Genomic DNA, 113,983 nt, shown 5'->3' on the forward strand with positions numbered 1-113,983 from the left:
CGGCGGGGGGGGGGGGGGGGGGGGGGGGGGGGGGCCCGCCGCCCACCGCGCGGGGGGGGGGCCCCCCCCCCCCCCACCTCTCGCTGTCTCACCCTGTCTCACCGCCGGCCGTCCGCAGCCGACCGTTCCTGCCGTTCCTGCCAGGGCACCTCGATCTCCGAGGCGCCCGGCCCGGCCGGAACGGATCAGTCGCGGCGACCGGCGGAGCCGGGGGCTAGCCGGCGGTCCTCAGCGCACCGCCACCGGGCGGTCCGGGAGGACCTTCGGGACCCTGCGGGCCGACCGGCCCCTGCGGGCCCTCCGGACCGACCGGCCCCTGAGGTCCGGTCGGACCCTGCGGCCCGGTGGGACCCGCCGGACCCTGCGGACCGGGATCGCCCTGTGGCCCCTCGGGGCCGGGAGCACCCTGCGGACCGGGGTCACCCACCGGACCGACAGCACCCACCGGACCGGTGGCCCCTGCCGGACCGGTAGCGCCCACCGGACCAGGATCACCCTTGTCACCGGTGTCACCCTTCGGCCCCTGCGGACCAGGATCACCCTGCGGACCAGGGGCACCGTCGGCACCCGCCGGACCGGTAGCCCCTGCCGGACCGGTAGCGCCCACCGGACCAGGATCACCCTGCGGACCCTGCGGACCAGGATCACCCTTGTCACCTGTGTCACCCTTCGGCCCCTGCGGTCCCGGAGCACCATCGGCACCCGCCGGACCGGGCGGGCCCTGCGGCCCGGGATCACCTTGCGGGCCCTGAGGACCGGGGTCACCCTGCGGACCCTGGGGACCGGGATCGCCCTGCGGGCCCGGGGCACCGTCGGCACCCGCCGGACCGGTGGCACCCACCGGACCAGGATCACCCTGCGGACCCTGCGGACCAGGATCACCCTTGTCACCTGTGTCACCCTTCGGCCCCTGGGGACCGGGATCACCCTGCGGGCCCGGGGCACCGTCGGCACCCGCCGGACCGGTGGCACCCACCGGACCAGGATCACCCTGCGGACCCTGCGGACCAGGATCACCCTGCGGACCCTGCGGACCAGGATCACCCTGCGGACCCGGAGCGCCATCGGCACCCGCCGGACCGGTGGCACCCACCGGACCAGGGTCGCCGGTGTCCCCCTTCGGCCCCTGCGGACCAGGATCACCCTGCGGACCCGGAGCGCCGTCGGCACCCGCCGGACCGGGCGGGCCCTGCGGCCCGGGATCACCTTGCGGTCCCTGAGGACCGGGGTCACCCTGCGGACCAGGATCACCCTTGTCACCGGTGTCGCCCTTCGGGCCCTGCGGACCGGGATCGCCCTGCGGCCCCTGCGGACCAGGGTCACCCTGTGGCCCCTGAGGACCGGGATCGCCCTTGGCGCCGGTGTCACCCTTCGGCCCCTGAGGACCGGGGATGCCGGGGATGCCGGGAACGCCGGGGACGCCCTGCGGGCCGGGGTCACCGGGCTGGCCCTGTGGACCGGGATCGCCCTGCGCTCCCTGGGCGCCCGGCAGACCCTGCGGTCCTCTCGCACCGGGAGCACCGTCGGTACCCGCGGCCCCCTGCGGTCCTCTGGGACCGGTCGGACCCACCGGGCCCGCCGGGCCGACGGGGCCGGTGGCGCCGTTGGCGCCCGCGGGACCCTGCGGTCCTCTGGGGCCGGTCGGACCCGTCGGGCCCGCGGGACCCCTGGGTCCGGGAGGCCCGGGAGGACCTTCGGGAACCTCGCAGAGAGACTCCGGGATGTGGAGCCATCTGCACAGTGGGATGTAGACCGCCTGCCGGCGTGCCTCCGTCGATGGCTGGCCGCGATCCGGTTTGTCGGCGTCGGCTGCTGCTGAGATGGAACGGGTGTCGGTTGAGGCCTGGTAGGGCTTCACCTTGAAAGAGAGACCGGCGGGCATGTCCAGGGGGGCGCCACTCGACTCGGAGTGGACGTCCTCCTGGGCGGTGCGCCAGACCGGCGTCGTATCGGCTCCTGCTGGAGCAGGGGAATAGACAAGAACGGCCCCGGCGAGCGCGCCACCCGCCAGAGTTCGTTTCACAAAAGTTGTCACAGGGCGTTTTCTCCCCGGGCGCATATATGAAAAACTCCGCCACGGACATTTTGATTCGACGGAACACCCCGGAAAACAGTAGCCTCCAAACGTTGCTGATACGTTGGTCGAGGCACACGCGTTTTTTTACTCGCCACCCCGTCAAATCTCTATATAAAACACCGATTCCGGCATCACCCGGATCGAGCGGACCAAGCCTCCCCACCTGACGAACAGGGTCATCGACCGGGACAACGGCCGCACACCGCTGCAAAACACATCATCGCCCACCACTCCGGAGCACACCCTCCACCCACCCCACACAAACGAAAGAAAGGACCGGCGGACGCATCCCGGAGAAAATTCACCGGCACAACCCCGCCCGGTCGCCACACCATTCTCCACGACACTCTGAACATTTGTTGTTCGAAATTCACCGGAGGCGGAAAACAGCCTTCGAACGGCTGCCCGCGACAATTCGCGGCCGGACGGCCGGACGGCTCTCCGGGATGTGAAAAGGCCGTACGGCCTGCCGCAGACGCCCTTCCTCCCACGGGGACACACGAGAACCCGCGCGAGAATCGGTGCCCACACGAAAGCGGCCCCCCGTTCCGGCCCGATAACGTTGCCGTACGGGGGGTCGTCGGCGAGGAAGGGATCCGTCCCGTGGAGGACGTCAATCAGCCCGGTGTCGAGGCGTTACGCCCCGGAGATCCCGAACGGATCGGGGACTACCGGCTTCTCGGACGTCTGGGCGAGGGCGGGATGGGCACCGTCTATCTGGCGCTGACCCCGGCCGGACGACCTGTCGCGGTCAAGGTGGTCAGGCCGGAGGTCGCGGTCGAGGACGGGTTCGCCGACCGGTTCCACGCCGAGGTGCGGAACGCCCGGCGGGTCGCGTCGTTCTGCACCGCCCAGGTGCTCGGCGACGGGAACGCCGACGACGGCCGGCCGTACATGGTCACCGAATACATCGCGGGCACGCCGCTGTCCCGCCAGATCAGCAGGTACGGCGCGCTGGAGCCCGCCCCGTTGCACGGGGTGGCCCTCGGGGTCGCCGCAGCCCTGGCCGCGATCCACGTCGCCGGACTGGTCCACCGCGATCTCAAACCCGCCAACGTGATCCTGTCCATGTCCGGGCCCCGCGTGATCGACTTCGGCATCGCCAGAGCGCTGGACTCGACCCGCGGCTTCACCCGGTCGGGCGAGGTGCTCGGCACCCCGGGCTGGTGGGCCCCCGAACAGGTGCGCGGCCTGGAGATCACCCCGGCCGCCGACGTCTTCGCCTGGGGCTGCCTGGTCGCCTACGCCGGAAACGGCCGCCATCCCTACGGCCGGGGCGACATGATCACCATGGCGACCCGGCTGCTGAAGGGGCCGCCCGACCTGGGCACGCTTCCCGCCCCGCTCGACGATCTGGTCCGCCGGGCGACCATGATGGAGCCCGGGGAACGGCCCACCGCCCAGGACCTGCTGATCGCCCTGGTCGGCGGCGGCATCGCGGCACCGGCCCCGGCCGCCGCCCCGGCCGATCCGCCGACCCTGGTCGCGGACGACGTGCTGAGCACGTCGTGGCGGCCCCCGGCCAATGTGGAGCCGGACTCCACGCAGGTCCTCAACGTCCTGCGGCCGGGTGCCTCGGCTGTGTCCCCCGTGTCCCCTGTGTCCCCTGTGTCCCCCGTCTCCCTCACCCCCTCCCGCCCGACACCCGCTCCGCCTCCGGCCGGTACGGCCTCCGCCCCCGCCGGGTCTCCCGGCCTCCCCGAGTCCCCGGCGCCCCCGGTGTCCTCGGTGTCCTCGTCGAGCCCCACGGCCCTCACCGCCTCCGTCAGGCAGGCCCGGCGGCGCTGGCTGCTCGCCGGGATCGCCGTGACGGCGGCGCTCACCGTCACGGTCACGGTGCTGGTCCGCGCGGGTGACGAACCCGGCGGGCGGACGCCTCCCGGGAGCACCACGACAGGCGTCACCGACGTGGGGCGGCGGATCGCGACCGGCTCGCTGATCGAGGATCCGCAGCTGATCGTCCCGCGGCCCCCTCGGTGCGGCCTGACCTCCTACGAGGGCACGACCGCGACGACGGGCCGGCTGTGCGTGATCGCGTGGACCCTGATCAACACCGGGGGCGGGCGGGTCCCTCTCAGCCGTACCCCGCTCGCGTTGGTCGACGACCTCGGAACGGCCCACCGCCCCGTACCGGGCACGGCGAGTCCGCCGACGGCCCTGTCCCCCGGTGGCAGGGTGGACGACGTGCTGATCTACGACCTGCCCCCGGACCGCAGACCGGCGAAGCTAACCGGCCAGGTGGTCGAGGGCGGGCAGCCGATCGAGGTGAGGCTGTCATGAGATCCCTGCTCCCCCTGCTGGTGGCGGCCGCGCTCGTCCCGCTCCCCATCACGCCTCCCCCACTCTCCACCGCACTCGTCCCACTCCCCGCCGCGTCTCCCCCACTCCCCGCTGCGCATCCCCCGCTCCCCATCACGCCTCCCCCACCCTCCACCGTGTTCTCCGGTCCGTCCTCCGGCTCTCTCCCCGCGTCCTCCGCCGTGGCCTTCTCCGGCTCTCTCCCCGCGTCTCCCTCCGCCCCGGCCGCCAGCTGTGCCACGTCCGCCGGACCGAACGACTTCGACGGTGACGGCGTGGACGACCTGGTCGTCGGCGACCCGTTCGCCGCCCCCGGCGGGCGGGACGGCGCCGGGGCCGTCCACGTGCTGCTCGGCAGGGGGGAGAGCGGGACGGTCGTGCGGGCGTCCCCGCCGGAGGCGGGCGACGGCTTCGGCTGGTCGGTGCGGATGACCCACCTCGACGCCGACGGCTGCGCCGACCTGCTGGTCGGCGCGCCGTACGCGGACGTGGCCGGACTGCGGGACGCGGGCGCGGTCTACGCCGTGTACGGCGGCGCACGCCCCAGAACGGTCCGCCTGCTCTCCCCGAACCCGCAGGCCGAGGCCCATTTCGGCTGGTCCCTGGCCTCCGGCGGTTCCGTAATCGCCGTCGGCGCCCCGCACGAGGACGCCGACGGAGCGGACGATTCGGGCGCGGTCTACCTGTTCGACTCCGGCACCCTCGGCGGAGGGCGTCGGATCACCCAGGACACCCCGGGGGTGCCCGGCAACAGCGAGATCGGGGACATGTTCGGCTGGTCGGTCGCGATCGGCGCGCTGGGCGGTGTCCCGGGCGAGCCGGACCTCGCGGTCGGCGTGCCGTACGAGAACGACGACGGGGCGGGGCGGCAGAACGGGGAGGGTGAGATCGACTCGGGATCGATCGCCGTGCTCTTCGACGTGTCCGGTTCCCAGGGGGAGTACGCCGCCAGGAAGTGGGACCTGCACCAGGTCGTGGAGACCCACGCGGGCGACCGGTTCGGCTACGCGATGGCCTACGCGGAGGAGAACGGCGTGGGATACCTGGCGGTGAGCGCACCGCTCGGCGACGGCGGACGGGTGAAGGACTCGGGCCTGGTCCGGCTCTTCCGTGCCTCGGCCACCGAGGAGATCACCCCCGTGGCCACCTTCGACCAGGGAGCGGAGGGGGCGGCGGGCGACGGGTACGGCTTCTCGCTGGCCCTCACCGGGGAGGGCGGCGCCCGGCTGGCCGTCGGGGTGCCCTTCGGCGGCCCCGGCCGGCGGGGAGGCGTACGGCTCATCCCGGTGGGGGATCCGGCGCGGGCCCGGCGGATCGACCAGGGCGGGGCGGGCGACCACTTCGGCTGGTCGGTGGCCTTCAGCGGCAACCGCCTGGTGGTCGGCGCGCCGGATCACGGGAGTTCCGGGGCGGTGGCGCTGCTGGGCCGCAACGACGACACCGGCATCCTGCTGTCCCCGGGAACCGGCCGGGTGCCCGCCCTGAACGACGGGGGCTCGGCCGACTTCGGCGCCGCGGTCGGCTGACCCCCGCCGTGACGGGACGGCTCACCAGGACCCGAAGACGGCCTCCCCGTTCGCGCTGATGGCCGCGGCGAGCCCGGCGGGGTCGGTCTGCTTGACCTCGGCCAGGCAGCGCAGCGTGATGGGGATGAGGTAGGGGGCGTTGGGCTTGCCCCGGTGCGGCATCGGCGGGAGGTAGGGCGCGTCGGTCTCGACGAGCATCAGCTCCTTGGGCGCGACCGCCGCGGCCTCGCGGAGGTAGCCCGCGTTCTTGTAGGTGACCGGTCCCGAGAAGGACATGAAGTAACCGGCCTCGACGCACTTCTTGGCCATCTCGGCGTCGCCGGAGAAGCTGTGGAAGACCACGATCTCCGGGGCTCCCTGGTCCGCCAGCACGCGCAGCACGTCGTCGTGGGCCTCGCGGTCGTGGATCACCAGGGCTTTGCCGGTCCGTTTGGCGATCTCGATGTGCGCCCTGAAGCTGGCGTGCTGGTCCTCCTTCGAAGCCCAGTCGCGGTAGTAGTCGAGGCCCGTCTCCCCGACCGCCCTGACGTGCGGCAGGCGGGCGAGCTCCTCGATCTCGGCGAGCACCTCCGGCGTCGAGGCGTGCGCCTCGTTGGGGTGGATCGCCACCCCGGCGTAGACGTCGGGGTGGAGCTCGGCCGTCCGGGCGTTCCAGCGCGACGACGGCAGGTCGTAGCCGATCGTGACGAGCCTGGTGACCCCCACCGAGCGAGCCTGGCCAAGGATGCCCTCGATGCTCGCCTGGGCCGCCTGGGCGGCCTGCGCGACGGGATCCCCCGAGGACGCCTGGCGGTTGCCCACCATGATGTCGAGGTGACAGTGGCTGTCGAACACCTCGGCGTCCAGGGGGTCGGGGACTGTGGGAAGCTTCGTCGTGCTCACCCGCAGATTTTATTGCGCCCCGTGCATCGCGACGCCTTCGGCGCCGCGATGCGGCACGGTCACTCGCCGAGGCGGGCGAGTTCCTCGTCGACGATCTTCGGGTCGAGCTTGGTGAACAGCGGGGTCGGCGGCGCGAGCGGGATCCCGGCCCGCAGCGGGGTGGACTCCCAGCGTGCCTCGCCCTCGTAGGAGCCGGTGATGATGGGGTACTGCCGGCCGCCCTCCTCGTCGACCTCCTTGATCTCCGGCATCCCGGACCACACGCCGGTGCCGCCGAGCATGGCGTGGATCTTGTTGGAGGAGGAGGGCAGGATCGGGGTGAGCAGCGTCTTGGCGTCGTCGACGACCTGCAGGGCCACGTGGAGGATCGACTTGACCCGCTCGGGGTCGTCCTTGATCTTCCACGGCTCCTGCTCCGCGAGGTACTTGTTGGCCTCGCGGATGACGTCGAACGCCTCGTTCGTGGCGTTCTTGAAGCGGGAGCGTTCGAGCTCGGCGCCGACCTTCGGGAAGGCCCCGCGGCTGCGCTCCAGCATGGCGCGGTCGGCGTCGGTCAGGTCGTGCGCCTCGGGGATGGCGCCGAAGTTCTTGGCGGCCATCGAGATCGAGCGGTTGACCAGGTTGCCCCAGGCCGCCACCAGCTCGCCGTTGTTGCGGTTGAGGAACTCCGACCAGGTGAAGTCGGTGTCCTGGTTCTCCGGGCCGGCGACCGCGATGTAGTAGCGCAGCGCGTCGGCGTCGTAGCGGGCCAGGAAGTCACGGACGTAGATGACGACCTGGCGGGAGGAGGAGAACTTGCGGCCCTCCATGGTCAGGAACTCGCTGGAGACGACCTCGGAGGGCAGGCTCAGCTCGCCGAGCGCGCCCGGCGTGCCGTTCCTGGCGCCCTGGCCGTTGTAGCCGAGCAGCAGCGCGGGCCAGATCTCGGCGTGGAAGACGATGTTGTCCTTGCCCATGAAGTAGTGACCACGGGCGTCGGGGTTCTGCCACCACTGCCGCCAGGCGTCGGGGTCGCCGGAGCGGCGGGCCCACTCGATGGAGGCGCTGAGGTAGCCGATGACGGCGTCGAACCAGACGTAGAGCCGCTTGTTCGGCTGGTCGCGCCAGCCGTCCAGCGGGATCGGCACGCCCCAGTCGAGGTCACGGGTGATCGCGCGGGGCTGCAGGTCGCCCAGCAGGTTGAGCGCGAACTTCAGCACGTTGGGCCGCCAGTCGCCCTGCTTGGACTGCAGCCACCCGCCGAGCACCTCGGCGAAGGCGGGCAGGTCGAGCATGAAGTGCTCGGTCTCGACGAAGATCGGCGTCTCACCGTTGATCTTGCTGACCGGGTTGATCAGCTGGATCGGGTCGAGCTGGTTGCCGCAGTTGTCGCACTGGTCGCCGCGCGCGCCGTCGTAGCCGCAGATCGGGCAGGTGCCCTCGATGTAGCGGTCGGGCAGGGTGCGGCCCGTCGAGGGGGAGATCGCCCCCATCGTGGTCTTGGGGAAGACGTAGCCGTTGTCGTACAGCCCCTTGAAGATCTCCTGGACCACGGCGTAGTGGTTGTCCGTCGTGGTCCTGGTGAAAAGATCGTAGGACAGTCCCAGGGCCTGGAGATCCTCGGCGATCACCCGGTTGTAGCGGTCGGCGAGCCGGCGGGCGGTCAGGCCCTCCTTGTCCGCCTGCACCTGGATGGGCGTGCCGTGCTCGTCGGTCCCGCTCACCATCAGGACCTTGTTGCCCGCCATCCGCTGGTAGCGGCTGAAGATGTCGGACGGCACGCCGAATCCGGAGACGTGCCCGATGTGGCGGGGGCCGTTGGCGTAGGGCCACGCGACCGCGGTCAGGATGTGCTGGGACATGATGCCAAGCCTAAAGGACGCCTATGGGGGTGCGGGTCAGGCCTTGGCACTCTCCTGGCGGGCCGCCCGCTCCGGCTCGTCCCCCCCGCTCATGCTGACGGCCTGGGCGGCCTCCTCCGCCGCGGAGGCGGCCACGTCGATCGGCGTCTCCTTGGTACGGCGGATGCCGAGGATGCTGATGAACAGCGCGGCGAAGATGGTCTGGAAGCTCATGATCAGCGCGGTGGCCGAGGGAACGACCAGACGCAGCGACTCCGACGGGATCAGCGGGCCGAAGCTGCGCGTCTGCCAGTGGGCCAGCGAGGCGACCAGACCGGCCAGACCGGCCAGGGCCAGCAGGCCTCCGGCCACCAGGCCCTTCTCCAGGGTCACGATGTCGACGAGCTTGCGCACGCGCCTGTCCTCGGGCAGGAAGCCCTCCTCCGCGGCGTACACCTTGGTGAACAGGGCGAACAGCGCGGCCTGGAAGCCGATCACCACGGCCGCCGAGGCGCCGACCAGGGTGTCGACGTCGAAGGCGAGCTTGCCGATGTAGACCGGGCCGAAGGTCAGGGCGGCGCCCGCGACCAGGCCGACGGTCATCAGGATCAGACCGGGGATGAAGAACAGCCAGCGCGGGCTGTACAGCATCAGGAAGCGCAGGTGGCGCCAGCCGTCGCGCCAGGAGCGCAGGTGCGGCGGGCGGGAGCGGCCGTCCGGCGAGAGCGTGGTCGGCACCTCGCGCACGTCGAGCCCGGACAGCGTCGAGCGCACCACCATCTCGCTGGCGAACTCCATGCCGCCGGTCTGCAGGCCGAGCTTGAGGATCGAGTCGCGCCGGAAACCGCGCAGGCCACAGTGGAAGTCGCCGATGGCGCTGGGGAAGAACAGGCGCCCGATGAAGGACAGCACCGGGTTGCCGAGGTAGCGGTGGAGCGGGGGCATGGCGCCGGGGGCGATGCCGCCCTTGAAACGGTTGCCCATCACCAGGTCGGCGCCGTCGCGCAGCTGCTCGACGAACGGCAGCAGCGCGGTGAAGTCATAGGAGTCGTCGGCGTCGCCCATGATGACGTACTTGCCGCGGGCGGCCCTGATTCCGCCCATGAGGGCGTTGCCGTACCCCTTGGCGTCCACGTGCACGACGCGGGCCCCCGCGTCGCGTGCGAGCTGCTGAGAGCCGTCCGTGCTGCCGTTGTCGGCGATCAGGACCTCTCCGTCGATGCCGTGTTCCCGCATGCAGGCCAGTGCCTTGCGTACGCAGGTCTCCACGGTCTCCGCCTCGTTCAAGCAAGGCATGACCACGGTCAGTTCCACGTCTCAACCTTTCAGTTACGGCACAGCCCAACCTCATCATGATGCCCTTTATCGTCTACCGCGCGGGTCAACTCCGTGAAACGGCTGGCATCCTGTAATGCATGGTGACCGTCACCGAACCACCACGCCTGAAGGCGCCTCCGGCGGGTGTGATCACACGCGTGTGGACGCTCCTGGGGCGCCACCGGCTGTTCGTCGCGGCCGTGGCGCTGGCGTTCCTGCTGCGTGTCGTCACCATGCTCGGCTACGGCCCCGCCCTGTGGTTCAACGACTCCTTCGGCTATGTCTCGGGGGCGATCAACCCCGACAGGCCCAATGCCCTGCGTCCGAACGGTTACTCCTTCTGGCTGCTGCTGCTTCGGCCCCTGCACAGTTTCACCGTCGTGGTCTTCACCCAGCACCTGATGGGGCTGGGCATCGCGGTGCTGATCTACGCGCTGCTGCGCAGGAGGTTCGGCCTGCCCGGCTGGGGGGCGACCCTGGCCACGCTGCCGGTGCTGTTCGACGCCTACCAGATCCAGCTCGAGCACCTGGTCATGTCGGACGCGATGTTCATACTGCTGGTCGTGGGCATCGTGGTGCTGGTGCTGTGGCACCGGGAGATGTCCTGGCGGCTGGGCGCCGTGATCGGGCTGCTGCTCGCGTTCACCGCGCTGACCAGGTCGATCGGCCTGCCCATCCTGGCCCTGGTCGTGGCCTACATGCTCGTCAAGCGGACCGGCTGGAGGCCGATCACCGCCATGGTCACCGCGTGCGCGGTCCCGGTGATCGGCTACATGGCCTGGTTCGCCTCGGCGTACGGCAACTTCGCGATGACCAACAGCGACGGCGCGATCCTGTACATGCGCACCGCGCTGTTCGCCGACTGCAAGGCGATGAAGATCGACCCGCGTAAGGAGCTGGAGCTGGCGCTGCTGTGCATCAGCGCCCCGCCGAGCGAGCGTCATTTCTCCGGGCAGAAGTACCTCTGGTGGGCCCAGCCGGGGCAGCGCTTCCACGCCTTCGGGCCGGACACCACCTTCACCCCCGACATCAACCGGGCGGCGGGGGATTTCGCCAAGCGGGCCATCCTCGCCCAGCCGCTCGACTATCTCGCCGTCATGGCCGGAGACTTCTTCCGCGCCTTCCGCTGGGACCGGCCGCAGTTCCCCGACGCCAACACCTACCGGCAGTACGAGTTCCTGCCCGAGGGCAAGGTGCTGCCCAACTGGTCCTCCTACCGGGGCACCAGCGACCACGACGCCCAGCTCTACGACCCCGGCCTGCCGACCGCGCAGATCCGCGGCAAGCCCGGCGTGATCGGCACCCAGGTCCACGACCCGTGGGCGAAGTTCATGCAGGGCTACCAGCAGACGATCAGGCTGCCCGGCATCGTGGTCGGCGTTCTGCTGCTGATCGGCCTGGCCGGGGTCGTGGTGCGCTGGCGCAGGCTGGGCGGCCCGGTGCTCCTGCCGTGGCTGGGGGCCTTCGGCCTGATCCTGGCCCCCGCTGCGACGGCCGAGTTCGACTACCGCTACGTCCTGCCCGCGGTACCGCTGGCCTGCCTGGCCGCCGCGATCACGCTGCGGCGCGGTTTCACCCGGCCCGGCGGATCCGCCGGATCCACCGACGCGGGGACGTCCGTGGCGACCGTTCCGAGCGGGGGATGACCTCGCCGGCGGGTGGCGGACGTGCCGCCTCCGGCGGGCCGGGGCCCGGCGGTCCCGGCCGGGGGTTTCCCGGTACGGGAGGCGGGCATCGCCCTCTCGTTAACCCCGTCCGGAAAGTTATGGGGATAAATCACCCGCGGTGGACGGCGTCGTAAAGATCGCGTTTGGGGATCCCCGCCGCCTTGGCGACGTCCACGATCGCCTGCTTCCTGGGCACCCCCGTCTCCTCGCGGCGCACGACCTCGGCGACCAGGTCCTCCACCGCCGGCGGCACGGCGTCGGGGACGTGCCCGGCGACGACCACGGTGATCTCGCCCTTGACGCCGCCGGCCGCCCACGCGGCCAGCTCGCCCAGGCCGCCGCGCCGTACCTCCTCGTAGGTCTTGGTCAGCTCCCTGCAGACCGCGGCCCTGCGGTCGGCCCCGAACGCCTCGGCCATCGCCCCGAGCGCGGCCCCCAGCCGGTGCGGCGCCTCGAAGAACACCATCGTGCGCTCCTCCCCGGCCAGGGCCTCCAGCCTGCGGGCGCGCTCGCCGGGTTTGCGCGGCGGGAAGCCCTCGAAGCAGAACCGGTCGCTGGGCAGCCCGGACACGGCCAGCGCGGTGGTGACCGCCGAGGGGCCGGGCAGCGAGGTGACCGTGATCCCCGCCTCGACGGCCAGGCTGGTCAGGCGGTAACCAGGGTCGGAGACACCCGGCATGCCCGCGTCGGTGATGACCAGGACGGTCCCGCCCTCCTGGAGCGTCCCCAGCAGCTCGGCGGCCCGGCCCGCCTCGTTGGCGTCGTAGTAGGAGACGACCCGGCCCCTGATCTCCGCGCCCAGCTCGCCGGCCAGGCGCCGCAGGCGGCGGGTGTCCTCGGCCGCGACCACGTCGGCGGTCTCCAGCGCCTCGCGCAGCCGGGGCGAGGCGTCGCCCGCCCGCCCGATCGGAGCCCCCGCCAGCACCAGCCTGCCGTTGTCGTTCACCTTCCCATCCTCCCGCATCCGGAGCGGGATCCCGCCGTGGGGAGAAGTTCCACAAGTGGGGGGAGAAGTTCCGTAATTAGACATGTAGGCGGTGTTTCTTAGGTTCCAGGGACGAAGGGGCCCGTACGATGGCCGGGTGGCCGTGACTGACTTCCCCGACCAGGCGTTCGAAGAGCCGGAAACCCAGCCGAGTAGCGGCTCGGCGGGCTCCGTGCGTGACCGGCTGGTGCCGCCGATGCCCGGCGGCGCCCTGTGGGGCTGGCTCGGCCCACTGCTGGTCACGGCCTTCGGCGCGATCCTCCGTTTCGTCAATCTGGGCCGCCCGAACGCGGTGATGTTCGACGAGACGTACTACGCCAAAGACGCGTGGTCACTGGTCAACTTCGGCGCCGAACGCAACATGCTTGAGGACGCCAACAAGCGCCTGATAGACGGCAACAGCGACATTTGGCAGCATTGCGCGCCGAGTGAAATCGACAAATGCGCCTCCTACGTCGTCCATCCGCCGCTGGGCAAATGGATGATCTCGATCGGCGAGCAGTTGTTCGGCATGACGCCGTTCGGCTGGCGGTTCGTCGGGGCGCTCGTCGGATCGCTGTCGATCCTGATCCTGGCCCGGGTGGCGCGCCGGATGACCCGCTCGACCCTGCTGGGCTGCCTGGCCGGGCTGCTGCTGTCGGTCGAGGGCCTGCACCTGGTGCTGTCGCGCACCGCGCTGCTGGACATCTACCTGATGTTCTTCGTGCTGGCCGGGTTCGCCTGCCTGGTGGTCGACCGTGACCGGGCGCGGGGGCGGCTGGTCGACTGGTACGAGTCCTCGCCGCTGGGCGACCAGGGTCCCTGGCTGGGGCTGCGGCCCTGGCGGATCGCGGCCGGCCTGTGCCTGGGCGCGGCGTGCGCGGTCAAGTGGTCGGGGATGTTCTACCTGATCGCCTTCGCCCTGCTGTCCCTGTTCTGGGACTTCGGGGCCCGTCGCGCCGTCGGCCTGCGCCGGCCGTACAGCGGGGCGTTCGTCAAGGACCTGCCGACCGCGCTGGGGGCCATGGCCCTGGCCCCGGCGCTGACCTACCTGGTCTCCTGGACCGGGTGGTTCGTGACCGCGACCGGCTGGGGCCGCAACTGGGCCCAGGCCACCTCCCAGGGGCCGGCCTTCTTCGTCTTCGACTCGCTCAGGTCGTGGCTGAACTACCACTTCCAGGTGTTGAGCTTCCACACCGGCCTGGCCACCCCGCACGGTTACCAGTCGGATCCGTGGAGCTGGCCGCTGCTGCTGCGCCCGGTCGCGTTCTTCTACGAGAGCCCCAAGGGGTGCGGCGCCGACACCTGCTCCCAGGCCGTGCTCGGCGTGGGCACCCCGGTCATCTGGTACGGCGGGCTCGTCGCCCTCATCGCGATGATCGCCTGGTACGTCGCCACCCGGGACTGGCGCGCCGGAGCCGTCCTGCTCGCCTACGTCGCGGGCTGGCTGCCCTGGTTCTACTGGGCCATCACCGACCACCGGACCATGTTCATCTTCTACGCCATCACCATGGTCCCGTTCATGATCCTCGCCCTGACCCTCGCCGCCGGACTCGTCATCGGCCCGGTGGACGCCCCGTCGTCGCGGCGGATCGTCGGCGCCTCGATCGTCGGCGGCTTCGCGGTGCTCGCGATCATCAACTTCTGGTGGCTCTACCCGGTGCTCACCGCCGAAACCATCCCCTACGCGGAGTGGAACGCCCGCATGCTCTTCAAGAAGGGGTGGATCTGAGCGTTCCGCTCATGATCCGCTTAGCACTGATTTCCTAGGGTAGGCGACGTGCACGATCCATTACGTCACGTTCATCGTCAGGGCAGGCCCGTATACGGCAGACTTCGAAGCATGCCTGCACCGGACGTGGCCGCGCTCCTCTCCGAGCTGGAGCGGTCAGAGCCCGACTACGCCGAGCACGCCCGGAGCGCCATCGACTGGTTGACCGGCGGCGAGCCGCTGGAGACGATCACCGAGCTCAACGTGTGCGAGTTCCTCTGGTACACGCTGCCGACCAAGGTCGGCGGCGACCGTACCGCGATCGCCCGCGCGCTGGGCTCCCTGCTGCGGCTGGGCGGTCTGGAGCGTTACGCCACGATCTGCACCTCGCCCACGACCACCCGGATCCTGCGCACGTACGCCCGCTCGGGGGAGGAGGCCGGAACGGCCGCCTACCAGAGCGCCCTGAACGCCACGGGAGTGCTCCCGCCCGACGTCCCCGAGCTGCGCTGGAGCTCGATCATGGGCCCGGAGGAGCTGGGCGCGCACGGCGCGTGCTCGGCCGCACTGGAGCTCGCCATCGTCTCGGGGAAGCTGACCCCCGACTCCCCGGAGCGGGGCGGGCTGACCCGCCTGTGGCTCACCACGCCCCGCCCCGAGCTGGGCGGGGACAACTGGCTGCACCGGGTCCAGGGCGAGCGGCTCAACCGCTGGGTGCTCGGCCGGGGCAGCGCCTGGCGCAAGCTCGCCCAGCCCTTCGAGGTGTGCCTGCACGCCCCGATCCCGGCCCCGGCGGAGGACCACCTGGAGGCGCTGCGCTGGCTGCTGAGGATGGGCCGCATGCCCGGCGGCATCCCGCTGACCCAGCGGCACAACCTGGCCCGCTCGGTGCTCGCCGAGAGCACCTGGAGCGCCGCCGAGCTGGCCGCGGCCCGCGAGGTGGCCCAGACGCAGATGGGCGCGCTGCGCCGTACGGGCAGGCGGCTGGTGACGACCTCGACCGGACGGCGCCTGCTGGAGGACCCCGACCTGCTCTGGGAGACCGCCGCGGCGGCGCTGCTGCTGGCTCCCGCGTCGGGAGATCACGAGTTCAGGTCCTCGGCCAGGGAGGTGGCGCTGATGCTGCTCGCCGACGGCTCGCCCGCCGACCGCGACCACGTCGCGGCGGTGATCGACTGTGAGGAGTGGCAGACCTCCGAGGTGGACGCCTCGCTGGCGGAGCTGGGACGACGCCTGGACGCCTTCGGCCTGCGGGTGGCGGGCAAGCTGACCCCGGCGGGCCGGTCGGCCGCCCTGGCCGCGCTACGGAGCCACGCGCTGCGTCCCCGCCAGTACGTCAACATGTCCTGACACCCCCGGAGCACTCGCCACCCCGGTGGCGAGCCCTCCGGAACGGTCGTCTCCGTGGTATCTCCATAGAGCCGACTATTTCGCCACATAACGGGCAGCTGTGCGGCGTGTCCGAGCCCACCACCCCCGCACCCGAACCGCTCCTCACCTCGGCGGGCCCCGTGCGCCCGCCCGCCCTGCCCGGGGCCGGGAACGCTGCGCCCGCCCCCGGGGACACTCCACTCGAAGCCGGGAGTACCGCACCCGCCCCCGGGGGCGACTCCGATCTCCCCTTCGGCAGGCCGGGCAGGCCGATACGCGGCAACCCCTTCGTCTTCGGCTTCACCGCCGCCCTCGGCGTGCTCACCGCCTGGTGGCTGGTGCAGGCCGTCATGGGGGCGAGCTCGGTGCTGATCCTCATCACCGTCTCCCTCTTCCTCGCCATCGGCCTGAACCCGGCCGTCGAGGGCCTGCAGAGACGCGGCCTTCCCCGCCTGGTCGCGATCACGGCGGTCTTCCTCTGCGTCATCGCGGTCTTCGCCGCCTTCGGGCTGGCCGTGGTGCCGCCGCTGACCGCGCAGTCGGCCGACTTCATGGAGAAGGTCCCGCAGTACGTCCGTGAACTGCAGGACAACCCGCTGATCCGTGACCTGGACCAGCGGTTCCAGATCCTGGAGAAGCTCCAGCGGTACGTGACGAGCGGCGACTTCGGCAGCCAGATGTTCGGCGGCGTGCTCGGCTTCGGACAGGTGATCATCGGGGCGGTCTTCAACGCGCTGACGGTGCTGGTCCTGACCCTCTACTTCCTGGGCTCGCTGAACTCGCTCAAGAAGATGGCCTACCGCCTCGTCCCCCGGTCCCGCCGGACCCGCGCGAGCCTGCTCGGCGACCAGATCATCGACAGCATCGGCGGCTACGTCGGCGGAAACCTGATCGTCTCCTTGATCGCCGGAGTGGCCGCCTTCTTCTTCCTGATCCTGATGGGGGTTCCCTACGCGCTGGCGCTCGCCCTGGTCGTGGCCCTGACCGACCTGATCCCGATGGTCGGCGCCTTCATCGGCGCGGGGGCCGCCTCCATCGTCGGGTTCTTCGTCTCCCCCACCGTCGGCGTCGTCTGCGTGATCTTCTTCACCGTCTACCAGCAGATCGAGAACTACTGGATCGCGCCAAGCGTGATGCGGAGTTCGGTGGACGTCCCGCCCCTGGCCACGATCGTCGGCGCCCTGCTCGGCGGCGCGTTGCTCGGCGTGGTCGGCGCCCTGCTGGGCATCCCCCTCGTCGCGGCGATCCTGCTCATCGTCCGCGAGGTGGTCCTTCCCCGGCAGGAACGGGCCTGACTCTCATGGCTCCCGGCCGATCCGCATCGCCGTCCCGGCACACCGCGCGGTGATGCAGAAATCAGCAACAACCGTGCGGAAATCGGCAACGACTTTCCCCTCCTCACCCGGCATGCTCGGGCGTGGGGAAACCGGCGTGCGGGGTGACGACCTCCACGGCTCCACATCACGCTTGAGATCGATCTGTGTCTCCGACGGGGAAGGCTGGTGAGGACGTGAAGTTGCTCGGCACTCCCTGGAACCGCACCGCGTCGGCGGCTCGTCACGACAGCGATGTTCGTCCTGACGACTCCACCGCCGACGACGGCCGCCTCGGCCCCCACATCCGCGTGGGCCCGACCGAGCTCCATCGCCTCGACCGGCCCTTCACCGCCGGCAGATGCGGCTGGAGCATCAACGGTCCCCCGCCCCCATGACCGCTCGGGGCCGGTCGCCTGTGGCGGCCTGCCCTGACGGACCCCAAAAGGAAGGGGCCGGTGGAGGTTTCCACCGGCCCCTTCCGTCTCTGTCCGAGACGTGTCCGGCCCGTGCCGCCGTCTCCCGAGGATCGGCGAAACGGGACGGGACGGGGTCAGAGCCCGCCGGTCTGCCCCTCCTGCTGGTCGTCCGTGGCCGGGTCCGTGGCCGGGGGCGCGCTGGGACTGGCGGTGGGGGCCGCGGTGGGACCGGTGGCGGGCAGCGCGCTGCCCTGCTTCCACTGCCTCCAGCTGAGCTGCCAGAAGCCCCAGCCGTTGCGCCAGTCGAGCTTCCGCTTGGTGCCGCCGATCTTCACGACGTCTCCGCGCTGGGCGATGCCGTAGAACCACTTGGCCCCTTCGGGCGTGGCGCGCACGCAGCCGTGGCTCTGGTTGGAGCGGCCGAGGAACTGGTAGTAGCCCGCGCTCTGGTGGACGTACTCACCGCTGTCGGAGATCCGCACCGCCCAGGGGATCTCCTCCTTGTAGTAGCGCGGGTCCTTGGGGTCGGTGACGCCCAGCCACGAGGAGGTCATGGTCTCCACGGCCTTCTTGCCCATCGTGAGATGGACACCGCTGGTGGTCAGATAGACGTCGACACCGTTCTTGACCATGCCGCCGCGGCCCGCGCTGATCGGGATGGTCTTGGCGAGCTTGCCGTCCCGATAGACCTTCATGATGTGCCTGCCGGTGCTGACCATGGAGATGTTGGCCGTGCCGATCGCGAAACGGCGGCTGACGTCCTTGGCCTCCTGGTTGCCCGGGATCTGGCTGAGCCGGGCGGTGAAGAGGACCTTCTGGTGCGGCTTCCAGTAGGTCTTGGTGCGGTAGATGACCTTGCGGTCGGAGACCCAGCGCCAGGCGCCCTCGACCGGCTTCTCCGCCTGGACCTGCAGTACGGCCTCGGCAGCCGCCCGGTTGGCGACCGCCCTGTCGAAGGTGACGATGATCGGTGAACCGACGCCGATCTTCTCCACCTTCTCGTCCATCGGCGTGATGTCCGCGATGTCGAGCACCGGCTTCGCCACCTTCGCCTTGATGGCCGCGCCGCCCACCGGGGACCGGGGGTGCGCCTTGGCGGCGCTCCTGACGAACGTCGGCGTGGGCGTGGGTGCGGCGGGCTGGGCGGAGGTGCTCCCCTCCGCCGAGCAGGCGGCCACGGTGACGAGGGCCACGAGAGCAAGCGAGGCCTGGGCCGTCCGCCTGAGGGTGTTCACGGTCTACTCCTCATATACGTGCTTTCGCGCCGGATTCAGCGCCAACGCGTTCCATATGTGAGACAACCGAAGCCCGAAATATGCGTACCTAGCGCCATAACGATCAAGTAACAGTGTGTTTCGCAGGTTTAGCCTGGCCGCTCCGCGCGCCCTCACGGACCCTCAGGCGACCTGGGGAGCACACCGGAAGGAGCGGCACGGAGGGCACGCCGGAAAGAGCCGCGCGGAGGGCACTCCGGAGAGGCGGCTCCGCCTACGGAGCGGAACCGCCAGGAGAGCCGGTCACCCGGCCGGCAGCACCCGGCCGTGCTCCAGATAGGCGGTCTCGCCGAGCTCGCGGGCCCGCAGCGCAGCCCCGACCCTGCGGGCCAGCCGGTCGATCAGCAGACCGTCCAGGTCCTCGGCCGGATGGAAGCGGAAAGCGACGATCTCACCGTCGGCGAAGACGATCCGCGCGAGCGTCTCCGCGTCGAGCACACCGCCGTCGAAGACGAACAGGACCAGCTCGCCCTCGTTCGGATCGGGCGCCCAGTCGGCCACGAGGAGCCTGCCGATCGGCGGCCGGATGCCCAGCTCCTCGGCGACCTCCCGCACGCATGCCTCGTACGGGGTCTCCCCCGGCTCGATGAAGCCTCCGGGGATGTCCCGCTGTTCCTTGTAGGACGGCTCGACGAGCATGACCCGGCCGTCTCCGTCGAAGAAGAGCGCGCCCGCCGCGGCTCGGGGACGGGCGAAGGCGGGGGACTCCTGACCGCTCATGATCTCGACCATACGGCAATCCGGCCCGCCGGACCGGGGACTCGGGAACGGCCGCCCCGGCGTCGGGAGCGGCCGCCCCGGCGTCGGGAACCGCCTTTCGGCGAGCCGGTGAACCCCGCAGGACGTTGGCGGCTTTCACCGGCGGCCGGGAGCCCGCGGTGGGACCCTCGGACGCCGCGCGGCGGGATCGTCGGGGCCGCGCGGCGCGAAGAGTCTTGAAGAGGCGTCAGTGCCCGCGACGTCCGTGACCGGCCGTGGCGGCTCGATCGGCGCGCGGATGATCCGACAATTCCATAACCCGAAAGTCCGACGACCTGTAAAGTCGCACCGCGTGTCCTCGCCGATGCGCGGGTCATTAACCTTCCGGACTCCACTTGATTCACCTGTGCTCATCGGAGCGAGCATTTGGCGATTTACCGTCCGAGTTTGCCCCCCATTCCATGCACGAGGAGCAAACGTATGTTCCGACGCAAGTCCTTCACGGCGGTCTCCATGTCCGTCATCGTCGGCGGTGCGACCGTGTTCGCGGCCGTGGCCCTGTCCGGAGGCGTGGCGAACGCCGCCGCGACCACCTTCAACCCGGTGGCGGACACCTATGTGGACAACGGCAACACCAGCACCAACTACGGTACGTCCGGACAGTTCGGCATCGACAACTCACCGGTCAAGCGAACCTTCCTGCGGTTCAGCGTCTCCGGGATCACCGGCACGATCAGCAGCGTCAAGCTGCGCGTCCACACCGACGACGTGAGCGGCTCGCAGAGCGGCAACGGCGGCACGTTCAAGGGCGTCAGCGACACCACCTGGTCCGAGACCGGCACCACGTGGAACAACCAGCCGGCCATCGACGGGGCCACGCTGGGCACGCTCGGCTCGGTGTCCCGGAACGCCTGGTACGAGATCGACGTGACGTCCTACGTGACCGGCAACGGCACCTACAGCATCGGCGTCACCTCCTCCAGCTCGGACGGCGCGGACTACGACTCGCGGGAGAGCGGTGCCTCGACCGCTCCCCAGCTCGTGGTGACCACCGACGCGGGCTCCACCCCGACCCCGACCCCGACCGTCACCCCCACCTCCTCCCCCACCCCCACCGTCACCCCGACCGTCACCCCCACCCCCACCGTCACCCCGACGTCCGGTGACGCCCCGGTGCTGGTCGGCGCGGGCGACATCTCCAACTCCGGCTCGGGTGACACCGCCACCGCCGCGCTGCTCGACAACATCCCCGGCACGGTCTTCACGCTCGGCGACAACGTCTACGACAGCGGAACGACCTCGGAGTTCAACACCTACTACAACCCGACCTGGGGGCGTCACAAGGCTCGCACCAGGCCGGTGCCGGGCAACCACGACTACAACACCTCCGGCGCGACGGGCTACTACGGCTACTTCGGCGCCTCGGCGGGCGACCCGTCCAAGGGCTACTACTCCTACGACCTCGGCTCGAACTGGCACGTCATCGTGCTGAACTCCAACTGTTCGGCCATCGGCGGCTGCAGCGCCGGGTCCACCCAGGAGAAGTGGCTGCGCGCCGACCTCGCCGCCAGCGGCAAGCCGTGCACGGTGGCGATGTGGCATCACCCGCGCTACACCTCCGGCTCCAACCACTCGCCCGACACCTCGGTCGCACCGCTGGTGCAGGCGCTGTACGACAACAACGCCGACCTGATCCTGACCGGCCACAACCACCAGTACGAGCGGTTCGCGCCGATCAACCCGTCCAACCAGCTCGACAACGCGCGCGGCATCCGGCACTTCGTCGTCGGGTCCGGCGGGGCGAGCCACTACGGGTTCGGGACCATCCTGGCCAACAGCGAGGTCCGCAACAGTGACACCTACGGCGTCCTGAAGCTCACCCTCAACCCGAGCAGCTACAGCTGGCAGTTCGTGCCGGAGGCCGGGAAGACCTTCACCGACAGCGGCACCACCGCCTGCCACTAGCCACGTGTATCTCTCCACCCTTGACAGGGGCCGGGCCGCCGGTGGCTCCATGCGAGCCATCAGCGGCACCGTGTTCGCGCTCGGCACCGTCAGTCTCGTGACGGACGTGTCGGCCGAGATGGTGACCGCGATCCTGCCGCTGTACCTGGTCGTCGGGCTGCAGTTCAGCCCGGCGGCCTACGGCGTCATCGACGGCGTGTACACCGGCGCGACCGTACTGCTGCGGCTGATCGGCGGGTACGTCGCCGACCGGGTCAGCCGCCACAAGGCCGTGGCGGGAGTCGGCTACGGGCTGTCGGCGTTCGCCAAGCTGGGGCTGCTCGCGGCGGGGGCCTCCGGGCCGCTCATCGGGCTGGTGATCACGGCGGACCGGGCGGGGAAGGGACTGCGCACGGCTCCCCGTGACGCGCTGATCACCCTCGCCACCCCTCCGGAACAGCTCGGCCGGGCGTTCGGGGTGCACCGGACGATGGACGCGGTCGGCGCCTTCCTCGGGCCGCTGGTCACGCTCGGCGTGCTCGCGCTGGCGGGCGGGGCGTTCGGGGCCGTCTTCATGACGAGCTTCTGCGTCGCGCTGCTCGCCGTACTGATCCTCGCGCTGTTCGTGCCGGACACCCGGTCGGCGCGGCCCCACCCGTCGGCGGTGTCTTGGCGGGCCGTGGCCCGGCTGGGGCGCCGCCGCCTGCTGCTCGCCGCCTGCCTGCTCGGCCTCGTCACGATCGGCGACGGGTTCGTCTATCTCGTCCTGCAGCGGCGCGTGGAGCTGGGCATCGGCTGGTTCCCGATGCTGGCGGTCGGCACGAGCCTGGTCTACCTGCTGCTGGCCGCCCCGCTCGGCAGACTGGCCGACCGGATCGGACGGCTGAAGGTGTTCGTCGGCGGCAACGCGACACTGATCGGCGTCTACCTGCTCCTGGACGGCCCGCTCGGGGGCTGGCCGCTGGTCGTCCTCGTGCTGGCGCTCTACGGGACGTTCTATGCCGCCACCGACGGCGTCCTCATGGCGCTGGCCGGGTCGATGTTCCCGGCGGAGTTGCGCGCCACCGGCCTGGCGCTCGTGCAGAGCGGCCAGGCCCTCGCCTATGTCGTCTCGTCGGTGCTGTTCGGGCTGGCCTGGCAGGCGTGGGGACCGGGGCCGGCCTGCCTGGCCGCCGCCTGCGCCACCGCGGTCGCCCTGCCCATCACCGTCCTCCTCGTCACCAAGGAGTCACGATCGCTCTCAGCATCCGCACCCGTGTCATCGTGACGGCCCTCGCCGCCCTGCTGCTCGCCGGAGTCGTCGTCACCTACACGGCGCTCGCCAAGGACCAGCCCGTCGCCGCGCGCTCCGGCCCCCTGAAGGACGGCCCGCGCCTTCAGGTACTGACCAACGGCCGTCTGTCGACGGTCTCCGCCTCCGACCCCGGCGGCCCGCGCGAGGTCACCGAGGTACAGTGCGACCGCGCCTACAGCACCGCCGGGACGGTCGCCTGCCTGAAGCCCGTCGGCCCGCTCAGCGCCACCGGCCTGGTCGTCATGGACGCCTCCCTGCGCCAGCGTACGGCCCTGCCGCTGAAGGGCTTCCCGAACCGGCTGCGCGTCTCGTCCACGGGCCGGATGGTCGCCTGGACGCTGTTCATCGACGGGCACTCCTACGCGACCACTGGCTTCTCCACCCAGGCGGGCATCCTCGACACCCGTACCGGGCGGCTGGTGAAAACGCTGGAGGACTTCACCATCACGGTGGACGGCCGCCCGTACCGCAACTCCGACGTCAACTTCTGGGGCGTCACGTTCACCGGCGACGACAACCGCTTCTACGCGACGCTGTCCACGAACGGCCACCGCTACCTGGTCGAGGGCGACTTCGCGGCGAAGACCGTCCGGACGCTGCGCGAGAACGTCGAGTGCCCGTCCCTCTCCCCGGACGGCACCCGGATCGCCTACAAGTCGGCCGTCGACGCCGACCCCAAGAAGGGCTGGCGCCTGTCCGTCCTGGACCTGGCCACCCAGCGGATCACCCCCCTGGCGGAGACCCACAGCGTGGACGACCAGGCCGTCTGGCTGGACGACCGGACCGTCGCCTACGCGCTGCAGACCAGCGACGGCACCAACAACACCTGGTCGGTCCCGGCCGACGGCACCGGCTCCCCCCGCCTGCTCATCCCCGGGGCCAACTCCCCGTCACCCCCCGAGCCCCCGACCAGCCGCTGACGGCCTCCCCGGCCACGTCTCCCCGGAAGAACCGAGATCCCGCCCGATCGAGAGATCGGACGGGATCTCGTCCTTTCCCCCCATCCCGACGGCATCCCGCTGTCCCGTCTGCATCCTGGTGTCCCGCCTGCGTCCCGATGACCCGTCTGCATCCCGGAGGCATCCCGGCATCCCGGCGTCCCGGTGAAGACGAGGGGATGCCTCGCCGACCGGCGAGGACGACACCGGGGCGGGTCAGTCGTCGCCGGTCGCCTTACCCTGCCGCCGGCGAATGCGGCGGACACGTCTCCGTCCGGTCTCCGGATCCTCGATGCCCTGCCTCACCCGGTGCTCGATACGGGCCTGCAGGACCTCACCGAGGGGCGCGTCGCGGAACTTCCTCCAGCGCTTGGGCCGCCTGACGTAAAGCCGTTCCTCGACCACTCCGCCCAGCCGCTCGTCGACGGCACCCCGGGCCCCTTCAAGGATCTGATGGTCACGGTGCCGGTTGGCGCGATGAGGAACCCGCTTGTGTCGCCGGATGCTCTTGCGAGAGCTCTTGTCGTTCTCGCCGTAGTCGTTACGACGATCCTTCGCGTAGCTCAGCCGTTTCTTCTCCTGAGGCGTCTTCCGGTCCATGATCCACTCACTCCGGTCGCTCGTACGAGATCGACGGTGGCAGATCTCCGGCAAGGCCGGCAAGGCGTTATCACCCGCGCCGCTCCCCGCTCCCCGCGCTTCTCCGGCACCGGTAGGCCGGCGCCGTCAGGGCGAGCGGCGGCCCCCGGACGAGCATGGGGACGCGGGCGAGATTCATGGTCACAGCCGAGACGCCCTCGGGGAAGCCGTGCCCGGCGAGAGCGTTCACCACGCCTGGCCACCTCGTACCGGCCCGGATCCCCACCGGGGTGCTGGAAGCGCTCTTGGTCAGTCGGAGAACCTCTTGGCGACGTCCCGGGCCCACTGCGCGGCCTTGGCCGCCTGCTCGCCCGTGACGGGCGCGCCGGGCATCCGGCTCAGGCGCTCCACCTGCTCGGCGAAGCGCAGGTGCTCCCGGTGGGCGTGCTCCCGGCAGGCGAGGCAGGTGACGCTTTCCGGACGGGGTGAGGTCATCGCGTAGGGCACCTGGAGCCCGCAACCGGTGGTGACGACACTCGGCGCGTCGGGCACACGCCCCAACGACGACACGATCACGTTGCGGAAAGCGGCACCGGCCTGCGTCACCTTCTCCTCGACGTGGATGTGCGGATCGGCCTCGCTCATCTGCGTCCACGCCTCCGTCCGAGTCGCCTGGGAATCAGACTAATGCGTTGACCCCTCAGGTTCACCGGAGTCGGCCAGGCCGTTCTTGGCGGGCATCGGCGCTGCCGGATGATCGCCACGGATCCGGGATCGGGCCACGCTCGTCGATGCCCCGGGGGCACCGAGGCCCGCCGCCCAGAGCGCCACGCCGATGTAGAGGACCTGCTCGGGCAGGCGTCGCCACAGCGGCGTCGCCGCCTCTCCCGCCAAGGTCACCCCGGCCAGCGCGGCGTAGACGTTGGCCGGAAGCATGAGCACGAACAGCAGCGCCAGGCAGATCCCGGCCGCCCGCCGGGTGGCCGGGAGCACAAGGCCCACCGCCCCGGCCAGCTCCAGGACGCCGGTCAGATAGACCACGAAGGCGGGGAACGGGACGAACGGCGGAACCATGGCCACCATGTCGGCACGGTTCGGCATGAAGGTCACGTCTGACGGGACGAAGTGGGCACTGGCCGTCATCACGAGCATGACGGCCAGGCCGTGCGCGGCGCTCACACGCCAGGTGGCGAAGCGGGCCAGACCGAGCAGCACGCCCAACAGACGGAAGCACAGCGCGGCCACGGCGAGAACGATCACGGTCACAGGACTCACCCTCCTTTGGATAACCATGCTATCCAACATAAGATAGTGATGCTATCCAATGAAGACCACATCTTCGAGATGACCGACCACTCGCCGACGGCCACCCCACCGCCCACCGCCCCTCTCTTCTCCAGGAACATCCACACGATCACACGCCCGGAACCGCCCGGCCCCACCACCACGCTCCCCGAAGCCCTGCCCCGGGGGAATCGCATCCATCCGTACCGCGTGGGAACTCGGCAACCCCGAGACCCACCCCGACCTCGCACCGCTCCGGCTCCGGCAGTGGGCTCACACACTCTGCTTCCGCGGCCACTTCTCGTCCAAGGTCGGCACGGCCCTCGACGCGCACAGCGTCCAGCATTCCTTCCGAAGCGTGCTCAACAGGTCGGGGCTGAACGCTAAGGAGTGGACACCCCGTGAGATGCGCCACAGCTTCGTCTCGCTGCTGTCGGACTCCGGCGTCCCCCTAGAGAACATCTCCCGCCTGGTCGGCCACCGCAACACCACCGTCACTGAGATCATCTATCGCAAACAGCTCAGACCCGTGATGTTGGAAGGTGCCGAGGCAATGGACCGAATCTTCCCAAATAGTTGATCTTTACGAAGTGATCTACGCTCAGATTTCGAGCATTGGTGATGCATCGATCCCTTGAAAGCATCGACTTCGACAGTCATGACTCATCGCGTGTAGACACTCAGATCCCGTATCCGCACGGTGCCGTCACCGTCTCCGGTGACGGCGACCGGGCGGCCATCCACCTGTCCGACCGCCACCGCAAAGACACTGTTGGTGTATCCCACCGGCTCGCCGAGGGGTTGGCGTGTGGTCAAATCCCACACCCGCACAGTCCCATCATTGTCGGGACCGCCGCCACCACCGGTGACGGCGACCGGCCACCCGCTTACCTCCCCGACCGCCACCGCCGAGAAACCGTAGGTGTGGCCAGTTGGCACCGGTTCGCCGATGAGTTTGTACGTGGTCAAATCCCACACCCGCATGTTCTCATCTTCACCGCCGGTGACAGCGACCGGCCGCCCGTCCACCTGCCCAATCGCCACCCCCCAGACGCGGGTATGGCTGGTCATCGGTTCGCCGAGGGGTTGGCGCGTGATCAGGTCCCACACCCGCACAGTGCCGTCAACGTCTCCGGTGACAGCGACCGGGCGACCATCCACCTTCCCGACCGCCGCCGCAACGATAAGGCCGGTGTGTCCGGTCATCGGTTCGCCGAGGGATTGGCGCGTGATCAGGTCCCACACCCGCACGGGGAACTTATGCGTGGCATCACCCCAGTCACCGCCGGTGACGGCGACCGGTCGTCCATCCACCTCCCCGACTGCCACCGCATGGACAAAATCGCTGCGGCTGGCCACCATCGGCTCGCCGAGGGGTTGGCGCGTGATCAGGTCCCACACCCGCACAGTGCCGTCATAGCCACCGGTGACGGCGACCGGTCGTCCGTTCACTTCCCCGACCGCCACCGCCAAAACACCGGCGGGGTGACCGCTCATCGGTTCGCCGACAGGTGCACGTGTGGTCAGATCCCACACCCGCACAGTCCCGTCACCCCCCTCACCGCCACCACCGCCGGTGACGGCGACCGGTCGTCCGTCCACCTCCCCGACCGCCACCGCCGAGACGACGTCATCGTGGTGGCCCAGCAGATCTGCGGAAGGCCAGAAGCTGATGGCAAGCGCCACGCAAGCCGTCAGCGCGGCGATCATCCACCCGAGGCGTCGGCGGGAAGACGCCGACCGCGCCACGGCCGACGTTTCTGAAGTCCTGTCCTTGGCAGGAGCCGTGTTCTTCGCGGCCATGGGGACCGGCGGCACAAGGTCGGTAGGTGCGGACCGACTGGACGGGACAGGCTGGCCTGGATCGAGGGGGCCACTTGCATGCTGCCCAGCCCTATCGTGGCCAGATCCTTCGGGTCCCCCCGCGTCCAGCCGCCCCAAATCGGGCACCGCTCACTGTCCTTTCTGGCCACCATCACGCCGAGAGCAGCCAGGCGGAGCCATCCGGTCACGGACGGCCAAGAAGGTGGGAGGGGCAGCAGCGACGCTAAATCGTGTGAACGAATCCCATCCTGGGGATGGCCCCCCAAGTGATGATCAAAAACATAGTCACTCAGTTGGTCACTCAGCAATGCAGAAGGCCGCTTCCGATCTCTCGGAAGCGGCCTCTGGCCTTGGTGGAGATGAGGGGATTCGAACCCCTGGCCCCTTCGATGCGAACGAAGTGCGCTACCGGACTGCGCTACATCCCCAAGACGTCACCTAGGTTAGCAAACTTCCGGAGGCGCTCGCGCCATATGCGGCCGGGGAGGCCGAAGATCAGTCGCCGACCGCGCGGCGCCCCGGGTCGGCGTACTGGTCGAAGATCTCGTCGCGTACGGCCGTCAGATCGATGATCTCCGCCACCGGCCGCCGAACCTCCAGCTCAGCCCTTCGGCGAGCACGTCTGGCGCGTTCCGCGCGGGCCCGGGAGGCGGCTCTGCGGCGCTCGGCGTCGATCTGCACCGAAACCCTGAGGATCACCAGATAAAACCCGAGAAGAGCCACTGAGGGCGCAACCCCCCACCAGGGGATCACTTGGACGGCGGCCGTCACCACCGAGGCGAGGATCATCAGTACGCACCACAGGGTCAGCCGCCTGCGCTTGGCGACCCGCAGTGCCCGCCGGCGCAGCTCGGCGCGTCTGCGGCCGACCGGAGATCGCCTGGGCCTGAGCGGCGGGCCCGCCGAGGGCGGGGGCGCGGCGGCCGACGCGCCGGAGGACTCCGACGCGGGTGAGGAGGCGGAGCGCGACACCGGCGTGGTCCCCGAGGCGGGCGCGTGGGACCCGTGAGCGGACGCGGCCGGAGAGAACGACGAGGACGCCGACACGGAGGGTGACGCCGACGCCGACGTGGACGGCGAGGCCTGCGCGGACCCGGGGGCGGGGATCACCTCGGTCGAGGGGTCCTCCATCGCCTGCTCGTCCTGAACGTACTGCTCCGCGTCGTCCTGAAGCTCCACGAAGGTGGGCCGGTCACGGCGCAACCACATGGGCACGAGCACGCACAACCACATGACGACAATGGCCAGGTACAGAAGAACACTGCTCACGGCCACCTCCGGGCAGCATGAAAACGCCTGTGGTCCCTTGGCGTCTTCAATGTGCTCACGTCACGCACAGTAAGGCCGCGTGTCACTATTTGACGAGTATTCAGTGCGGTGTGTCGCGAGATCTTCAAACCTCTTCATGGGGAGCGCCACCGTGGGCCGCCGCCTCCCGGGCCCTGCGCCAACGCACCAGCAAACCTCTTGGTGCGTCTTCGACCGTGAGGGCGTAACAAATGTGGTCACGCCAAGCGCCATCGATGTGCAGATGACGCCGTCTGATGCCTTCTTCCCTAAAGCCAAGCTTTTCAACCACACGGCGGCTCGCGTGATTTTCCGGACGGATATTCGCCTCGACCCGGTGCAGCCCGGTGGTGAAGAAACAGTGGTCGACCGCCATGGCCACGGCGGTGGGAATGATGCCCCGCCCGGCCAGGGCGCCGTCGACCCAATAGCCGATCTGGGCCGATCTCGCCGAGCCCCAGACAATTGCACCAATGGTGAGCTGTCCGGCGAAAGCCCCCTGGTAGGTGACGACCCACGGCAGCGCGAGTCCCTGCCTGGCCTCCCTGCGGAGGGTGCCCGCCATCGAGATGTAGGGGCCGAGACCGGTCCGGAACAGCGGGGTCTCAGGGTTGCTCGGTTCCCACGGGCGCAGCCAGTTGGCATTGCGCAGCCGCATCTCGCGCCAGACGCGCACATCCCGAAGGCGTAGCGGCCGGAGTCCCACCGGGCCTTCCGTCAGGGTCACCGGCCAGCCACGAAGTCGATCCACATCCTCCATCATCTCCCGAAGACACGCCGACGTGCCACGGAGTCCCCGACCCCTGTCTGCACGGGCGGAGTCCCGGCTCTGCGGGCGTGGAAAATCCCGCCCGCCCGGCGTGGGGCACCCCGCCCGTCGACGCGGGTGGTCTCCAACCACCGGCGGGAGCGCCCCCCACCCGCCGACGGAGGTGATCCCCGTCCGTCAGCGCGGGTGGTCCCCGCCGCGGATCTGGTCGACCGCGTGCGCGAGAACGGGCGCGAGCACCGCCATGCCGTCGCGGACCCCGCCGGAGGAACCCGGAAGGTTGACGATCAGGGTGTTCGCCGCCTGCCCCGCGAGCCCTCTGGACAGGATCGAGGTGGGCACCCTGTCACGGTTGGCCTGGCGGACGGCCTCGGCGATACCGGGTATCTCCCTGTCGAGCACCCGTGCGGTCATCTCCGGGGTGAGGTCGGCCGGGGTCAGGCCGGTGCCCCCGGTGGTGACGATCACGTCATAGCCCTCGGCGACCCCGGCGCGCAACGCCGCCTCCACCGCCTCGCCGTCGGGAACCACGCGCGGGCCGTCCACCTCGCAACCGGCCTCGACGAGCAACTCGGCCAGCAGCTTGCCGGACCTGTCCTCGTATATCCCGGCCGAGGCCCGGTTGGACGCCGTGATCACCAGAGCTCTCATGCCGCCATCCTGCCAGCCCCGCTGCTACGGCCTGGTCCAGACTCCGGTCTTGCCGCCGGTCTTCTCCTCGACGCGGACATCGGTGATCACCGCCGCCGGGTCGACCGCCTTGACCATGTCGATCAGTGCCAGCGCGGCGACCGAGACGGCGGTCAGCGCCTCCATCTCCACGCCGGTCCGGTCCGCGGTCCTGACCCGGGCGACGATCTCCACGCCGTCGTCGACCACGGCCAGGTCGACCTTCACACCGTGCAGCGCGATCGGGTGGCAGAGCGGGATCAGGTCGGGGGTGCGCTTGGCCCCCATGATCCCGGCGATGCGCGCCGTACCGAGCGCGTCGCCCTTGGGAACGTCACCCGAGCGCAGCAGGGCGACGGCCTCGGCGGACAGCAGTACCTTGCCGCTCGCGGCGGCCGTACGGGCGGAGACGTCCTTGGCCGAGACGTCCACCATGCGCGCCGCGCCGGTCTCGTCGATGTGGGTGAAGCCATTCATACGGACACCGTTCCTCTCGATTCCCCTCTATTCCCCTCGATCCGGTCTGCCTGCCGCCGGTCCCGGAACCCCGGTCACAGCGGGATCACCTCCATGGTCGCCCCCTCCGGCACCTCGGTGACGTCCTCGGGAACCACGATCAGCGCGTTGGCCGAGGCCAGCGCGGCGAGCTGGTGGGAGCCCTGCCGGGTCACCGGAGCGACCGAGCCGTCGGCGGCGAGCACCGCGCGCAGGTAGGAGCGCTTCCCCTTCGGGGAACGAAGCGGGGAGGAGATCACGGCCCGCACGGTGGGCGTCGGGCCCGCGGGCAGGCCCTGCATCTTCCGCAGCGCGGGCCTGACGAACAGCATGAACGACACGAAGGACGACACGGGGTTGCCCGGCAGCGCGAAGACCGGAACCTGGTCCGCCCCGACCACCCCGAAACCCTGGGGCATGCCCGGCTGCATGGCGACGCGGTCGAAACGGACCGTGCCGAGGGGGCCGAGCGCCTCCTTGACCGGTTCGTAGGCGCCCATCGAGACGCCGCCGCTGGTGATCACGGCGTCGGCCCGCAGGAGCTGGGCGTCGAGCTGGTCGAGGAAGCTCGCGGCGTCGTCGGCCACGATCCCGGCCCGGTACCCCTCGCCGCCGGCCTCCCGGACGGCGGCGACAAGGGTGTAGCTGTTGGACTCCCAGATCTGACCGGGGGCCAGCGGGCTGCCGGGCTCGACCAGCTCGGCGCCGGTCGAGATGACCACGACCCGGGGGCGGGGCCGTACCAGCACCCTGCGGCGGCCCACCCCGGCCAGGACGCCGAGCTGGGCGGGGCCGATCAGGGTGCCGGCGGGCAGCACGACGTCACCGGCGCGCACGTCCTCACCCGCCCCGCGGATCGCGTACCCCGCGGGCGCGGGCCGCTCGATCGCGACCCGCGCCGTTCCGCCGTCGGTCCACTCGACCGGAACCACCGCGTCCGCTCCCGCGGGCATCGGGGCACCGGTCATGATGCGCATGGCCGTGCCGGGATCGACGACCAGCGACCGGCCGTCGCCGGCCGCGATGTCGCCGACCACCGGCAGCGTCGTCGGCGCCCCCGCCACGTCCTCGGCCCGTACGGCATAGCCGTCCATGGCCGAGTTGGCGAACGGCGGCAGCGACACCGGGGAGGTGACCGCCTCGGCCAGCGTGGTGCCCAGCGCCCCTTCCAGCTCGATCTCCAGTGGAGCGAGCGACCGCACGGTGAGCAGGATGTCGGCGAGGTGCTCGTCGACCGTTCTCAGAGGAGCGGCGGGGCTCGCCGGGCTTGTGTGACTCATCGGGACGCCAGGAACTCCTTCAGCCAGGGCAGGAACTCCGGTGCCAGGTCGGAGCGTTCGGCGGCGAGCTGCACCACCGTCCGCAGATAGTCGATCTTGTTGCCGGTGTCGTAGCGACGGCCGCGGAACAGCACGCCGTGGACGGGGCCGCCTTCCTCGGCGCCGCGGGTGGCCAGGGTGCGCAGGGCGTCGGTGAGCTGGATCTCGTTGCCACGGCCCGGCGGGGTGTTCTCCAGGACCTCGAACACGGCCGGGTCGATCACGTATCTGCCGATGATCGCCCAGTTGGACGGGGCCTCCTCGGCGGGAGGCTTCTCCACCAGGTCCGTCACCCGGACCACGTCGTTCTCCTCGGTGGGTTCGATGGCTGCGCAGCCGTACAGGGAGACCTGTTCCTTGGGGACCTCCATCAGCGCGATGACGCTGCCGCCGCGGGCGCGGCGTACCTCGATCATGCGTTTGAGCAGCTCGTCACGGTAGTCGATCAGGTCGTCGCCGAGCAGGCACGCGAAGGGGTTGTCCCCGACGTGCTGCTTGGCGCAGAGCACGGCGTGGCCGAGGCCGCGCGGTTCGCCCTGTCGTACGTAGTGGAGGGTGGCGAGGTCGGCGGGCTCCCGCACCTGGGAGAGCCGTTCGTCGTCGCCTTTGGCTTCCAGGACATCTTCCAGCTCGATGGCCCGGTCGAAATGATCTTCGATGGAACGCTTGTTCTTACCTGTGACCATGAGGACGTCGAGCAGACCGGCGGAGACCGCCTCCTCGACGACATACTGGATGGCGGGCTTGTCGACGATGGGCAGCATCTCCTTGGGAGTCGCCTTCGTCGCCGGGAGGAAGCGGGTGCCCAGGCCCGCGGCAGGAACGACGGCTTTGGTCACGAGATCGAAGTCGGCCATACGAAAACGATAGTGGAGGGGTTGTGGACAAGCTGAGGCTGCGGTCGGCGATCGAGGCCGCCCGTGCCGCGATCCCGGAAGACGAGCGGCACGCGGCCTCCGTCAGGACCCGGGAGTGCCTGCTGGAGCAGCCGTGGGTCCAGATGGCGGGGCTCGTCGCGTGTTACTGGTCGATCGGCACCGAGCCGTCCACCCACGGGCTCGTCTTCGCCCTGTGGAAGCACGGCGCGACCGTGATCCTGCCGGTGCTCCGCGACGACGACGACCTCGACTGGGCGGTGTACGACGGGCCGGACACCCTCGCCCCGGGACGTTTCGGTCTCATGGAGCCGGTCGATGTCCGGCGGGGCGTGGACGCCGTCAGGACCGCCGCGCTCGTGATCGTGCCCGCGCTGGCGGTCGACCGCTCGACCGGCGTACGGCTCGGCCGGGGCGGCGGCTCCTACGACAGGGCGCTGGCGCGGGTCGGCCCCAACGTGCCGACGGTCGCGCTTTTGCACGAGGGCGAACTCCTGGACGAAGTCCCCGCCGAGCCCCATGACCTGCCGGTTCGCTACGTTGCACAGCCGAACGGCATAACACAAGTGGTTATGGGGTGTGACTGACGAGTCAGTCCAATACGACACAATGGTCCCTGTAATCAGGGAGGGGGCCAGATGGGATTGGACGTCTGGCTGCTTCTCGGGGCGGGGATCGTCATCGCGGCGATCGTCGCGGTGCGGATCGCCCATCGCAGCGGACTGCCCAGTCTTCTGATCTTCCTGGGTTTCGGTCTGCTCCTCGGTGAATCCGGCCTGGGGCTCCAGTTCGAGAACCCGCTGCTCGCCCAGCAGATGGGCCTGATCGCCCTCGCGGTCATCCTGGCCGAAGGTGGTCTGACCACCAACTGGCACCACGTACGGCGATCCATCCCCACCGCGCTGGTGCTCGCGACCCTCGGGGTGGGAGTGAGCATCGCGGCCGTCGCGGTCGCGGTGCACACGCTGCTCGGCATGAACTGGCGGACCGCGCTGCTGCTCGGCGCGGTCCTCGCCTCGACCGACGCGGCGGCCGTCTTCTCCGTCCTGCGCCGCCTGCCGCTGCCCTCACGTCTGGCGGGCATCCTGGAGGCCGAGTCCGGCTTCAACGACGCGCCCACCGTCATCGCGGTGATGCTGCTGAGCGCCGCGGCCTCGCCCAGCCTGGGGCAGGCGCTGCTGATGGTCGTCTTCGAGCTGTTCGTCGGCGCGGTCGTCGGCCTGGTGGTCGGCCCGCTCGGCGTGTACGCGCTGCGCCGCATCGCCCTGCCCGTCTCCGGCCTGTACCCGATCGCGGTGCTCGCGCTGGCGTTCGTCGCCTACGCGGGCGCCGTGCTCCTGCACGGCAGCGGTTTCCTCGCGGTCTACCTGGCCACCCTGGTCATGGGCAACTCCCGCATGCCCCACCGCGCCTCCTCGCGGGGCTTCGCCGAGGGCGTGGCCTGGCTGGCCCAGATCGGCCTGTTCGTCATGCTCGGAATGCTGGCCAGCCCGTCGGAGATGCCCTCGGCGATCATCCCGGGCCTGGTGGCGGGGCTGATCCTGGTCGCGGTCGCCCGGCCCCTGTCGATCGTGATCTGCGCCCAGGTGATACGGCTGGCGCGCATCGACCGGCTGAACTGGCGGGAGCAGGCCTTCCTGTCCTGGGCCGGTCTGCGCGGCGCGGTGCCCATCGTGCTGGCCACCATCCCCTGGGCCGCCAACGCGACGAACAGCAGCGTCGCCAAGCTGGTGTTCAACGAGGTCTTCGTCATCGTCGTCGTCTACACCCTGATCCAGGGGCCGACGCTGCCCTTCCTGGCCAAGACTCTCGGCCTGTCCACCCCCGACGAGGCCCGGGACCTGGAGGTCGAGTCGGCGCCGCTGGAGGAGCTCAACGCCGACCTGCTGCAGATCAAGGTGCCGCCGACCTCCAAGCTGCACGGCGTGGAGATCTTCGAACTGAGACTGCCCACGGACGCCCAGGTCACGTTGATCGTCAGGGACGGCCGGACGTTCGTGCCCGAGGGATCGACCAGGATCAGGGTCGACGACCAGCTCCTGGTGGTGACGACGGCGGCGCACCGGGAACTGGTCGAACGGCGGATGAAGGCGATCAGCCGCCGCGGCAAGCTCGCCGGTTGGTTCGGCGAGCTGGGTAAGTGATCAGCCAAATACCGGATGGAATGTGACAGATCCGACTCGCGTTTAAGCTTGTCGGCTGCCTATCATTAGCAGTCGCGTCAATAGAGTGCCAATCGGCGCGGACCCAAGAGGAGGAGCGCGTGCCCACCTACCAGTACGCCTGTAGTGCCTGCGGCAACGAGTTCGACATCGTGCAGAAGTTCTCCGACGACGCGCTCACCGAGTGCCCGTCCTGCGCCGGTGAGCTTCGCAAGGTGTTCTCCGCGGTCGGCATCGTCTTCAAGGGCTCGGGCTTCTACCGGACCGACAGCCGGTCCTCCTCGTCCAGCACCGTGAGCTCCGGCGCGTCCTCGGCCACGGGCTCCTCCGGCGAGTCGAAGTCCACCGACTCCAAGCCCGCCGAGTCGAAGCCCACGCCCGCCGCGAGCAGCCCGGCACCCGCCGCCTCCTGAACCCGCCCGTCCCGAACCGGCCACCGGGGACCGAAGCCGGTCACCGTGGCGGCGAAGGCGGCAACCATGGAAGCGGCGGACAGCCGTCACGGGGTCGAAAGCCCGGCCGACACGGGGACGCCGGGCCTCACAGGGGTGACGACCGGTCGCGGGGATGACGGACCGGTCGCGGACCGTCGACGTCTCCGCCACGGACGGCGCCTCGGTCACCGTACGGCGGTGACCGGCCACCATGAGCGATGATCCGGTCACCCGACGGTGGTGGTCGGCCGCCACGAACGGGGAGCCCGACCGTCTCAGGACGGGAAACGGGCACCGGCCCACATCAGGGTCGGTGTCATCCAGCTCGTCCGCCGGGCCCGACGTCATTCACCGCGTTCACGGTCGTCCACCGCGTCCACTGTGCCCGCCGGGTCCGCCTCGTCCGCCGGGTCCACCGGGTCCACCGGGTCCGCCCGATCCACCGGGTCCGCCGGGTCCACCGCGAGGACGGTCGGAGGCCGATCCGAGCATCTCGTGCGGCAGTCTGTTCAGCAGTTCGCGAAGCCCTGGATGCTCAGCGACGCCCCAGTCGTGGACCATGCGCCTGAGCCCCTCGCGCACCTCGGTGACCAGCAGGTCCGCCACCCGCTCACCGGCCGGGGTGAGTTCGAGGCGCGTGCCGCCGGCCGTACGGCCGGCCAGGCCCCGGTCGACGAGCAGGTCGGCGTACGGCCTGCCCTGCCCGACCGTCACCCCCGCCCGTTCTGCCAGCTCCGCGCCCGTCTGACTGCCCCGGGTGCCCAGCCTCGCGATCAGCCACACAGAGCCGGGAGGCAGATCCAGCCGGGCCATGTCGCCCAGGCGGCGATAGTAGTCCCCGCGCATGTCCGCGTCGGCGAGCCGCCACAGCCCCCGCTCGACCTCGTCGAGGGAGGACCGCGCCGTGGGCACGGCGCCGTAGCACTCCCCCAGGTCGACCGGTTTGGTGGTCTCGCGCAGAGGCACCTCGGGGAGCAGCCACGCCACCGCGAAGGCGACCAGGGCGACCGGCGCGCTGTAGCGGAACACCTGGGCGATCGCGTCCGAATACGCCGTGAGGAACGCGGTCACGGTCTCGGGCGGCAGCCTCCGGACGGCCTCCGGGTCCGACCGGACCGCCGCATCGAGGCCGGGCGGGAGCCGGACCGTGTGCGACAGCCGTACCAGCTCCTCGGCGAGCCGCGAGGTGAAGATGGTCCCCGCGACCGCGACGCCGAAGGAGCCCCCGATGGAGCGGAAGAAGGTGACCCCGGAGGTGGCCACCCCCAGGTCCTCGAAGCCCACGGCGTTCTGCACGACGATCACCAGCACCTGCATCACCAGGCCGATGCCGACGCCCAGCACGAGCAGGTACGCGCTCAGCTCGAAGACCGAGATGTCCTCGCGGACCCGGGAGAGCAGGAGGAGCCCGAGTGTCGTGGTCGCGCCGCCCGCGATCGGGAACACCTTGTATCTCCCGGTACGCGTGATGACCTGCCCGGTGACGATCGAGGTCACCAGCATGCCCGCCATCATCGGAAGCAGGTGGATGCCGGACAGGGTGGGCGAGACGCCCTGGACGACCTGGAGGAACAGCGGCATGTAGGTGAGCGGGCCGAACATCGCGAACCCCACGGCGAAACCGATCAGCGACGCCACGTCGAAGGCCCTCAGCCCGAACAGGTGAAGCGGCAGCACCGGTTCCGCGGCACGCCTCTCGACCTGCCACCACAGTGCCAGCAGGGCCGCCGCGGCGACCCCCAGCCCGATGACGACCGGATCGTCCCAGGGACGGACGGTCCCGCCCCAGGTGGTCATCAGCACCAGGCAGGCGGCCGCCGTACCGAGGAGGACGATGCCGAGATGGTCGATGACATGGTGCCTCCGGTCCGTGCCCGGCGGGAGTGCCGAGGAGATCACGGCCAGCGCGACGAACCCGACCGGCAGGTTGACGTAGAAGACCCAGTGCCAGGACAGATGGTCGACGAACAGGCCGCCGAGCAGCGGCCCCGCGACACTGGACACGGCGAACACCGCGCCGAAGAACCCCTGGTACCTTCCCCGCTCACGGGCGGGCACGACGTCCCCGACGATCGCCTGGGCCAGCACCATGAGACCGCCGCCGCCGAACCCCTGCAGCGCGCGAAAGCCGATCAGCTGCCCCATGTTCCGCGACATGCCGCACAGCGCCGAGCCGGCCAGGAAGATGACGATCGCCCCCTGGAAGAGCCGCTTCCTGCCGTACTGGTCGCCGAGCTTGCCCCACAGCGGTGTGGAAACCGTCGAGGCGAGCATGTAGGCGGTGACCACCCAGGACAGCTCCCCGAGGCCGCCCAGGTCGCCGACGATCGTCGGCAGCGCGGTCGCCACGATGGTCTGGTCGAGCGCGGCGAGCAGCATGCCCAGCATGAGCGCGCCGATGACGAACCCCAGCCCTCCTGTCGTCCGCCGGGACTCGGCGACACTCATCCGCCCCGCCGCCCACACCCCCGGCCGCCCGTACCCCGTCCGGCCGCTCCCGGCCCCCCACCATCGACGCGGCGACCGGCCTCCGCCCCCGCGCCTCCGGTCCTCAACCGGCCACCGGACCTCACCGCCGGATGCGGAAGCCCCCAAGTCTCCGGTACGGCGAGCCACGGCACGGACCCGGCCGACGCCCACGCCCACGCCCACGCCCACGCCCATGGACGGCGCGCAACCCGGCGAACGTTCCCGGCCCACTTCCCAGGTCGGGCAGTCGTGTCGGCTTCGGCCCGCCCCCAAGGCTCAACGCCCATATCGACCCCCGATCGCCCCCGATCGATGTAACACAGATCATACCCAGCGTGATCAGATCACCACATTGGGAAATACGGTTATCCACAGGCGGGGATCCAGCCTCTTCCGATATCCACAGGACACGATCCGGGCTCCTCAGCGGCTCACCTGTGCCGCTAACCTCGGCGCCATGGTCACCAATGCGGATATCGGGGTCATCGGCGGCTCGGGCTTCTACTCTCTGCTCGACGACGCGACAGAGATCGAGGTCACCACTCCCTATGGCCCACCCAGCGACGTCATCACCGTCGGCCGGATCGGATCACGGTCCGTGGCGTTCCTGCCCCGCCACGGCCGCGACCATCGCTTCCCTCCCCATCTCATCCCTTACCGCGCCAACCTGTGGGCCCTGCGCTCGCTTGGCGTCCGCCAGGTTCTCGCCCCCAGCGCGGTCGGCTCCCTCCGCCCCGAGCTGGGCCCCGGCACCCTGGTGGTCCCCGACCAGCTCGTCGACCGCACCTCTGGCCGCACGCAGACCTACTACGACACCGACGGCGTCGTCCACGTCTCCTTCGCCGACCCCTACTGCCCCGCGGGCCGCGCGGCGGCCATCGACACCGCCCGGTCCGCCGGATGGGACCTCGCCGAAGACGGCACCCTGGTGGTCATCGAGGGCCCCCGTTTCTCCACCCGCGCCGAGTCCCGCTGGTTCACCGCCAACGGCTGGACCATCGTCGGCATGACCGGCTTCCCCGAGGCCGTCCTCGCCCGCGAACTGGCCCTGTGCTACACCACGCTGTCCCTGGTCACCGACCACGACGCCGGCGTCGAGGCGGGCGAGGGGGTCACCCACGAGGAAGTCCTCTCCTTCTTCGCCACCAACATCACCCGCATGCGATCCCTCATCGCCGACGTCGTCACCGCCCTGCCCGACAAACGCACCTGCCCCTGCCCCGACGTCCTGAACGGCCTCCGCCTCCCCTTCGAGCTCCCGGGCTGACCTCCCCCTCCCGCCAAACCCTCTCCGACCTCCCAACAGCCCTTCCCGTCTTCGACCTCCCGCCCGGCTCTCCATCCGCCCGGCTCTCCATCCGAGCGGCTCTCCATTTCCCGCACAGCGAGCACCCCTCCCGTACGGCGGAGCACCTTCCTCCCCCGTGCTCCCCGTACGGTGGCCCCACACCGCCCCCGTGCTCCCCACACCGCGACTCCCCACACACCGCCCTCGCGCTCCCCACACTGTGGCTCCCCGTGCACCCACGGCTCCCAGATCCCTGCACGGCGTTGCCATGCCGCAGCCCTCTCACGCCTCCCCCGGCTGCCTCCCATCCCCGGCTCCCAGGCTGATTTCCTCCAGTCCGCCTCCAGCCCGCTCCTCCTGACTCACCTCCGCCCTGATTCCTCCAGGTCATCCCCCGCCTGATTCCCATGGCCCTCCAAACCGGTTTCCTCCGGGTCACCCCTCCCCTGTCGGGCAGGTCACTCTCCCCCTATCGGGCCCTCCCCCCATGGAGTCAGCCGTGCGCATCGTCCGCACCCCCACCTCCCACACCCCCACCTTCCGCAACCGCGCCCTCCGTCATCTCGGCGGACGCCGCCATCGCCTCATCGCCACCGTCGTCGCCGCTCTCGCGATGGCATGCGCCGTAACAGGACTACGGCCGGACACCGCATCGGTGACCGTGCTCGCCGCGGCCCGAGACCTCCCCGGAGGCACACTCGCCCCCGCCGATTTGAAGGTCGTCGCCCTGCGCCCCGACACGGTCCCCGATGGCGTCCTGAAACCCGGAGCGTCCGTCACCGGCAGGATCCTGTCCGGTCCCGTGCGGCGCGGAGAGCCGTTGACGGATGTCCGGTTCCTTGGCCCCGGCCTGCTGAGCACCCAGAGACCGGGGACGGTGGCCACCCCTGTCCGCGTCGCCGACCCGCAGACGGCGCGCCTGCTGTCTCCAGGGGATGTCGTGGACGTGCTCGCCGCCCCTTCCACCTGGGACGGCTCCGCACCGGCCCGGACCGTGGCCGAGAACGTCACGGTTCTGGCCATACCCGACGGAGAGCCGGCTCAGGGCGCGCTCGTCGTACTGGCCACGACCTCCGCACAGGCCGTCGAACTGGCCTCGGCCCAGACAGGCGGACGCCTGTCAATCGCGATCGAGCCTCGCACAGGGTAATGTCATGAACACTTAAAGCGGTGAAGCTTTGAGGCCGAGTCCACGGACGTCAATCAGGAACCAGAACGAGGGGCGGCGACGTGATCGAGGTCAGCGCGAGCACCGTCGACGCGGCCGAGATCGAGAGGCACCCATGATCGGCTCCATGACGACGCCTACAGCAGAGAGCCGAGCTTCGGGTCATACTCCCAGTGCCACGGTTCGAAGGGGCTGACATAGGCCCACTTGGGGTGCATCCAGCCAAACCTCTTGCTGTTGGCCTCCAGCCAGTTGAACTCCTCCGACCGGAAACGCTCCACGCCCCCGCACAGGTCGACCGCGAGCCCGAGGCCGTGATTGCTGCGCCCCGGGACGGCGGCGAAACCTGGCCGCCGGTAGTAGACCGACTGCTGCTCGGAAAGGCTCCGATAGCTGTCCGTCACGCACATGGCCCTGCCGAACCGCCTTCGGTAGGCCTCGTTCAGGCTGATGAACGCGAGCGCCGCGTCACCCCGCAGCTCGTTGCCCCGCTGCTGGAGGGGGCAGAGATATGCCTTCGGGATCAGGCCGTTGGGAAAGTCATTCAACGATGCGGCCCTCATCGGGTTGCACCCCGCCGAAGGATTGCCCGACTTGTCGACCTTGATCCCCAGCTTCACCAGCGCCTGGGTCAGCGACTTCACGATCTTTTCGGAACGCGCCCTGAGCGTATCGATCTCGGCGCCCATCTGGGCCTCCGACAGGAGGTTGCCGGCCCGCAGCTCCTGCGCCTCAGCGGCCAGCTTCTCCCGCTCGGCCTGCAGCCGGGCACCGTCACCGAGAACCTGGTCACGTTGGGCCACGAGCTGACTGACGTCCGCCATGGCCCTGAGGGTCGAGGCGTTGGCGTCGCCGGACAGGAAGAATGCCGCGTCTCCGCCGATGGGCCGCTGATAGAGCTGGCCGACCAGGTCTGACAGCGGCTGCCGTACCTGGGCGAAGGCCCTCTCCGCGGCCTGGAGCTCGCGCAGCTTCGCGGCGAGTTCCTTCTCCGAAGCCTGAATCTTGGCGCGCCTCTGCTCCAGCGCCTTCGTCGCGTCCTCAAGATCCTTGGCCGCCTTCTCCGACTCACGGCGAAGCTCGGTGAGGTTGACGGGGTCACGGAGCAGTCCGGCGAGGTTGGTCACCCTCGCGAGGCTCTCCGAACCGGCGAGGTTCGCCGAATCGGTGACGGTGACCGGTCTGGCCTCCATCCGCGTCGGACTCGCGGCGGCCGCCCCGGGGAACAGGGAAGACATCGTCGCGACGACGGCGATCAGACCCGCTGATCGACGAGGTGGCACGTTCGACCCCTCCGTTTGCGAACTCGTGACCTGGGTCAGGCACGCACGTTACTACAGCTGGCCGAGTGTCTGGGTCAGACTCAGTACAGCTGATATGCGCCGAACACCCCATTTAGCGCTCTCCTCACTCAGGCCTCTCGTCGCACTCGCTCCTTACAGACCTCCCACAACCAGGTCTCCCGCCACTCACTCGGACACCCGAACGTGTCCTCCGGATGTTCCGGCTGAGGCGTCTGCCTCACATGCGGCACCGAAGATTCTCGGGGTGCCGTTCTTCGCACGACCGGGGGCCCCTCCGCGAGAGACACCTCAGCCGCGGAACGCCGTACATCCGCGACGACCACCGGAGGCGCCCACCCCCCGTAAACCCGCGCGGGCCGATAAGGAGGCGGAACCACCCTCGGCTCCAGAACCACCCCCCGGACCGGCGCCACCGCATCCGCCACCGCCGCGCCCGCCCCCCTCGAACCTCTGCCCCCTTCCCAGCCGTCGCCCACGTCTCCTCGGACCCCACCCTCGATCTCCAGGGATCCCCCCTCGGCGACAATCCTGCGAACGGTCTCCCGATATCCGGTGAGCTCCGCCACCAGAAGTCCCAGCGCCAGAAGCGCGGGTGCCAGCATCGCCCCGCACAGCACCAGAGGCCGTAGCGCGCGATGCCCCCGAATCCGCCTCCGTCGCCGCTCCGTCACAGAGCGCGACACTAACCACCCCCGCCCACGAGACACGCACTCACTTGCCGCCCCTTTACCGCAGCTCATCGAACCGATAACCCGCCGATCGCCAACCGACCCCCCTCCAGCCGCACATCCACTCCACTCTTTCGCTACTCTTACAGGGAGTCCCTTGCCTCCGTAGCTCAGGGGATAGAGCACCGCTCTCCTAAAGCGGGTGTCGCATGTTCGAATCATGCCGGGGGCACTCTTCCCACCAGCGGATACGCCCTTGACCTGGGATATCCATGATCGCGCCTTTGCGCGCATAGGCAGCCAGGTGCAGCCATAGGCAGCCCTGTGCCAGTGGTCGCGGAATATACACGGAATGATCTTGAAGGCGTTTCCGCAGGTCGCTCCCTAGATCGACGCACCGCTGGCACGCCAGAGTCTTCCGACTCCACCGCCGTCTCAGGCCCCGAGAGACTGCCAACCTAGGATGAGCCATCGTGCAACGGCTCGCGCTCTTCGACCTGGACAACACCCTCGTAGATCTCGACGAGGCGTTCCAGGTATGGACCGCCGAGTTCGCCGAGGAGCACGGGTTGGAGCATGACGCGGTTGACTGGCTACTCGGACTCAACCGTGACGGCTTCCCCCATCGTGAGGTCTTCTTCGGCAAGGTGCGGGAACGTTTCGCCTTGCCCGACACAGTTGAGGAACTGTGGGGCCGGTACCGCAGGCGTATGCCCCACCTTGTTCACTGTCGGCCCGAGGTGCTGAACGGACTGTCTCGGCTACGCATGGCCGGTTGGCGGGTGGCGATCGTCACCAATGGCACGGCGGACAACCAGCTAGGGAAGATCCGTAACACCGGTCTGGCCGACGCCGTGGACGCCTGGGTGCTCTCGGGAGCCGAGGGCATCCGCAAACCCGATGTCGAGCTGTTCGAAATCGCCGCTCAGCGCTGCGGAACGACTGTCGCCAAGGGCGGGTGGATGATCGGGGACAACCTCATCGCCGACATCGGCGGGGGTCAGGCAGCCGGATTGCGAACGATTTGGATCGACCGCGGCACCTGGTCAGGGCAGGATCACTCAGCACACCACGTCGTCACCGACGTCATTCAGGCGATGGAGATCTTGCACAGGGACAACACGCCCGCCTGAGGCGTGCATGACAAAGGCCCCGACCGAAGCCAGGGCCTGACGACATGGACTATTGCGGATCACTCGTTGAGCGCGTTATTGATCTTCCCGTTGATCCTCTCTCGCTGGCCGTCCAGGCACTTGGCGTAGACACGGTGAAGGACTTCCACGCTGTTCCCCGCCCGCATGGCCACCTCAGTAGCGGGCACCCCCGCGTTCAGCCACAGGGACAGGGCAGCGTGCCGCAGGTCGTACGGCCGGGCGGCAAGGGGCGAGTTCACCTGAGCCGCCGTGAAAACGAGCGCCCGTGTCTCCTGCCAGACGTAGGAGTGCGCCGAGCCCGAGTAAGGACGCCCCTTGGAGGTGCGAAACAACCTGCCGTCATCCGCCGTGCCGTACTCGGCGATGTGCTCGCGGAGGATGGCCACCAGGACCGGCGGGATGGGGATCTCTCGCGTCTCTTTCTTCGCCCGATGCTTGAGGCTCCGGGATTCGTGCGTCTCCCCCGAGTTGGTCCACCGCTTGTTCGCCTGCGGTCGCGCCTTTTCTAGGATGATCAGTCCCCACCCCGTATCCGGCAGCGTGCAGTTCTTCAACCGCAGATCCGCTGCCTCTTCCGGACGCAACGCCGCGTAGTACATACAGGCGAACATGGCTCTGAGCCGGGGGCCGCGGGTACGCCCCACCTTGAGCACAGCGGCCAGGAGCCGTTTGGCCTGAGCCGGATTGACCACCGTGCGCGGGTCGACGACATCAACCGCCTTGGGGCGGGTCCACTTCACCTCATCCAGAGGGTTCTTGGTGAACTTCTTCTGTTCCACCGCCCGCTCCAACAGGTGATGGAGAACTCCCCGCTTGCGCCGCACCGTATTGGCCGCCGCCTCCTTCCCCTCGAACGTGACGGAGATGGCGTCGAGGGCACGCCGTGCCACGGTGGTCTCCGCCAGGTCGGCCAGCGGAAGGGACGCCTTCTCAAGCCAGCGCAGTGCCATTACCTGGGTGCGGGTCAGCTCCTGCCGGCGGTTCTCCGGTAGGAGCGCGTGGCTGCGAAGTACCTCCCTCAACTCCTCGTCGTCGGGGCGATCGGGGACGTCTGCCACCAAGACAGGGATCAATGACAACAGCGCGTAGACCTCGGTTTCCCTTGTCCGAGCCGCAGCGCCCTGCCATCGGCTGATCACGTACGACTGCGCGAATTCCAGGAACGACGGCCCGGAAGGTTCAGGGGCCGGTACGGCAGCCAGCATCGACATGGGCAGCCCGGACGCGATGTCAAAGGCTTCCCCGGCTTTTGCCGCCTGCCGGAGGTCCGACAGAAGGTTCTGAGCCTGTTCCTTGTTACGGAGAGTCTTGGACTTCGGCACCCCGCCCACCGTCCAGCGGACCGTGTGCGAGATCGTCTTACGCGGTTTGCCCGGCTTGGGCGTCGACAGGTTGGGCCGGATCTCCCAGAACTTCACGTCATAGCTGGTTGTCACGACGCCTCCCGCAGCGAGTCGAGCCAGGCGTCGAGGTCACTACGCCACACGCGGAGTTCCTCGTTGGGGTACTGGACACAGACGGGCGCCTTGCCGAGCGCACGCCACCGGTAGAAGGTGCGGCGTGAGATGCCGTTCAGCTCTTCCAGCACCTCAGGCACGGTCAGCAATTTGTCGTTCCTCGGCATCAGAGGTCACCCCCGAGCGCTGGAGACGGAGGTAGGGATCTTCCGGTCAGTGCGGCGGCGAGGAGGGCGTCACCGGCCGACAGGCCCTTTCCTGCGTACTCCCAGTGGGAGATCACGAGGACGGTGTCCTCGTCGAGGATCGGGAGTCGACCGGTCGTGATCTCCTCTCCGCGCACGAAGGCAGCACGAGCCGCGCGGAGCTTGCCGAGGGTGGTGGAGTAGCGGCGGGAGCGGGTGGAGTAGTGGCCGCGAAATCCCAGCATGTGAGCCCACTGCATGAGCCGGAGATCGGCCATCTCGTCGAGCGCGCCCAGGCGGAGGCACTCGGCGATGAGGCGGCGGGGGTGGTCGCGTAGGTCGAAGGCGGTCAGGTCGTCGAGGGGGTTGATACGCCGGTCCAGGGTGCCGACGCATTCGGCGGCCTTGGTGGCGTACTTGGCGATGTAGGCGGCTACGGCCTGTTCGGTGAGATCGCCGTTCATGGTGATCTCACGGGTGTCGAGCTGGGTTCCCCAGCGCAGGACCCGAGCGGGTTCGTCGGCCGCGGCGGGGGTGGTGACCGCGACGGCCGAGGCGGCATGCCGTACGGCGTCCGCCAGCATGTCAGCCGTTGCCCAGGCCGGAGGAGCCGAGGCAGGCCCGTCCGGGCCGTCGAGGCGAATCACGGCGTGGAAGTGGACGACGCCGCGGCGCTGGTACTCGGCGACCTTGGCGAACGGGACCGTCACGTGCTCGCGCAGTTCCCGGAGTGTCAGCCCTCCGAGCTTGGCGATGCGCCGCCGGAGTGCTTCGGTGAAGCGCCGCCACAGTTCCGGGGACATGGCGTTGAACAGCACCGATCCGGTGTAGTCGTAGCAGTCCGGGCACAGCGGCTCACCGAGCTGGGAGTCGTCGGCCCCGTGCCGCGCGGTGCAGGATATGACCCGCCCGTGGGGGCAGGTGGGCGCGTCCCGCCGGGGGTGACAGGGCAGGACGGTGCCGCCCTGCTCTCGCCGGGTGTGGACGGTTCCGAAGGAGGGGGCGGTGAGGGTGACGAACAGGCACGGGTGGGCGGTGACCGAGTCGGGGACGCCCTTGCCGCCGACCAGGCCCGCGCGGATCAGCTGATAGGTGTCGGCCCGGTAGATCTCGGCGCAGGCGGGGCAACGGGAGGCCCGCCGGGTCTTGCAGGGCAGGCGAAGGATGCCGTCCGGCTCGGTGGCAGTGGTGTAGGTGTGCAGGCGCCGGCCGGTGGTGGGGTCGACGTGGAAGACGTGGCCGCGTAGGTGGATGGGCTGTCGGCAGCCGCCAGTGCGGAGGATCTGGGAGGCCCAGCGTTCGTATTGGGGATCGTGGAGCCGGGTGATCATCCCGGCTACCGCGTGGGTGTTTGGCATGATGGGGCACGTCCCTTCCGGGCTTTTAGGGGTTCGGTGCGGGATGGCCCCCGACGTGACGAGCGTCTTGGCGGATGTGTGGTCACGCCGGGGGCGCCGAGGCTCAGCAGAAGCCGAGGCCCTCGCAGAATTCGCAGGTCTGGCCATGGCCGTCGAGCCCGGTCCCGCCGCAGTCGCAGCACTGCCAGCGCCGGGGGGTGAGGTCGACGGGCGAGGTGTCCTGGTCATCGGTCATGCGGTCCATCTCCCGGTGTCGCGCTTGGGGGCGGTGTTGAGGAACACGCGCCAGGTGTAGGGGCGCTCGTGGAGCGGCAGGATCGGCGAGATCGAGCCGATCGGCAGGACCTTGCGGATCGTGTTGGCGGCGTGGACGAGTTCGGCATAGGTGCCGTCGATGCGGATACGCATGGGGATCTCTCTTTCAGGCGGCGTGGGGCGGGGTGATGGGGTCGATGCAGCCCGCGTAGGACATCTCGGCGTCGTGGCGGGCGCGGGAGTGGGCGAGGATGCCCACGGCCGAGTACTGGACCGGCCCGAAGGCCAGGCCGGTGCGGTAGTGGCCGTAACCCGCGTCACCGGGGTCGACGTCGGTTCCGAGGAGTTCGGCGATGCCGTCGATCTCGGCGCGGATCTCGGTGTCGGTCCCGTCGGGGAAGTGGTGCACCGTGACGGAGAAGGGGACGGGGACGCCGGGGCTGGTTTCCAGGAAGTCGGCCAGGTTGCGCAGGCCGTCGATGAGGGCGGCGCGGGGGTCGATGGAGGGCATGGCGTTTCCTTTCGTGTCAGGCGAGTTCGGGGCTGTCGCGCAGGGTGCGCAGCAGGTCGGAGGCGAGTTGGCTGGACACACCCAGCCGGGCGCGCAGGGTGTCGCGGGTGATCGGTTTGCCGTGCCGGACGTGGTGCTCGTCGGCGACGCGGCGCGCGTAGTCCAGGAGCGGATCAGCCGTACCCGCTCCGTTCTGGTCGTTCTGGGTGTCGTTTGGGTTGGGTACGGCGGGGACGGGGAGCGGGAAGAGCGTGGTGGGGTCGTTCTGGATCTCCGGTACGGCGTCCGCCGCAGGGACGGTTTCCGGTACGGCGACGGGGACGGGAACGGCTTCCGGAAGTAGTGCGGGACGGGGTTCGGTGGCGCGGCGTTCGAGCATGGAGACCGCGATCAGGAACGCCCCTGCCGGGGTCGCCGCGGTGATCCACCCCCAGGCGGACGGTTCGGCCTGAGCGAGGTTGGCGGCCAGCGACAGGACGATCCCGCCGACGAGGACGAGGGTTGGCCAGGAGATCCAGCCGTCTCGCTTGCGTCCGTTCTTCTTGTCGCGCTGTCGTTCTCGCGCGGCCATGACGCAGGTGAGGTCGACGCAGACCGCCACCGCCCAGGCCATCGGGCCGGACTGTCCGTGTTCGGTGGCCGTGTCGCGGATGTGGGTGAAGCTGCCCGCCCCGGCGATCAGGGCGAGGATCAGCACCGGTCCGGCATCGGCCAGCCGTACGGCCAGGCGAGGCGCTGTCGTGGTCATCGGGGTTCCTCCTTTCGGCCGTGGAGAAGGTCAGGCGGCGAGTTCGGGAGTGCTGTCGGCACCGGGCAGTTCATGGCCGAGACCGGAGGCGGCGACCTGGTTCCAGGAGGGGGTCACGGCCGCGTAGGTGCCGGCGGCTTGCTCGGCCGCGGTGGTCGAGACGTAGCCGGACCGAGCCCGGTACCACCGGCCGTCCGAACCGGTGATCACGGCCACGCCGGGCTGTTCCGGCGCGATGGACCGAGCGGCCACCAGCGCGTCGGGGTCGAGGTCGCCCAGTGTCATCACCGCGGTTTCGGGATCGTTGACCCGATGGCAGACGCGTCCGCCGATCTGGGCACGTAGCGCGGTCACGCCGGGGCCGAGGTCGGAGCCGATGCGCTGGCCGGACAGGATCAGGTGGATTCCGAAGGCGCGGCCGAGCTGGGCGATGCGCAGCAGGGCGGTAGCCGTACGGGTGACCTGGTCCTTTTCGGCCTTGTCCGCGGTGAGGAACAGTTCGGCCACCTCGTCGACCAGGACCACGACCGGGATGGGGCGGGAGGCATCCGGCAGTTGCCAGATGTCGCGCACGCCGTACCGGCGACAGGCCAGCATCCGGGCGCCCATGACCGCAATGAGGTCGCCGAGCAGGTCGAGGCACTCGTCACGGGTGGTGGCCAGTGCGGTGAGCCGGGCGGCGTAGGCCGACAGTTCTACTCCGCCCTTGAGGTCGAAGCCGACCAGGGCGACCGGTTGCGGGGCCAGGCCGACGATGAGCGCGTTGATCAGGTTGGACTTGCCGGACTGGGTGGCGCCCGCGTTCATCCAGTGCGGGATGAGCCGCAGGTCCATTCGCCAGGCCGCGCCGGTCTCCAGTACCCCGACGATCGGCCGGAGCAGGTCTTCGGCGCGCCAGCCGCCGGAGGGTTCAGCCGGGGGTACGGCGGGCGCGACGTGGGTTAAAGGGTCCTGGGTGATCCCTTGGAGGGTGACGCGGCCGGGGCGGGAGCCGACGACGCGGACCGCCTCGATCCGCCAGGCGTGCGCGAGGCGCTCGCAGACCTTGGCGTAGTCGTTGGGGATCTGGCCGTCGAGCAGGTGGAAGGTGATACGGAAGCCGTGCCGTACCGGCCGGGGCAGGCTCATCCAGGGCTTGGTGTCGACCTCGACCCGCTGAAAGCGCCGCTTGACCCGTACGACGCCAGTTGAGGCGATCAGGCCGGGGACGGTGGTGAACCACCAGCGGTGCCGCTTCTTGGTCAGCCCGCAGCCGGTGGCGACGTGCCGCCAGGTCCAGCGCAGCGCGATGGCCTTGCGGGGGAAGACGAAGAGGTACCAGTAGGAGGCCGGAGCCCAGCGCCGCCACAGGATCAAGGCGATCAGGACGGCGAGGACCTTGAGTAAGGGGTGGTGGAGGTCGATCACAGGTCCGCCCCCGTTCTGGCGGAACCGGCGGGGACGAAGGACCGCGCCCGGTAGGCGATGCCCCATCGGTCGCCCTGGGCCCAGACGTAGCCGACCAGGCCGACCGGGATGATCTCCTCACCGACGTTGACCTGTGGTTCGGGGGTGGTGCTGACCTTGACCAGTTCCATGCGGTTGAACTCGTCTTCGAACAGGAGGGTGAGCTCGTACATGGTGTTGCCGTCCTTGTCGCGCTTGATCTCGCCGGTCTCCTTGCTGACCAGGCGGGGCTTGGCGGCCTTGACGCAGGTGATCTGGAGCTTGCTGACGTCGACGGGGATGGGGATGTTGCGCATGATCGTTCCTTTGCTAGCTGGACTTCTTAGAAGACATGGAACACTTGGAATTCTAAGTTGTCAATGCGTTCCTTGGCTCCTTGGTTGGTTTCTTTACGGGGGTGTGCTGAACTTGAGGGGAGGCGAGGAGAGCGCAGATGGTGGAGAAGACCGGCCGACCGGCCTACTTGCAGATCGTCGACGAGCTGCGCGACCAGATCCGCAGTGGAGCACTGCCCGCCGGTACGGCACTGCCGTCCATCGCCCAACTGTGTGAGCGCTTCGATGTCTCCGCCAGCGTGGTCAAGTCCGCGATCAGCGTTCTGCGCACCGAGGGCACGGTGATCGGCCAGCAGGGCAAGGGCGTGTTCGTTCGCGAGGTCCCCGCCGCAGCCGCCGGCCCCGAGCCGTCAGGCGTGAACGCCGAAGTCCTCGACCAGCTCACCCAGATGCGCCAGAGTCTCAAGGAGCTGGGGGATCGACTCGCCGCTCTGGAGTCGGCGGTGTTCCAAGAGCCGAAGTGATCTGGTCTACCCGACACACCAGTTCATCCAGCTCTTCCCGGATCGCGGCCAACTCCCGCAGGATCCGTTCCTCCTCTGCGCCCATCGTGCTCTCCTCGCGTTCCCCGGGTTTTCGCCTTTCGGGATGACGCAAGTTCACCGCGAGCTGCAGAGTTTCTGTATCACGATGATCTAGCTAAGCTTCTTCAGGTCGCCTTACCGGCGATTTACACGAGCGTTTTCACCTGCACGACCGCACACCGCCCCCGAGTGTGAAGGCGAAGGTATGCAATGAAGACGACCCAGCGGCCGGGCTGGCTCCCTTCCCGCCTGCGGGAACACCGGGAAGCCCACGGGCTCACCCTGGAAGCCGCAGGCGAACGGCTACGTCAGACGGCCCTGCGCCACGGCCTTGCCGTACCGGCCGCCAACTTCCAAACCCTGTGGGGACACGAGCAGGGCACCGGATATCCAGGCCCGCATTACCGGCGTGCTTATTGTCTCCTTTATGGGGCTACCGAGCCCGAACTTGGCTTTCGTCCCGCTTTGCCGGGTGAATCACAGAAAGCGGAAATCGTGATTTCCGATCTGCCTGCTCCCTCCGATCCCGCAGCCGACGACGCCGCCGCACAGGTCATCGAGGAGACGTTCACCAAGGTCTCTCTCGGCGACATCGAGGCGGACGGCTCTCCGCAGGCGCTCTTGCGCGGCCGGGTGGTCGATGCCTGGCGCAGACGCCACGGCGGAGGCAGCCCCAGACCGATCCTCGTTCTCGTCGGCGGGTACGCCGGATCTGGCAAGACCGAGTTCTCCCGCTTCCTGTCCGACATCACCGGCTGGGCGTTCCTCGACAAGGACTCCCTGACCCGCTCCATCGTGGAGCGGCTTCTCGTCTCCCTGGGCAGCGACCCCAACGACCGGCAGAGCGAGGTGTATCTCAAGGAGGTCCGCCCGCTGGAGTACCGGTGCCTGATGGAGACTGCGTGGGACAACCTCAACGTCGGCACCTCCTCCATCCTGTCGGCCCCGTTCATCACGGAGTTGAAAGACGAGGCGTGGTTCACCCGCCTGGAGAACCGGTGCACGGCCAAGGGCATCGACCTGGCGGCCGTTTGGGTCCGCTGTGATCCGGAGTCCATGCGCGAGTACATCGAGTTCCGCGGTGCCGCCCGGGACGCCTGGAAGCTGAACAACTGGGAGCAGTACCTCACGGGCATCGACACCGACCACAGCCCGCCCACCGCACACGTCACCGTCGACAACCGGCTCGGTTCGGCGATCAGCCTTGCCGACCAGACCCGCGAGGCGCTCAAGCGGATCCTGGCATGAGCCCCATCGGGATCGTCCTGTACGGCCCGCCCGCCAGCGGCAAGGACACCGTCAGCGGTGCCCTTTATCGGTTGGACTCGCGCTTCGTGCTGCTGCCCAAGCTCAAGGCCGGCACCGGCCGAGCCCACGGGTATGAGCTTGTCACGCCCGAGCGGTTGGCCAAGCTGCGCGGCGCGGGCCGCCTGGTCGTCGAGACGTACCGCTACGGCAACACTTACGCCGTCGACCGGCAGAGCGTCGATGAGCTGACCACCGCCGGAGTCGTACCGGTCGCGCACATGGGCAACATCGCCGACCTTCGCCGGTTGGTCGGACGGGAGCCGGATTCCTGGCTTCGCGTGCTGTTGTGGGTCCCGCGTGAGGTGACGGAGCAGCGTTCTCGCGACCGTGGGGACACCGACACCGGTAAGCGTCTGGCCGCGTGGGACGAGACGCTTGCCGACTTGGAGGCCAACACCGACGAGGGGTTCTTTCATCTGCGCCTCAATACCGACCGGATCAGCGCCAACGCCGCAGCCAGGGAGATCATGACGGCCTACGATCGGCTACGAACGGCCGGAGGTTCTCACGGGGAGGGCAACCCCCAGTGAGGCGAGCTGCGACGTCCGGCGGGATCAGGTCCAGCCGCCACCAGGTCCCGCAGCCGTCGCACCTGGCCCCCGTCCACATCCCCTGAGGGCTGGACGTCCAGGACACTGAGGTGTGCGAGCAGCCACCAGGAGCAAACCTGTAGGCCGCGGGCGGGACCGTCATCATTTCGTCTCCGCTCGCTCCGGTCGCCGATCTCGTGTTGTCCGTGCCTCCCCGTTCCTGGACACCGCATGGGCCTGTCCCTGTTGGAAATGCTCTCGTCTCTGGGGTTGGTGTGGGATGACGGCGTCCATCATGGGTGGACGGACACCGCGGACAAGAGCACTTCTTCAACTGGACACGGCCCGAGGCAGTTGCCCGCGCCTTTCGGAACGGGGAGGCACAGGCCAGAAGCCGTCTGGTTGGCTTCCGGCAAAGGCGTGGCGACGCCTCCCTCCACGGAACGCCGCCACGCCCGTCTACCGGGCTCTCCCGGACAGCAGCGCCGTCCAGGTTTCCCGAGCTTCACCGATCGGCATGAGCGAGGTTTCTCTGACCTGGGGTCTGCCGTCGAGCTGGATCGTCTGCCGCAGGAACGCGCGGCCCCCGCCCACACACAGCTCATAGATCGTCGCCCGGCAAGCACAGGTCCAGGCCACCGACCGCGCCCGTTCCAACGGTGTCGAGGGAGGGCGCCATGCCAGCCGGACATGATCCCGTTGGACCATCGCCACATGTGCCCCCGCGCATACATCGCCCAGGGCGATCACGATGCGTTCTCTCTCAGGTGCGGGTGCCGCCTGTGGAGACCGGCGTAGTGGAAGGCGATCCGCCGCGCGGCCCGAGCAGGTTCCATCGCGGGATGCCAGTTATAGACGGCCCGTTGGCGCTTCTGATTCCAGCCGACGCGCCACCGGAAATGCTGCCCGTCGCACCAGACGGTGAGCCCGCCCTGGACGGACACCAACGCCAAGCCGTACCCATGGTGGACATCACCCGCGATCCGATGCTCAGCCAGAGCCACACGGAGCTCCTGCGCTGCGTCCATCGGCTCCACGTCACCAACGAACGGCGTGTTCATGTCCCACCTCCTATCGAACCGGTCATCTCGTCTTGTCGCATCACGCCCCCAAGACCGGAGTCACCGAACACAGACAGCCAGGTCAGGCCCATAGAGCTTTAACGGGCCTGCCTTGACGCCTACAGGCAGCATAAACACTCTTGACTACTCCTGCCTACCCCTTCCTATCGGTACGCGTCGTAACGTCTCTTGACCTGGGGCTACCGGTCGCTTCCTATCGTCTTGGCTGTGATCCACTTCCGGCCTGATCAGCCCAAGTCAGAGCAGGTACTCGCCGAGATGCGCCGCCGCATCCAGGCTGGCGACTACAAGCCCGGACGCCCCATCCCGGGTGAACCTCGCATGGCCGAAGAGTTCGGGATCGCTCGACGAACCGCACGCAAGGTCATCAACGCCCTCATCGCCGAGGGCATGGTCTACACCGTGAAGAACATCGGGACCTTCGTGGCCGATCCCAAGACCGGTGGACCACCCGAGCACATCGAGCCGGAAGACGACCCGGAGGACGAGCCGTCACCGGCTGAATGAGAAATATCTGTACGTCTTTAAAGGCGAGCCGCCTGCGGCGTCTCGCCGCGCGTCGGGCGGTCGCTGGCCGCGCTGCGGCTCTTCGGCCGGTCGCGGCCAGCACCGCCCACGCGCTTGCGATCACCAGGCGGTAGACCTTACGAGACGAGAAAGCTCTTCGCCGACGTCGTCGTGGTGGCGGCCGCGACGATCGCTCACTTCGGCGCAAGCCGTAGCCGGTCGGGGCGATCGGCTGCCGCGGACCGACTTCGTCGGCCCTTGCCATCGGATGACGCAGGGTAGATCGAAGTTGACGCTTTGCCGGTGTTGGCTGGGGTTTGGTGATTAGAGTCGTTCATGGTTGAGGGATGCCATGGGCATGCCGCCGGAGGTCATCATGGCGTCTGAGGAGGCTGGAAAGCATGAGCGGGGATCTGGTGAGCCTGGCCCATGAGGTGTCGCCGTATGTCACGGCGGCGGTTGGTGCCTACGGTGGTGCGGTGCTGGCCAGGGCCAACGAGGAAGCTGCCGACGCCACGGTCGGATGGGGACGCAGGCTGCTGCAGCGCATTTTCGGCGTGACCGCCGAGGGGGAGCAGGTGCCCGAGGCGGTGGCGGAGCTGGCCGCCGATTCGGACAACGAGGATCTACAGGCGGTGTTGCGGGTGCAGATCGGCAAACTCCTGATGGCTGATCCGGAACTGGCCGCCCAGGTGCGGGTCCTGCTGGAACAGGCCAACGCCGCCACCGGCCACACCATCACCACCACGGTCACCGCATCGGGAAAGGGAGCGGTAGCAGCCGGGCGCGACATCACCGGCCCGGTCACCACAGGCGACCACTCTCCCATCACCCCTGCCTGACATGCCCGACATCCCACCGGCACCTGCGGCCACCGCATCAGGAAAGGGAGCGGTAGCAGCCGGGCGGGACAACACCGGCCAAGTCACCACCGGACCCCAATCGCCGATCTATGCGCCCCGCCTGGAGCCGGGCAGTCTGCTGCCCGCCCGGCAGGTCCAGGTCCCGCCACACGAACCGGTGCGCCATCTAGAGGCGCCACGGGCCCAGCAGTTTGTCGGCCGTGACCAGGAGCTGGAGCGGCTGCGGGAAATGCTGACCGGCGAGGGGGCGCCGGTGGTGGTGCGCCAGGTGGTGTACGGCATGGGCGGGGTGGGCAAGTCTGAGCTGGCCCGCCAGTACGCCCACACCTACCAGGACCGCTACCCGGTGGCGTGGTGGATCACCGCTGACTCCCCGCGCAACCTGCAACAGGGCCTGGCCGCCCTGGCCACGGCGCTCCACCCGCCGGTCGGGCTGATCTGCGACGTCGAGCAGGCGGCCACCTGGGCGCTGGACTGGCTGCAGGCCCACCCCGGCTGGCTGGTGGTGTTGGACAACGTCGAAGACCCCGACGACATCCGGCTGTGCCTGGACCGATTATCAGCCGGCCACCTGGTGATCACCACCCGGCGGGATGTCTACTGGCCGGGCCTGACCCCCTTGGCCCTGCCGGTGCTGAACAGTACGCCCGCGCTGGATCTGATGCGTGCGATCATCGGGCAGTCCCAGCCGCTCGGTCCCGCCCAGGTGGCCGACCTGGAGGCCATCGCGGCCGAGCTGGGGTATCTGCCGTTGGCGCTGGAGCAGGCGGCGGCCTACATGCGCCAGCAACGCTGCAGCCCTGCTCGCTACCTGCGGCAGTTGCATGAGGAGCCCACACGTGCGCATGCGTGGTTCCCACACGGTGGAGACGCCGAGCGGATCATGGCCCGGCTGTGGCAGCACCACCTGGCGGCATTGCAAGACCACGACCGCCGTACCGGCCTGGCTAGCGAACACCTGCTACGAGTGCTGGCCTGTTACGCCCCTGATGACATCCCCCGCGCTCTGCTTGGCGAAATTCCGCCCAAAGACCATCGGGTCGCAGCTCCGAAGAGCGGTGAATGGAGGAGGGATGAAGCGCTGGGGGTGTTGGCCTCCTACAGCATGATCACACGATCTGGGGTAGACGACACCGAGACGATCAGCATGCATCGACTGTTTCAGTCCGTGATCCGCTACGGCTCGGACTGCGACGCCCCCCACCACACTGCTTTGACCTGGATGCAGGAGGTACTACCGCCCAATCCGATCTCCAACGTCAATGGCTGGTCTGTCTGGCGTGATCTGCTACCCCATATTGATGCGCTAGCCCTCTCCTGCACGCAAGGGACTGAGCCCCCTGCACTCGGCCGTATCCTCAACCAGGCCACCCTCTTTGCCACGACGCAGGCTCAGCACCAGCGAGCCCATGACTTTGCCAGTCGAGCGCTGGCCATCACCGAGGCCGCCTACGGCCCTGACCATCCCGACGTCGCTATCCACTTGAGCAACCTCGCCACCAGCTTTCATGCTCTGGGGCGTGTAAGTGAGGCGGTGCTGTTGGAGCAGCGAGCACTGGCTATCGCCGAGGTCGCCCACGGCCCCCATCACCCCGATGTCGCCACCTGCTTGGGTAACCTCGCGGCCGGCCTCCGTGATTTGGGGCGTGTGGGTGAGGCGGTACCACTGGCTGAACGGGCACTGGCCATCGCCGAGGCCGCCCACGGCCCCGACCACCCAACCGTCGCCATTCGCTTGGGCAACCTTGCAGCTATCTTTAGCAGTCTGGGGCGTGTGGGTGAGGCGGTGCCGTTGGAGCAGCGAGCACTGGCCATCGCCGAGGCCGCTCACGGCCCCGACCACCCCGACGTCGCCACCCGCTTGAACAATCTCGCAAATAGCTTCGGTGATCTGGGACGTGCGGGTGAGGCGGTACCACTGGCTGAACGGGCACTGGCCATCGCCGAGGCCGCCTACGGCCCCGACCATCCAACCGTCGCTATCCACTTGAGCAACCTCGCCACCAGCTTTCATGCTCTGGGGCGTGTAGGTGAGGCGGTGCTGTTGGAGCAGCGAGCACTGGCTATCGCCGAGGTCGCCCACGGCCCCCATCACCCCGATGTCGCCACCTGCTTGGGTAACCTCGCGAACAGCCTCCGCGATCTGGGACGTGCGGGTGAGGCGGTACCACTGGCTGAACGGGCACTGGCCATCGCCGAGGCCGCCTACGGCCCCGACCACCCTGACGTCGCCATCTATTTGGGCAATCTCGCGAACAGCCTCCGCTCCCTGGGACGTGCGGGTGAGGCGATACCACTGCTTGAACGAGCACTGGCCACCACTGAGGCCGCCTACGACCCCGACCACCCAACCGTCGCCACCTGCTTGGGCAATCTCGCGGCCGGCCTCCGCTCCCTGGGACGTGCAGGTGAGGCGATACCACTGGCTGAACGGGCACTGGCCATCGCCGAGGCCGCCCACGGCCCCGACCACTCAACCGTCGCCATCTATTTGAGCAATCTCGCGAACAGCCTCCGCTCCCTGGGACGTGCAGGTGAAGCGACACCACTGCTTGAACGAGCACTGGCCATCACTGAGGCCGCCTACGACTCCCACCACCCAATCGTTGCCGCCTTGCGGAGGACTTTGTCTAAGCATTGAGAGTCTGAGGCATGTTGGGCGACTCCATTACTTCGGAACATGTATGGAATGATCAAGAAAAGAGCGATTGTTATATATATCGTATCGGCAGGTCAAAGTAGCGATGTCACCAGATGGACAATCGCTCTCCTAAAGCGGGTGTCGCATGTTCGAATCATGCCGGGGGCACTCTTCTTACCAGCGGAAACCCTGTCCTACCTGGGCTTTCGCCTTGTCTCCTCATGACACCCCCCAGCAGCCAGATGCCACTGTAGGCAGCTGTATGTCAGTGGTCGCGGAGCATGCACGTGATGATCTTAGAGCTGTTCTGCCAGCTCAGATCACCCAAACGAGCACCGGCACGGAGCGCATGAGCCGGAAGAACGGCGCCGGATAGGCTCGGTTCCCGTGCAACGACTGGCCATCTTCGACCTGGACAACACCCTCGTGGATCTCGACGAGGCATTCCAGGTGTGGGCCGAGGAGTTCGCCCAAAAGCACGGCCTTGGACACAATGGCGTGAGTTGGCTGGTTGGCCTCGACCGCTCCGGCTCGCCACACCGCGAAGCGTTCTTCACCAAAGCAAAAGAGCACTTCGGGCTCAGCAGCACGGCTGACGAGCTCTGGAGCCAGTACCGCAGGCGCATGCCGTACCTCTACCCCAACCGGGAGCCTCGCTGCTGTCTTACCCTGCCGCGATTCCGCTGTCCAACCGCACCTTTGGCCGTCTGGCCGACCTGATTCGCGCCCATCGCGCCGAACGACGCTCTCGATGGAGACGTCTCAGGGGAAAGGCCCAACTGGGTGATGTCGTTGCGGTTGCCGCCGGTCAGGATCGCCGACAGCGGGATGCCGGTGGTGTCGACGATCAGGTGGTGCCTGCTGCCGGATCGTCCCCGGTCAACCGGGGACGATCCGATCTGCGGCCCCTTTTTAGGGCTCTGATGTGGGAGGAGTCCACTGCGGCCCGCGAGAGGTCGAGCACTCCCGCGGTGCGGAGCCGGGCCAGGAGCGCCTCGTGCGGGCGCTGCCAGACCCTGCCTTGTTCCACACGTTCAGCCGCCGTCGGCAGGTCTTGCCCGAGCCGCACCCCGGCTCTTGGGAGAGGTGCTCCCAGGCGATGCCGATGTGCGGCTCAAACAGGATGCCTTGCAGGGGCAGGCGGTCATCGAACCGTTTGCGGCCTGGCCAGCAGGCTCTGCGCCGGCGTTCGGCAGCAGCGGTTCGATGACCGCCCACAGCTCGTCGCTGACCTCCATGGTCTCGGCCGCACCGATCGGCTCGCCCCCTCCCGCTGTCATTGCAGCGCGAGATTACCGATAAGGGCGGAAGAGGCCTGGTCGTTCAGCCGGTCGAGCGCCCAGTCTGCCTAATCCTTGGTAAAGAGCTGGACGGAAGAGGTTCGGTCGTTCATCTTCCCGAGCCACTCGAGTTTAAAAAACCGCTGGGTGTAGGAGCCACCGAAGTATGTGTGCTCGTAGAGCAGGGCCTGACAGTTCTGCTCGCCCACGAATGAGGAGATGACGTCATTCCATCCATCCGGCAGTTGCGCGTATTTGTAATTTTGGCCGTATCGATAGCACCCGTCCTTGCTCTGGAATGTCAGGCTGGAGCCCTGGTAATTCCCGTGCTCCCACGCGGTACCGACACGGACCGGGTACTCGTCAGCCTGTGCACTCACTTGCTTGTTGGCCTTGCCGGCAGCGTCGATGCGGCGGTTGAGGTCGGCGCGGTCGGCGCTGGTCATGGTGGCGGGGTCGGGAGCGTCGGTGACCCTCCCTCCGGTGACGTCGGAGACGGCCTCGGCGTAAGTGCCGTAGCAGGTCGCGTTGACGGGGCGCTCGCTGGTGCTCGGGCGGATCACACAGTGCTGCTCGCCCTGCGGGGTCTTCCCGAAGCCGCTGGCGGAGGCGGAAGAGGAGTCGGAAGGCGAAGGGGAGGGGGAGGGGGTAGCGCTCGCGGCGGGCGCGAGGGCTAAGCCGAAGGTCGCGACCGTGGAGACCACGGCGGCGGACAGGGCGAGGGAACGCATAGGTCGATCAACCTCCGAAGAGCGATTGGCGGCATCGTGTTGGGAGGCGCCGCAGACCAGGACAGCGGTGTGCGGCAGAGCGGTGCTCCGCGCGGCCACGAACTCGTCGAAGGCTTTCTCGTCCTCATCGGTCACTTGTCCTCATCCGTCACTCGCGGGCCTCCTTCCACCCCTCTCAACACACGAACCCCTCGCAAGGTTGAGAAGGATGCGAAATTCACCGGAAGTAGGGCAAGTCCGACAGCGAGCGCCCGGCCCGCCGCGTCTTCCCGTTCTCCATGCAGAACGCCCCGGCCGGCCGCCTGCCCCACCTGGCCGCACAACACGAGAGCACCCCCGCCCGATGGGCACATCCCCCGCACACGCGAGGAGCAGCGGGCGCCGACCATCACCGAGACCGCGTACGGTCCCGACCACCCCGACGTCGCCACCTTGCGAGACGCTCTGTCTGTCCTCCGTAGGACATGCCAGGTGACTCCATCCTCCTGGGGCATGCACGGAGTGATCAAGAAAGGGTGATCATTTCGCCTGCCATACCACCAAGCCAAAGCGGCAACATCGCCAGACGACGGTCGCTCTCCTGAAGCGGGTGTCGCATGTTCGAATCATGCCGGGGGCACCTAGTTGACCTTGTGGTTTGCCGCGTGACCTGAGAGTTCTTCCCAGGTACGTCTTCCGCTGCGTGCAGCCATAGGCCGCCAGACGCAGCCCTGAATCACTGGTCGCGGTCTATTCACGGGATGCTCTTCGAGCCGTTCGGCCAGACCACACAGGGCGAGAACGCCTCAAACAGTCAGAGTGGGAAGCCGGTCGGCCTCTAATGCCGCATCAACCAACGTTCGCCCCGTAGTGCCGCGCTATTTGAAGGACGTGGCCGACAGTGGTCATCCGTCACACTGCCCTCGTGGCTGAGCGTGTGCGGGTGCGTGAGATCGATGACGACGACGGGCAGCGACTGCTGCGGACTGTGCGCCGGGGCACGGGGTCGGTGGTGACCTGGCGGCGGGCCCAGATGGTGTTGTTGTCGGCGCAGGGCATGCTGGTCGACAACATCGCGACAGTGACGTTCACGAGCCCGGACCGGGTCCGGGACGTGATGCACAACCGTCACCTCTTCGCAGCCTACGACCTGGGCAAAGACCAGCTCTACGGCCACATCAAGAAGACCAGGAACCACAGCGAGTTCCTGGAACTCTGCCGCTACCTGCGCTCGCTGCACCCGGCGGACGTACGCATCGCGATCGTCTGTGACAACCACTCGCCGCACTTGACGACCAAGCGCTGCCAGCGCGAGTCGGCGCGTGGGCGGCTGCCAATAACGCCGAGATCGTCCACACCCCGACCAACAACTCCTGGCTGAACAGGATCGAAGCCCAGTTCACCGCCCGTCGCTACTTCGCCCTCGGCGGCACCGACCACCCGACCCACAAGGCCCGGGGCAGTGTGATCCGCCGATACATCGTCTGGCGGAACAAGAATGCCGCCGACAAGTGCCTCACTGCCCTCGTCCACAGGGTGAACGCCGCCTGACCCGCGCCGCCGGCGTCTGTCTTGGGTCGTCAGGTCCGGGTCGGTGGCGCACTCATCGCTGCCGTCAGGAACGTGATCGCCCATCGCCGGGCCGCCTCGCCCGCTACCGGGGACGTGCAGCCGGGGGAGGGCCGCTGGTGTACCTCGAGGCGGTCGACGGCCGTCACGGCAAGGATCCCCCGTATCCGGAACCACAGCTCCTCCGGGGAAAGGCCGGGCAGTACGCGCGCGAAGGCTGCGAGGTAGCGCTCGCGGACCGTGTCCTCGGCCGGGCCGGTCCAGCTGCGCGCCTCCTCGGCTGGGTCGCTGAGGATCGTCACGATCAGCCGGGACGTTCGGGCGCCGCCCTCGTCGCCGGCCGGCATCTCGTCGAACAGCGGCCCCGCGAATGCCTCCACCAGTTCGCCGACCGGTGGGTCGGGGGTCCGGGCGAGCAGTTCGTCGAGCCCGGCGCACTGGGCAGCGTTGATGGGCTCGATCACGCGGCGAGCGACTGCGGCCATCAGCTCCGCCTTCGAGCCGAAGTGGTAGCCGACGGCGGCCAGGTTCGCTCCGGCGAGTTTGGTGATCGCACGTACCGAGGTGCCGCGGTATCCGTGCTCGGCGAAGAGGTACTCGGCCGCGTCGAGGATCTGGGTGCGGGTGTCTGGGGTCGCCACATGAGGACTATACATATGTTTGAATGAAACGAACGTATGATTCAAACAATCGTATGAAAGAGGTCTGACATGAAGCTGCTCGTGTACGGCGCCGGAGTGCTCGGCAGCCTGTTCGCCGCCCGCATGTATGAGGCCGGTCACGACGTCTCGCTCCTCGCCCGGGGTGGGCGCCTGACCGCTCTGCGCCGGCACGGCGTGCAGCTCGCCGAGGGAGACAGCCCAGCTGTCAGGCGGGTACCGGTACCGGTGGTCGAGCATCCGGACGGCGGGTACGACCTGATCACCGTCTTCGTCCGCACCCACCAGGTGGACGCGGTGCTGGGGTCACTCGCCGGCCTCGAAGGTGACGTGCTGTTCCTCCACAACTGGGTGGCCGGCGCACAGCCGCTGGGCGCGGTGATCGGCCACGAGCGGGTGCTGCTCGGCTTCCCCACGGCCGCCGGCACGATGGACGGCGACGTGGTCCGCTACCGCAAGACCAACTTCATGACACGCCGGGTTGCGATGCCGATCGGCGAGCCCGACGGCCGCACGACTCCGCGGCTGGAACGGATCGTGGAGACGTTTCGTGCCGCCGGGATCAACGCCAAGGCCGAACCGCACATAGATGCCTGGCTCAAGACGCACGCCGCGTTCGAGGTCCCGCTCGGGCAGGCGGTGCACCTGGCGGGCGGCCCGGTAGAGCTGGCCGCCGATCCCGAGGCGGTCCGCGGCATGCTCCACCTCGTGCGGCAGAACCTCGCCGTCATGGCGACGCCACCGGTACCTCGCGCGTTCGCCGCGTTGCGGACTCTGCCGCAAGGTCTGCTCGTGACCGTGCTCCGGCGCTTCCTGAAGAGCCCGACGGCCGTGTACAGCGGACTCAACCACCCCTCGCCTGCCACGGCGGCCGAACTCGAGCGGCTGGCCGAACAGCTCCGTGCCCCTGCGGGAGCCTGCTAAGCCACCCAGGACAGCGAAAACCTCACCACGCACACCACCGCCGGTCCCACAGTCCTCGAACCCAGCTCCGCCGGCTCCACGGACGGCAACCGTGACCTCATGACCGTTTCGGTGGCAATGGAGCGTCCGGCCTTCGGAGTTGGCGTGGCTTTCTCCCCTCTTGCGGCCACGTCCTTCAAATAGCGCGGCACTACGGGGCGAACGTTGGTTGATGCGGCACTAGATCTCAGTCGTCGGCGGCGACCAGGAGTGACAGGGTTCCGGCGGTGCGATCGACGAGAACGAGCTTGTGGAAATCGATGTGAACACCGCCCCAGTCGTGAAACGCCTCATGACCGAGATCCATGGGAAGTAGCCGAGCCGCCGGCAGGACTTCAACCAAACCACCGGCTCCGGTAGCTGACGCTCATCGTGGGCATGGCCGCGCGCCCACTCGATCTCGGCCTTGGTCGGTGTGAACGCCTCCGCCGGTCCCCGCGCCGACACCACCCTCGCGAACTCCAGGTACGCGGTCCGATCGACCGAGGTCGCCTACAACCCTCAAGACCGCCATCAACACGACGGCGATCACCCCGGCGATCGACTGTCGAACTCCGCGGTGTCTTTCTGCCGTACTCCGGCCGACCCCCGGCAGGGGTCGAGTCCACAGATCGCACTGACGCAGGTGCCCTTGATCAGCTCCGGGTGGGACCGAATCAAGCCATCACACCTCCTCAGCGAAGATCACCGAGTGGGGTCACCCCAAGCCGCCGGTTGGGGCCGATTGGAGCCGTCCCAGCCGGCTGACCGCGGTGCCTGATTCGATCTCATTCCGGCCGTCGGCCGTCACAGGTCTTTGTTGACCTCCAGGCGCCTTACCAGTAGTGCACATAATTACCTACTTGACCTGTAGGATTAATTCGGATTCGATGTGGTCATGACATCGACCGCCTGGAGTGGATACGGCTTCCACGCCACTGTGCGGCGTCACATCGACTTGGCCCGTGTGAGCAGCGCCTTGTGTCGCCCGGTTCGCCACCACTGATTCTCCAGCCACTCATTCGGGTTCTCCAGCCACTCATTCGGGCGCGACCTCCTGTGCCCGCAGCCGCCAGCACGCCTGGACGGACTTCACCCTGTTCGAGGCTGGAATGTCTCGGCACGTATTCATCGACGTCAAGCGATGGACCAGGTATCCCGAGAAAGGGTGCAGTATGAACGCCCACAAGCCACATCGTCACCGATCGAAACTCTTGGGGGGCCTGCTTATCGCATCCGCGATCATCGCCTACGCGGGTGTGAAGCTCGACAGTTCGCCGGCGTCGGCGGCGACGACCCAGCCCAACATCGTCTTCATCCTCACCGACGACCTCAACGAGGACGTCTTCGGCAAGGACGCCGGGCTCCAAACACTCCTGACCAGTCAGGGAACGACATTCAACAAGCAGTTCGTCGAACTGTCGCTGTGCTGCCCGTCGCGAACGTCCACGCTGCGCGGGCAGTTCGCACACAACACGGGCATCTACACCAACGAGGCCGCCTCCGGCGGCGGATTCCAGTCCGTCTACAACAAAGGACTGGAGAACTCGACCGTCGCCACCTGGCTGCAAAGCGCCGGGTACCGCACCGGGTTCTTCGGTAAATACCTCAACGGGTACCCCAACGGAGCGCCCAGTAGTACCTACATTCCGCCCGGGTGGACGCACTGGTTCAGCCCCAACGGCGGAAGCCCGTATTCGGAGTACAACTACGACGTCAACGACAATGGCACGACCGTCCACTTCGGCGGCGCACCGTCAGACTACGGCGTTGACGTGATCTCTCGCAGGCTGACCACGTTCATCAAGAACACCACCACCAACTACCCGGACAAGCCATTCTTCACCTACGTCGCCCCCTACATCCCACACGGACCGGCGACGCCGCCGCCGCGCTACGACGGCATCTACCCCAACGCCAAGGCTCCACGCACTCCGTCTTTCAACGAGGACGACGTCAGCGACAAGCCGGCCTGGATCCGCAACAAGCCCAAGCTCACCGCCGCCCAGATCAACAACATCGACGCCTTCTACGAAAAGCGCAGAGAATCCTTGCGCTCGGTCGCCGACCTCGTCCAGGACACGATTGACACCCTGCGGGCGCAAGGCGTACTCGACAACACCTACATCGTCTTCACGTCAGACAACGGCTTCCACCAGGGCCAGCACCGCCTGAACTCCGGCAAGAACACCGCCTTCGAGGAAGATCTCAACGTCCCGCTGGTCATCCGCGGGCCCGGCGTCCCCGCCGGGGCGGTCGTCAACGCCTTCACCCTCAACGTCGACCTCGCACCGACTTTCGCCGAACTGGCCGGAGCAACCGCGCCCGCCTTCGTCGACGGCCGCTCACTCGTGCCGTTCCTGCGCGGCACCACACCATCGCGGTGGCGCCTGGCGTTCCTCAACGAGCATGCCGGACCCAGCACCCTGAACACCAACACCCTGAACAACCTGCTGGAACCCCAAGATCCCGGCGACGCACAAGCGCTCGCCTCCGGAGGCGCCCCCGTCTACGTCGGCCTGCGGGCCAAACCCAACACGCTCGGCGTAAACGCGGCGTTGAACTACGTCGCCTACAACACCGGCGAACATGAGCTGTACGACCTGTCCGCCGATCCCTACCAGCTCGACAACTCCTACGACAGCGCCGGCCCCACGCTCAAACAGAGGCTCGATACCTGGGTCACCAGACTCAAGAACGCCTCTGGGCAGGCATTGCGAGACGCGGAAGAGAACCCGCCGCAGTAGAGGACCCATCGCGGTGCGGGCGGGGATGAGAACTGCCGCTCCCCGCCCGCACCCCAGGCAAGGCCGGCGAAGTAACGCCCGGCACGTCGTGCCGCTCCGTGTCGAGGGCTTGAGCCACTTCACCGAGGACCAGGCGGGCGTGCGCACCGCCTTCCTCGAAGCCGGTCTCGACCACCTGCTCGTCTCCCCCGCTCCAGGGCGGCCGGTCACCCTGATGTCCACCTGACGACGCGAGGCGGCGGCCCCGAAGGGTCGCTCGCCTCCGGGGCCGCCGCGTGGCCGGTCGTGGACGTCCGTCAGCGTGTCCTCGTCCCGCTGGATGGACGCGCGGTCAGCTCCAGTCCCACTTGTGGCCCCAGTAGCTGTCGGCGGTGATCTCCTCGGCGGTGTAGGAGGTCTCGTCGACGAGCATCCCTTCACAGCCGACCTCGAGGTCCCATCCGCCGGGGGTGCGCACGTAGAAGGAGACCATCTTGTCGTTGGTGTGCCGGCCCAGCGTCGAGGAGATGTGGTAGCCGCCCGCCATGACGCGGTCGAGGGCCCGGCCCACCTCGTCGAGGGTCTCGCATTCGACCATGATGTGCACCAGCGCGGGCGCCTTGAGGTTGGGGCTCGGCATGATGGCCAGGCTGTGGTGCCGGGCGTTGACCCCCATGAACCGCAGCCGGACCGGGCCGTACTCGGGCGGGGTCGGCAGTCGGAACGCGCCGCGGGGCAGGAAGCCGAGGGTCTCGGCGTAGAACCGGTAGTCGCCCTCCAGGTCGCTCACCGGCACCACCACGTGGCCCATGCCGAGCTTGCCGGTGACGAAGCGGTTGCCGAACTTCGTCGCGATCGGGCTGTGGTCCAGCGCGGGACCGTGGAAGACCTCCAGCACGCTCCCGCCCGGGGTCTCGAAGGAGATCCCCGCCTCGATCCGGCGGGCGTCCGCGTCCTCCTGCGACAGCGGCTTGATGGCGATGCCCGCCGCCTCGACGGCCGACTGCACCCGCCGCAGCGCCAGGTGGTCGCGGACCTCCCATCCGACGGCCTCCACCCGGTCCTCCTCGCCGGGCAGCAGGACGATGCGGGCGTGCCGCTCGTCCATGCGCAGGTGCAGGGCGCCGGATTCGGGCCCCGTGCCTTCGGCGAAGCCGATCGTGTCGAAGGCGAACGCGCGCCACGCGTCGAGGTCGGTGACTCGGACGCGCACGTAGCCCAGCGAGCTGATGTCGGTCATGCCCATCTCTCCTGATTCGGTTGGTGGTGGTCGAAGGTCGGCCTGCGCCGGGTCAGATCAGCATGCGCAGCGCGCCCTGCGGCTCGATGCCCAGCTGGGTCAGCGCCGTCGCGTGGTAGGCGTGGCCGGGGATGTGGATGGCGTGCTGCAACCCCACGTGCGCGTCGCGCCAGTACCGCTGCAGCGGGTTGTTGCGGCGCACGGCGTTGCCGCCGGAACGCGCGAAGATCTCGTCGACCGCCGACACCGCCCGCCAGGCGCAGCGGACCTGGTTGCGCCGGACCACGGCCCGGTCCTCCAAGGTGATCGGCTTGCCGGAGTCGGCCAGGTCGTAGAGCCGGCTGATGCCGTCGAGCAACTGCACCCGCGAGGCATGGATCTCGGACGCGGCCTCGGAGATGGCGTACAGCGTGTACGGGTCGTCCTTCACCTTCGAGCCGCTGGCCATCACCCGGTCCCGCTGGTAGTCCAGGTGTGCGGCGAGCGCGCCCTCGCAGATGCCGACCACCGCCGCGGTGATGCCCAGCGGGAACATCGACCAGAACGGCAGCCTGTACACCGTCTCGGTGCGGCCGGCCCGCTCGGCGGCGATCTCGCCCGCCGCGACCTCCTCGGCGTCGATCGTCCGGTAGGCGGGGATGAACGCGCCGTCGACGATGATGTCCTTGCTTCCGGTGCCGCGCAGTCCGATGACGTCCCAGGAGTCCTCGACGATCGTGTAGTCGGAGCGGGGCAGCACCACGTGCATCCCCTTCACCGGCTGCGCCGGCCTGCCCTCGGCGTCCCCGAGCAGCGCGCCGAGGAAGATCCAGTCGCAGTGGTCGGTGCCCGAGGAGAACTGCCAGCGGCCCTTGAGGATGTACCCGCCGTCGGTCGGCGTCGCCACGCCGCTGGGCATGTACGGCGAGGCGATCCACGTGTTGGAGTCGGCGCCCCACACCTCTTCCTGCAGCCGGCGGTCGCACAGGGCCATCTCCCACGGGTGCACGCCCCCGACCCCGCACACCCAGCCGGTCGAGCCGCACGCCTTGGCCACCGCCATCACGGCCTCGGCGAAGTCCCGCGGGTGCGCGGCGTATCCTCCGAAGTCGGTCGGCTGCAGCAGCCGCATCACCCCGGCCTCGCGGACCAGCTTGACGCTCTCATCGGCCAGCTTGCCCAGGCGCTCGGTCTCGTCCGCGACCGCGGCCAGCCGGCCGGCGATCTCCTCTACTCGGGAAACAACTTCATGCGCCATCAAGGCACCTCCGGACTGGATTCGAGAGGGTGGAGATCCGCCGTCTCTGTGGCGGCCCGCTGACGCTAAGCCGCGTGCGACGGCCGGGTCCACGACACATCCCGCTGGTCGGGACTGGGGAGGAAGAACGGGTTCGCGGCGCGGTGAGAGGCGGGAATCCGCCCGGTCAGCGGGGGCCGGCGTACGGCGCGAGGAGCAGGAGCACGGCCAGCCCGATGTCGGCCTTCGCCTTCTCCGGCGTGGTCTGGCCGCTGAGCGTGGAGACCAGGGCGCCCCACCAGCAGTGGACGAGCAGCCGCACCACGCTCAGATCCCGCTCGGTCGGCTTGTCGGCGCCGATGATGCGCAGCAGGATGCCGCCGGTCGTGTTCTCGGCCGGTTCGACCTCGGCCGCCGTCGCCGCGAAATACTCGGCGGTGGAGCCCTGGATCATCGCGGCGGTCAGCAGCGGCCGCCGCAGCAGATGGCGGCTCAGCCCCACCAGGAGATCGGTGGCCTGGGCGATGGGGTCCTCGTCGAGGACGCGCGGCCGGCCTTTGTCGTACGCGGTGACCTCCGCCTGGAAGACGGCGGCGAACAGCGCGTTCTTGGAGGGGAAGTAGCGGTACAGGGTGGCGATCGCCACGTCGGCGTCCTTGGCGACCTCGTGCATCTGCACCGTGTCGAATCTGTTGCGGGCCCCGAGCTCGGCCGCCGCGTGCAGGATGCGCGCGCGCCGGGCGACCTGATTCTTCGAGGTCGGCGACGCCGGAGCCCTGGCTTCGGCGATTCTCACCACGAATCCCCCGTTCGCTGTTTATGCTCCCGTCCGAACGCCGGGCTTTCGCCAACGACAGCATATCGGCCGCTCAACGAACGTGGGCTCCACAAGGTGTGGAGCCCACGTCCGCGTCGCCGTCCGCCGGGGCGGGCGGCCCGGTCCCGCCGTCTCAAAGTTCGGGGACCGGGATGGCCTCGAGTTCGGGCACCGGGATGGCCCCGAGGCGGACGGCGTTCTCGATGCTGTCGCGCAGTCGCGTACAGGTGGGGATGAGCCCCCGGTCGGTATGCCGGCTCAACTCGACGCACTGCTCGGTGTCGGTGGTCCACTGGACCAGCGTGTGCGCCAGGCTGTTTTTCTTGACCAGGACGCACGAACCGCAACTGCTGCAGGACACGGGGCGCACGGAACATCTCCTCGTTGCGATCACTGACGTGTTCAAACGGTGATGGCGCGTCGTCGCGAGGCGCCATCACCGCTCCGAGCCGGCCGACCGGCCAGGATGGGATGGGCTAGGCCGGGGCCGAGGTGATGATCCGGTCGTTGGCGATGTTGTCGTCCACCTCTGTCTGCCAGTACTGGTTGGCCCGCGTGGTGTCGATCTCGAACTCGAACCGCTGGGTCATCTCCGGGGTGACGTCCTCGACGTCGACGTAGAACTGGTCGTACCAGCGGCGCATCTGGTAGACGGGGCCGTCCTCCTCGCACAGCAGCGGGTTATCGATCTTGGCCTTGTTCTTCCAGATCTCCACGTCCTGCAGGAAGCCCACCTCCGTGCCGGCCGCGAAGGCTGCCGCCATCGCCAGCGCCTGGTCGTCGGAGACGCCCTGGGGCTTCTTGACCATCACGCCCCACTGGAGCACGAAGCTGGTCGGCGACACCGGGTAGTGGCAGTTGATCAGCACGGACTCGATCGTCTCACCCGACACGGTGTTCCACAGGTAGTCGATCATGTACGACGGCCCGTAGTACGCCGCCTCCGAACGCCCCTCGGTCTTCTCACCGGAGTAGTTCGTGCCGAGGCGGGCGTCGGGACGGGCGCGGCTGTTCATGTTCTGCGCGGCGATGTGCCCTTCGAAGATGTTCTTGAAGTACGTCGGGAACGCGTAGTGGATATAGAAGAAGTGGGCCATGTCGACCACGTTGTCGACGATCTCCCGGCAGTTGGAGCCCTCGATCTTGATCCGGTTCCACGTCCACGAGCTCCACTCCGGCGTGCCCACGCCGGCGATCTCCGGGATCGTCACCTCCGGCGGGGGCGGGTTGCCCTGCGGGTCGTGCCAGACGAAGAGCTGTGCGTTGCGCTCCAGCGTCAGCCACGTCCTCGTGCGCGCCCGCGGCGGCACCCGGCGGGCGTACGGGATGCTCTCGCAGCGACCGTTGCCCGCCCAGCGCCAGTCGTGGAAGGGGCAGGCGATCGTGTCGCCCTTGATCTCCCCCTGGCTGAGGTCGCCGCCCATGTGCGGGCAGTAGGCGTTGAGCACGTTCAGCTTCCCGGCACTGTCGGCGAACACCACCAGCTTGGTGCCGAACACCTCGATCTTGTGCGGTTTGCCGTCCCTGAACTCGTTCGCCAGGCCGAGGCAGTGCCAGCCCCGCGCGTAACGCGTCGGCGGCGGAGCCGCCTCGATCACGCGGATCTCGTCGTCACCGGCGGTGTGTAGCGACGTCATGAAGTCTCCCTTGCCGTCCCATGCGCCCGGGCCGAGTGTTCCCGTCCGCGGGATCCTCATCATCCGAAGCCGAGGGCGTGCGGCACCGTCGCGTTCCCACTGAACGGGACCTCGTTTCCGAAAGCGCCGCGTCCGTCTCCTCCCGCCGGGTCCGGCCGGCGAGAAAGCCGTCCCGCTCGTTGGGAGGCCGGTTGAGAGCGGACCGCGGGCGCAGACACCGTGAGAGCGACCGTCCGGGACGTACGAAGGAGACCGAAGCCCGATATGACGACTCACCAGATCTTGACTGGTCCCGGCAACGAGAATTCGGCACGAGATCCGGTCCCGGCCGGGGCGAGACACCCGGTGCGGGTGGTCCTGGTCGTCGCCTTCTCGGCCCTGGTGACCACGCTCAACCAGACGCTGGTCGTCCCTGTACTGCCCGGCCTGCCCGCCCGTCTGCAGGTCACGCCGTCCGTCGCCGCCTGGCTGGTCACCGCGACGATCATCGCGGGCGCGGTGGCGCACCCGGTGCTGGGGCGGTTGGGCGACCAGTTCGGGATGCGCAGGATGATGGTCGTGGCACTCTGCGCGATGGTCCTCGGATCCCTGCTGTGCATGGTGAGCGACGACATCGCGGTCCTCATCGCCGGCCGGACGCTCCAGGGCCTCTCCAGCGCGACGATCCCGCTCGGGATGAGCCTGGTCGGGGTGGTCCTGGAGCCAGGGCGCCGTGCCGCCGCGATCGCCACCGTCAGCGCGATGATGGGCGTCGGCGGCGCGCTCGGGCTGCCGGCGGCGGGGCTGATCTCCCGGTTCTGGGGATTTCACGGCCTGTTCGCCGTCTCGGCGTCCGCGGGCGTCGTCGCGATGACCGCCCTCCTGCTCGCGGTCCCCGCGCCGCCCCTGCGGGAACGTGCACGGCGCGTCGACCTGCCCGGCGCGGCGCTGCTCACCTGCTCAACGGTCGGCCTGCTGATCGGGCTCGACCGCGGCGGCGAGTGGGGCTGGACCAACGCGCTGACCCTCACCTGCTTCCTCACGGCGCTGCTGGCCGGGGGCCTGCTGACCCTGGTGGAGCTGCGCCGCCACGATCCGCTCATCGACCTGAGGGCGGCGCTGAGCCGCTCCGCCGCCGCGGTCAACGCGGGATCGGTCCTGATCGGTTTCGCGCTGTTCTCGAACTTCCTGGGGATCGTCGGACGCCTGCAGGCCCCGGCCGCGACCGGGTACGGGTACGGCCTGTCGGTGCTGGCGACCGGCCTGTGCCTGGTGCCCGGGGGTCTACTGGCGGCGATGGTGGCACCGCTGTCGGCCCGGCTGAGCGTGGCCGCCGGCCCGCGGGTGACGATCGTGCTGGGCTGCATCGTCTCCGCCGCCGGGTTCGCGGCCCAGATCCCGCTGGGGCACGGCGCGCTGGGGGTGCTGATCTGCGTCGCCGCCGTCATCTCGGCGGGCAACGCGATGGTGATGGCCGCCTTGCCCGCGCTGATCCTTCGCGTCACACCGGAGGCGAACATCGGCGTCGCGAACGGGCTCAACGCGCTGGCCCGCGCCGTCGGCATGTCGGTGAGCAGCGCGGTGTTCGGCATCATCATGACGGTCCCGGACGGCGCGGCGTTCGTGCCGCGCGGCACCTTCGACGCGTTCACCGCCGCCGGCGGGATCGCGACGCTGATCGCCCTCCTCCTCTTCCTCCCGAGGTTCCTTCCGAGGTTCCTCTCGAAGCGTTTCCGTCGCGGCGCCACCGGCGGGTGAAACGCGGCGGCCGCTCCGCCGATCGGAAGATCGCCGGAGCGGCCGCCAGGGTCGTGCGGGTCAGCGCCCGCCCTCCGCCGCCACGGCGGCGGGCGTCTCGGCCGGGGAGTCGGGAGCCTGGCCGATCATGGAGTCGTGCTTGTGGCCGCGCAGGACCGTGAAGGCGAGCAGCAGTCCGACGGCGACCAGGCCCCCGAAGAACAGCCCGCCGGCGTTGATGGCGGCCTCGGGGTACAGGACGGTGCCGTTGGGGGCACGGATCGCGAACTGCCCCATGATGACGAACAGGACGACCGGTGTGGTGCTGGCGAAGCCGCTGTAGCTCACCTGCACCATTCCGGCGATGGAGCCCTGCTTGTCGGCCGGGGCGCCGGAGATGACCAGGCCGGGGATCGAGCCGTAGGACAGGCCCGTCCCGGCGCCCAGGAGCAGGGCGGCGATGAGGACCTGCACGTAGCCGCCGTGGTTGAAGCCGAGCAGCAGGCCGCCCGCGAGCAGGAGCAGCAGTCCGGTCCGCATCATGACCGCGCCGCCCACCCGGTTGAGCAGCTTGCCGACGACGACGCCCATGATCACCATGACCATCGCCTGCGGCGCGCTGACCATCGCGTACTCCGACGCGGTCATGCCCAGGCCGTAGCCGAGCTTGGCCTGGGCCGGCGTCAGGCCGATCATGGCGGCCAGCGTGGAGGAGATGGCGGTCGACCCGTACGCCGTGGCGGCGGTCACCGCGGCGAGCAGGATCGGCCGGCGGGTGAAGATCCGCAGGTCGACGAGCGGATCGGAGAAGTTCAGCGACCGTATGACGAACCCGGCGATGAGCAGCAGGCCGACCGCCAAAGCGCCCAGCGTGCCGATCGAGCCCCAGCCCCACTTGCTGCCGAAGCTGATCCCCAGGAGCAGGATGCCGAGGCCGAAGCCCAGCATGCCGGCGCCGAGGAAGTCGACCCGCGCGGGGACGCGCAGCGGCGTCTCTCGCGTGGTCATCAGCAGCAGCGGGGTGAGGATCGCCATCCACAGCACGTCGAAGCCGAACAGGCCGCGGAAGCCCCAGGTGTCGAGCAGCCACCCGATGAGGAACGGCGTGCCGATGGAGAAGATACCGGTGCCGGTCATCGCGACCGCGCTGGCCAGCGGCAGGATCCGGCGCGGGTACACGTCGCGCATCAGTGAGTAGCTCAGGAACATGGTGGGCAGCACGGTGCCCTGCAGCAGCCGCCCCACGATGAGCACGCCGAACGTGGGCGCCACGGTCGCGACGACCGAGCCGACGGTGCTCACCAGCAGGCAGGCGATCATCATTCGCCGCTTACCGTGAATGTCGGCCAGCTTCCCCACCAGCGGGCAGAGGACGGCTCCGGAGAGGATGAAGGCGGTGAGGAGCCAGCCTCCCTGGTCGGTCTTGAAGTGGGTGGTGACGGCGGGCAGCGCCGTCGTGACCAGGCTGTAGCCCAGCGCGGTCCCTTCCAGGATCATGACCATCGTCACCATGGAGAGGACGAGCCGCGGGGTCCACCCGCCCTCCTCCGCCCTCATGTCTGTCGTACTCATCGGTCTTGCCTCCAGAAGAACGTGGTGTTTCGTGGATCTCGGCGTGGCCGCGGACCCGACTCGCCGCGTGGGTCCCCGGCGGGGGGATGCGGTTCCTCCTTGGCACCGCGCGGACACCGTGGTGTCGCGCACGTCTTACGGTCGATGACGCACCGACCCCGGCATCGGGGTACGGGCGTCCCGTGCCCGGCGGGCGTTCACCTGGCACGGGAGATCATGGGCGGGTCGCGCCGGTCTGTTCGTTCAGGCCGTCGCGGCGGACCGGCCGGCGCGGCGGCCGGCGCGGCGGCCGAAGAAGGTGCCGTCACCCAGCGAGGTGCCGCTGCAGTACCCCCAGGAGGGGATCCCGCTGGTCGTCCGGCCCGCCGCGAACAGGCCGGGAATCGGGTCGCCCTCAAGGCCGAGGACCTCGCCGCGCGGCGAGGTGTGCAGCCCTCCGGTGGTGAAGACGCCGCACGGGGCGTCCCGCAGGTCCAGCACGCCGTACGGCGGGGCGAGCGGCCGCAGCCACCGCGCCGCCTTGTGGCACTCGGGGTCCTCGCCGCGCTCGGCGCCGGCGTTGTACGTCGCGACGGTGCCGGCCAGGACGCCCGGGGCGACACCCATCTCCTTCGCCAGCTCGCCGAGGTCGTCGGAGACCCAGGTGGGCTGGACGGCGTACCCGGACAGGCGCGCGGCCTCCTCGCTCGCCGTCTCGTCGTAGAGCAGGAATGTCTTGCGGTCCTGCTTGAACAGCGCCGTCTGCCCCACCCGTCCGGGGTAGGTGTCCTCGTTGACGAACCGGTGCCCGCGCGCGTCCAGCAGCAGGGACCGGTACAGCAGGGCGGGGTCGGTGGGGAAGGAGGTCTGCCCGGCGTCCATGTGCCGGACCGCCGCGCCGACCGCCTGGCCCATGCGGATGCCGCGGCCGTCGTCGCCGTCGGTGCCGACCAGGAAGTTGCCGGCCAGCCTCGGCGCGTGCTGGGCCAGCATCGCCGGGTTCGCCGCGAAACCGCCCGCCGCCAGGACGACCCCGCGTCGCGCCCGCACGAAGTGGCGCTCGCCGAAGGAGACGACCTCGGCTCCCACGACCCGCTCGCCGTCGACGACGAGCCGCTCGGTCCTGGTGTTGTAGCGCACCTCGACCCCGGCGCGCTCCGCCGTCGCCACCAGGTGCTTCATCAGCATCCAGCCCGCCGACCGCTCGCCGGGCCGCTTGTCCTCCATGTGCACGATGTGGCCGCGGGGAGCGGGCGGGACCAGGTCGGCGAAGGGGTGGGCGTTCTCCCCGCCGGTGTACATCAGGCCGTACCCGGTCGGCGCCTCCCAGGACGGTTCGGTCCACAGCTTCGGCACGAACGTGACGCCGCAGCGGACGAGCCAGTCGAAGTGCTCCAGGCTGCCCTCGCAGTAGACGGCGAGCTTGTCCTCGGCGGGATCGGGGCCGGTGGCGAGTTTGAGGAAGGCGTACATCGCGTCCGGGGTGTCCTCGACGCCGCAGGCCTTCTGCACGGGGGTCCCGCCGCCGAGGTAGATCTCGCCGCCGGACATGGCCGAGGCGCCGCCCCAGCCGCCCGCGGCGTCCACGACCAGGACCCTCGCGCCTGCCGCGGCCGCCTCGATCGACGCGCTCGCTCCGGCGCATCCGTTCCCGGCGATCAGCACATCGGTCTCGGCGGCCCAGTGGCCGACCTGCGAGGCGGGTACCGGGGCCGTGCTCGCCGCGCTCATGTGCCGGGCCCTGGCCGGGTGCGGCCGGCCGCCCCCGCCGACGAAGTAACACCGTTCACCATCGACCTCGGCCTCCTTTTCGGCGGTGGCCACGCCGTTCACCGGATGTTCACGGTGAGCGGCGTCCTGCGCTGGCGCCGACGTTAAGAGCCCAGTGGCGTGAGTCACATGAGGCGTCCCAATGAGCGGGATTGGGTTGTGCGAAGTCGGTGACACGCGGACTGTGCACGGGGTCAAGTGCCGCCCACCGGTCCGGCGAGCCCGTACGTCCTGCTGAGGCGAGCCCGTACGTCCTGCTGAGCGGGATGGGCTCAGGAGCGCGGCGAAACCATTGATTACCGTCCCGTTACCCGAAAGAGCACGCTCTCCGCCCGGAGGGCCGATGCGGACGGAAGTGACAATGCGGTCATCCCCCCAGCAATATGACCAGCAGGCCGATGTCGTGGTCCTCGGCACGGGCGCGGCCGGCCTCGCCGCCGCCATCTCCGCCCGCGAGGCCGGCGCCGAGGTGCTGATCCTGGAGAAATGCCCGCCCGAGACCGCAGGCGGCAACACCCGCGTCTCGGGCGGAAGCTGGTTCGAGAACCTCGACGCCGAGGGCGCCGCGACCTATCTGCGCAGCCTGTGCGGCGACTTCCCGCTGCCCGAGGCGGTCATCAGGACGTGGGCGGAGGAGACGCGGCACAACACCGGGTGGCTCAGGAGCCTCGGCGCGAACGTGGCCGTGAACGGCGCCTACACCCCGGAGTTCCCGCACCTCGACGGCGCGCACTCCTACGGCGGCTACCACAGCGTGGAGGGGAGGATGGGCGACCAGCTGCTGTACCGGTTCCTTCTCGACGCGGCGCTCGCCCGCGGCGTCGAGATCCGCTACGCCACACCCGGCCGGGAGCTGATCCTCGACGGCGGGACGGTCACGGGCGTGCTCGCCGAGTCCCCGGACGGGCCGCTGCGGGTGCGGGCCCGGACCGGCGTGGTGCTGGCGACCGGCGGATTCGAGAACGACCCCGCCATGGTCCGCGACTACCTGCGGCTGGGACCGTGCCCGATCTGGGGCAGCCCGGCGGGCACGGGCGACGGGCATCGGATGGCGCAGAAGGCCGGGGCCGACCTGTGGCACATGGGCAACATGACCGCGTTCAGCGGAATCCGCGTGCCCGGCTCGGACACCGGCTTCTTCCTGGCGCCGCCCGCGACGGGCTACATCTGGGTCGCCCCCGACGGGCGGCGGTTCGTCGACGAGGCCCCGGCGCTCGGCGGCCACGGCCAGGCCAGGATCCGGGGCCGGGACGAGCTGCACCCGGCGCAGCCGGCGTACGTGGTCTTCGACGAGCGCACCCGCCTTGCCGGGTCGCTGTGCCCGCCCCGTACGTACCTTCCGGTCGGCTGGAAGGTGCTCATGGAGGGCTACGACTGGAGCACCGACAACCAGGCCGAGATCGACCGCGGCTGGATCCGGCGCGCCGAGACCGTCGAAGGGCTGGCCGCCGAGCTCGGCATCGCCCCGGAGACCCTCGCCGAGACGGTCCGCGACTGGAACGCGGCCTGCGCCGCCGGACGCGACGCGCGGTTCGGCCGCAGGCCGGAGAGCCTCACCCCGCTGGACCAGGGCCCCTATTACGCGTTCGAGATGGCCCCGCTGCTGGGCTGGACCAGCGGGGGGCCGCGCCGCGACGAGCACTGCCGGGTCCTGGACCCGTTCGGCTCGACCATCCCCGGCCTGTACGCGGCGGGGTCGGTGAGCTCCACCTACAGCTGGGCGAAGGACGGCGGGTTCCACATCGCCGACGCTCTCGCCTTCGGACGGGTCGCCGGCCGCACAGCCGCCGCACCGTCCGCCGACCAGAACGATCTGGAGGAGATCAATGCCCGTTCAGTGGGATGAGACGGCCGACGTCGTCGTCGTGGGATCCGGGGGCGCCGCGCTGACGGCGGCCTACACCGCGGCGGCGAACGGGGCGCGCACCCTGGTGCTGGAGAAGACGGAGTACTTCGGCGGCACCAGCGCCTACTCGGGATCGGGACTGTGGCTGCCGGGCAACCACGTCCTGCGCCGGGCGGGCGTCGAGGACAGCGTGGCGCGCGGGCTGGAGTACCTCCGGGCCGTGGCCGGCGACCGCACCCCGGCGGCGCTGCAGGAGGCGTACGTCTCGACGGCGCCCGAGCTGGTGGAGTTCCTGGACCCGGCGCTGGAGTTCGAGTTCCTGTCGTTCCCCGACTACTTCGCCGCGCCGGGGCGCGCCCCCGGCGGCCGGGGGATCTGCCCCAAGCCGCTGCCCGCGGCCGAGCTCGGCGCCAGGCTCGCCCAGCTGCGCCCACCGATCTCGATGGACCAGTACGGCGTTCCGCAGGACCGGGAGACGCTGACCGGCGGGCAGGCCCTCATCGGCCGGCTGCTGCTCGCCCTGGACCGCACCGGGAACGCCACCCTGCGGACCGGGACGCGGATGCGGTCGCTGGTGGTCGAGGACGGCCGGGTCACCGGTCTGGAGGCCGAGCACGAGGGCCGCACCCTGTTCGTCCGCGCGGAACGCGGCGTGATCGTGGCCGCCGGCGGGTTCGAGCGCAACGCGGAGCTGCGGCGCGAGCTGCAGGGCCTGCCGGGCGCGGACTGGTCGTCGGCGGCGCCCGGGTCGAACACCGGGGACGCGCTCGCCGCGCTGCGGGCGGTCGGCGCGGCGGTCGACCTCACCGACGAGTCGTGGTGGTGCCCGGCGGTGCTGTTCCCCAACGGCCATGCCGCCTTCACCCTCGGCCTGCGCGGCGGCGTCTTCGTGAACGCCGTGGGCGAGCGGTTCGCCAACGAGTCCCTGCCGTACGACCAGATGGGCCACGAGATCCGCGCGGGGCACGCCACCGGCGTGTCGCACCTGCCGGTCTGGTGGATCTTCGACGCCCGTTTCACGGGAACGCCGGGGATGACCCAGCCGGCGCCCGATCCCGAGGCGTTCCGCGCGGCCGGTCTGTGGCGCACCGCCGACACCGTCGCGGGCCTGGCCGAGCGGATCGGCGTGCCCGCCGACGTGCTCGGCAAGACCGTCTCCCGGTTCAACGGGTTCGCCGCCTCCGGCGTGGACGCGGACTTCCACCGCGGCGAGGACCTCTACGACCGGTTCTTCGCGGCCGGTGACGGCCCTAACCCCGCCCTCGTCCCGATCGAGCGGGCGCCGTTCCACGCGGTGCAGGTCGTGCTCGGCGACCTCGGCACCAAGGGCGGCGCGCGGATCGGCGTGGACGGGGAGGTGCTCGGCGAGGACGGTGCCGCGATCCCCGGCCTGTACGCCATCGGCAACTCGGCCGCCTCGGTGGCCGGGCACGTCTACCCGGGCCCCGGCGTCCCGCTCGGCTCGGGGATGGTCTTCGGGTACCGCGCCGCCAACCGGCTCCGGGCGGGGGGCCGATGAGCACCGGGAAGATCACCGATGCCGTCGGCCGCTACCTGGACGCCGTGGCGAACGGAACCGCGGCCGACATCGCGTCGTGCTACGCGCCGGACGGGACGCTGGAGGACCCGGTGGGCAGCGAGCCACGCCGGGGCCACGCCGCGATCCACGAGTTCTACTCGGCGCTGGAAGGCGCGCGGCGGAGCACGGAACTACTGGCCGTCCGCGTCGCGGGCGACAGCGCCGCCTTCCACTTCCGGGTGAGGACCGAACTGGCCGGCCAGACGTACGAGATCGAGCCGATCGACGTGATGACCTTCGACGATGAGCAGCGGATCACCAGCATGCGGGCGTTCTGGAGCGCCGGCGACATGCGGGTGGCCCAGTGACCGCCCGGCGGCGTTGAGGGAAGCCCCCAGGCGCAGAAGCCCGGCACGCGTTCGCGTGCCGGGCTTCTGGTCGTCGCGGGCCACAGGCCGCCACCTGGCGTCAGACCAGCTCGTCCTCGACGGTCAGGCCGAACTCGCCCTTGCCGTACAGGACCAGGGCGCGCTCGACGTCGTTGGCGACGTGCACGCTGCCCGCGTGCGCGTCCCGCCAGGCCCGCTCGATCGGGTTGCCGCGGGCGAGCGAGTTCCCCCCGGCGGTCTTGAAGAGGATGTCGACCGCCTCCAGCGCCCGCTCTGTGGCGCGGACCTGGTCCCTGCGGACGCGGAGCCGCAGCTCCATCGGGATCCGCTCGCCCCGGGCGGCGTACTGGTACACCTCGCGCAGGTTGTGGTCGGTCTGCAGGACCGCGGCGTCGATCTCCGACGCGGCCCGGGCCACCGCGACCTGGGCGAACTGGTCTTCGGCGAACCGATCGCCGCCCAGGCTGAAGCGCGTCCGATCGCGCATGGCGGTGACGTAGGCCCGGTAGCACCCGGCCGCCACGCCGACCACGGGAGCGGTGATCGCGTTGGTGAAGACGCTGCCGAACGGCATCCGGTAGAGCGGGCCGGTGTTCACCTTCTGGCCGGGGCCGCGGAGGCGCGCCTGCTCGTAGCCGCGCAGGACACGGTGCTCGGGCACGAACGCCCGCCGCACGATGATGTCGTTGCTGGCCGTGCCGCGCAGCCCGACGACGTCCCACACGTCCTCGATCGCGTAGTCCGCGCGGGGGACGAGCGCGGTCACGAAGTCCACCGGCCTGCCGTGACTCTCCACCACCAGGCCGCCGACCAGCGTCCACGACGCGTGCTCGCAGCCGGAGGAGAAGCGCCACCGGCCGGAGAGCTCGTACCCGCCCTCGACCGGGACGAGCCTCCCGACGGGAGCGTAGGAGGAGCACACGAGCGCGTCCGGATCCGGGCCCCACACCTCCTCCTGCGCGTCCGGGTGGAACAGGCCGAGCTGCCACGGGTGCACGCCGAGCACGGAGACCACCCAGCCCGTGGAGCCACAGGCCGCGGAGATCTCCCGGACGACCCGGAAGAAGTCGGCGGGGGCGCGCTCGGTGCCGCCGTGCCTCCTGGGCTGCAGCATCCGGAAGACCCCGGTCCCGAGGAGCTCCCCGATCGACTCCTGCGGCACCCGCCGGTTCACGTCGGCCGACGAGGCGCGCGCCGCGATGCCCGGCAGCAGCGCGCGGACCGCCACCAGGATCTCGTCGTCCTCGGAAGAGACGCGTCCGCGACGGTTCCGCACGTGCGCCGGGCCGGGGCTCATCGCCGTGCCGCGAGGGCGACCGCGATCTCGATGAGCTGGTCCTCCTGGCCGCCGACGAGCTTGCGGCGCCCGGCCTCGATGAGGATCTCGGCGCCGGAGACGCCGTACTTCCTCGCCTGGCGGTCGGCGTGCTTGAGGAAGCTGGAGTAGACGCCGGCGTACCCCATGGTGAGCGACAGCCGGTCGAGCAGGCACTCGCCGTCCATGATCGGCCGGACGACGTCCTCGGCGGCGTCGATGATCTTCAGGGTGTCGACGCCGGTGCGGATGCCGAGCTTCTCGGCGACCGCGACGAAGCCCTCCACCGGGGTGTTGCCGGCGCCGGCGCCGAACCTCCGCGTCGAGCCGTCGATCTGCAGCGCCCCCGCCCGCACGGCGATGACCGAGTTGGCCACGCCGAGACCGAGGTTCTCGTGACCGTGGAAACCGACCTGGGCGTCGGACCCGAGCTCGGCCACGAGCGCGGCGATCCGGTCGCCGGTCTCCTCCATGATCAGCGCACCGGCCGAGTCGACCACGTACACACACTGGCATCCGGCGTCGGCCATGATCCGGGCCTGCCGGGCCAGCACCTCGGGCGGCTGGCTGTGCGCCATCATCAGGAACCCGACCGTCTCCAGGCCCAGCCGCCTGGCCAGGCCGAAGTGCTGGACGGAGATGTCGGCCTCGGTGCAGTGGGTGGCGATCCTGCAGATGCTCGCGCCGTTGTCGGCGGCCTCGCGGATGTCGTCCTGGAGCCCGAGTCCCGGCAGCATCAGGAACGCGATCCGCGCGCGCTTCGCCGTAGCCACCGCGGCCTTGATCAGTTCCTGCTCCGGGGTGTGGCTGAAGCCGTAGTTGAACGACGAGCCGCCCAGCCCGTCGCCGTGGGTGACCTCGATCACCGGAACGCCCGCGTCGTCGAGCGCGGCGACGATGGACCGGACGTGCCCGACCGTGAACTGGTGCTGCTTGGCATGCGAGCCGTCGCGCAGCGACGAGTCGGTGATCCGGATGTCGAGGTCGGCGCTGTAAGGCATGGAATCGATCCCCTTGGGACTAGGAGCGCTCGGCGAGCAGGCGCCGCGCGAAGCCTTCGCCGACCTTGGCGGCGGCGGCGGTCATGATGTCGAGGTTGCCGGAGTACGGCGGGAGGAAGTCGCCCGCGCCCTCGACCTCGAGGAACACGGCGACCCTGGCCAGCCCGCCGCTCACCGGTGTGGGGTCGTCGAACTGCGGTTCCGCGCGCAGCCGGTAGCCGGGCACGTACGAGGCCACGGCGGCGACCATCTCCTTGATCGAGAGCGCGATGCCGTCCCGGTCCGCGTCGGGCGGGATGGAGCAGAACACCGTGTCCTGCATGAGCATCGGTGGCTCGGCCGGGTTGAGGATGATGATGGCCTTGCCCTTGCTCGCGCCGCCGATCGTCTCGATGCCCCGCGAGGTGGTGCGGGTGAACTCGTCGATGTTGGCCCGTGTGCCGGGGCCCGCCGACGGGGAGGCCACGCTGGCGACGATCTCCGCGTAGGCCACCTCGGTCATCCGGGAGACGGCGTGCACGATCGGGATCGTCGCCTGCCCGCCGCAGGTGATCAGGCTGACGTTGGGCGTGTCGAGGTGCGCCCCGAGGTTGACCGCGGGCACCACCGCCGGGCCGAGCGCGGCCGGGGTCAGGTCCACGGCGGGGATGCCGAGCGCCTCGTACCGGGGCGCGTTCTCCTTGTGGACGTACGCCGAGGTCGCCTCGAAGACGATGTCGGGCCGCCCGGCCTGGGCGAACAGCCAGTCGACGCCCTCCGCCGAGGTGATCAGCCCGGCCGTCCCGGCCCGCTTCAGGCCGGGACTGTCCGGATCGACGCCGATCATCCAGCGCGGCTCGATGACGTCGGAACGGAGCAGCTTGTACATCAGGTCGGTCCCGATGTTGCCCGAGCCCACGATCGCGGCGGTCGCCTTGGTCACTGTGTCACCCTCATTCGAATCGAGCGGTCACGGAGCCGAGCCCGGCGAACTCGGCGTGGAAGGTGTCGCCGGCGCGCGCGTCGACGGCCCGGGTGCAGGACCCGGGGAGGATGACGTGCCCGGCCTCGAGCTTCACGCCGAAGGAGGCCACCTTCCTGGCCAGCCAGGCGACGGCGGTGGTGGGGTCGCCGAGCACGGCGCTGGTGTTGCCCCCGGTGATCTCGGCGTCGCCGGAGTACAGCACGACGTCGATGTCGGCGATGTCCATGCCCGCGGCCGTCAGCTCGGCCGGGCTCATCCGGGCGTCACCCAGGATCACGCCGGCCGAGGAGGCGTTGTCGGCGATCGTGTCGGCCAGGCGGATCCGCCAGTCCCGGACGCGGCTGTCGATCAGTTCGATGCTCGGCACGACGTACTCGGTGGCGGCGAGCACGTCCGCCTCGGTGCACCCCTCGCCCGGGAGGCTCGCGCCGAGCACGTACCCGATCTCCACCTCGATGCGGGGGTAGCAGTACCGCCCGGCCGGGATCGGCGCGTCCTGCGACAGCACCATCGTGTCGAGCAGATGACCGTAGTCGGGCTCGTCCACCCCCATCATCCGCTGCATCACCGGGGACGAGAGCCCCACCTTGTGCCCGTACACCCGGGCCCCGGCGGCGAGGCGGCGGCGGATGTTGATGAGCTGGATCTCGTAGGCGTCCACCACGTCGATGTCCGGGTAGGCGTCGGTCGGCGGTTCGATCGGCGCGCGATCCCGCTCGGCCTCCCACAGCCGTTCGGCCACGGACGCGCGTCGCGTCCCATCCAGCATCGGTTCCTCCTGCGGTCGTGGCCCGCGCGGGGCGGGCGGTCGATGGAGACGGGGCTCACCCGTCGTAAGTGATCTTGATGTGGTCGCTGACCGGGGTGGCCTGGCAGGACAGGGTCAGCCCGTCGGCGAGGTCCTGCTCGTCGAGCACCGTGTTGCGCTCGAGCGCGACCTCGCCCTCCAGCAGCACGCAGGCGCAGGCGCTGCACGACCCCTCGCGGCACGAGTACGGCGCGTCCATCCCGGCCGCCAGGAGCACGTCGAGGAGCTTGCTGCCCTTCGGCCAGGTCAGCGTCCGCCTCTCGCCGTCGAGCTCGACCTCGACCGTGCCGCCGGGGCCGGAAGGGTCGATCACGGGGGCGAACTCGCCGAACGGGTCGGTGGCCAGCGACTCGAAGCGTTCGACGTTGACCCGCCGCTGTGGGACGCCGAGGCCGGTGAGCACCTGCACGGCGAGGTCCATGAACGGGCCGGGGCCGCAGACGAACGCCTCCCGGTCCGCGTACGGCCGGGTCAGCGCGGCCAGGGCGGCCGCGGCGGGCACGCCCTGCACCGACTCCAGCCAGTGGACGACGGTGAGCCGCTCGGCGTGCTCGGCGCTCAGCGCGATCAGCTCGTCGCGGAAGATGACCGAGTTCTCGTCCCGGTTGGCGTACACCAGCGTGACCGCGCCGGTGCCGGCGCGCAGGCACGACTTGAGGATCGACATGACCGGGGTGATGCCGCTGCCGCCGGCCAGCAGCAGCAGGTCCTCGTCCAGCGAGGCGGGGACGAACGTCCCCGCCGGACGCAACACCTCCAGCACGTCCCCCTCGGTGACGTGGTCGCAGATCCAGTTGGACCCGTAGCCGCCCCGGGTGCGCTTCACCGTCACCTTGAGCTTCTCGTCGCACATCGGCGAGCTGCTCAGGGAGTAGCAGCGCGCCGCGCCCTCCGGCCGGGTGGTGGGCACCCGGATGGTGAGGAACTGGCCCGGCCGGTACCCGAACCGGGCGTGGTCCCCGTCCGCGGGCTCCAGCACCAGCGAGTGCGCGTCGGCGGTCTCCCGGATGACCTCGACGACCCGTGCCCGCAGCGACCTCACCGGCGTCATGCCCGTGACTCCGCGGCGGCGGTACGGCGCCGCAGGGCGGCGTGCCGGGCGGCGATGTACCCGAACACGATGGAGGGGCCGATCGTGGCGCCGGGACCGGCGTACTCGTTGCCCATGACCGAGGCGGAGGTGTTCCCTGTGGCGTACAGCCCCTCGATCACCGAGCCGTCGGGCCGCAGCACCCGGCTGTGCTCGTCGCAGACCAGCCCGCCCTTGGTGCCGAGGTCACCGGCCTCGACGCGGAAGGCGTAGTACGGCGCCTTGTCGATCACGTCGAGGTTCGGGTTCTTCAGGGTGGGGTCGCCGTAGTAACGGTCGTAGGCGCTGTCGCCGCGGCCGAAGTCCTCGTCCTTGCCCCTCCTGGCGAACCCGTTGAAGCGCTCGACGGTCTCGGCCAGCGCCTGGGCGGGGACGCCGATCTTGCCCGCCAGTTCGGCGAGCGTGTCGGCCCGGAAGGCCACGCCCTGCTCGTAGAAGGCCTCCGGGATCGGCATTCCGGGGAGGATCTGCGCGAACGGGTACCGCGTTCTGGCCTTGGCGTCCATCACGAACCACACGGGCACGTGCCCGCCGTCGAGCTGGTCGTGCACGAAGTTGACGTACGGGGCGGACTCGTTGGTGAACCGCCGCCCCTGCGAGGACACGATGACCGACGGCGGGATGCAGCGCTCGGACACCAGCGGGATCGTCGCGCCCGCCGGGTGGCGCACGGCGGGCATCCACCAGGCGTCGTCCATCAGGTCGATGGCCGCGCCGGCCCGCTCCCCCGCCCGGATGCCGTCGCCGGTGTTCTCCCCGGCGCCCATGCCGAAGTCGGCCCGGCCGCCCTCCGGCAGGTACTTCTTCCGCATCTCCTGGTTGTGGTCGAACCCTCCGGTCGCCAGCAGCACGCCGTGCCTGCCGCGGATCCGGACGGTCCTGCCGTCGCGCCGGGCGACGATGCCGGTGACGACGCCGCCGTCCACGACGAGCTCGGTCATCTCCGTGCGCAGCCACAGCGGGATCTCCGCGTCCTTCAGGGCCATCCGCAGCCGGGCGACGAGCGCGCGCCCGCCGGTGGACATGTGGCGGCGGCGGACGAGATTCGAGGAGACCCGCCAGGCCGCCACGACCGACGCCCAGCGTCCTCGCCAGGTCCGCTTGACCATCGCCAGGTCGTGGTAGTCCTTGCTGGTGACCCACAGGCCCAGCGGGCCCTTCATGCCGTTGGGGCGCTGGTACTTCTCATCCTCGCCCAGCGCGCGGGTGTCGAAGGGGACCGGCTCGATCGACCGGCCCAGCGGTCTGCCGCCCTCGAACTCGGGGTGGTAGTCGGCATACCCCTTGGTCCAGAAGAACCGGACCCACTTGCTCCTGCCGAGCAGCTCCATCGCGGCCGGCCCGTTGTCCACGAACGCGTCGAGCCGGGCCGGGGGTACCCGGCCCTCGGTCAGCAGGTCGAGGTAGCGGCGGATGGACTCCCGGCTGTCGTCGTGCCCTCTGGCCCGCAGGGTGGGGTTGTTGGGAATCCAGACGCCACCACCGGAGACCCCGGTGCTGCCGCCGAACATGGCGCCCTTCTCGACCACCACGGTGGACAGGCCCGCGTCGTGCGCGGTCAGCGCGGCCGCCATGCCGCCGCCGCCGCTGCCCACGACGAGGAGGTCGAACTCGTGGTCCCAGCCGCTCATCGCTCCTCCTTGCGGGTGAGGAAGGCCAGCACGACGCTCTCCCAGGCGGCTTTGCGCTCGATCATCGCCCAGTGGCCGCAGTCGGAGAGGATGTGCAGCTCGACGTCGGGAATGGCCCGCATCGGCAGGATCGCCATGTCGACCGGGCTGACGCGGTCGTCGCGGCCCCAGGTGATCAACGTCTTGGCCTTTATCTTGTGCAGCATCGCCCAGTACGGCGGGGCGTCCGAGGCGGCCGCGGCCGCGGCGCTCGCGGCGAACGCCGCCCAGCTGTACATCCGGCGGGCGCTCTCCAGCGTGGCCGGTTCGGTGGCCAGGGCCCAGCGCTCCTCGATCAGTTCCTCGGTGACCAGGGACCGGTCGTAGACCATGGACTCCAGCCATCGGACGAGCCGCTCACGGGTGGGCTCCTCGGTGAACTCGACGAGCAGCTTGATGCCCTCGCCGGGGGCCGGGCTGAACAGGTTCCTGCCGATGCCGCCGATGGTGACCAGCCGGCGCACGCGTTCGGGATGGTTGATCGCCACCTGGGCGCCGACCATGCCGCCCATCGAGTTGCCGATCACGTCCACCTGCCGCAGCCCGAGCCCGTCGAGGAAGCGGACGACCGCGCCCTGCGCCGCGACCATGGGATGCTCATCGGTGGTATGGCTGACCCCGAAGCCGGGGAACTCCAGGATCAGGCAGCGGAAGTGCTCGGCCAGCACGGCCAGGTTGCCGCGGAAGTTCCGCCAGCCGGTGACTCCGGGCCCCGAGCCGTGCAGAAGCAGCAGCGGCGGGCCCTCGCCGGCCTCGTGGTAGCGCAGCACACCCTGGTCGGTCGCAAGTTCCCGCGCCGTCGAGTCGTAGGTCAGCTCGGTCAACATTCGTCCGTCCCATTCATCGGAGTATCGGCTCCGGGGAACGTAGCCCGCGAAGCCCGGCGAGCGGGGCGTCCCTCCCGATGAGTGAGACCGGACCCCCTCTCCGCCGGAACGGGCCGGGACACCGGACGGGGCGTGGCGCCGCTTCCGCTCAGCGGGATCCGGCCCGGACGCGGCGCCGGTGGCCCGTAGCTTCGGCACCATGGGCCGCCGACGGGGCGGCGTCCGACGTCTCCGAGGTGAACCACATGACAGCCAAGCCCGCACTCGTTCCGGACGCCGTCGGCGTGACCCCTCCCGATCCCGCGGAGATGCGGCGGGCGATGAGCCTGTTCGCGAGCGGCGTGACGGTCGTCACCGGCATCGACGAGGGAGAGCCGGTGGGATTCGTGTGCCAGGCGTTCGCGTCGGTGTCGCTGGAACCGCCGCTGATCCTGTTCTGCGCCGGGAACCAGAGCCGGACCTGGCCCAGGATCAGGAGGTCCGGGCGGTTCTGCGTGAACGTGCTGGGCGAAGACCAGTCCGACCTATGCTCCCGGTTCGGCTCCAGCAGGGGCGAGAAGTTCGACGGGCTCGACTGGGAGCCGTCGCGCTGGGGCACGCCGGGGCTGCACGACGTGCTGCTGCGCGTGCACGCCGAGGTCCACGACGTGCACACCGCCGGGGACCACGACGTCGTGATCGGCCGGGTGCTGGAGACCGAGCGAGGCGCCGACCGGCGTCCCATGGTGTTCTACCGCGGACGGTTCGGCGTCGACCATGACAGGGACGCCGAACCGGCGCTGTTCGCTCCGGGTCTGTGGGGCTGGGCGGATCACTGGGACTGGAACCGCGTGGGCAAGGGGGAATGACGCGGGCCGTGCCTCACAGCCAGCCGTCGTGGCCGCCCATGGTGAGCCAGCGGTTCATGGTCTCCGCCGACCAGGTCTGTCCCGGCACCCGAGGGGGGTGCCGGGGCCGTCCCCGCTGGTCGTCCTGGCCGGGGAAGAGGGCGAGCGACGCCTGCCGGGCCGCGTCCACCACCAGCGGGGCGACGTTCTCCAGCGGCGTGTGGCTGTCGCCGACGAGGGAGATGCTCGCCACGGGACCGTCCTGGCCGCGGATCGCCGCGGCCGCGCAGGAGATGGCGGGGAAGCTCTCGCCGCGTTCGAAGGCCAGCCCTCGGCGCCGCCGGATGCGGTGCAGTTCCTGATGGAGGGTGCCGATGTCGCCGATCGTCCGGCTGGTGAACCGGCTGATCTTGTTGTGGACCAGCTCCTCGACCCGCTCGGGCTCCATCCAGGCGAGCATCGCCTTGCCCAGCGCGGTCGAGTGCGCCGGGGCCCGGCCGCCGACACGTGAGGGTACGGCCAGGGCGAACCGCCCGCCGACCTTGTCCAGGTAGAAGACCTCCGGACCGTCCAGGACCGCCAGGTGGACCACCATTCCGGTTCTCATCTGCAGGTCGTGCAGCAGCGGCGCGGCGGCCTCACGGATCTCCCCGTGGCTGCCGTCGCCACCGCCGAGCCCGAGCGCCCGCTTGCCCAGGCTGTAGCCGGAGGACGAGTGCTCCAGCCACTGAAGTCGTACGAGTTGGTCGAGGATGCGATGCGCCGTCGAGCGTGGCAGGTGCGTGCACCGGACCACGTCCTCCAGCGTGAGGTGGGTGAAACGTCCGTCGAACGCGTCGATGATCAGCGTCATCCGCTCAACCATCGACGGTGGGAGCTCTCGCCGCGCGGACGTCGCTTGGCCGGGCTCGGCAGAGAGAGCGGTCATCACATCTCCCTAGAACTGAAGCGAATTCTTGTTTTGGAATGTAGCAACGAGATGAGCGCCAGGGAAGAGAGAGAAGAAGATCGCTGAATGGTAGTTTTCGTCCGATTCACCACAGGGCGGGATCCACCAACCACACTCGTCCGCGCCCGGGAGAAGTTCCGGGTCACGCGAAGCGCCCGGCCGCATCCGGGGCGTGGCTCACTGAACTGAATGGCATTCACGCCATGTGTAACATCCACCGGGAAGTGCGTCAACGGACACCCGGCCGTCACATGACCGAAACCAAGCGCAGGCGGCGGCCCCGGCCGTCCCGACCTCCGCCCACGGGCGCATTCGGTGCGACCGCCGTCCGAAACCCTCTGGCGGAGCGGGTCCGGATCCGGAACCGTCGCCCAGTGAACGACCTTCAGATGTGCGGCCCTCCGACGGAGCGTCGCCCCGGGCCGCGGGTCCATGACGGGTCGAGCTCGCACACGACCCGCTCCAGCTCCGCCGGCAGCGTCCCGCTCAGCGCGTTGTGCGCCTCGGGCCTGTTCAGCACCCCCCTGGCGCGGCTCTCGTCTCGGTGAACGGCCGGTTCGTGTCCCATGCACCCTCCATGTACGCGGTGACGGCCGGCCCACAGCGACCCGTGCGGCGGCCCGCCTCACCACGCGTCCCAGTTCAGCAGCGAACCCGCCACCGGCGTACACCACAGTCCCGCTGAGCGGGCCTTTCCCACGACCCGACATCCCTGACGGCGAAACCGTCAGGTGAACAGGTCTCAGCGAGCGGTCGCGAGCGTGGTCTTCGACCGGCACCGGCCGGGGTCCGACGGCACGAAAGGGACAGCGCGGCATGCCGTAGGTCGTACGGCCGAGCGGCCAGTTCCAACGCCCGCGGCGCTCCTCCCGGAGAGAACATCTCGCGCACCGAAGGGATGTCCAGGCTCCCGTCCAGAGGTTCCTCCACATGCCGTACGGTGAAGCCTCCGTTGACGGAGGCGGTGGGAGGAGCCGGCCGGGCCGTTCGGGGCCCGGCGGGCCGTCGGGGAAAACGGGCTCGGAGATCGCCGCTCGGGTACGTTGGGACCGGTGAAGGATCAGCACACGGTGTCCGCACGGCCGGAGCGCGGCCGCCCGTCAGGCGGAGAGACGCCACCCGCGCCGAAGGACGCCTCGGACGGCGGACGGCCCGGCGGACAGCCCGGTGACCGGTCCCGCGGCCGGTACGGCACGCGCTCGGGCCGGGCGCGCGGAGGCTCGGTGGTCGCGGCGCTCACCGGCCTGGCCATCGCGGTCTCCGGCTGTGCCGGTTCGTCGAACGCAGCCGCACCGGCCGCTTCCGGCCGGACGGAGACGCATCCGGGCTCCGGGGCGACAGACCCAGCTCCCGAGCGGCCCGCGACGTCACCGCCGGATGAGCGGAAGGAGCAGGGGGAACAGAAGGAGCCCGCGCGCCCGAGCCCCGCCCCGCCCGCGCCGGACGCCGCGCTTCCCAAGGACCCGCCACGGCTGGCCCGTTCCCTGACCGGCACCGTCGAGGAACTCCGGCGCGCCGTGGACACCTGGGTGCGCGAGGGCGACCCCGCCAAGGGGCAGCCCCCGGAGCCGGTGGTGCTGCTGGCCCTGCACCAGCAGCGCATCTACCGGTACCTGGCCCGTAATCCGAAGGTCGCCTCCCGCACCTACGCCGAACTGCCGAAGGCCCTGGCCGGACAGGCGAAGGACAACGTGACGGCCGCCCGGAACCTGCTCTCCCTCGTCCGGCCCATCAGCGGGTCGGCGAAGTTCCGCGTCCAGCCGCCCGAACCCGCGGGCGTCCTGCTCGGCCACTTCCGGCATGCCGAACGCCGGTTCGGCGTCGAGTGGGAGGTGCTGGCGGCGGTGATGTTCGTCGAGACCAAGTTCGGCCGGGTGCGGTCACCGAGCTACACGGGCGCCAAGGGACCCATGCAGTTCATGCCGGGAACATGGGCCGCCTACGGGATGGGCGGTGACATCCAGGACACCCGGGACGCCCTGCTCGCCGCGGCCAACTACCTGCACGCGTCGGGCGCGCCGCGCGACTACCGGCGCGCGCTGTACGCCTACAACCACTCCCAGGCGTACGTCGACGCGGTGCTGCTGCACGCGCGTCAGATCAAGCAGGACATCAGAAACTACTACGCCTACTACAACTGGCAGGTGTTCGTGGTCACCACCGAGGGCGACCGCCGCCTCACCGGCCCCTGACCTCACGCCCCGGCGAGGCTCGCCCCGTAAGGCGGACGGTCCCCCGATCGACGCATCGAGGTGGTGGGGACGGCCGCCACCGGGGCCGAGGCGATATCTGTCCCGGACTTCCGGGACTCTGTCCGTGTCCGTCCCGGACTCTGTCCGTGTCCACTGACAGGGTGAGGGACGATCATCCGCCTGACGGACGTACTGCCGGGTAGCTCCTGCCTAGTGTTCCTGTCGAACGGATCGCACCGGGCGATCCGGACGGCAGAAAGGTGGGGATACGCATGAGCAAGTCGCGTACCACGCTCGACGACATCGCGGCCCTCGGCCCCGAGCTCGACGAGGGTCAGCTTCTCCAGGTCAACGGTGGCGTGCGCAGCCAGGTCATCGTGATCCACGGCGGTCACAGCCACACCTCCGGCGACAGCTGATCGATTCGCCGCGGGGGCGCGTACGGCGCGCCCCCGCCTGGGAGCCGCAGCCATGATTCTCGTTCTGACCACCGACGGGGACGAGCACGCCGACCGGGTGGTCGAGCTGCTCACGGCCGCGGGCGCGGACGTCGCCGTCTTCGATCCCGCCGCCTACCCGACCCACGCCACGCTGGAGATCGGCCACTCCGGCGACGGCTCCACCGGCCGGACGCTCGACGCCGACGGCCGCAGGATCGCGCTGGACGAGCTGACCGCGCTCTGGTACCGCAGGCCGCTGGACCCGGTCGCGCATCCGCGGGTCGCCGCCCCCGCCTACGTGGCGGAGGAGTGCCGGATCACGGCCGAGAGCCTGTGGGACAGCCTCGGCTGCTTGACGGTTCCCGCGTCCCGGCCGGTCCTCGACCGCGCGGGGCGTAAGCCGTACCAGCTTGAGGTGGCCCGGCGGCTGGGCTTCGAGCTGCCCGCGACGCTGATCACGACCGACCCCGAGAGCTTCCTCGACTTCTACGACCGTCACGAGGGACGCGTGATCACCAAGCCCGTGCACGGCAACCGGCTGGAGGCGGGTGAGGAGCGGTTCGGCCGGTTCGCGGCGCCCGTCTCCCCCGCGGACCTGGCGCACGCGGACGCGCTGCGGTTCTGCCCGGTCATCGCCCAGGCCTACGTGCCCAAGCGGGTCGAGGTGCGGGTGACCGTGGTCGGCCGGGAGGTCTTCGCCGCGGAGATCCACTCCCAGGTCAGCAACCACACCCGGTACGACTGGCGGCACTACGACCCGCGCGCCACCCCCATCACCGTGCACGACCTGCCCGCGGAGGTCTCCGCGCGCTGCGTGAGGCTCGTCGAGCGGCTCGGGCTGGCCTACGGCGCGATCGACCTGATCCTCACCCCCGACGGCCGCCACGTCTTCCTTGAGATCAACCCCAACGGCCAGTTCCTCTGGATCGAGACCGCGACCGGGCTGCCCATCGGCGCGGCGATCCGCGACCTGCTCATGAGCGGAGTGTTGTGATGGCGGACGGGCGGATGCTGGCGGACGCGCTCGGCGTGCTCAGCGGCGGTAGGGCCGGGCAGGATCTCGACAGGTTCCGGGCCGACCACCCCGGGGTGCGGGTACGGCTGGTCAGCCAGCGCGAGGAGTACGACGGCTCGCTCCACCACGCCCTGCTCCTCAAGGAGGACCACGGCGCCACGATCTCCCTGTCCTGGTGTCCCGACCTGGAACTGCCCTGGCCGCTGCGCGGGGTGCACCGGGCCGGTGAGCACCTGCTGCTGCGGGTCAACGGCGTCGAGACGCCGGTGGCCAGGGCCGTCGCCTACCTGGACTTCATCTGGGACGAGTCCCGGCTGGCCGACCGTCTCGTGACCGACAGCCTGGTACGCGAGGCGCTGGAGGAGGCGCCGGAGCCGCTGACCGACGCCGAGCTGCAGGAGGCGATGAACGCCTTCCGCCGGGCGCGCGGGCTGCTGACCGGCCAGGAGACCCGGGCGTGGATGGAGCGCAACCGCATCTCCCACCGGGAGCTTGAGGAACTGGTCACGGCCGAGGCCTCGGTGGCGCGGTTGCGGTCGCGGACGGCCGCGGGACGGGTCGAGGAGTGGTTCGCCGAGTACGGTCGTGAGCTCGACGTCGCCCGGGTGGCGCAGGTCGTGCTCGTGCCGGGGGTCGCCCTGGACGCCGATGAGCCCGCCGGGTTCCTCGGAGCCGTGGAACGGGCGTTCGCGGGCGGCGCCGCCGTACCGGGTGAGGTGTTCGCCACGCTGCGGCGCGGGGACCTGAGCCGGGAGGTCGCCGACCTGGTCTTCGGCGCCGAACCGGGGACGGTGGTCGGGCCCGTCGAGACGGAGCGGGGGCACCTGATGGTCAAGGTGCTGACGGTCGAGCCCGCCGTGTTCGACGGAACCGTCCGCGATCTGATCGAGCGGAGAATCTTCGCCGAATGGGTCGAGCGGCGCAGGAACACGGCGAAGATCGAATGGTTCTGGGGTACCGCCGAGCAGACCGAAAGGTGAGACAGGCTCTGGTTTTTGGAATCCGGCCGGAAGACAGAAAAACCACAGAAAAGCACGTAGGAAGAAGACAGACGGGCTCCGTTCGTGCATGCTTGACGCGACCGCGTAACGTATTCGGAACAGCTGGCAACACCGTTCTCATCGGAATATCCGCCGTAGCAGGAGATTTCGAATAGTCCGCTTTCGCAGCGAGAGGGCAGGTGCGTGACCGAGTTGCGTGGCTCGGCGTCGCCCGCGGGGGGCCGCGGCGCGGCGGTGACGATCTCCTCGGTCACGGCGACGGACGCCGCGATCACGTGCGTTCCCGTAGCGGGATGCGCTCCCGCGCCCGCCCGAGGTCTCCGGCCGGTCGGCGGCGTCTCGCCTCCGACGCCGGTGTGTCGCCCCCTCCTCGCCACGAGGACCACCGGCCGAGGAGCGTTCGATCCACGGAAACCGACCAACCGGTTCGTTCCGCGGAAACCGACCGACCGCTACCGGGAAGGAGATCTCGGTAACCCGTGATCGCCATTCTGTCCACACGGTGGATCGTCCTCGACATCGAGGGAACGCTGACCCCGACCGAGCAGATACACACCGTGCTCTACGACTACGCGCGCCCGCGGCTGGGGCCCTGGATCGACGAGCACCCGGACGATCCGGAGGTGGCCGAGGCGGTCGGGCAGATCAGGCGGCTCGGTGAGCTGCCGGACTCCGCGGACACCGCCGCACTCGTCACCGTGCTGCACGGGTGGATGGACGCCGACGAGAAGATCACTCCGTTGAAGACCCTGCAGGGGCTGATCTGGCAACACGGATACGCCGAGGGAGAGCTGACCACCGCGCTCTTCCCGGACGTCGCACCGGCGCTGGCGCAGTGGCGCAAGGCCGGGATCGACCTCGCGATCTTCTCCTCCGGCTCGGTCGCCGCGCAGATCGCCTCGTTCTCCCGCACCTCCGACGGTGACGTCACGGAGTTCTTCAGCCGGCACTTCGACACCGTGAACGCCGGCCCCAAACGTGAGGCGGCGTCCTACCAGTCGATCACGGAGGCGCTGGGCGCCGATCCGGCCGAAGTGCTCTTCCTGTCCGACGTACCGGCCGAGCTGGACGCCGCGGCCGAGGCGGGCTGGCAGACCGTCGGCGTCGCCCGCGCGGGCGAGCCGTACGGCGACGCCGACTTCGGCCCGCACCGGAAGATCGGCTCGTTCGACGGGATCAGGGCGGGGGTCCGGAGGCGTCCCTCCGCCTCCTCCCCCGGTTCTTCCGACGAGGGGGCCGAGCCCGTCTCCGTCGGCGAGCTGCGCGCGGCCGGGCGGGCCCTGGCCGCCGAAGCCGCCCGCTACGCCGCGATGGGCTGGATGCACGGCACGTCCGGCAACCTGTCCGTGGTGCTCAGGCGCGATCCGCTCCGGCTCGCGGTCACCGCGAGCGGGCGGGACAAGGGGGAGCTGACTGAGGACGACGTGGTGGTGGTCGACGAGAGCGGGCGCGGCGCCGCCGACTCCCCCTGCCCGGAGCGCGTGCCGTCCGCGGAGGCCGGGCTGCACGCCAGGATCGCCGCGGTGTCGGGAGCGGGCGCGGTGGTGCACGTGCACGCGCTCGCGCCGGTGGTCGCCGCCGAGCTCTGGCCCGACGGCGTCGTACTGCGGGACCTGGAGATGCTCAAGGGGCTCGGCCGCGCCGCGCACGACGACGTGGTGACGGTGCCGGTGATCCGTAACGACCAGGACATGCGCGTGCTCGGCGACGCCTTCGAGGCGGGGTTCGACGCCGGCACGCCCGCGTTGATCGTGGCCCGGCACGGCCTCTACGTCTGGGGCGACGACCCGCGGCAGGCCCGGCACCGCCTCGAATGCCTTGAATGGTCGCTTCGGTTCGCCGTGGAGACGCGGCAGACGGTCACGCCCCAGGTGTCCCAGGTGTCCCAAGCGCCCCAGAGCGGCCAGACGCCCCCGACCGACCAGACGGGTCAGACGGGTCAGACAGGCCAGGCACCCCAGACCGACCGGAGCAACCAGACGAGCCAGAACGACCAGCCAGGCCAGAGCGACCAGACGGGCCGGAACGACCAGACGGGCCGGACACGGAAACCGGGGCAGGCAGGGCAGGCGGGAAAACCGACGACGAGGACGAAGAACCGGCAGGGCAGATAGGGCACCAAGACCCGGCACCGCGATGAGGAGGATCCGATGACACTGCTGACCGTCTGGGCCGAGGACGACCCGGACACCGTACTCACCAGGACCGAGAACGCCGACGAGATCGCCGACGCGCTCAAGCCGTTCGGGGTGCGCTTCGAACGCTGGGAACCGGTCCGGGACCTGCCCGCCGGGGCGACCCCGGAGCAGGTGCTCGACGCCTACCGCGACGACGTCGACCGGGTCATCCGGCAGGAGGGCTACGTGCTGGTCGACGTGGTCCACATGACGCCGTCCGACGATCCCGGATGGGCGGACAAGGCGGCGCAGGCCCGGCAGAAGTTCCTCTCCGAGCACACCCACGAGGACGACGAGGACCGTTTCTTCGCCCGGGGCGCCGGGGTTTTCTACCTGCACGTCGGCGCGAAGGTGTTCGCGGTGCTGTGCGAGGCCGGCGACCTGCTCAGCGTGCCCGCCGACACCACGCACTGGTTCGACATGGGCACCCAGCCCGACTTCGTGGCGATCCGGTTCTTCCACGACGAGGACGGCTGGGTCGGCGACTTCACCGGCAGCCGGCTGTCGGACGACTTCGCCGACTTCGACACCCTGATGGCCACCCGCTGACGCGCTCCCAGGTGATCACGCACCGCCGGGCCCGGACCCGGACCTGACGGGTCAGGGGCTCGGCGGCCGCGAGCCGCACTCGCAGCCTGCCCGCAGTTCGGCGTTCAGGCGCAGCGCGTCCTCCAGCTGGTCCTCCAGGACGATGATGCGGCAGGCCGCCTCCAGCGGGGTGCCCTGGTCGACCAGCCGGCGGGCGCGGGCGGCGAGGCGGAGCTGGTGGCGGGAGTATCTGCGATGGCCGCCCGCCGAGCGGAGCGGTTCGATCAGCTTGCCGCCACCCAGGCTGCGCAGGAACGCCGGGGTGACCTCGAGGATCTCCGCGGCCCGTCCCATGCTGTAGGCGGGGTAGTCGTCGTCGTCGAACTTGTCGGACAGAGCTGAACGAGCCGGTTCCATCGCACCTTCCGTGAGGCGTGTCAGGGCCCCGGCGCACCCAACGCCGGGGCCCACGAGTTCAACACCATCTACCGGCTACTTTGCCGGTTTCCCCGCATCGCACACCCTCGTCGAGGGCGGGGGCACGGGAAACGCATATGAGTTAACCGGAGACCACCTTCCAATCCATGGGACTGCGGCACCCGCACGGCGAGACCGAACCGCGGCGAGTGATCCTTGTGGCGTCCGACTCCCCCTTCTTTTCCGCCCTGTTCGTGCTTCGCAATTGCCACGAGCGCTCCGAAAGCCGCTCGGCGCACCGGTGCCGGAGGCCCTCTCGTGCCGAGCCCCGGCATCCGACGGTCTCGCGTTGACGTCCACGTGGTGGATTCAACGCCTGCCGCATGCGATTCTCACCGCCTGCGGCTCCACAAAGACTACCCACGACACACACGAATGTCTACAGCAGCCACAATAGATTTTTGCTGATCGTATTGTGAAACCGCAGCTCACAGCGCCTTGTGTGATACGTGGGGAGCGGACCGAGGCGGGTGACGGGCCCGATCAGTCCTCGGGACGCCGCCCGCCCAGGGACAGGCTGGCCAGCAGGCCGACGGCGAGGAATCCGGCCGCGCCGAACGCCGCGTAGCGGGTGCCGGTCGCGAACGACTCCCTGGCCGCCGTCGCGACCTCGGGGAGGCGTGCCAGGCCCGCGATGGCCCCGCCCGCGCTGCGCTGCACGGCGGAGACGATCTGCTCGCGCTGTACCGGGTTCACCTCGTTCACCCGGCTCAGCCGGTGGTCGAGGTCGGCGCTCAGCCCGGCGAACAGCAGCGTGCCGAGTACGGCGATGCCCAGCGCCGACCCGATCTGCCTGACCGTACTCTGCGTCCCGGAGCCCTGACCGCTGCGCTCGACCGGGACCTCGGCCAGGACCACCCCGGTGAGCTGGGCCGTGGCCAGCCCGATGCCCATGCCGTAGCAGAACAGGAACGGCACCGGCAGCGCCCACGGGGTGTCGGCGGAGACCACGAAGCCGAGCCCGGCGATGCCGACGATCTCCAGCAGCAGTCCGAGACGGACGACGAAGGCCGGTCCCCTGGCCTGGGAGAGGGGGGAGGCGAAGGCGCTGGCCGCGAACGAGCCGACCGCGAGGGGCAGCAGGGCGACACCCGTCTGCAGCGGCGAGTATCCGAGCACGAACTGCATCCACAGCGGCAGCGCGAACAGCACGCCGAACTCGCCGAGGCTGACGATCAGCGCGGCGATGTTGCCGTTGCGGAAGGAGGCGATGGAGAACAGCGACAGGTCCAGCAGCGCGACGTCGCCCCGCCGGTCGCGGGCCCGCTCCACCAGCACGAAGGCGACCAGGGCGAGCGCGGAGGCGGCGAAGGCGACGGGCACCGGGGAGACGGTGAACGGCCAGGTCCAGCCGCCGACGGCGAAGGGCTCGACCGCCCGCAGCCAGCCGTAGACCCTGCCCTCGACCAGCCCGAACACCAGCAGGCCGAAGCCGAGGGTGGACAGCACCGCGCCGGCCACGTCGGCCCCGCGCCGGGTGTCGAGCTCACGTGACTCCGGCACGAACGCCAGCACCCCTGCCATCACCGCGACGGCGACGGGGATGTTGATCCCGAACGCCCAGCGCCAGGACAGGTCGGTGGTCAGCCAGCCGCCGACCAGCGGGCCGAGCGCGGCCATTCCCCCGATCGTGGCGCCCCAGACGGCGAACGCGGTCGCCCTCTCCCTGCCCCGGAATCCGGCGTTCAGCAGCGACAGCGTCGTCGGAAAGATCATCGCTCCGCCGATGCCCTGCAGGATCCGGGCCCCGACGAGCATCGGCCCGCTGACGGACGCCGACGCCAGCAGGGACATCACCGCGAACAGCGTGACCCCGGTCAGCAGCAGGCGGCGCCGCCCCAGGCGGTCGGCCAGGCGGCCGAAGGTGAGCAGGAGCGCGGCGAACACCAGCGCGTAGGACTCCTGGATCCACTGCGCGTCGGTCGAGCTCAGCCCGAGATCACGGATGATCTGCGGGACGGCCACATTGGTGATCGTCGTACTGGAAATGATCATCGCCACGGCCAGCGCGATGAAGGCCAGCCCGGCCCATCTCCCCCTGCCACTCGCAACCGCCGTCTCCGGTGACGCCGACACGCCCATGCGGCCTCCTCCTCCGAACCGAAACACTAAGTACCCTTAGTTTGCTTCGGATAGCGTGGCACGAAGGTTTCATTCCTGCGTCGGAGAACGGGGTTCGATGGGCGATCACGCGTCCTGGGCGACCGGCCGCCTGCTCCTGGTCGCCGCGCGCCTGGTCGAACGCGAGTGGAACGCGCTGCTCGCCGAGCGCGGCCTGACCCACGCGGGTTTCCTCACCCTGAACGCCCTCGACGACGGCCCCCGGACCCAGCGGGAGCTGGCGGCCCGCACCTACGTCGAGGAGCAGACGATCCGCCCGGTGCTCGACCGGCTGGAGCGTGAGGGCCACATCGTGCGCGAGCGCGACCCGGCCGACCGGCGCCGGGTGATGGTGAGCCGTACCGAGCTGGGCGAACGGGCGTACACCGAGGTCATGACGGGCGACTCGGCCGAACGGATCATCACCGACCGGGTCGAGGATCCGGAGGCCCTGCGCGCCGAGCTGATCCGGTTGATCACCGGCATCCGCGACCGGTGACCGACCACCCGGCGTCCGCCTCACCACGAAGGTCCGGTACGGCCCAAGCCTGGCGGGCCGTACCGGACCTCGGCGATCACGTCTCCGGGACGGTCACTTCTCCGAGGTGTAGCTGGCGAAGAACCGATACGGGGTCACGGCGACGCCGTTGTAGCACTTGATACCGCTGACGACGGCGTCGTTCGGCGGGGTGGTCCAGACTTTCAGGATGTTGCAGTACTCGGGTCCGGACCCGAACCCGGTCACCTGGACGTGGTCACGGAGGTAGCCGATCTTGGGGAAGGTCACCTCGCGACCCACCGCGAAGTTCTTGATGGTGTTCGGCGCGCCCGAGGGGTTGAAGTTGATCCCCACGGGGGTGGGCGCGTAGGGGCCGGGGGTACCCGGGCTCACCTCGAGGGTGTAGCCGAAGTACTTCGGCGGGCTCGCCGCCCCGGTGATCGCCCGCTGCCGCTGGTAGGTCAGCGTCCAGCCGGTCCTGAGCGGCGCGTTCGTCGCGTTGTAGCAGACCACCTGGACGATCTGCGCCGCGATGGCCGCGCTCCATCCGCCGACCTTGCAGCGGGCGGGCTGCCCCCGGTCGACGGCGGTCACCTGGAAGCCGCCTTCGGGACTCGAGGAGCCCAGCCCCGGCAGGGTGACGGTCCAGACTCCCACCGCGCCGGGCGCGACCGTGTCCACACCGGCGGTCGAGTTGAACTGCGTGACGACGGAGCCGCCGTTGTAGTGCACGTAACCGAGCGCCTGGGGAGCGGGCAGGGTGCCGCTGCTCTCCTCGAAGACGATGGTGAACGGGACGAACACCGGGGCGCCGCCGTACTTGTAGCACTGGACCAGCGCGACCTCGTCGGGACCCGACGGGAGCCAGGTCTGGAGCTGGCACCACTCGGCGTTCGGGGAGACGGCCGTCACGTGGGCCACCCCGGCGGGGGACGCGATGCCGGGGAACACCACCTTCACCTGGCCCGTCGCCCCGGGGGAGACCGTGACGACGGAGGCCGACGACCAGCTTCCGGCCTGGTGCGCCAGGGTCGGAGTGCCGGAGAAGACGTCGACGAAGGCGAATCCCCAGCGGTCGGGGACGGCGGCCTGGGCGCTCGTCACCGCCGAGGCCAGCCCGGTGACGAGCATGACGGTGACACAGAGGACTCCGAGGAGCGCTCTTCGTAACCGGCGCATACGATTCTCCATCCATTCTGGGGGGTGTGACAGCCATATATGGGTGCGACACCGGTCACCCGGTGGCGATTTACGGATGGAAGGCGCCGATCACACCGCCTTCGCGTTATTGATAACCCACGTACGGCACGGCGAAAAGACCCAATCCGCCACACACCCCCTTATGCGGACTGGTAATCCAGCATTGATAAATAAAGCGCCCTTTTACCGCAACTTCGGATATAACTCGATGGAATCCCATGGTTCGATACCCGCCACCGACCGCCGTCCCCGGACGACCGGGAGAACGCCGGGATCCAGACGGCGATCCGGACGGCGATCCGGACGGCGATCCGGACGGCGGGGAGAGCCCCGCCATCGACGCGTCAGATCGTGAAGTACACGCGAACGGTGGTGCCGCCCTCGCCGGTGTGGACACGGACGAGATCGCTGAGCAGGTTGGTGACGAGCAGGCCACGCGAACCCTGCTGACGGGGGGCGACCGGCCTGCGCCCGGCGAGGGGGTCGGTGATGTGACCGGCGTCGCTGACGTCCATCACCACCTGGCCGTCCTCGCTCCAGAGGCGCAGCCTTCCGCCGCCGCCACCGTGGTCGAGGCTGTTGGCGGCCAGCTCGCCGGCGATCAGCCGCAGGTCTTCAAGGCGTTCGCCGCGGAGCCCGGCGTGGGAGGCGTGCTCGGCGACGAAATCGCGCACGGCCGCCAGGTCGCCGCAGCCGAAGTCGAACACGGCGGCGTCACACGGGTCGGACAGCGGCCGGTTGTAGTCGCGGATGACGCGCTCGGGCGCGTAGGCGTCGCTGAGCCGCAGGCCGAACCCGTCTATCAGGACGGGATGGGTCATCTCGGCGTCCTTGACGACCTCGCCCTTCAGCCCGTCGAGGTCGTACGGGCACAGGATGGTGACGGCGCGGCCGGGGAAGGCCAGGTTGATCAGCGCCTCGTGCTGGACGCACGCGGGATACTCCGTGTCCGACCGGCCCGGCCAGATCGGCTCGCCGATGATCCGTACCCTGCGGTCGGCGTGCAGGTCGGTGAAGGTACGCAGGAGGCCGGGGATGATGCGGCCGGGGTTGCGGCCCGCCTCCGTCATGTCGATGAAGCGCACCCTGGAGGCCGCCGCCTCGCCGAGCTCGGTCCGCAGCAGGCGCAGGTTCCGCCCCGGCACGGCGACCGCGACCGGCTCGTCGGCCACCAGCCCGCCCCGGATGAACGGCAGGGTGGCCTGGAGGTACTCGCGAACCCCCCGGTAGAACAGCGCGGGATGGACGAACGGATCCTGTTCGGCCGTCGCGATGTCCATCATGTCTCCACTTCGATCGGAGAGGGGAACGACCCGATCAAGGCGAGTACGGACCTCAGACAGTAGGGCGGGTGGTGCAGGACCACCTTCTTCCCCAAGGGAAGGTTGTGCGCGGCCTCCGCCAGCAACCACGTTCCCCGGACGTCGATGAACGTGAGGTCGGAGAGCTCAAGGTGCATGTCACGGCCGGCGGCGACCAGTTCCTCCAGCGCACTCTCCCAGGGTCTCCTGGTCCTGCGGTCGATCTCGCCGCTCACCCGGAGGCCCGGGAGCCGTCGGAGGGGGACGATCCGGAGCGGTTGGACGAGCCGCTCGGGGGTGCCGGACACGAAGGAATCACGTCCGGCGGCCGGGGGCGGTCTGGGCGATCTCTGCTCTGGCCGAATTGCCATAAGGAAGGTCCCGAGATAGAGGATGGACACAACCAACGTACCCCTTGCCGACTTTTGAAGCGAAGCAGATGAACGGTCAGGGGTCACACGGAAATGGCGCTGCCTGCCACTCGCCCGCATTCTCCCTGATGAGACGGATGTTTCTCCGGCATTTCCCGCCATCGGTTCTCGAAGGATCCGGACGGCCCGCTCGACAGCCGCTCGGACGGGAGCGGATCCCTCTGCCGTACCGACCCCATATAGGACAAAATTATGGCCATGCGGATTCTGATCATCGGCGGAACCCAGTTCGTCGGACGGCACATCACCGCGGCCGCGCTCGCGGCCGGACACGAGGTCTCACTGCTGCACCGGGGGAGAACGGGGCCGGACCTGTTCCCCGAGGCGGAACACCTGACGGCCGACCGCAACGCGGACCTGTCGATCCTGCGCGGCCGGAGATGGGACGCGACGATCGACGTCAGCGCCTATCTCCCGCCGCAGATCGACTCCCTCGCCGACGCGCTCTCCACGGCCACCGGCGCGGACGCCGACACGGACACGGACGCGGACGCGGACAGGGGCGCGGACAGGGGCACAGACACGGCTCCGGACGCCGAGAGGCGGGAATCGCCCGCCGGGCGAGCGCTCGCGGCGGGGCGGTACGTCTTCATCTCCAGCACCGCGGTCTACACCGTCCCGCCCGCCCCCGGCTTCTCCGAGGACTCGCCGCTGGCCGAGATCGACGGGCCGGTCCCCCAGGAGGTGACCGGCGAGACCTACGGCGCGCTGAAGGTGCTGTGCGAACGTACCGCGGTCGCCAGGTTCGGGCCGGGAACGCTGGTCGTACGGCCCACCTACGTGATCGGCCCGCACGACCACACCGGCCGCTTCACCTACTGGGTGAACCGGATCGCCCGAGGCGGCGAGGTCCTCGCCCCCGGCGACCCCTCGGACCCGATCCAGGTGATCGACGGGCGCGACATGGCGTCCTGGATCATCGGAATGCTGGAGAAGGCAGGAGACACGAGCGCGCGGGACGGCGTCGCCCCGGCGGGAGCGGAGATCGCGGCGGGAACGGGCGGCGGATCCGGGACGGCCGGACCGGGCACCTTCCACGCGGTCAGCCCCGCCCCGCCGTTCTCCTTCGGCGACATGCTGGAGACGATCCTGGCCGAGGTCGGCCCGCCCGGGACCACCCTGACCTGGGTCGGCCAGGACTTCCTGCTCGCCGAGGGAGAGGACGGCCGCTCGCTTCCGCTGTGGTCCGAGGGCAACCCGTGGATCGCCGTCAACACCGCCGACCCGGCCGCCGCCCACGCCACGGGACTCAGCCCGCGCCCGCTGCGCCGGTCGGTGCGGGAGATCCGCGAGTCGGAGGCCTCCTTCTCGACGGCCGTCACGATCACCCCGGAGAGGGAGGCCGACCTCCTGGCCAGATGGCACTCCCGCTAGTTCCCGGTCCTCTCCGACGCCCCGGGTGAGGCTCGACGGTCGCCGGGGCTCAGTCCCCCATGTCCCTGGCGATGTTGTCGAAGCGGTCGGCCAGCAGGTCCAGTTGCTGGTCGGTCGCGCTCTCGCCGCCGAGGAACTCCGTCAGCTCGTAGCGCCGCGCGATGATCAACGGTCTGTGCCGGTCGTTGATCTCCCCGTCGGGCAGGACCAGGCAGTCACCCTCGACGAACACCAGGGTCGCGCCGGGATCGGGTGCCTCCAGCAGCCGACGGACGCACTCGCGATCGATGAGTCCCATATCGGTCCCCCCGTCTTCGCTGTCCCGCCGTTCCTACGACGGCCATACCCCCGCCCCTCGTCGCCCTAACGACGCCACCCGACGATCACGCAGGTCAGCCCCACTCCGCCCCCTGATCCTCGGTCCCCGCGGAGCGAGCCGCGCATCCGCGAAAACACCCCGAACAGCCCAGACACCCCGGACACCCCGAACATCCCGAACACAGTGAACACAGTGAACCGCGTGACCCGAGCCCCCTCCAGCCCCCGGCCACGCGGTTCCATCCGCCGTGCAGCATGGAGTGACAACGAGCGGACGGCCGGAGCCCATCACTCCGACAACAGGGCTTCGTAGCGGCCCACCCGCCGGATTGGTCCACCGCCGAATCTCCGCGGACGGCCCCCGACATCCCTACTGCGGCCCTCCGCTCTCACAGACCCCTACAACGGGGACATAAATCAAGTGAGTGAGTAACTCACTCATACTAGGCTATTCGCATGATCTCGATCTCCCAGCGCGCCGCTCCCCTGCCGCCGGACGAGCGACGTGCCGCGCTCATCGCCTCCACCCTGGCCCTGGTGCTCACCCACGGCCCGGACGTCACCACCCGGCAGATCGCGCAGGCGGCGGGCGTCGCCGAGGGAACGATCTTCCGCGTCTTCGCGACCAAGGACGAGCTCGTGGACGCGGCCATCACCAGCGCCTTCGACTCCGCCCCGCTGCTGCGCGAGCTGGCGGCCGTCGACCGTACCGCTTCCCTGCACAGCAGGCTCGCCGCCGCGGTCGAGGTCCTGCAGTGGCGTACGGCGCGCATCTTCCGCCTGGTGGACGCGCTGGCGACGGGCGGCGACTTCGACCGTCTCCGCCAGGTCAGGGCCGAGCAGGGAGCCGTCATCCGGCAGATGCTCACCAACCTGATCGAGCCCGACCGCGACCGGCTGCGGTGCGAGCCCGACGAGGCCGCGCGTCGGCTGCACATACTGGCCATCGCGTACAGTCATCCCCGTTTCGTCGGAGACGACGTGCTCCCGCCCGCGGAGATCGTCTCCATGCTGCTGGACGGTATCCGGCTCCGTCCCACCTCCGAGACAACCTCCCCCGACATCCCCAGTGGAGAGTCCCCATGCTGAGCCGCCTGTTGCGCACCCATCTGCGGCCCTACTCATCGTCCCTGATCGCCGTGGTGCTGCTGCAGCTCATCGGCACCATCGCCTCGCTGTACCTGCCCAGCCTGAACGCCGACATCATCGACCAGGGCGTCGCCACCGGCGACACCGGCTACATCCTGTACGCCGGCGGCCTGATGCTGGCCGTCTCCCTCGTGCAGATCGCCTGTTCGATCGCCGCGGTCCGCTACGGCGCCCACGCGGCGATGGGCTTCGGGCGGGACGTCAGGTCAGCCCTCTTCCACCGGGTGAGCACGTTCTCCGCCCGGGAGGTCTCCCACTTCGGGGCACCCTCGCTGATCACCCGCAGCACCAACGACGTGCAGCAGGTCCAGATGCTCGTCGTGATGACCTGCACGATGCTGGTCGCCGCGCCGATCATGTGCGTCGGCGGCATCATCATGGCGTTGCGGCAGGACGTCGGCCTGTCCTGGCTCATGCTGGTCTGCGTCCCGGTGCTGCTGGTGTCGATCGGCACGATCGTCTTCCGCATGGTCCCCCAGTTCCGCGCGATGCAGACCAGGATCGACACGGTCAACCAGGTGCTCCGCGAACAGCTCTCCGGCATCCGCGTCGTACGCGCCTTCGTCAGGGAGCGCGAGGAGACCCGCAGGTTCGCCGAGGCGAACGACGCGCTGACCGGGACCGCGCTGCGCGTCGGACGGCTGACCTCGCTCATCTTCCCCGTCGTGATGCTGATCCTCAACGCCTCCAGCGTCGCCGTGCTCTGGTTCGGCGCGGGCCGCGTGGACAGCGGCGAGATGCAGGTCGGCGCCCTCACCGCCTTCCTCATGTACCTGATGCAGATCCTCTCCTCGATGATGATGGCCACCTTCATCTCGATCATGATCCCGCGCGCGGCCGTCTGCGCCGACCGCATCGGCGAGGTGCTGAACACCGAGTCGTCGGTGAAGCCGCCCCAGGACCCCGTACGGCAGGTGCACACCCGCGCCGAACTGGAGCTGCGCGACGTCGAGTTCCGCTACCCGGGCGCCGCGGCACCGGTGCTGTCCGGCATCTCGTTCCGCGTCACCGCCGGGCAGACCACCGCGATCATCGGCAGCACCGGGTCGGGCAAGACGACGCTGGTCTCCCTGGTGCCCCGGCTGTTCGACGCCACCTCGGGCACGGTCTCGGTCGACGGGGTCGACGTCCGCGACCTGGATCCCCGGCTGCTCTGGACCCGCATCGGCCTCGTACCGCAGAAGCCGTACCTGTTCAGCGGCACCGTCGCGAGCAACCTGCGCTACGGCAACCCGGACGCGACCGACGAGGAGCTGTGGGAGGCGCTCGAGATCGCCCAGGCCCGCGGCTTCGTCGAGGAGATGCCGGAAGGTCTCGACGCGCCCATCACCCAGGGCGGCACGAACGTCTCCGGCGGGCAGCGGCAGCGGCTCTCGATCGCCAGGGCGCTGGTCAGCAAGCCCGAGATCTACCTGTTCGACGACTCGTTCTCGGCCCTCGACCTGGCCACGGACGCCCGGCTGCGCGCCGCCCTGCGGCCGTACACCGCGCAGGCCGCCGTCGTCATCGTCGGCCAGCGGGTCTCGACCATCGCCGACGCCGACCAGATCATCGTGCTCGACGACGGCGTGATCGTCGGCCGGGGCACCCATGACGAGCTGCTGGAATCCTGCCCGACCTACATCGAGATCGTCGAGTCCCAACTGACCGCGGAGAGGGCAGCATGAGCGAGAGGTCCGTGACGACCGCACGACCACGCCCGCCGATGGGGGGCGGTCCCTTCGGCCGGGGTCCCTTCGGGGGAGCCGGGATGCCCGCGGAGAAGTCGATGAACTTCGGGCCGTCCCTGCGGCGCCTCCTCGGACGCCTGCGCCCCGAACGCCCGAGACTCGTGGCGGTGCTCCTCCTCGCCGTGGTCAGTGTGGTGTTCAGCGTCATAGGGCCGAAAATCCTCGGCCAGGCGACAGACCTGATCTTCAGCGGGGTGATCGGCAAGCGGCTGCCCCCCGGCACGACCACCGAGCAGGCGGTCGAGGCCGCCCGCGCCTCGGGCAACGGCAACTTCGCCGACCTGCTCGCCCGGATGGACGTCGTCCCCGGCCACGGCATCGACCTCGCCGCGCTGGCCACGGTCCTGTCCTGGGCCCTGGCGCTCTACGTCGCGGCGTCGGTCTTCAGCTGGCTGCAGGGCTACCTGCTCAACGACGTGGTGCAGAGCACCGTGTACCGGCTGCGGGCGGACGTCGAGGACAAACTGAACCGGCTCCCCCTGCGGTTCTTCGACGGCCAGCCGCGCGGCGAGCTGCTCAGCCGGGTCACCAACGACATCGACAACGTGTCCCAGACCCTGCAGCAGACGCTGAGCCAGCTGCTGAACTCGCTGCTGACCCTGATCGGCGTACTGGTGATGATGTTCGTGATCTCGCCGCTGCTCGCGCTGATCGCGCTGGTGACCATCCCGGTGTCGGCGATCGTCACCAGCCGGATCGCCAAACGCTCGCAGAAGCAGTTCGTCGCGCAGTGGACCCACACCGGCTCCCTGAACGCCCACATCGAGGAGGCGTTCACCGGCCACGAGCTGGTGAAGGTCTTCGGGCGCGGCCCCGAGGTGGAGCAGGCCTTCCAGGCCAGGAACGAGGAGCTGTTCAAGGCCAGCTTCGGCGCCCAGTTCATCTCCGGGATCATCATGCCGACGATGATGTTCATCGGGAACCTCAACTACGTCGCGGTCGCCGTCGTCGGAGGCGTACGGGTCGCCACCGGGACGATGAGCCTGGGCGACGTCCAGGCGTTCATCCAGTACTCCCGGCAGTTCACCCAGCCCCTGACCCAGGTCGCCTCGATGGCCAACCTGCTGCAGTCGGGGGTGGCCTCCGCCGAGCGGGTCTTCGAGCTGCTGGACGCCGAGGAGCAGTCCCCGGATCCCGCGGACCCGGTGCTGCCGGCCGTACGGCGGGGCCGCGTCGAGTTCGAGCACGTGTCCTTCAGCTACACCCCGGAGCAGCCCCTCATCGAGGACCTGTCCCTGGTGGCCGAACCCGGGCACACGGTCGCGATCGTCGGCCCGACCGGCGCCGGGAAGACCACCCTCGTCAACCTGATCATGCGCTTCTACGAGCTGGACGGCGGGCGCATCACCCTCGACGGCGTCGACATCACCGCGATGCGCCGCGACGACCTGCGCGCGCAGACCGGCATGGTGCTCCAGGACACCTGGCTGTTCGGCGGGACCATCCGCGAGAACATCGCCTACGGCAACCCCCAGGCGACCGAGGAGCAGATCCAGGCCGCCGCCCGGGCGACATACGTCGACCGGTTCGTCCGCACCCTGCCCGACGGCTACGACACCGTGATCGACGAGGAGGGCGGCAACGTCAGCGCCGGCGAGAAACAGCTGCTGACCATCGCCCGCGCCTTCCTGTCCGACCCGTCGCTGCTCATCCTCGACGAGGCGACCAGCGCGGTCGACACCCGTACCGAGGTCCTGGTGCAGCACGCGATGGCCGCCCTGCGCTCCGACCGGACCAGCTTCGTCATCGCCCACCGCCTGTCCACCATCCGCGACGCGGACCTGATCCTGGTGATGGAGGCGGGCAGCATCGTCGAACAGGGCACCCACGAGGAACTCCTCGCCGCCGAAGGCGCCTACCACCGCCTCTACTCCGCCCAGTTCGCCGGAGCCCTGGTCCCGGCGGACGGGGAGCCCTCGACCACCTGACCCGAGACCGAACAGGCGGGCCCGGGGAACCTCACTCCCCCGGGCCCGCCTCCTCAGGAGCACTCTGCCTCCCTGGAGTCCCTGAGTCCCTGTCCCCGGACTCCGCCCTCTCAGGAGCGCTCCGTCTCCAGGGCCCGCGTCTCCAGGGTCCGCAGGAGGTCGAACCCCGCCCTGTCCACCGACCGCTGCGTGTTGCCGAGCACGATGACGGCCACGCCCCTCTCCGGGTCGAACCCCACGAAGGAGACGAAGCCACCGGTCCCGCCGTTGTGCCAGATCCACAGGTGAGCGCCCTGCCGGGGATGCAGACGCTGCCCCATCCAGCCGAGGTGTATCCAGGCGTAGGGATTGATCCGCTGCTTGACCTCCCGGCTGAGCCGGATCGCCTCAATCAGCTCGCCCGTGCCCCGGCCCACCTGGACGGCGCTCTCACCGGCGCTCTCACCGATGCTCACATCCAGCTGAGCACGGACGAAGGTGACCAGGTCGGCCGCCGTCGACCGCAGCCCGCCCGCCCCCACCAGGTCCGCGAGGTGCCACGGCGAGACAGGCCGGCGGCGCCGGTCGTGCCCCTGGGCGAGGCACCCGGCCCGCTCACCGTCAACGGTGACGCCGGTGTCGGCCAGCCCCAGGGGAGCGCAGATCTCCCGGGCGACCAGCGTCTCGTAGGCGGCACCGGCCCGGTGGGCGAGCGCCAGCCCCAGCAGTCCCGCCCCGAGGTTCGAGTATCGGAACCGGTGCCCCGGCGTGGCCCGCAGCCCGGTCTCGGCCAGCCCTCGCAGCAGGACGTCCGTGGTGCAGCCCGCATACGGATCAGGCGCCGACGGGTGCAGCAGCGAGGACAGGAACATCCCCCTGGGCAGCCGGGGCAGCCCCGAGGTGTGCGTCGCCAGGTGCCGCAGCGTGATCTCCTGACCGTCCCGCGACGGCACACGCGCCCCCTCGGGCAGCAGCCCGACCAGTGGCTCGTCGAGGTCGACCGTACCCGCGACGGCCATCCGTGCCAGCAGCAGCGCCGTGAACACCTTCGTCACGGAGCCGATCTCGAACACCGTGTCGGCCCCGGGCACGCCGTCACGCCCGCCACCGGACGCGCCGCCGTACCCTCCGCCCGTCCGCCCGGCGCCCCGGATCTCCACGGAGTCCCCCGCGATCGCGGCTACCACCACTCCCACATGCCGCTCCGCCAACCGGCTCGCGGTCTCCTGCACCAGGCTGCCCAGGTCCGTCACACCAGGGATTATCGAGCGTCCGTAGAGCGATGGTCATGAGACTTTCGGCTAAACCTTCCGCTTCGCCGGGCTCACGACGCCTGCGGGACTGCCCCTCTCCGTCGCCGAAATCTAGAGACTCTCTCTAGAGAGACTCTCTGAATCTCCTCTAGACTCCCGGCCATGGACAACGCGGAGACACAGCGGCCGGCCCCCACCCGGACGGCCGTGGTGACAGGCGGCAACCGTGGCATCGGATACGCCGTCGCCGCACGGTTGCTCCAGGACGGGTGCGAGGTGGTGCTGGTCGCACGTGACAGGGAACGGGGCGAGGCCGCGCGGGCATCGCTCGCCGGAGCCACCGGGAGCGTTGAATCCACCGGAACCGCTGGAACCGCCGGAACCGCCGGAGCCGATGGGGCCCGGGTGCGCCTGGTCGTCGGCGACCTGTCCGGCGTCCGGGGAACGCGAGCGACCGCCCGGGCGCTCCGCGAGACCTGCCCGCGCATCGACGTACTGGTCCACAACGCCGGTCTGTGGCCGAGCCGGAGGATCCTGAACGAGGACGGGCTGGAGCAGTCCTTCGTCGTCAACCATCTCGCGCCGTTCCTGCTCAACCACGAACTGGAACCGGTGCTGACCGCCTCCGGGGCACGGGTCGTGCAGGTCAGCGCCGGGCTGTACGTCAAGGGGCAGGCCGATCCGGAGCGCACCCCCACCGGCCTGGACTTCCACCCGATGCGGACCTACGCCGACACCAAGCTGTGCAACCTGCTGCTGGTGCCGCGGTTCGCCGATCGCTGGAAGAATGCCGGGGTGACCGTCAACGCCGTGCACCCCGGGGTGATCCGCACCGGGCTGGGAGATCGCGGCGGCCCCCTGGGCTACCTGCTCAAGGCGGCGAAACTGCTGTGGAAGAGCCCGGAGACGGGTGCCCGGCCCGTCGTCAGGCTCGCGCTGGCCGAACAGGAGGCCGGGCGGACCGGCCGCTATTTCCACCTCGACGCCGAACAGCCGCCGGCCCCGGTCGCCACCGACGCCGTACTCGCCGAACGGCTCTGGACACAGGCGCTGGAGCTCACCGGCCTCGGCCCGACCCCACCTCCGGCCCGGCACGATGTCACCTAAGCAGCGGCGAGGCGAGGAGACCGCCGACAGGGTCCTGGCGGCGGCACTCGACCTCTACGGGGCCCAGGGACCCGGCGCGCTGACCATGACCGCGTTGATCGCCGAGACCGGTGTCAGCAGCGGCAGCCTCTACCACCACTTCGGCAGCCTCGACGGGCTCACCGCGGCCCTCTACAACCACTGCATGGCCGAACTGCTCGACACGCTCATCACCGCGCTCGAACGCTCCAGAACGGCCCGCACCGGCATACGGGCCCTCGTCGAGGCGTATCTGCGGTTCACCCGGGACAACCGGCCCGCGGCGCACTTCATCCACGCCTCGGCCCACGCCGACTTCCTGCCGCTTCATGCGGAGCGCATCGCGGAGGCGAAGGCCCCGAAGATGCGCCGGATCGCCGACTGGCTCCGCCCCCACGTGGAGGCCGGGCACGTCGTCGCGCTGCCCGATCCTCTCACCGAGATGCTCGTGATCGGCCCCCTGGCGGAGATCTCCCGCCGCTGGCTCGCCGGAGCACCCGACGTCGACCTGGCGGTCGCGGCCCGCCTGCTCCCCGAACGCATCTGGCAGTCGATCCGCGGCGATCACGTACCGACCGCCACCGGGACGTAGACGGCGGTGCCCGGCGGCATGAACGGCGACACGTCCGGTGGCATGAACGGCGACATGGACGGCGGCGCCCATGCGTCGATCGCCGTGACCACCATGACTCCCATGACTCCCATGACCGCCACACCCGCGACGGCCACGGCCGGTCTCGAAGGGGCGTCGAGTGTCCCCGGCATCAGGACGGCTACGGTCGCCGTAGTCCCCGGAGGAGAAGTTCGACCAGTCGGCGGGGGTCGTAGCGCGGGTCGCTGTCACGCCCGACGCAGAGGTTGCCGATGCCGCGCATCAGTTCGTAGGCGTGCGTACCGGGTCTGATCTCACCGGCGTCGACCGCGGCGTCGAGCAACCGCGCGCACACGGGCACCAGGCGGTCGAGGAAGTAGGCGTGCAGCGCGTCGAAGCCGCCGCTGTCCGACTGCAGCGCGTTGGCGAGCCCGTGCTTCGTGACCAGGAAATCAACGAAGAGGTCGACCCACTGACGGAGCGCCGCGAACGGAGAGTCGGCGTTGGCCAGCAGGGCCGGGCCGGCCTCGGCGCAGGCTTCGACCTGGTGCCGGTAGACGGCGATGATGAGATCCGCTCGCGTCGGGAAGTGGCGGTAGATCGTGGCCGTCCCGACGCCGGCCTTGGCCGCGATGTCGCGGATCGGCGCCTCCACACCTGACGTGACGAAGATCGAGGCGGCCGCGTCGAGCAGATTCTCCTTGTTGCGCTGGGCGTCCGCCCGTTTGGGGCGGGCTGCGCGCCCTGTGCCCCGGTCACTGTCGTTCATCGCACCGCTTCCTCCGCTACCGGGTTGATAAACGGGACAACGTCCCATATCGTCAAACGGGACAGCGTCCCGCTTATCCATGATGTCAGAGCGGGGACCCGTCGACCAACCACGCACTGTCGCCGCGCGAGCCCGGCAACGGCCCGCGGCGCGTCGACCCGGCCACATCAGCCACGAAACAGCAAGGAAGGTCTCCCTATGAGCGAATCAGCCATGGCGATCACGGACGAGACCGGCGGTGTGTCCGCTCCCGTCCTGTCGGTCGGTCCGGTGGTGCTGTCGGTTCCCGGCCGCGCCGTGAACCTGCGGATGCGCGTCTCCGCGCCCATGACCGGAAGCGAACTGCCGATCGTCCTTCTCTCGCACGGTCAGGGCCACTCGAACAACCTCTCCTCACTGAACGGCTACGCCCCCCTCGTCGATTACTGGGCGGCGCACGGCTTCGTCGTGATCCAGCCCACCCATCTGAGCTCGACGACGCTGAACCTGAACTCCGACGCCCCTGAGGCGCCGATGTACTGGCGCTCGCGGGCCGAGGACATGAAGCGCATCCTCGACCGGCTCGACGAGATCGAGGCCGCCGTCCCGCAGCTCCTCGGCCGCCTGGACCGGAGCAAGGTCGCCGTGGCGGGACACTCGATGGGCGGCCACACCGCGAGCCTTCTGCTGGGCGCGCGGCTCACCGATCCCCACGACGGAACGGAGGTGAACCTGGCCGAGCCCCGGATCACGGCGGGTGTACTGCTCGCCGCTCCCGGCAGAGGCGGCGACGCTCTCACCGAGCCCGTGGCCGAGAACTACCCTTTCCTCCTGACCACGGACTTCTCCGAGATGACGACGCCCGCACTCGTGGTCGCCGGTGACAAGGACGCCTCCGCCCACCTGACGGTCCGGGGCCCGGACTGGCACGCCGATCCGTACTTCCTGTCCCCGGGCCCCAAGTCCCTGCTCACCCTGTTCGACGCGGAGCACGGGCTCGGCGGGGTCTCCGGATACGACGTCGCCGAGACCACGGACGAGAATCCCAGGCGAGTGGCCGCGGTCCAGCGGCTCACCTGGGCCTACCTCCGCGCCCGGTTCCATCCCGGGGATTCCGCCTGGCGGGCGGCGTGTGACGCGCTGACAGCCGGACCCGATCCGCTCGGACGGATCGAATCCAAGTAAGTCCGAAAAGAGTCACCGTCACCGGGGTCGAGGAACCCACCGATGCGATCGCGTGCCCCCGGGGGCGCGAGGTGTGCCTGAGGGTGCGAGGCCGACCGGCACCCCGGCGTACGCGGTGGGGCACCATGGAGAGGTGAGCGAGGACAGGAGCATGCTGGCGGAGCTGCTGGCCGCGGGTGACGTCGTCGTGCTGAGCGGGGCGGGGCTGTCGACGGAGTCGGGGATCCCCGACTACCGGGGGCCGAACGGGTCCCTGACCCGGCACACCCCGATGACCTACCAGACGTTCGTCGGCGACCCCGCGGCCAGACGGCGCTACTGGGCCCGCAGCTACGTCGGGTGGCGCACGATGACTCTGGCGGCGCCGAACGACGGCCACCGCGCGGTCGCCGACCTCCAGCGGCAGGGCCTGGTGTCGGGCATCGTGACGCAGAACGTCGACGGCCTGCACCAGGCGGGCGGCGCACGGGAGGTGATCGAGCTGCACGGCAGCCTGCGCGAGGTGATCTGCCTGGACTGCGGCGACCTGACCTCCCGGAAGGAGCTGGACCACCGCCTGACCCTGGCCAACCCGTACTTCGGCGTCCGGACCACCACGATCAACCCGGACGGCGACGTCGAGCTGGGGGACGAGGAGGTCGACGGGTTCCAGGTGGTCGCGTGCCGGGCATGCGACGGAGGAACGCTCAAGCCCGACGTCGTCTTCTTCGGCGAGACCGTCCCGGGGGACCGGGTGCGCGCGTGCTATGCCCTCGTGGAGAGCGCGCGCCTGCTCCTGGTCCTCGGGTCGTCGCTGACGGTGATGTCGGGCCGCCGGTTCGTCCTGCACGCCGCGAAACACGGCATCCCCGTAGCGATCGTCAACCAGGGCCCGACCCGCGGCGACGCCTACGCCACCCTCACCGTTGAGGCCCCGCTGGGCACGCTCCTCCCGGAACTGGTCCGCCTCACCGACCCACGGACCGCGCTCACCGACCCACGGACCGCGACCGCCGCCCTCCCGAACCGCTGAACCCGCCCCTCGGAGTGAAGCGGCGCCGACGAAACACACCCCGGCAAAGTCCGCAATTACCGCGAAAGCCATATACGCCGGTAATTGTCACAGGAGCCCTCTACGCTCCGCCCTGTGCCCAAACGATCATCGGCCCTCTGGACGGCGGCGATCCTGATCTCCGCGGCCCCCACCGTCTA

Annotated in this window: 106 protein-coding genes, 2 tRNA genes and 2 pseudogenes (1 of these 110 only partly in view); 51 read left to right on the forward strand and 59 right to left on the reverse strand. The window is 69.7% G+C overall.

Going from position 1 to position 113,983, the window contains the following annotated elements; genetic code table 11:
* Positions 1–228 precede the first annotated feature (228 nt).
* Entirely contained in the window at positions 229–1,260 is a 1,032-nt protein-coding gene (locus AB0N02_RS11570) for a hypothetical protein (RefSeq protein WP_363945025.1), read from the reverse strand.
* 1,420 nt (positions 1,261–2,680) lie between these two features.
* Here AB0N02_RS11570 and AB0N02_RS11575 point away from each other — a divergent pair.
* Both AB0N02_RS11575 and AB0N02_RS11580 read left to right on the forward strand, forming a co-directional pair.
* On the forward strand, positions 2,681–4,357 hold the full coding sequence (locus AB0N02_RS11575; RefSeq protein ID WP_363945026.1) for a serine/threonine-protein kinase: 1,677 nt from the start codon (positions 2,681–2,683) through the stop codon (positions 4,355–4,357).
* A complete protein-coding gene (locus AB0N02_RS11580; RefSeq protein WP_363945028.1) occupies positions 4,354–5,901 on the forward strand; it encodes a hypothetical protein in 1,548 nt (515 codons plus the stop codon). The genes AB0N02_RS11575 and AB0N02_RS11580 overlap by 4 nt, the downstream gene beginning before the upstream one ends.
* A gap of 21 nt (positions 5,902–5,922) precedes the next feature.
* Here AB0N02_RS11580 and AB0N02_RS11585 read toward each other — a convergent pair whose 3' ends face one another.
* The 3 genes from AB0N02_RS11585 to AB0N02_RS11595 are packed head-to-tail and all read right to left on the reverse strand — an operon-like array spanning position 5,923 to position 9,917.
* Entirely contained in the window at positions 5,923–6,783 is an 861-nt protein-coding gene (locus AB0N02_RS11585; RefSeq protein WP_363945029.1) for a TatD family hydrolase, read from the reverse strand.
* Between the two features lie 59 nt (positions 6,784–6,842).
* Positions 6,843–8,624 carry a methionine--tRNA ligase gene (gene metG, locus AB0N02_RS11590; RefSeq protein WP_363945030.1) on the reverse strand — a complete coding sequence of 594 codons (1,782 nt, stop codon included), beginning with the start codon at positions 8,622–8,624 and terminating at the stop codon, positions 6,843–6,845.
* A 36-nt stretch (positions 8,625–8,660) separates the two neighbouring features.
* Positions 8,661–9,917 (reverse strand): glycosyltransferase, encoded by a 1,257-nt coding sequence (locus AB0N02_RS11595; protein ID WP_363945031.1) that lies wholly within the window; start codon positions 9,915–9,917, stop codon positions 8,661–8,663.
* A gap of 101 nt (positions 9,918–10,018) precedes the next feature.
* Between AB0N02_RS11595 and AB0N02_RS11600 the strand changes: the two genes are divergently transcribed.
* Complete coding sequence (locus AB0N02_RS11600; protein ID WP_363945032.1) at positions 10,019–11,566, forward strand: hypothetical protein; 1,548 nt, start codon at positions 10,019–10,021, stop codon at positions 11,564–11,566.
* Positions 11,567–11,696: 130 nt separating this feature from the next.
* Here the strand turns inward: AB0N02_RS11600 and rsmI are convergent, their stop codons facing one another.
* Positions 11,697–12,551, reverse strand: coding sequence for a 16S rRNA (cytidine(1402)-2'-O)-methyltransferase (rsmI, locus tag AB0N02_RS11605; protein WP_363945033.1), 855 nt, complete (start codon positions 12,549–12,551; stop codon positions 11,697–11,699).
* A gap of 217 nt (positions 12,552–12,768) precedes the next feature.
* Here rsmI and AB0N02_RS11610 point away from each other — a divergent pair, with 217 nt between their 5' ends.
* The 3 genes from AB0N02_RS11610 (at position 12,769) to AB0N02_RS11620 (ending at position 16,928) form a co-directional block, all read left to right on the forward strand.
* On the forward strand, positions 12,769–14,283 hold the full coding sequence (locus AB0N02_RS11610; RefSeq protein ID WP_363945411.1) for a phospholipid carrier-dependent glycosyltransferase: 1,515 nt from the start codon (positions 12,769–12,771) through the stop codon (positions 14,281–14,283).
* Between the two features lie 111 nt (positions 14,284–14,394).
* Positions 14,395–15,612, forward strand: coding sequence for a hypothetical protein (locus AB0N02_RS11615; RefSeq protein WP_363945034.1), 1,218 nt, complete (start codon positions 14,395–14,397; stop codon positions 15,610–15,612).
* A gap of 107 nt (positions 15,613–15,719) precedes the next feature.
* Complete coding sequence (locus tag AB0N02_RS11620) at positions 15,720–16,928, forward strand: AI-2E family transporter (RefSeq protein ID WP_363945035.1); 1,209 nt, start codon at positions 15,720–15,722, stop codon at positions 16,926–16,928.
* A gap of 571 nt (positions 16,929–17,499) precedes the next feature.
* Here AB0N02_RS11620 and AB0N02_RS11625 read toward each other — a convergent pair.
* Both AB0N02_RS11625 and AB0N02_RS11630 read right to left on the reverse strand, forming a co-directional pair.
* Entirely contained in the window at positions 17,500–18,600 is a 1,101-nt protein-coding gene (locus AB0N02_RS11625) for a L,D-transpeptidase (RefSeq protein ID WP_363945036.1), read from the reverse strand.
* Between the two features lie 282 nt (positions 18,601–18,882).
* Positions 18,883–19,359, reverse strand: a complete 477-nt coding sequence (locus AB0N02_RS11630) for an NUDIX hydrolase (RefSeq protein WP_363945037.1) — start codon at positions 19,357–19,359, stop codon at positions 18,883–18,885.
* A gap of 459 nt (positions 19,360–19,818) precedes the next feature.
* Between AB0N02_RS11630 and AB0N02_RS11635 the strand changes: the two genes are divergently transcribed.
* The 3 genes from AB0N02_RS11635 to AB0N02_RS11645 are packed head-to-tail and all read left to right on the forward strand — an operon-like array spanning position 19,819 to position 23,496.
* Entirely contained in the window at positions 19,819–21,303 is a 1,485-nt protein-coding gene (locus tag AB0N02_RS11635; protein WP_363945038.1) for a DNRLRE domain-containing protein, read from the forward strand.
* Between the two features lie 49 nt (positions 21,304–21,352).
* Positions 21,353–22,549, forward strand: coding sequence for an MFS transporter (locus AB0N02_RS11640; RefSeq protein ID WP_363945039.1), 1,197 nt, complete (start codon positions 21,353–21,355; stop codon positions 22,547–22,549).
* Positions 22,546–23,496 carry a hypothetical protein gene (locus tag AB0N02_RS11645; protein WP_363945041.1) on the forward strand — a complete coding sequence of 317 codons (951 nt, stop codon included), beginning with the start codon at positions 22,546–22,548 and terminating at the stop codon, positions 23,494–23,496. Before AB0N02_RS11640 ends, AB0N02_RS11645 begins: the two co-directional genes overlap by 4 nt.
* Positions 23,497–23,730: 234 nt before the next feature.
* Here AB0N02_RS11645 and AB0N02_RS11650 read toward each other — a convergent pair whose 3' ends face one another.
* From AB0N02_RS11650 to AB0N02_RS11665, 4 genes are all read right to left on the reverse strand, one after another.
* Positions 23,731–24,114, reverse strand: coding sequence for a hypothetical protein (locus AB0N02_RS11650; RefSeq protein WP_363945042.1), 384 nt, complete (start codon positions 24,112–24,114; stop codon positions 23,731–23,733).
* Positions 24,115–24,184: 70 nt separating this feature from the next.
* Complete coding sequence (locus AB0N02_RS11655) at positions 24,185–24,346, reverse strand: hypothetical protein (protein WP_363945044.1); 162 nt, start codon at positions 24,344–24,346, stop codon at positions 24,185–24,187.
* 56 nt (positions 24,347–24,402) lie between these two features.
* Complete coding sequence (locus AB0N02_RS11660; protein WP_363945046.1) at positions 24,403–24,738, reverse strand: hypothetical protein; 336 nt, start codon at positions 24,736–24,738, stop codon at positions 24,403–24,405.
* Positions 24,739–24,777: 39 nt separating this feature from the next.
* Positions 24,778–25,359 carry a hypothetical protein gene (locus AB0N02_RS11665; RefSeq protein ID WP_363945048.1) on the reverse strand — a complete coding sequence of 194 codons (582 nt, stop codon included), beginning with the start codon at positions 25,357–25,359 and terminating at the stop codon, positions 24,778–24,780.
* A gap of 217 nt (positions 25,360–25,576) precedes the next feature.
* Here AB0N02_RS11665 and AB0N02_RS11670 point away from each other — a divergent pair, with 217 nt between their 5' ends.
* Positions 25,577–25,957 (forward strand): tyrosine-type recombinase/integrase, encoded by a 381-nt coding sequence (locus tag AB0N02_RS11670; RefSeq protein ID WP_363945413.1) that lies wholly within the window; start codon positions 25,577–25,579, stop codon positions 25,955–25,957.
* A gap of 83 nt (positions 25,958–26,040) precedes the next feature.
* On the opposite strand, the gene AB0N02_RS11675 is transcribed toward AB0N02_RS11670, so the two are convergent.
* From AB0N02_RS11675 to galU, 8 genes are all read right to left on the reverse strand, one after another.
* Positions 26,041–27,087: a hypothetical protein gene (locus AB0N02_RS11675; protein WP_363945050.1), complete on the reverse strand. Its 1,047-nt coding sequence runs from the start codon at positions 27,085–27,087 to the stop codon at positions 26,041–26,043.
* Positions 27,088–27,552: 465 nt separating this feature from the next.
* Positions 27,553–27,629, reverse strand: a tRNA-Ala gene (locus AB0N02_RS11680).
* A 67-nt stretch (positions 27,630–27,696) separates the two neighbouring features.
* Positions 27,697–28,470: a hypothetical protein gene (locus AB0N02_RS11685; protein WP_363945052.1), complete on the reverse strand. Its 774-nt coding sequence runs from the start codon at positions 28,468–28,470 to the stop codon at positions 27,697–27,699.
* A 124-nt stretch (positions 28,471–28,594) separates the two neighbouring features.
* A complete protein-coding gene (locus tag AB0N02_RS11690; RefSeq protein WP_363945415.1) occupies positions 28,595–29,248 on the reverse strand; it encodes a GNAT family protein in 654 nt (217 codons plus the stop codon).
* A gap of 186 nt (positions 29,249–29,434) precedes the next feature.
* On the reverse strand, positions 29,435–29,908 hold the full coding sequence (locus AB0N02_RS11695) for a MogA/MoaB family molybdenum cofactor biosynthesis protein (protein WP_363945053.1): 474 nt from the start codon (positions 29,906–29,908) through the stop codon (positions 29,435–29,437).
* A 24-nt stretch (positions 29,909–29,932) separates the two neighbouring features.
* Entirely contained in the window at positions 29,933–30,403 is a 471-nt protein-coding gene (gene moaC / locus AB0N02_RS11700; protein WP_363945054.1) for a cyclic pyranopterin monophosphate synthase MoaC, read from the reverse strand.
* A 74-nt stretch (positions 30,404–30,477) separates the two neighbouring features.
* A complete protein-coding gene (gene glp / locus AB0N02_RS11705) occupies positions 30,478–31,701 on the reverse strand; it encodes a gephyrin-like molybdotransferase Glp (RefSeq protein ID WP_363945055.1) in 1,224 nt (407 codons plus the stop codon).
* A complete protein-coding gene (gene galU, locus AB0N02_RS11710) occupies positions 31,698–32,597 on the reverse strand; it encodes a UTP--glucose-1-phosphate uridylyltransferase GalU (RefSeq protein ID WP_363945056.1) in 900 nt (299 codons plus the stop codon). The genes glp and galU overlap by 4 nt, the downstream gene beginning before the upstream one ends.
* Before the next feature lie 23 nt (positions 32,598–32,620).
* On the opposite strand from galU, the gene AB0N02_RS11715 reads away from it, so the two are divergent.
* From AB0N02_RS11715 to AB0N02_RS11725, 3 genes are all read left to right on the forward strand, one after another.
* Entirely contained in the window at positions 32,621–33,202 is a 582-nt protein-coding gene (locus tag AB0N02_RS11715) for a 5-formyltetrahydrofolate cyclo-ligase (RefSeq protein ID WP_363945057.1), read from the forward strand.
* A gap of 51 nt (positions 33,203–33,253) precedes the next feature.
* Positions 33,254–34,759: a potassium/proton antiporter gene (locus AB0N02_RS11720; RefSeq protein ID WP_363945058.1), complete on the forward strand. Its 1,506-nt coding sequence runs from the start codon at positions 33,254–33,256 to the stop codon at positions 34,757–34,759.
* 119 nt (positions 34,760–34,878) lie between these two features.
* Entirely contained in the window at positions 34,879–35,190 is a 312-nt protein-coding gene (locus AB0N02_RS11725; protein ID WP_363945059.1) for an FmdB family zinc ribbon protein, read from the forward strand.
* Positions 35,191–35,568: 378 nt separating this feature from the next.
* On the opposite strand, the gene AB0N02_RS11730 is transcribed toward AB0N02_RS11725, so the two are convergent.
* Positions 35,569–37,659, reverse strand: a complete 2,091-nt coding sequence (locus AB0N02_RS11730; protein WP_363945060.1) for an MFS transporter — start codon at positions 37,657–37,659, stop codon at positions 35,569–35,571.
* Between the two features lie 478 nt (positions 37,660–38,137).
* On the opposite strand from AB0N02_RS11730, the gene AB0N02_RS11735 reads away from it, so the two are divergent.
* Together AB0N02_RS11735 and cpaB are read left to right on the forward strand one after the other, a co-directional pair.
* Positions 38,138–38,947, forward strand: coding sequence for an S-methyl-5'-thioadenosine phosphorylase (locus AB0N02_RS11735; protein ID WP_363945062.1), 810 nt, complete (start codon positions 38,138–38,140; stop codon positions 38,945–38,947).
* Positions 38,948–39,467: 520 nt separating this feature from the next.
* Positions 39,468–40,118 (forward strand): Flp pilus assembly protein CpaB, encoded by a 651-nt coding sequence (cpaB, locus tag AB0N02_RS11740; RefSeq protein ID WP_363945063.1) that lies wholly within the window; start codon positions 39,468–39,470, stop codon positions 40,116–40,118.
* 155 nt (positions 40,119–40,273) lie between these two features.
* Here the strand turns inward: cpaB and AB0N02_RS11745 are convergent, their stop codons facing one another.
* Positions 40,274–41,374 carry a D-alanyl-D-alanine carboxypeptidase family protein gene (locus AB0N02_RS11745; RefSeq protein WP_363945065.1) on the reverse strand — a complete coding sequence of 367 codons (1,101 nt, stop codon included), beginning with the start codon at positions 41,372–41,374 and terminating at the stop codon, positions 40,274–40,276.
* An 893-nt stretch (positions 41,375–42,267) separates the two neighbouring features.
* Here AB0N02_RS11745 and AB0N02_RS11750 point away from each other — a divergent pair.
* Both AB0N02_RS11750 and AB0N02_RS11755 read left to right on the forward strand, forming a co-directional pair.
* Positions 42,268–42,340 (forward strand) — tRNA-Arg (locus AB0N02_RS11750).
* A gap of 241 nt (positions 42,341–42,581) precedes the next feature.
* Entirely contained in the window at positions 42,582–43,241 is a 660-nt protein-coding gene (locus AB0N02_RS11755) for an HAD family hydrolase (protein ID WP_363945067.1), read from the forward strand.
* Between the two features lie 59 nt (positions 43,242–43,300).
* On the opposite strand, the gene AB0N02_RS11760 is transcribed toward AB0N02_RS11755, so the two are convergent.
* The 9 genes from AB0N02_RS11760 to AB0N02_RS11800 all read right to left on the reverse strand — a co-directional run bounded on the left by AB0N02_RS11760 (position 43,301) and on the right by AB0N02_RS11800 (position 49,518).
* Positions 43,301–44,698 carry a tyrosine-type recombinase/integrase gene (locus AB0N02_RS11760; RefSeq protein ID WP_363945069.1) on the reverse strand — a complete coding sequence of 466 codons (1,398 nt, stop codon included), beginning with the start codon at positions 44,696–44,698 and terminating at the stop codon, positions 43,301–43,303.
* Complete coding sequence (locus AB0N02_RS11765) at positions 44,695–44,859, reverse strand: helix-turn-helix domain-containing protein (protein ID WP_363945417.1); 165 nt, start codon at positions 44,857–44,859, stop codon at positions 44,695–44,697. The genes AB0N02_RS11760 and AB0N02_RS11765 overlap by 4 nt, the downstream gene beginning before the upstream one ends.
* A 26-nt stretch (positions 44,860–44,885) precedes the next feature.
* On the reverse strand, positions 44,886–46,262 hold the full coding sequence (locus AB0N02_RS11770) for a replication initiator (protein WP_363945070.1): 1,377 nt from the start codon (positions 46,260–46,262) through the stop codon (positions 44,886–44,888).
* A 103-nt stretch (positions 46,263–46,365) separates the two neighbouring features.
* Positions 46,366–46,497: a hypothetical protein gene (locus tag AB0N02_RS11775; protein ID WP_363945072.1), complete on the reverse strand. Its 132-nt coding sequence runs from the start codon at positions 46,495–46,497 to the stop codon at positions 46,366–46,368.
* Positions 46,494–46,670 (reverse strand): hypothetical protein, encoded by a 177-nt coding sequence (locus AB0N02_RS11780; protein WP_363945074.1) that lies wholly within the window; start codon positions 46,668–46,670, stop codon positions 46,494–46,496. The genes AB0N02_RS11775 and AB0N02_RS11780 overlap by 4 nt, the downstream gene beginning before the upstream one ends.
* Positions 46,671–46,683: 13 nt before the next feature.
* Entirely contained in the window at positions 46,684–47,028 is a 345-nt protein-coding gene (locus AB0N02_RS11785; protein ID WP_363945075.1) for a hypothetical protein, read from the reverse strand.
* Positions 47,029–47,044: 16 nt separating this feature from the next.
* On the reverse strand, positions 47,045–47,776 hold the full coding sequence (locus AB0N02_RS11790) for a DUF2637 domain-containing protein (protein WP_363945076.1): 732 nt from the start codon (positions 47,774–47,776) through the stop codon (positions 47,045–47,047).
* Positions 47,777–47,806: 30 nt separating this feature from the next.
* Positions 47,807–49,183 (reverse strand): FtsK/SpoIIIE domain-containing protein, encoded by a 1,377-nt coding sequence (locus AB0N02_RS11795; protein WP_363945077.1) that lies wholly within the window; start codon positions 49,181–49,183, stop codon positions 47,807–47,809.
* A complete protein-coding gene (locus tag AB0N02_RS11800) occupies positions 49,180–49,518 on the reverse strand; it encodes a hypothetical protein (protein WP_363945078.1) in 339 nt (112 codons plus the stop codon). Before AB0N02_RS11800 ends, AB0N02_RS11795 begins: the two co-directional genes overlap by 4 nt.
* Positions 49,519–49,655: 137 nt before the next feature.
* On the opposite strand from AB0N02_RS11800, the gene AB0N02_RS11805 reads away from it, so the two are divergent.
* The 3 genes from AB0N02_RS11805 to AB0N02_RS11815 all read left to right on the forward strand — a co-directional run bounded on the left by AB0N02_RS11805 (position 49,656) and on the right by AB0N02_RS11815 (position 51,919).
* A complete protein-coding gene (locus AB0N02_RS11805; RefSeq protein WP_363945079.1) occupies positions 49,656–50,021 on the forward strand; it encodes a winged helix-turn-helix domain-containing protein in 366 nt (121 codons plus the stop codon).
* A 555-nt stretch (positions 50,022–50,576) separates the two neighbouring features.
* Positions 50,577–51,329 (forward strand): AAA family ATPase, encoded by a 753-nt coding sequence (locus tag AB0N02_RS11810; protein ID WP_363945080.1) that lies wholly within the window; start codon positions 50,577–50,579, stop codon positions 51,327–51,329.
* Complete coding sequence (locus AB0N02_RS11815; protein WP_363945081.1) at positions 51,326–51,919, forward strand: guanylate kinase; 594 nt, start codon at positions 51,326–51,328, stop codon at positions 51,917–51,919. The genes AB0N02_RS11810 and AB0N02_RS11815 overlap by 4 nt, the downstream gene beginning before the upstream one ends.
* 746 nt (positions 51,920–52,665) lie before the next feature.
* Here AB0N02_RS11815 and AB0N02_RS11820 read toward each other — a convergent pair.
* Positions 52,666–52,980 (reverse strand): hypothetical protein, encoded by a 315-nt coding sequence (locus AB0N02_RS11820; RefSeq protein WP_363945082.1) that lies wholly within the window; start codon positions 52,978–52,980, stop codon positions 52,666–52,668.
* Between the two features lie 228 nt (positions 52,981–53,208).
* On the opposite strand from AB0N02_RS11820, the gene AB0N02_RS11825 reads away from it, so the two are divergent.
* The 5 genes and pseudogenes from AB0N02_RS11825 to AB0N02_RS11845 all read left to right on the forward strand — a co-directional run.
* Entirely contained in the window at positions 53,209–53,508 is a 300-nt protein-coding gene (locus AB0N02_RS11825) for a winged helix-turn-helix domain-containing protein (protein ID WP_363945083.1), read from the forward strand.
* A gap of 401 nt (positions 53,509–53,909) precedes the next feature.
* Entirely contained in the window at positions 53,910–54,350 is a 441-nt protein-coding gene (locus AB0N02_RS11830; protein WP_363945084.1) for a hypothetical protein, read from the forward strand.
* Position 54,351: 1 nt separating this feature from the next.
* Entirely contained in the window at positions 54,352–57,012 is a 2,661-nt protein-coding gene (gene fxsT, locus AB0N02_RS11835; RefSeq protein ID WP_363945085.1) for an FxSxx-COOH system tetratricopeptide repeat protein, read from the forward strand.
* Between the two features lie 387 nt (positions 57,013–57,399).
* Positions 57,400–57,732: a hypothetical protein gene (locus tag AB0N02_RS11840; RefSeq protein WP_363945424.1), complete on the forward strand. Its 333-nt coding sequence runs from the start codon at positions 57,400–57,402 to the stop codon at positions 57,730–57,732.
* Positions 57,696–57,776 (forward strand): annotated as a pseudogene (locus AB0N02_RS11845) (IS5/IS1182 family transposase); the annotation flags it as partial. The gene AB0N02_RS11840 and the pseudogene AB0N02_RS11845, both read left to right, overlap by 37 nt.
* A 12-nt stretch (positions 57,777–57,788) precedes the next feature.
* On the opposite strand, the pseudogene AB0N02_RS11850 reads toward AB0N02_RS11845, so the two are convergent.
* Positions 57,789–58,250: pseudogene (locus AB0N02_RS11850) on the reverse strand (IS5 family transposase); the annotation flags it as partial.
* Between the two features lie 110 nt (positions 58,251–58,360).
* The gene (locus AB0N02_RS11855) at positions 58,361–59,158 is read right to left on the reverse strand and encodes a peptidase inhibitor family I36 protein (protein ID WP_363945086.1); all 798 of its coding nucleotides are present in this window, start codon (positions 59,156–59,158) and stop codon (positions 58,361–58,363) included.
* A 769-nt stretch (positions 59,159–59,927) separates the two neighbouring features.
* Here AB0N02_RS11855 and AB0N02_RS11860 point away from each other — a divergent pair.
* Positions 59,928–60,383 carry a hypothetical protein gene (locus AB0N02_RS11860; RefSeq protein WP_363945087.1) on the forward strand — a complete coding sequence of 152 codons (456 nt, stop codon included), beginning with the start codon at positions 59,928–59,930 and terminating at the stop codon, positions 60,381–60,383.
* A gap of 199 nt (positions 60,384–60,582) precedes the next feature.
* Here the strand turns inward: AB0N02_RS11860 and AB0N02_RS11865 are convergent, their stop codons facing one another.
* Positions 60,583–61,212: a TetR/AcrR family transcriptional regulator gene (locus tag AB0N02_RS11865; protein WP_363945088.1), complete on the reverse strand. Its 630-nt coding sequence runs from the start codon at positions 61,210–61,212 to the stop codon at positions 60,583–60,585.
* A gap of 69 nt (positions 61,213–61,281) precedes the next feature.
* Here AB0N02_RS11865 and AB0N02_RS11870 point away from each other — a divergent pair, with 69 nt between their 5' ends.
* The 4 genes from AB0N02_RS11870 (at position 61,282) to AB0N02_RS11885 (ending at position 65,145) form a co-directional block, all read left to right on the forward strand.
* Entirely contained in the window at positions 61,282–62,154 is an 873-nt protein-coding gene (locus AB0N02_RS11870; protein ID WP_363945089.1) for a 2-dehydropantoate 2-reductase N-terminal domain-containing protein, read from the forward strand.
* A gap of 916 nt (positions 62,155–63,070) precedes the next feature.
* On the forward strand, positions 63,071–63,178 hold the full coding sequence (locus AB0N02_RS11875) for a putative leader peptide (RefSeq protein ID WP_363945090.1): 108 nt from the start codon (positions 63,071–63,073) through the stop codon (positions 63,176–63,178).
* Between the two features lie 169 nt (positions 63,179–63,347).
* Positions 63,348–64,919: a sulfatase gene (locus AB0N02_RS11880; RefSeq protein ID WP_363945091.1), complete on the forward strand. Its 1,572-nt coding sequence runs from the start codon at positions 63,348–63,350 to the stop codon at positions 64,917–64,919.
* A gap of 88 nt (positions 64,920–65,007) precedes the next feature.
* On the forward strand, positions 65,008–65,145 hold the full coding sequence (locus AB0N02_RS11885) for a hypothetical protein (protein WP_363945092.1): 138 nt from the start codon (positions 65,008–65,010) through the stop codon (positions 65,143–65,145).
* Between the two features lie 105 nt (positions 65,146–65,250).
* On the opposite strand, the gene AB0N02_RS11890 is transcribed toward AB0N02_RS11885, so the two are convergent.
* The 5 genes from AB0N02_RS11890 to AB0N02_RS11910 form a co-directional block, all read right to left on the reverse strand.
* Positions 65,251–66,138: a VOC family protein gene (locus AB0N02_RS11890; RefSeq protein WP_363945093.1), complete on the reverse strand. Its 888-nt coding sequence runs from the start codon at positions 66,136–66,138 to the stop codon at positions 65,251–65,253.
* A 52-nt stretch (positions 66,139–66,190) separates the two neighbouring features.
* Positions 66,191–67,375, reverse strand: coding sequence for a hydroxylase (locus AB0N02_RS11895; protein ID WP_363945094.1), 1,185 nt, complete (start codon positions 67,373–67,375; stop codon positions 66,191–66,193).
* Between the two features lie 166 nt (positions 67,376–67,541).
* Positions 67,542–68,150, reverse strand: a complete 609-nt coding sequence (locus AB0N02_RS11900) for a TetR family transcriptional regulator (RefSeq protein WP_363945095.1) — start codon at positions 68,148–68,150, stop codon at positions 67,542–67,544.
* A 154-nt stretch (positions 68,151–68,304) separates the two neighbouring features.
* On the reverse strand, positions 68,305–68,532 hold the full coding sequence (locus AB0N02_RS11905) for a hypothetical protein (protein WP_363945097.1): 228 nt from the start codon (positions 68,530–68,532) through the stop codon (positions 68,305–68,307).
* Between the two features lie 115 nt (positions 68,533–68,647).
* Positions 68,648–69,808, reverse strand: a complete 1,161-nt coding sequence (locus tag AB0N02_RS11910) for a Rieske 2Fe-2S domain-containing protein (RefSeq protein WP_363945098.1) — start codon at positions 69,806–69,808, stop codon at positions 68,648–68,650.
* 264 nt (positions 69,809–70,072) lie between these two features.
* On the opposite strand from AB0N02_RS11910, the gene AB0N02_RS11915 reads away from it, so the two are divergent.
* Positions 70,073–71,545 carry an MFS transporter gene (locus AB0N02_RS11915; RefSeq protein WP_363945100.1) on the forward strand — a complete coding sequence of 491 codons (1,473 nt, stop codon included), beginning with the start codon at positions 70,073–70,075 and terminating at the stop codon, positions 71,543–71,545.
* Between the two features lie 60 nt (positions 71,546–71,605).
* On the opposite strand, the gene AB0N02_RS11920 is transcribed toward AB0N02_RS11915, so the two are convergent.
* The gene (locus AB0N02_RS11920; RefSeq protein ID WP_363945102.1) at positions 71,606–73,096 is read right to left on the reverse strand and encodes an MFS transporter; all 1,491 of its coding nucleotides are present in this window, start codon (positions 73,094–73,096) and stop codon (positions 71,606–71,608) included.
* A 243-nt stretch (positions 73,097–73,339) separates the two neighbouring features.
* The gene (locus AB0N02_RS11925; RefSeq protein WP_363945104.1) at positions 73,340–74,899 is read right to left on the reverse strand and encodes an FAD-dependent oxidoreductase; all 1,560 of its coding nucleotides are present in this window, start codon (positions 74,897–74,899) and stop codon (positions 73,340–73,342) included.
* A gap of 307 nt (positions 74,900–75,206) precedes the next feature.
* Here AB0N02_RS11925 and AB0N02_RS11930 point away from each other — a divergent pair, with 307 nt between their 5' ends.
* From AB0N02_RS11930 to AB0N02_RS11940, 3 genes are read left to right on the forward strand one after another with little or no spacing between them, the layout of a single operon-like run.
* Positions 75,207–76,691, forward strand: a complete 1,485-nt coding sequence (locus AB0N02_RS11930; protein ID WP_363945106.1) for an FAD-dependent oxidoreductase — start codon at positions 75,207–75,209, stop codon at positions 76,689–76,691.
* On the forward strand, positions 76,672–78,210 hold the full coding sequence (locus AB0N02_RS11935) for an FAD-dependent oxidoreductase (RefSeq protein ID WP_363945108.1): 1,539 nt from the start codon (positions 76,672–76,674) through the stop codon (positions 78,208–78,210). Before AB0N02_RS11930 ends, AB0N02_RS11935 begins: the two co-directional genes overlap by 20 nt.
* Complete coding sequence (locus AB0N02_RS11940) at positions 78,207–78,578, forward strand: nuclear transport factor 2 family protein (protein ID WP_363945109.1); 372 nt, start codon at positions 78,207–78,209, stop codon at positions 78,576–78,578. The genes AB0N02_RS11935 and AB0N02_RS11940 overlap by 4 nt, the downstream gene beginning before the upstream one ends.
* Before the next feature lie 100 nt (positions 78,579–78,678).
* Here the strand turns inward: AB0N02_RS11940 and hsaA are convergent, their stop codons facing one another.
* Genes hsaA through AB0N02_RS11975 form a run of 7 tightly spaced genes read right to left on the reverse strand, consistent with a single transcriptional unit; the run spans position 78,679 to position 86,274 of the window.
* On the reverse strand, positions 78,679–79,896 hold the full coding sequence (gene hsaA / locus AB0N02_RS11945) for a 3-hydroxy-9,10-secoandrosta-1,3,5(10)-triene-9,17-dione monooxygenase oxygenase subunit (protein ID WP_363945110.1): 1,218 nt from the start codon (positions 79,894–79,896) through the stop codon (positions 78,679–78,681).
* Positions 79,893–80,915 (reverse strand): 4-hydroxy-2-oxovalerate aldolase, encoded by a 1,023-nt coding sequence (gene dmpG / locus AB0N02_RS11950; RefSeq protein ID WP_363945112.1) that lies wholly within the window; start codon positions 80,913–80,915, stop codon positions 79,893–79,895. The genes hsaA and dmpG overlap by 4 nt, the downstream gene beginning before the upstream one ends.
* Before the next feature lie 19 nt (positions 80,916–80,934).
* Positions 80,935–81,837 carry an acetaldehyde dehydrogenase (acetylating) gene (locus AB0N02_RS11955; protein ID WP_363945114.1) on the reverse strand — a complete coding sequence of 301 codons (903 nt, stop codon included), beginning with the start codon at positions 81,835–81,837 and terminating at the stop codon, positions 80,935–80,937.
* A 10-nt stretch (positions 81,838–81,847) separates the two neighbouring features.
* A complete protein-coding gene (locus AB0N02_RS11960; RefSeq protein ID WP_363945115.1) occupies positions 81,848–82,648 on the reverse strand; it encodes a 2-keto-4-pentenoate hydratase in 801 nt (266 codons plus the stop codon).
* A 55-nt stretch (positions 82,649–82,703) separates the two neighbouring features.
* Positions 82,704–83,738 (reverse strand): ferredoxin--NADP reductase, encoded by a 1,035-nt coding sequence (locus AB0N02_RS11965; RefSeq protein WP_363945117.1) that lies wholly within the window; start codon positions 83,736–83,738, stop codon positions 82,704–82,706.
* Positions 83,735–85,408: an FAD-binding protein gene (locus AB0N02_RS11970; protein ID WP_363945118.1), complete on the reverse strand. Its 1,674-nt coding sequence runs from the start codon at positions 85,406–85,408 to the stop codon at positions 83,735–83,737. The genes AB0N02_RS11965 and AB0N02_RS11970 overlap by 4 nt, the downstream gene beginning before the upstream one ends.
* Positions 85,405–86,274 carry an alpha/beta fold hydrolase gene (locus AB0N02_RS11975; RefSeq protein ID WP_363945120.1) on the reverse strand — a complete coding sequence of 290 codons (870 nt, stop codon included), beginning with the start codon at positions 86,272–86,274 and terminating at the stop codon, positions 85,405–85,407. The genes AB0N02_RS11970 and AB0N02_RS11975 overlap by 4 nt, the downstream gene beginning before the upstream one ends.
* A 245-nt stretch (positions 86,275–86,519) precedes the next feature.
* Between AB0N02_RS11975 and AB0N02_RS11980 the strand changes: the two genes are divergently transcribed.
* The gene (locus AB0N02_RS11980) at positions 86,520–87,122 is read left to right on the forward strand and encodes a flavin reductase family protein (protein WP_363945122.1); all 603 of its coding nucleotides are present in this window, start codon (positions 86,520–86,522) and stop codon (positions 87,120–87,122) included.
* 13 nt (positions 87,123–87,135) lie between these two features.
* Here AB0N02_RS11980 and AB0N02_RS11985 read toward each other — a convergent pair whose 3' ends face one another.
* Together AB0N02_RS11985 and AB0N02_RS11990 are read right to left on the reverse strand one after the other, a co-directional pair.
* On the reverse strand, positions 87,136–88,029 hold the full coding sequence (locus AB0N02_RS11985; protein WP_363945123.1) for an IclR family transcriptional regulator: 894 nt from the start codon (positions 88,027–88,029) through the stop codon (positions 87,136–87,138).
* A 406-nt stretch (positions 88,030–88,435) separates the two neighbouring features.
* Positions 88,436–88,618, reverse strand: coding sequence for a hypothetical protein (locus tag AB0N02_RS11990; protein WP_363945124.1), 183 nt, complete (start codon positions 88,616–88,618; stop codon positions 88,436–88,438).
* A gap of 484 nt (positions 88,619–89,102) precedes the next feature.
* Here AB0N02_RS11990 and AB0N02_RS11995 point away from each other — a divergent pair, with 484 nt between their 5' ends.
* The 6 genes from AB0N02_RS11995 (at position 89,103) to AB0N02_RS12020 (ending at position 95,424) form a co-directional block, all read left to right on the forward strand.
* Positions 89,103–90,242, forward strand: coding sequence for a lytic murein transglycosylase (locus tag AB0N02_RS11995; protein ID WP_363945125.1), 1,140 nt, complete (start codon positions 89,103–89,105; stop codon positions 90,240–90,242).
* Positions 90,243–90,514: 272 nt separating this feature from the next.
* Positions 90,515–90,661, forward strand: a complete 147-nt coding sequence (locus AB0N02_RS12000) for a hypothetical protein (protein WP_363945126.1) — start codon at positions 90,515–90,517, stop codon at positions 90,659–90,661.
* A gap of 52 nt (positions 90,662–90,713) precedes the next feature.
* On the forward strand, positions 90,714–91,676 hold the full coding sequence (locus AB0N02_RS12005) for an MvdC/MvdD family ATP grasp protein (RefSeq protein ID WP_363945127.1): 963 nt from the start codon (positions 90,714–90,716) through the stop codon (positions 91,674–91,676).
* Complete coding sequence (locus tag AB0N02_RS12010) at positions 91,676–92,677, forward strand: TIGR04500 family putative peptide maturation system protein (protein WP_363945129.1); 1,002 nt, start codon at positions 91,676–91,678, stop codon at positions 92,675–92,677. Before AB0N02_RS12005 ends, AB0N02_RS12010 begins: the two co-directional genes overlap by 1 nt.
* 500 nt (positions 92,678–93,177) lie before the next feature.
* Positions 93,178–94,812, forward strand: coding sequence for an acireductone synthase (gene mtnC, locus AB0N02_RS12015; RefSeq protein WP_363945131.1), 1,635 nt, complete (start codon positions 93,178–93,180; stop codon positions 94,810–94,812).
* Positions 94,813–94,848: 36 nt separating this feature from the next.
* Complete coding sequence (locus AB0N02_RS12020; RefSeq protein ID WP_363945133.1) at positions 94,849–95,424, forward strand: cupin; 576 nt, start codon at positions 94,849–94,851, stop codon at positions 95,422–95,424.
* A gap of 51 nt (positions 95,425–95,475) precedes the next feature.
* Here AB0N02_RS12020 and AB0N02_RS12025 read toward each other — a convergent pair whose 3' ends face one another.
* Positions 95,476–95,820 carry a MerR family transcriptional regulator gene (locus AB0N02_RS12025; protein WP_363945134.1) on the reverse strand — a complete coding sequence of 115 codons (345 nt, stop codon included), beginning with the start codon at positions 95,818–95,820 and terminating at the stop codon, positions 95,476–95,478.
* Positions 95,821–96,363: 543 nt separating this feature from the next.
* A complete protein-coding gene (locus tag AB0N02_RS12030; RefSeq protein ID WP_363945136.1) occupies positions 96,364–97,962 on the reverse strand; it encodes a DHA2 family efflux MFS transporter permease subunit in 1,599 nt (532 codons plus the stop codon).
* Positions 97,963–98,059: 97 nt separating this feature from the next.
* Here AB0N02_RS12030 and AB0N02_RS12035 point away from each other — a divergent pair, with 97 nt between their 5' ends.
* Positions 98,060–98,479: a MarR family transcriptional regulator gene (locus AB0N02_RS12035; protein ID WP_363945138.1), complete on the forward strand. Its 420-nt coding sequence runs from the start codon at positions 98,060–98,062 to the stop codon at positions 98,477–98,479.
* 93 nt (positions 98,480–98,572) lie between these two features.
* On the opposite strand, the gene AB0N02_RS12040 is transcribed toward AB0N02_RS12035, so the two are convergent.
* The 3 genes from AB0N02_RS12040 to AB0N02_RS12050 all read right to left on the reverse strand — a co-directional run bounded on the left by AB0N02_RS12040 (position 98,573) and on the right by AB0N02_RS12050 (position 101,288).
* A complete protein-coding gene (locus AB0N02_RS12040) occupies positions 98,573–99,658 on the reverse strand; it encodes a hypothetical protein (protein ID WP_363945140.1) in 1,086 nt (361 codons plus the stop codon).
* 365 nt (positions 99,659–100,023) lie between these two features.
* Complete coding sequence (locus AB0N02_RS12045) at positions 100,024–100,959, reverse strand: sensor histidine kinase (protein WP_363945142.1); 936 nt, start codon at positions 100,957–100,959, stop codon at positions 100,024–100,026.
* Positions 100,959–101,288, reverse strand: coding sequence for an STAS domain-containing protein (locus tag AB0N02_RS12050; RefSeq protein WP_363945144.1), 330 nt, complete (start codon positions 101,286–101,288; stop codon positions 100,959–100,961). The genes AB0N02_RS12045 and AB0N02_RS12050 overlap by 1 nt, the downstream gene beginning before the upstream one ends.
* Positions 101,289–101,609: 321 nt before the next feature.
* Here AB0N02_RS12050 and AB0N02_RS12055 point away from each other — a divergent pair, with 321 nt between their 5' ends.
* Complete coding sequence (locus tag AB0N02_RS12055; RefSeq protein ID WP_363945146.1) at positions 101,610–102,785, forward strand: NAD-dependent epimerase/dehydratase family protein; 1,176 nt, start codon at positions 101,610–101,612, stop codon at positions 102,783–102,785.
* A gap of 49 nt (positions 102,786–102,834) precedes the next feature.
* Here the strand turns inward: AB0N02_RS12055 and AB0N02_RS12060 are convergent, their stop codons facing one another.
* Positions 102,835–103,083: a hypothetical protein gene (locus AB0N02_RS12060; protein ID WP_363945148.1), complete on the reverse strand. Its 249-nt coding sequence runs from the start codon at positions 103,081–103,083 to the stop codon at positions 102,835–102,837.
* Positions 103,084–103,559: 476 nt separating this feature from the next.
* Between AB0N02_RS12060 and AB0N02_RS12065 the strand changes: the two genes are divergently transcribed.
* The 3 genes from AB0N02_RS12065 (at position 103,560) to AB0N02_RS12075 (ending at position 107,910) form a co-directional block, all read left to right on the forward strand.
* The gene (locus AB0N02_RS12065; RefSeq protein WP_363945150.1) at positions 103,560–104,192 is read left to right on the forward strand and encodes a TetR/AcrR family transcriptional regulator; all 633 of its coding nucleotides are present in this window, start codon (positions 103,560–103,562) and stop codon (positions 104,190–104,192) included.
* Complete coding sequence (locus tag AB0N02_RS12070) at positions 104,186–105,919, forward strand: ABC transporter ATP-binding protein (RefSeq protein WP_363945151.1); 1,734 nt, start codon at positions 104,186–104,188, stop codon at positions 105,917–105,919. The genes AB0N02_RS12065 and AB0N02_RS12070 overlap by 7 nt, the downstream gene beginning before the upstream one ends.
* Positions 105,920–106,002: 83 nt before the next feature.
* Positions 106,003–107,910, forward strand: a complete 1,908-nt coding sequence (locus tag AB0N02_RS12075; RefSeq protein WP_363945153.1) for an ABC transporter ATP-binding protein — start codon at positions 106,003–106,005, stop codon at positions 107,908–107,910.
* A 110-nt stretch (positions 107,911–108,020) separates the two neighbouring features.
* Here AB0N02_RS12075 and AB0N02_RS12080 read toward each other — a convergent pair whose 3' ends face one another.
* On the reverse strand, positions 108,021–109,142 hold the full coding sequence (locus AB0N02_RS12080; protein ID WP_363945155.1) for a serine hydrolase domain-containing protein: 1,122 nt from the start codon (positions 109,140–109,142) through the stop codon (positions 108,021–108,023).
* Between the two features lie 162 nt (positions 109,143–109,304).
* Here AB0N02_RS12080 and AB0N02_RS12085 point away from each other — a divergent pair, with 162 nt between their 5' ends.
* Positions 109,305–110,249: an SDR family NAD(P)-dependent oxidoreductase gene (locus AB0N02_RS12085; RefSeq protein ID WP_363945156.1), complete on the forward strand. Its 945-nt coding sequence runs from the start codon at positions 109,305–109,307 to the stop codon at positions 110,247–110,249.
* Entirely contained in the window at positions 110,239–110,859 is a 621-nt protein-coding gene (locus AB0N02_RS12090) for a TetR/AcrR family transcriptional regulator (RefSeq protein WP_363945158.1), read from the forward strand. The genes AB0N02_RS12085 and AB0N02_RS12090 overlap by 11 nt, the downstream gene beginning before the upstream one ends.
* Here the strand turns inward: AB0N02_RS12090 and AB0N02_RS12095 are convergent.
* Together AB0N02_RS12095 and AB0N02_RS12100 are read right to left on the reverse strand one after the other, a co-directional pair.
* Positions 110,832–111,032, reverse strand: coding sequence for a hypothetical protein (locus AB0N02_RS12095; RefSeq protein WP_363945160.1), 201 nt, complete (start codon positions 111,030–111,032; stop codon positions 110,832–110,834). The genes AB0N02_RS12090 and AB0N02_RS12095 overlap by 28 nt on opposite strands.
* Positions 111,033–111,040: 8 nt before the next feature.
* Positions 111,041–111,628 (reverse strand): TetR/AcrR family transcriptional regulator, encoded by a 588-nt coding sequence (locus AB0N02_RS12100; RefSeq protein WP_363945161.1) that lies wholly within the window; start codon positions 111,626–111,628, stop codon positions 111,041–111,043.
* A gap of 198 nt (positions 111,629–111,826) precedes the next feature.
* On the opposite strand from AB0N02_RS12100, the gene AB0N02_RS12105 reads away from it, so the two are divergent.
* The 3 genes from AB0N02_RS12105 to AB0N02_RS12115 form a co-directional block, all read left to right on the forward strand.
* Positions 111,827–112,792: a chlorophyllase gene (locus tag AB0N02_RS12105; RefSeq protein ID WP_363945162.1), complete on the forward strand. Its 966-nt coding sequence runs from the start codon at positions 111,827–111,829 to the stop codon at positions 112,790–112,792.
* A 133-nt stretch (positions 112,793–112,925) separates the two neighbouring features.
* Complete coding sequence (locus tag AB0N02_RS12110) at positions 112,926–113,804, forward strand: NAD-dependent protein deacetylase (RefSeq protein ID WP_363945163.1); 879 nt, start codon at positions 112,926–112,928, stop codon at positions 113,802–113,804.
* Between the two features lie 114 nt (positions 113,805–113,918).
* A protein-coding gene (locus AB0N02_RS12115) for a hypothetical protein (RefSeq protein WP_363945165.1) crosses the window boundary here: on the forward strand, positions 113,919–113,983 show its beginning. 1,159 nt of this gene lie beyond the right edge of the window; the window shows 65 of its 1,224 coding nt (coding positions 1–65); its start codon is at positions 113,919–113,921; the stop codon falls past the right edge of the window.

Source organism: Streptosporangium sp. NPDC051022, from assembly GCF_040683035.1.
GTDB lineage: Bacteria > Actinomycetota > Actinomycetes > Streptosporangiales > Streptosporangiaceae > Streptosporangium.

Bases quoted from the DNA above. Each gene is read 5' to 3' on its own strand.
- AB0N02_RS11580 (WP_363945028.1), top strand. From the start codon at position 4,354: ATGAGATCCCTGCTCCCCCTGCTGGTGGCGGCCGCGCTCGTCCCGCTC.
- metG (WP_363945030.1), bottom strand. From the start codon at position 8,624: ATGTCCCAGCACATCCTGACCGCGGTCGCGTGGCCCTACGCCAACGGC.
- AB0N02_RS11600 (WP_363945032.1), top strand. From the start codon at position 10,019: ATGGTGACCGTCACCGAACCACCACGCCTGAAGGCGCCTCCGGCGGGT.
- rsmI (WP_363945033.1), bottom strand. From the start codon at position 12,551: ATGCGGGAGGATGGGAAGGTGAACGACAACGGCAGGCTGGTGCTGGCG.
- AB0N02_RS11610 (WP_363945411.1), top strand. From the start codon at position 12,769: ATGCCCGGCGGCGCCCTGTGGGGCTGGCTCGGCCCACTGCTGGTCACG.
- AB0N02_RS11615 (WP_363945034.1), top strand. From the start codon at position 14,395: ATGCCTGCACCGGACGTGGCCGCGCTCCTCTCCGAGCTGGAGCGGTCA.
- AB0N02_RS11630 (WP_363945037.1), bottom strand. From the start codon at position 19,359: ATGAGCGGTCAGGAGTCCCCCGCCTTCGCCCGTCCCCGAGCCGCGGCG.
- AB0N02_RS11635 (WP_363945038.1), top strand. From the start codon at position 19,819: ATGTTCCGACGCAAGTCCTTCACGGCGGTCTCCATGTCCGTCATCGTC.
- AB0N02_RS11640 (WP_363945039.1), top strand. From the start codon at position 21,353: ATGCGAGCCATCAGCGGCACCGTGTTCGCGCTCGGCACCGTCAGTCTC.
- AB0N02_RS11650 (WP_363945042.1), bottom strand. From the start codon at position 24,114: ATGGACCGGAAGACGCCTCAGGAGAAGAAACGGCTGAGCTACGCGAAG.
- AB0N02_RS11660 (WP_363945046.1), bottom strand. From the start codon at position 24,738: ATGAGCGAGGCCGATCCGCACATCCACGTCGAGGAGAAGGTGACGCAG.
- AB0N02_RS11675 (WP_363945050.1), bottom strand. From the start codon at position 27,087: ATGATCGCCGCGCTGACGGCTTGCGTGGCGCTTGCCATCAGCTTCTGG.
- AB0N02_RS11690 (WP_363945415.1), bottom strand. From the start codon at position 29,248: ATGGAGGATGTGGATCGACTTCGTGGCTGGCCGGTGACCCTGACGGAA.
- AB0N02_RS11695 (WP_363945053.1), bottom strand. From the start codon at position 29,908: ATGAGAGCTCTGGTGATCACGGCGTCCAACCGGGCCTCGGCCGGGATA.
- moaC (WP_363945054.1), bottom strand. From the start codon at position 30,403: ATGAATGGCTTCACCCACATCGACGAGACCGGCGCGGCGCGCATGGTG.
- glp (WP_363945055.1), bottom strand. From the start codon at position 31,701: ATGAGTCACACAAGCCCGGCGAGCCCCGCCGCTCCTCTGAGAACGGTC.
- galU (WP_363945056.1), bottom strand. From the start codon at position 32,597: ATGGCCGACTTCGATCTCGTGACCAAAGCCGTCGTTCCTGCCGCGGGC.
- AB0N02_RS11720 (WP_363945058.1), top strand. From the start codon at position 33,254: ATGGGATTGGACGTCTGGCTGCTTCTCGGGGCGGGGATCGTCATCGCG.
- AB0N02_RS11730 (WP_363945060.1), bottom strand. From the start codon at position 37,659: ATGAGTGTCGCCGAGTCCCGGCGGACGACAGGAGGGCTGGGGTTCGTC.
- AB0N02_RS11735 (WP_363945062.1), top strand. From the start codon at position 38,138: ATGGTCACCAATGCGGATATCGGGGTCATCGGCGGCTCGGGCTTCTAC.
- AB0N02_RS11745 (WP_363945065.1), bottom strand. From the start codon at position 41,374: ATGTCTTCCCTGTTCCCCGGGGCGGCCGCCGCGAGTCCGACGCGGATG.
- AB0N02_RS11770 (WP_363945070.1), bottom strand. From the start codon at position 46,262: ATGCCAAACACCCACGCGGTAGCCGGGATGATCACCCGGCTCCACGAT.
- AB0N02_RS11775 (WP_363945072.1), bottom strand. From the start codon at position 46,497: ATGACCGATGACCAGGACACCTCGCCCGTCGACCTCACCCCCCGGCGC.
- AB0N02_RS11780 (WP_363945074.1), bottom strand. From the start codon at position 46,670: ATGCGTATCCGCATCGACGGCACCTATGCCGAACTCGTCCACGCCGCC.
- AB0N02_RS11785 (WP_363945075.1), bottom strand. From the start codon at position 47,028: ATGCCCTCCATCGACCCCCGCGCCGCCCTCATCGACGGCCTGCGCAAC.
- AB0N02_RS11790 (WP_363945076.1), bottom strand. From the start codon at position 47,776: ATGACCACGACAGCGCCTCGCCTGGCCGTACGGCTGGCCGATGCCGGA.
- AB0N02_RS11800 (WP_363945078.1), bottom strand. From the start codon at position 49,518: ATGCGCAACATCCCCATCCCCGTCGACGTCAGCAAGCTCCAGATCACC.
- AB0N02_RS11805 (WP_363945079.1), top strand. From the start codon at position 49,656: ATGGTGGAGAAGACCGGCCGACCGGCCTACTTGCAGATCGTCGACGAG.
- AB0N02_RS11815 (WP_363945081.1), top strand. From the start codon at position 51,326: ATGAGCCCCATCGGGATCGTCCTGTACGGCCCGCCCGCCAGCGGCAAG.
- AB0N02_RS11820 (WP_363945082.1), bottom strand. From the start codon at position 52,980: ATGAACACGCCGTTCGTTGGTGACGTGGAGCCGATGGACGCAGCGCAG.
- AB0N02_RS11830 (WP_363945084.1), top strand. From the start codon at position 53,910: ATGAGCGGGGATCTGGTGAGCCTGGCCCATGAGGTGTCGCCGTATGTC.
- fxsT (WP_363945085.1), top strand. From the start codon at position 54,352: ATGCCCGACATCCCACCGGCACCTGCGGCCACCGCATCAGGAAAGGGA.
- AB0N02_RS11870 (WP_363945089.1), top strand. From the start codon at position 61,282: ATGAAGCTGCTCGTGTACGGCGCCGGAGTGCTCGGCAGCCTGTTCGCC.
- AB0N02_RS11875 (WP_363945090.1), top strand. From the start codon at position 63,071: ATGACATCGACCGCCTGGAGTGGATACGGCTTCCACGCCACTGTGCGG.
- AB0N02_RS11880 (WP_363945091.1), top strand. From the start codon at position 63,348: ATGAACGCCCACAAGCCACATCGTCACCGATCGAAACTCTTGGGGGGC.
- AB0N02_RS11890 (WP_363945093.1), bottom strand. From the start codon at position 66,138: ATGACCGACATCAGCTCGCTGGGCTACGTGCGCGTCCGAGTCACCGAC.
- AB0N02_RS11895 (WP_363945094.1), bottom strand. From the start codon at position 67,375: ATGGCGCATGAAGTTGTTTCCCGAGTAGAGGAGATCGCCGGCCGGCTG.
- AB0N02_RS11910 (WP_363945098.1), bottom strand. From the start codon at position 69,808: ATGACGTCGCTACACACCGCCGGTGACGACGAGATCCGCGTGATCGAG.
- AB0N02_RS11915 (WP_363945100.1), top strand. From the start codon at position 70,073: ATGACGACTCACCAGATCTTGACTGGTCCCGGCAACGAGAATTCGGCA.
- AB0N02_RS11920 (WP_363945102.1), bottom strand. From the start codon at position 73,096: ATGAGTACGACAGACATGAGGGCGGAGGAGGGCGGGTGGACCCCGCGG.
- AB0N02_RS11930 (WP_363945106.1), top strand. From the start codon at position 75,207: ATGCGGTCATCCCCCCAGCAATATGACCAGCAGGCCGATGTCGTGGTC.
- AB0N02_RS11935 (WP_363945108.1), top strand. From the start codon at position 76,672: ATGCCCGTTCAGTGGGATGAGACGGCCGACGTCGTCGTCGTGGGATCC.
- AB0N02_RS11940 (WP_363945109.1), top strand. From the start codon at position 78,207: ATGAGCACCGGGAAGATCACCGATGCCGTCGGCCGCTACCTGGACGCC.
- hsaA (WP_363945110.1), bottom strand. From the start codon at position 79,896: ATGAGCCCCGGCCCGGCGCACGTGCGGAACCGTCGCGGACGCGTCTCT.
- dmpG (WP_363945112.1), bottom strand. From the start codon at position 80,915: ATGCCTTACAGCGCCGACCTCGACATCCGGATCACCGACTCGTCGCTG.
- AB0N02_RS11960 (WP_363945115.1), bottom strand. From the start codon at position 82,648: ATGCTGGATGGGACGCGACGCGCGTCCGTGGCCGAACGGCTGTGGGAG.
- AB0N02_RS11965 (WP_363945117.1), bottom strand. From the start codon at position 83,738: ATGACGCCGGTGAGGTCGCTGCGGGCACGGGTCGTCGAGGTCATCCGG.
- AB0N02_RS11970 (WP_363945118.1), bottom strand. From the start codon at position 85,408: ATGAGCGGCTGGGACCACGAGTTCGACCTCCTCGTCGTGGGCAGCGGC.
- AB0N02_RS11975 (WP_363945120.1), bottom strand. From the start codon at position 86,274: ATGTTGACCGAGCTGACCTACGACTCGACGGCGCGGGAACTTGCGACC.
- AB0N02_RS11980 (WP_363945122.1), top strand. From the start codon at position 86,520: ATGACAGCCAAGCCCGCACTCGTTCCGGACGCCGTCGGCGTGACCCCT.
- AB0N02_RS11985 (WP_363945123.1), bottom strand. From the start codon at position 88,029: ATGACCGCTCTCTCTGCCGAGCCCGGCCAAGCGACGTCCGCGCGGCGA.
- AB0N02_RS11990 (WP_363945124.1), bottom strand. From the start codon at position 88,618: ATGGGACACGAACCGGCCGTTCACCGAGACGAGAGCCGCGCCAGGGGG.
- AB0N02_RS12000 (WP_363945126.1), top strand. From the start codon at position 90,515: ATGAGCAAGTCGCGTACCACGCTCGACGACATCGCGGCCCTCGGCCCC.
- AB0N02_RS12005 (WP_363945127.1), top strand. From the start codon at position 90,714: ATGATTCTCGTTCTGACCACCGACGGGGACGAGCACGCCGACCGGGTG.
- AB0N02_RS12010 (WP_363945129.1), top strand. From the start codon at position 91,676: ATGGCGGACGGGCGGATGCTGGCGGACGCGCTCGGCGTGCTCAGCGGC.
- AB0N02_RS12020 (WP_363945133.1), top strand. From the start codon at position 94,849: ATGACACTGCTGACCGTCTGGGCCGAGGACGACCCGGACACCGTACTC.
- AB0N02_RS12025 (WP_363945134.1), bottom strand. From the start codon at position 95,820: ATGGAACCGGCTCGTTCAGCTCTGTCCGACAAGTTCGACGACGACGAC.
- AB0N02_RS12030 (WP_363945136.1), bottom strand. From the start codon at position 97,962: ATGGGCGTGTCGGCGTCACCGGAGACGGCGGTTGCGAGTGGCAGGGGG.
- AB0N02_RS12035 (WP_363945138.1), top strand. From the start codon at position 98,060: ATGGGCGATCACGCGTCCTGGGCGACCGGCCGCCTGCTCCTGGTCGCC.
- AB0N02_RS12040 (WP_363945140.1), bottom strand. From the start codon at position 99,658: ATGCGCCGGTTACGAAGAGCGCTCCTCGGAGTCCTCTGTGTCACCGTC.
- AB0N02_RS12045 (WP_363945142.1), bottom strand. From the start codon at position 100,959: ATGGACATCGCGACGGCCGAACAGGATCCGTTCGTCCATCCCGCGCTG.
- AB0N02_RS12055 (WP_363945146.1), top strand. From the start codon at position 101,610: ATGCGGATTCTGATCATCGGCGGAACCCAGTTCGTCGGACGGCACATC.
- AB0N02_RS12060 (WP_363945148.1), bottom strand. From the start codon at position 103,083: ATGGGACTCATCGATCGCGAGTGCGTCCGTCGGCTGCTGGAGGCACCC.
- AB0N02_RS12065 (WP_363945150.1), top strand. From the start codon at position 103,560: ATGATCTCGATCTCCCAGCGCGCCGCTCCCCTGCCGCCGGACGAGCGA.
- AB0N02_RS12070 (WP_363945151.1), top strand. From the start codon at position 104,186: ATGCTGAGCCGCCTGTTGCGCACCCATCTGCGGCCCTACTCATCGTCC.
- AB0N02_RS12075 (WP_363945153.1), top strand. From the start codon at position 106,003: ATGCCCGCGGAGAAGTCGATGAACTTCGGGCCGTCCCTGCGGCGCCTC.
- AB0N02_RS12085 (WP_363945156.1), top strand. From the start codon at position 109,305: ATGGACAACGCGGAGACACAGCGGCCGGCCCCCACCCGGACGGCCGTG.
- AB0N02_RS12090 (WP_363945158.1), top strand. From the start codon at position 110,239: ATGTCACCTAAGCAGCGGCGAGGCGAGGAGACCGCCGACAGGGTCCTG.
- AB0N02_RS12095 (WP_363945160.1), bottom strand. From the start codon at position 111,032: ATGCCGGGGACACTCGACGCCCCTTCGAGACCGGCCGTGGCCGTCGCG.
- AB0N02_RS12100 (WP_363945161.1), bottom strand. From the start codon at position 111,628: ATGAACGACAGTGACCGGGGCACAGGGCGCGCAGCCCGCCCCAAACGG.
- AB0N02_RS12105 (WP_363945162.1), top strand. From the start codon at position 111,827: ATGAGCGAATCAGCCATGGCGATCACGGACGAGACCGGCGGTGTGTCC.